This window comes from Microbacterium sp. EG9 (genome assembly GCF_059759475.1).
Genome location: NZ_CM186217.1, coordinates 3,098,418 through 3,211,989 on the forward strand (window position 1 = coordinate 3,098,418; position 113,572 = coordinate 3,211,989).

Consider the following 113,572-nt stretch of genomic DNA (forward strand, 5'->3'; position numbering starts at 1 on the left):
CGGAGACGCCGCCTCCGGACGGGGCTATAGCTCAGGCGGTTAGAGCGCTTCACTGATAATGAAGAGGTCCCAGGTTCAAGTCCTGGTAGCCCCACCACTTCCCGTCCGGGGCCTTAGCTCAGTTGGTAGAGCGCCTGCTTTGCAAGCAGGATGTCAGGAGTTCGAATCTCCTAGGCTCCACAGTTCATTAGTCCCCTGGCCAGACGGCATTTTCAGCCATCAGATCGGAGGACTTTTCCGTTGCCAGGACGGCCGCGCGTGCCATCCCCGTGCCAGTAACACTCCGAGTCGGGCTCCCTCCGAGCACGTCGAGGCTCTCCGCCACCGCCGTATCGCGCTCCTCAGCGGCGTCCTGGTAGATCAGCGCCGCCCGCGCTGTGGAGTGCCCGGCGCGTGCCATGAGTTCGCGCGTCGTCGCACCGTTCTGCGCCGCCATCGTGAGACCCGGGTGGCGCACGTCGTGAGGGTGGAACTGACCCAGCCCGACCCTCCGCGCCGCCCGCCTCCGCGCCTGCCCGAGCGCGTGGTTCGTGATCGGCTCGCCATCGGCGCGAAGGAACATCGGCGCACGCGCGAAACCCTTCGACGCAGCTAGGTGCGCCTCGACCTCGGCGGCGATGCGCGGCGGCAACTTCACTCGGCGCACGTTCCCCGTCTTGGTCTTAGTGGTCACCGGCTTGCCGTTCACGAGTGTCGTCTGCCGCTCCACCTTCAGAACCCCATCGGCGTAGTCGCCTCGCTGGAGGGCGACGAGTTCACCGAGGCGCAGGTGCGCGCCGAACATCACACGGATGGGGAGCGCCCACTGCTCAGGCATCTCCTCCACGATGGTGCCGAGCATGTCGGGCGTGAGTAGGGGCCGCTCTGGGTGCTTCACCGACCCGGCCCCGCCAATCTGGCACGGGTTGGAGCCGATCAGCCCGTCCGGTGGAGAGCATCTGCCCCACCACCTGCGAGATGCGGTCAGCCTCGATCCCGAACGAGTCGGAGAGCATCTGCACCCCGGAGACGATCCCTTCCAGTTCGTCCACGGACGCCTCACGCATCCCCCGGATCGAGGAGATGACGCCCGCGGTCGTCTCCTGCACCCCGGCCATCGACTCACCGAACCCGGCCTTGTACGCACCCGCCGCCGCAACACCGGCACGCCGGGACTCCTCCTCCGTGAGGCCGAGTTGGCCGCGACCTTCTGGTTGCCCGCCTCCACGCTCACCGCGTTCACGAACGCCGCCCCGAACGCCGCCGCCGCTGTCGCCGCGAGCGCTCCCGCCGCCGCCACCCAGCCGGGCACCCGCCCCAGCGCCCTTCGCGCCCTCCTCGAACTTGCTCGTGTCGAGGTCGAGGTATCCGACGAGTGTGCCGATGTCCATAGCCATGCGGGGGTACCGCCCTTCGTAGTCAGGTCGGCGGCGCGCGTCCGCGCCAGCCGTGGCGCGGCACGCTACCGACCCGATCACGACGCCACGCCGTGGCCCGGCCATGATGCAAGAGGCGTTATCGCCCCGTGATGTGCCCCCAACGGGGAACAGTGCCCAGCATCACGTGTTCGGGCTCGAATCGCTCTCGGCCCTCGACGGGTGATCCGCGCTGAACGTCTGCCACGGGCCGTAGGTCGTACGAACGTGCGGATGTTCTCCGAACGCTGGCTCCTTGACGGCATCGCGAGAAACCCACGTGACCGCGGCACGGCCACGCTCGAAGCGGCGGACCTGTGAGTGTCCAGCGCCAGACGCGGGAATCTCAAAACGCCAGTAGAGGCGGGAGAACGGCTCCAACCGGGTCGGGATGCTCGGATCGCGGATGCCCTCCTCCGTGATGATGCCTTGCCAGTCCACATGCATCGCATACGGCTCGTCAGGGTCCGTGCTCCCGGCGACACGGAGCGGGCGCTGGGTGTCGTCCACAGCAGGGAACTCCCAGTACACGTCGATGATCTGCGTGCCCACGTCCCCCGTGTTGGTCACGGTGACCTCCAGCGCCCAGGTGTCGCGGTCCACGCGACCATCCGAGTGCTGTTCGTGCATCCGGCCCCACTCGCCGGTGACGACGAGACGCGGGCGTGCCCAGCGGTAGTGGCGAACAATCTGCCACCCGAGCGAATAGCCGGCGATGATGAGGGCGAGCACGCTCACGATGGCCGCGGCGAGCGAGACGCCGAAGTTGAGCCCGTCGAACGACTCGGGCGGAACCGGGAGGGGAGTCATGCTGATAACCGTAGTGACGGAGTGTCACGACGCGGAGGCAGTCCAGCGTCGGTGCCCAGGCTCACACTGCTAATCTGCGAACGAGCCCCCACCAGAAGGACTGGAACGATGGACACGCTGACCACCCCTCTGTACTCACAGAGCGAGGTCGCGCGCATCCTCGGCAAGCCGCAATCGACCGTCGCCAGGTGGATGCACGGCTACACCACCGCCTCCGGCACGCACATGCCTCCGCTGATCGACGGTGTTCAGGAAGGCCGCGGCTATCACGTCCCCTTCCTGTCCCTCGCTGAAGCCTACGTCGTCGGCTTCCTGAAGGACCAGGGCCTCCGCACGCGCACGATCCGCGACTCCGTGGAGGCCGTGCGCCGTCGCTACGGCATGGAGTACGCCCTCGCCAGCCAACGGCTGAAGACTGATGGGGCCGACATCATGTGGGAGGAGATAGAGGGCGACGACTCCGCCGACCTCTCCGAAGTCGTGCACGGGCAAGGCGTTTTCCGCGCGGCGCTCGGTGACCGCCTCCGCACCATCACCTACGGACCCGCTTACGCGCACCGGCTCGCGATTCCGGTGGCTGACGACGTGCTCATGAACATAGACCCGCAACAGTCGTTCGGTCAGCCCACCCTTGCGGGCACCGGAGTGCGGGTGAGTGACGTGCTCGGACGCCTAAAAGCCGGGGAGCCGCCCGCGAGCATCGCCTACGACTACGACCTCCCGGAGCATACGGTGCAGGTGCTCCAACCGCTGGCCGCGTAGGGGCGATGTGACGGCCGGGTCGCATCGCTTCTTCATCGACAGAGGGATGGGGAGCAAGATCATCCCGGATGGTCTGCGCGAGCGTGGCTGGGAAGTCGTCACCATGAACGAGCGCTACGGTCAGCGCGTCGGTGAGGGCATGGCTGATCCCGACTGGATCACCGAGGCCACCGCGCAGGGAGAAGTGTGCCTGTGCAAGGACTCTCAGATCGCGAAGCGCCCCGCGGAGGCATCAGCGGTAAGGGTCGCCGGAGCGCGCGTGTTCGCCGTCAGCAACGCGAACATCTCTGGAGAGACGATGCTGTCCTGGCTCCTCCGGAACGAGGCGCGCATCTTGCGGCGCGCTGGCAAGCCTGGCCCGTACGTCTACGGCATCTACGAGGACGACGTGCGCCCCCTCAACCTGCGCGAGTAATGTCCCCGACCCGTCCGCGACGTGAGCCCACACCGTCCATGATGCAAGAGCCAGGCATCACGAATCGGGATGAGCCCTCTCGATAGGCTCGGCCCGTGATCCTCGTTCAAGCCAGCGACCCCTTCGCCTTGCCCGCGTTCGTCATCTCGATAGTCGCCGGAACCATCGCGTTGTTCTCTCTCGCATGGAGCATCACCGCCTGGGCGTGGTCCGGACCACGGGTGAAGGTGCGGGCGAACACGCATGCCACCGAGGACGAGCAGACGGTCTGGGCGTACATCTGGAACAAGGGACGCGCGCCCATCGAGATACACCATGTCGAAGTTCACCGAAGCGACGAGATCCCTGGGAGCCTGATCCCCCTCATGGGGATCGAGGAGCCAGGCCTGCCGTACACACTCACGGGGGGAGCCGCCGTCGTGATGGAAGAGACGTTCCTCCGGCAGGGCACCTTCTATGGCGCTCGCTGGTACGAGGTCCGGGTGACGCTCGCGAACGGCAAGGTGAAACGCTCACGGACACGAAAGCGACGGTGAGGCTCTCCGCTTCGCGTCCGCGTGGCCCTCGGGCGGGAGGGCGTGGACGGTCGCGTGCTCGCCGCGTATCGGCTGGCGGCAGTCTGCTCGTGGGGCCTTTCGTTCGTGCCAGAGTCGTGCCATTACGGGGCTATACGTGCCATAAAACGGTTGTACGAGGTTGTACGAACGAGGGCCCGGCTCCGCATGATTCTGCGGGAATCCGGACCCTCGGGTGGTGCGATGACCCTGCCTTGCAAGCAGGATGTCAGGAGTTCGAATCTCCTAGGCTCCACAGACATCTCGCCCCGTCTTCCGCCGCTGGTCGTGCGCTGGGATACTCACTGCATGCGCTTTGAGACCACGCTGTTCCAGCAGGGCAACAACACCGGGATCGTGGTGCCGCCCGAGATCGTCGACGGACTGGGTGGGGGCAGTCGTGCCGCCGTTTCCGTGACCGTCAACGGCTTCACCTACCCGAGCACCCTCGCGGTGATGGGCGGGCGGCATTTGATCCCCTTCTCATCCGACAAACGGGCGGCGACGGGCCTGGCCGGCGGTGACGCCATCGAGGTCGTCCTCGAGCTCGACACGGCACCGCGCACCGTCGAGCTCCCCGACGACCTGGCCGGCGCGCTGGCGGATGCCGGAGCTCGCGCCGCATTCGACACGCTCGCACCGAGCGCGCGGAAGGCCCACGTCACGAACGTGCTGTCGGCGAAGGCGGAGGAGACGCGGGCGCGTCGCATCGCGGCGATCGTCGCGAAGCTCGCCTGAGCACCGCCATCCGCCACGCGGCGGCGAGACACGCCCGGGCCGCGGAGCGGATCATCCTCTAGGGGGACGCGAGGGTCCATGGGGCTCTCATAGCGTGTTCATCGGAGCCGTTTCGCTCCGACGACACGATGGGACCCCCGCCATGAAGACCCTCACCCGTATCGCCACCACCACGCTGGCCGCGGTCGCCCTCGCGATCTCGGCATCCGGCTGCACGGCCGCCTCCGACGGCAATGGTGGGAAGACCGACTCGCCGCTGATGGAGTACCTCGGCGCCGTCTACGGCACCAACCTGTCGGCCTCGGAGCAGGAGCAGCGATACGCCGAATCGCAGAAGAAGTCCGAGGAGCTCGTCGCCCAGTGCATGAAGGACCAGGGCTTCGAGTACACGCCGAACACCCAGAACGTCTCGTTCTCGGCCGGTGACGCGGACATGTGGAAGCCCGACGACCGGGACTGGGTCTCGCAGTACGGCTACGGCATGGTGAAGAACCCGATGTCCGACCAGCCCGCGCAGGAGACCCCGTACACCGACCCGAACCAGGGCTACCTCGACAGCCTCTCCCAGACGGAGCAGACCGCGTACTGGGAGGCGCTCTACGGACCCCAGCCCACCGAGGACCAGCTCGGCGAGGACGGGTCGTACGAGTACGACTGGAAGACGGCGGGATGCCAGGGCGCGGCGCAGCACGAGACCAACAGCGATCCGATGCAGGACGAGCAGTTCGCCTCGCTGAACGAAGCGATCAACACGTTCTACACGGACATGGCCACCAACACGGCTTTCGCGGAGATCAACCAGAAGTGGTCGTCCTGCATGAGCGACGCCGGACACACGGGCTTCTCGGCGCAGACCGACGCGCAGATGTCGATCTCGAACAAGCTGTCGTCGTACTACGAGAAGATGAGCGGCTCCTCGGGTGCGCAGGAGGATGACCCCGAACTCGCCACGCTCGCCGAAGAGGAGGTCGCCGTCGCCCTCGCCGACCTCGACTGCCGGACGAAGACCGGATACACCGCGGAGCAGCAGAAGGTGCAGTTCGAGCTGGAGCGACAGTTCATCGCCGACCACAAGGCCGAGCTCGAGGCGCTCAAGGCGGCCGCCGAGCAGGCGGGACGATAGATGACGAGCGACCGCGCCGCCGGCGACCCCGACCGCTCCTCCGAGGTCGACCTGCTCGGCGATCTCGCACCTGCCGATGATGTCGTGCCCGCCGGTGATGCGCCGGCATCCGATGCGCCGGATGCCGGGCGCCGCTCCGGCTGGCGAGGGATGCTGCGGGCCAATCGAGCGCTGTGGATCACCGCGCTCGTCGCGACCGGGGCCCTCGTCGCCGGACTTCTCGTGGGGACTTTCGTCGTCGCGCCGGCGGGTGGGGCCAACGCCGCCGCGCCCGCGGCCGGGCTCGTCACCGTGCCCGTCGAGTTCGGTGAGTTGAGCAACGATGTCACCGTCAGGGCCGACGTCGGCTACGCCGACGCCACGGAGGTGACGATCGACACCGCGAGCGTCGAGGGTCCCGCCGTCGTGACCGGCCAGGTGCCCGCCACGGGCGCGGAGCTGAACCCCCTGTCGATCGCGCTCGAAGTGGCCGGCAGGCCGGTGATCGTCCTGCCGGGCGAGCTGCCCGCGTACCGCACGCTCCGCTTCGGCGTCTCCGGTCCCGACGTCGTGCAGTTGAAGAACGCGCTGCGCGCGGTCGGCATCGACGGCGGCGATCCGGCATCCGACCGCTTCGACGAGACCACCGCGGCCGGCGTCGACGCGCTGTACACGGCCGCCGGCTATCCCGCCCCGGGCGGGGATGCCTCCGCGGCCGCGACCGTCCGCGCAGCGGAGCAGGGGCTGCAGTCGGCGCGGCAGTCGTTGGGCGCGGCATCCGCCGATCTCGGCAAGGCCGCCTCCGGCGCCTCGGCGGTCGAGATCCGTCAGGCGGACAACGAGGTCGCCGCCGCGCAGCGCGCGGTCGCCGACGCCCAGGCCGCGGGTGAGGCACCCTCGCGGATCGCCAATCTCCAGGACGACCTCGCGCTGGCCCAGTTGCGGCGCGAGCAGCTGTCCGCCGCTCCCGACACCTCGGCGCAGCGCGCCGCGAGGGATGCCGCGCGCGAGCAGGTCGCCCAGGCCGAGGCCGACCTGGCGCGGGCCCGTGAAGCCGCACTCACCGCATTGCCTTCCTCGGAGGTGCTGTATCTCAGCAGTCTTCCGCGACGTGTGGATGAGGTGACGGCCAAGCGCGGGAGCGTGCTGCAGGGGAAGGCGATGACCGTCTCGGGCGCCACCGTGCAGCTCACCGGCTCGGTGGCCTCGGCCGACGCGCGGCTTCTGACGGTCGGCGGGAAAGCGAGCTTCGCGCTGCCGGACGGCGCGGCGCACACGGCGACGATCGCCGCGATCACCCCCGCGAGCGGCAAGGACGCGAACGGCCGCTGGTCGCTGACGCTCACCCCCGACCCCCTCTCGACCGAGCAGATCCAGCAGATCCAGGGCAGCAACGTCCGCGTGTCGATCCCGGTCGGCGCGACCGACGGCAAGGTGCTCTCCGTCCCCCTCGCGGCACTGTCGGCGGGCACGGGCGGGGAGGCACGCGTCGAGGTCGTCGTCGGTGATCCTCGCGATCCCCGCGCGCAGACGCGGCTCGTCACCGTGCAGACGGGCCTGTCGGCGAAGGGTGTCGTCGAGGTGACGCCGTCCGGCGGCGAACTCACGGAGGGCGACCTCGTGGTGGTCGGGAAGTGAGTGCGGCGGATGCCGTCGCACCCCTGGTCGAACTGCGCGACGTGACCCGGTCGTTTCCCGGACCGCCGGAGGTGCAGGCCCTCAAGGGGATCAATCTGCGCGTCGACACCGGGGACTACGTGTCGATCGTGGGGCCGAGCGGGTCGGGCAAGTCGACCATGTTGAGCATCCTCGGCCTGCTCGACCGCCCGAGCGTCGGCGAGTACCGCTTCGACGGCGTTCTCACCGGCGCCCTCGACGAGGATCGGCGTGCGGCGGTGCGAGCCCGGCGCATCGGCTTCGTCTTCCAGGCGTTCCACCTCATGCCCCGTCGGACCGTCCTCGAGAACGTCCTGGTCCCCATGCTCTACAGCGGTGTGCCGCGGGGCGAGCGCGAGTCGCGGGCGCGCGCGGCGCTCGACCGCGTCGGTCTCGGTCACCGCGTCGACTTCCTGCCCACGCTCCTGTCGGGCGGCGAACGGCAGCGGGTGGCCGTCGCCCGCGCGGTGGTGGGCCGGCCGAGCCTTCTGCTCGCCGACGAGCCCACCGGCAACCTGGACCGGAGCACCTCCGACGAGGTGCTCGAGCTGTTCGACGAGCTGCACGGCGAGGGTCAGACGCTGGTGGTCATCACGCACGACAGCACGGTGGCCGCACGGGCCGGGCGGCGCGTGCGCATCTCCGACGGACGACTGGAAGAGGTGGCCTGACGTGCGATGGATCCCGCGTCGCCGCGACCGCCGTCCTCCCGCCGAGGAAGCGGGCGTCGACGGGCTCGTCCCGCCCGTCGCGCGCGCGGATCGGTTCTCCGCGGCCGACCTCGTCGCCGAGGCGACGGTGGACATCGGCGCACGACCGGCACGACTCGTGATGACCCTCGCGGGCACGGTCCTCGGCGTCGGCGCCCTCGTCGCGACACTCGGCTTCGCGCAGACGGCCGCGGGACAGATCGCGCGACAGTTCGACGCCGCCGCGGCGACGGGTATCGAGATCACCCCGTCGACGGCGACCACGCGCGGCGGCGGACAGGTCGCCACCGCGCGACTCCCGTGGGATGCCGTCGAGCGCGTCGAGCGCCTCGCGGGCGTCGAGTCCGCCGTGCTCCTGTCCGACGTGGCGCTTCCCGACGGCGCGACCGTCACCGCGGTCCCGGTCAACGACCCCTCGATCGCGTTGCCCGCGGCCCCGCCCATCGTCGCGGCATCCGCGGAGCTGCTCGACACGATCGGCGGCACCGTCCAGGCGGGGCGTATGTTCGACCTCGGTCACGATCGGCGCGGCGACCGCGTCGCCGTGGTGGGCGCCCGCGTGGCGGAGCGCCTCTCGATCAACCGCATCGACAGTCAGCCGTCGATCTTCATCGGGGGGATCGCGTACGCCGTCATCGGCATCGTGGACGGGTTCGAACGTCGCGCCGACCTGCTCGACGCCGTGATCGTCCCGACCGGCGCGGCCCGTGCCGACTTCGGCCTCGGCGGACCGGGCAGCGTGCAGGCGCGGATCGTCGTCGGCGCCGGACCGCAGGTGAAGGACCAGGCGCCGCTCACCCTCAACCCCGCCGATCCGGACGCGGTCGAGGTCGCCGCGCCCCGCGCCGGAAGCGACCTCAGCCGCGGCGTGCAATCGGATGTGAACATCGTCTTCGTGGCGCTCGGGGTCATCGTGCTCCTCGCGGGCGGCCTCGGCATCGCCAACGTGACGATGCTCTCCGTGATGGAGCGCACACCGGAGATCGGCCTGCGCCGCGCGCTGGGGGCGACCTCGCGGCAGATCGCCGGGCAGTTCGTCGTGGAGTCGGTCGTCATCGGGCTGCTCGGCGGCATCATGGGGGCCGCGCTCGCGGTGCTCGGTGTGCTCGCGGTCTCGCTCGTCGCGGGCTGGGTCCCCGTCCTCGACCCGCTGCTCGCCGCCGCCGGCGCCGTCCTCGGCGGAGTGGTCGGACTCGTCGCGGGATGGATCCCGGCGCGCCGCGCGGCGCGGATCGAGCCGGTGGTGGCCCTGCGCAGCTGACCGAGAGGCGTCCGCTCAGGATGCCGAGCCGTGGAAGCGCGTTCGCGTCTCGGCATCCGCCACGTAGACGACGAGCTGCAGATCGGTCTCGTCGGAGGGGCGTAGCTGGTGGTGCTCGAACACGAGGCGTCCGAGCGCCGGATGCCGGAACACGCGCTCGCGGGAGCGGAACCCGCTCACGCCGTGCTCGTTCCAGCGCGCACGGAAGTCGTCACTCGCGGCGGACAGGCGGGCCACCAGGTCGCGATACCGCGGGTCGCCGAGTCGAGGGCCCGCTTCGGCGCGGAACTCGGCGAGGAAACGGCGGCTCGTGTCATCCCAGTCGTCCAGGAGCGAGCGCACCGACGGATCGGTGAAGACCAGCCAGAGCAGGTTGCGATCCTCGGCCGTCGTCGTCGCGACCCCCGGATAGAGCCGCTCGTAGGCGCGGTTCCACCCCGCGATGCCCCAGTCGGGCGCGAGCGCGTAGGCGGGGTGCTCGTCGAGCGCATCGAGGAAGCGCTGGACGTGCGCGGGGGCGACGTCCACCGCTCCCGCGCGCACCGCGGGCCTCGGAGCGAGTCCCACGAGGCTCAGGACGTAGTCGTGCTCCGTATCGGTGAGGCGCAGTGCCGTCGCCACGGCGTCGAGCACCTGGCGCGAGGGATGGATGTCGCGGCCCTGCTCGAGCCACGTGTACCAGGTCACGCTCACGCCGGAGAGGTACGACACCTCCTCGCGGCGCAGGCCCGTCGTGCGTCCGCGTCCGGCGGGCGGGAGACCGTACGCCGAGCGGTCGAGGCGCTCGCGCTGCCGGCGCAGGAACGATCCGAGCTCCCGCCGTTGCTGACGGCCGTCGTCACGGACGTCATGGGGGTGCTCATCGGTCACTCCACAAACCTAGTGCTCCCACTACTAGTATCAGCAGCCACTTCCGCCGACCGCTGACGGCCCCCAGGGTGGAACCATGCCCACCCCTCTGCGCTCCCGCACCGTCACCCACGGCCGCAACGCCGCCGGCGCCCGTGCCCTCTTCCGCGCCGCCGGTGTCAACGCGGCCGACTTCGGCAAGCCGATGATCGCGGTCGCGAACAGCTTCACCGAGTTCGTCCCCGGCCACACCCACCTGCAGCCGGTCGGTCGCATCGTGTCCGAGGCGATCTCCGCCGCCGGCGGCATCCCGCGCGAGTTCAACACGATCGCCGTCGACGACGGCATCGCGATGGGCCACGGCGGCATGCTGTACTCGCTGCCCTCGCGCGACCTCATCGCCGACTCGGTCGAGTACATGGTCAACGCCCATCAGGCCGACGCGCTCGTGTGCATCTCCAACTGCGACAAGATCACCCCCGGCATGCTCATGGCGGCGCTACGCCTGAACATCCCGACGGTCTTCGTCTCGGGCGGACCGATGGAGTCGGGCCGCGCCACCCTCGTCGACGGAACCGTCCGCACCCTCGACCTCGTCGACCCGATCTCCGAGGCGGCCAACGACACCGTGTCGGATGCCGACATCCAGCGCATCGAGGAGAACGCCTGCCCGACCTGCGGTTCGTGTTCGGGGATGTTCACCGCGAACTCGATGAACTGCCTCGTCGAGGCCCTCGGCCTGGCCCTCCCCGGCAACGGATCGGTGCTCGCGACGCACACGGCCCGCCGCGCCCTGTACGAGAAGGCCGGCGAGGTCGCCGTGCAGATCACCCGCGCCTTCTACGACGAGGACGACGCCTCGGTGCTCCCCCGGGCGGTCGCGAGTCCCGCCGCTTTCGCCAACGCCATGGCGCTCGACATCGCCATGGGCGGGTCGACCAACACGATCCTGCATCTGCTGGCCGCGGCACACGAGGCCGGCATCGACTTCGGGCTCGACGAGATCGACGCCATCTCCCGCCGCGTGCCCTGCCTCGCCAAGATCGCCCCCAACCCGGCGTACGGCCGCATGTACTACATGGAGGACGTGCACCGCGCGGGCGGCATCCCCACGATCCTCGGCGAGCTGCACCGCGCGGGTCTGCTCAACGAGGACGTGTCGTCCATCCACTCCGACTCCCTCGCCTCGTGGCTGGCGGAGTGGGACGTGCGCGGAGGCACCGCGTCCGACACCGCCCGCGACCTGTGGCATGCGGCCCCCGGCGGCGTGCGGTCCTCGAGCGCGTTCTCGCAGTCCGAGCGCTGGGCGGCGCTGGATGAGGATGCCGGGAACGGCTGCATCCGGTCCGCCGCGCACGCGTACTCGGCCGACGGCGGGCTCGCGGTGCTGCGCGGCAACCTGGCCGTCGACGGGGCGGTCGTCAAGACGGCGGGCGTCGATCCGTCGATCCTCGTGTTCTCGGGACCGGCGGTCGTGTGCGAGTCGCAGGAGGAGGCGGTCGCCAAGATCCTCGGCAAGCAGGTGCAGCCGGGCGATGTCGTCGTCATCCGGTACGAAGGACCGAAGGGCGGGCCGGGGATGCAGGAGATGCTGCACCCGACCTCGTTCCTCAAGGGCCGCGGTCTGGGCAAGGTCTGCGCCCTCGTCACCGACGGTCGGTTCTCCGGCGGGACGTCGGGTCTGTCGATCGGACACGTCTCCCCCGAGGCGGCCAGCGGTGGGATCATCGCGCTCGTCGAGGACGGCGACATCATCGACATCGACATCCCCTCGCGCGGCATGAGCCTGCGCGTGGACGACGACGAGCTCGAGCGTCGGCGTGCCCGGCTGTTGTCGGACGGCGGCTACGCGCCCCGCGACCGCAACCGTCCCGTGTCGCTCGCCTTGCGCGCCTACGCCGCGATGGCGACGTCGGCCGACCGGGGCGCCGTGCGCGACGTCGAGGCGGTCGAGCGCGCCCTGCGCGACCGGGAGTTGCGGACCGCGGCCGTCTGACCCGCGTGTCCGACGGGGAAAAGACGCCTCCCGGCGTCATAGCCGCGCCCGCTAGGCTCACGGGATGGACCTGCGGGTTGCGGCGTACGCCGTCGTCGTCGACGCGGACGATCGCGTGCTGCTCGCCCACTGGCATCAGGGGCGCCGCGGCGCGTGGACCATGCCCGGCGGTGGCCTCGAGCCCGGTGAGGACCCCGTCGACGCGGCCCGCCGTGAAGTCTGGGAGGAGACCGGCTTCCGCGTGCGGGTGGGCGAGCTCCTCGGCATCCATTCCCGCGTGATCCCCGCGAGCAGACGCGTGTATGCGGAGGACACGGAACCGCTCCACACCCTGCGGATCGTCTACCGAGCCGAGGTGACCGGCGGCCGGTTGCGGCACGAGCAGAACGGGTCGACCGACCGCGCCGAGTGGTTTCCGCTCAGCGCCCTTCCGCCGCAACGGGTGAAGCTGGTCGACGTGGCGCTCGGCATGGCCGGCCTCGCCGTCAGCGCGTCGGGCTGACCGGCTGCGAGATGTCGGCGACCGTGGCGTCGTAGGCGGCGATCAGTTCGTCGGCGTCCACGAAGAGGCTGTACCCGTGCGCGCCGGCGCCCATCGCGATGCGGCGCCCGGCGATCGACGCATCCGCGTACACCGGCCAGTCGGTCGTGCTGCCGATGGGGACGATCGTCCCCCGCTCGTACCCGGTCGCCTGCAGGGCGAGCTCGGGCTCCGGCAGGCGCAGCTTGTTCACGCCGACGAGAGCGCGCAGTTTCGGCCACGAGATCGCCAGGTCTCCGGGGATCAGCGCGAACAGGTAGGTGTCGTCCGACTTCTTCACCACGAGGGTCTTCACGATGTCGGCCGGCTGGAGGCCCAGCAACCGCGCGGCCTCGTCGAGACTGGATGCCGGGGGTCGCTCGCGCAGCTCGATGTCGAGACCGCGCGCCGCGGCGGCGGTGCGCACGCGCGCGAGCGGATCAGTCATGGCGTTTCGACTCGCTGCGCTCGCTCAACGACCGGGGGCTGCGGGAGCTTGACGACCGGGGGCTGCGGGAGCTTGACGACCGGGGCTGCTCAGGCATCCGGTGCGCGCAGCGGGTCGTCCGCCACCCACAGCTCGTCGTCGGCGCGCAGGGTCTGCCAGGCGGCGTAGACGACGCCCGCGGCCGCGGCGACGCCGAGCAGGATCGCGATGACACCGCCGGCGCCGATGCGCTTCTTGGGTGCCGCGACGCTGAGCTGCTTGGTCGCCTTCTTGCCGTACTTGTCGGCCTTCTTCTGGATGGCCGCCAGGTCGATCGAGCCGAAACCGCGGCCGGCTGCGAGGTCGTGACGCTTCTCGCTCGCGGCATCCCACACCGACAGCGCCGAGCCGATCAGGGCACCGGCGGTCGGGACGACCTTGTCGTTGTAGACCTTCTTGGAGGTCGCGACGCCCTGCTCGACGTACGGGGCGGCGTACTTCTCATACGTGTGCTGCACGGTGGGCACGACCTGCTCACGGTTGTAGTTGCCGAGCTGGCGTCCCGCCTCGCGGGCGACCTCGCCGGCCTGTCCGATCAGGACCTGCTGCGACTCCCACAGCGTGTTCGCCTGGTGCTGGAGCTTGCGGAGTTCCTTCTTGCGCTTGCGGCTGAGGCTCACGGTGCCCTCCCTGGGTTCCGGCTGGGTTTCATCCCATCTTGCCAGACCTCCCGGGCCTTGCGAGGGGTTGACAGGTGAGAGAATGCTAGGCATGCCGATCCACACCGCCGTCGCGACCATCCACACCAACCACGGCGACATCGTCGTCAACCTCTTCGGAGACCACGCACCCCGCACCGTGCAGAACTTCACCGGTCTCGCCGACGGCTCGCAGGCGTGGACGCACCCGGCGACGGGCAAGCCGGGTGAGGGCCCGCTGTACAAGGACGTCATCTTCCACCGCATCATCCCGAACTTCATGATCCAGGGCGGCGACCCGCTCGGCCAGGGCGTCGGCGGGCCGGGCTACAACTTCAACGACGAGATCCACCCCGAGCTCACCTTCGGCGCGCCCTACCTGCTGGCCATGGCCAACGCGGGTCTGCGTCGCAACGCGATCACCGGTAAGGCCGAGGGCACGAACGGCTCGCAGTTCTTCATCACCACCGACCCGACGCCGTGGCTCAACGGCAAGCACACGATCTTCGGCGAGGTCGCCGACGATGCGTCGCGCGCCGTCGTCGACGCGATCTCGGCCGTCCCGACCGCCGCGGGCGACCGCCCGATCGAGCCCGTCGTCATCAGCTCCATCGACGTCGTCGCGGCCTGATCGCGCGGAACCGGCCGGCGTGACCGACTCCGAGCTCCGGACCAACCCGGACAACTTCTGCTACCGGCATCCGGATCGCCAGAGCTTCGTGCTCTGTCAGCGCTGCCTGCGGACGATCTGCCCCGAGTGCCAGACGCCGCTGCCCGTGGGAGTCATCTGCCCGGAGTGCCTGGCCGACCAGCGCAAGGCGGCGAACGTCACGCGGATGCCGCGGCGCCGCGTGGCCGGACTCGACGGCAAGCCGGTCGTCACGTACGCCCTCCTGATCGTCACGAGCGCCCTCTACCTCGTCGGCCTGATCCCCGGCGGGGTCGGCGCGACCGTGCGCAATGCGCTCGCGTTCTACGCCCCCCTGGCCTACACCGAGCCGTGGCGGCTCGTGACCGTGACGCTCGTGCACGCGAGCATCTGGCACATCGCGTTCAACATGCTCGCGCTGTGGGCGCTGGGGCGCAGCCTCGAACCGCTGCTCGGGCGGTGGCGGTTCCTCACGCTGTACGTCCTGAGTGCGGTCGGCGGGTCGGTGCTCACGGCACTGCTCGCGCCGGCGACGGTGGTCGTCGGCGCCTCGGGCGCGGTCTGGGGTCTGCTGGGTGCGATGTTCATCATCGGCCGACACCTCGGCGCGAACGTGACGGCGATCGCGGTGCTGCTGGGGATCAACCTGGTGATCACGTTCCTGCCGGGCTCGAACATCGCCTGGCAGGCGCACATCGGCGGCGGTCTGGTGGGGGCGCTGATCGGCGTGATCTTCGCGCGCACCCGCAAGATCCGTCAGCGCGCGCTGCAGACCTGGCTGTTGATCGCCGTCGCCGTCGGGCTCGTCGCGCTGCTGGCGGTGCCGCTCTTCGTGTACGCCTGACGCCGTCCGCCTCGCGGGAGGCGGGGTCCGCGGGTGCCGCGGGTGAGAGTTATCCACAGCTTCATCCACATATGGGGATGAATCACACCGGTGTAATTCACAGGGGGATGCGCCTGTGGACAGCGCGGACGACGGGTCGTGCGGGGGTCAGCGCCAGCGCGTCGTCATGAGGAACCCGATGAAGGCGATGCCGAAGCCGATCACCAGGTTCCAGCCGGCGATGCCCGGGATCGGCAGCGCCTGGTTGCTCAGGTAGAACACGATCACCCACAGCAGACCGAGGATCATGAGCCCGAGCATGATGGGCTTGAACCACACCGGGTTGGGTGCGGACTCGCCCTCGCCGTACTCCGCGAGCTGCTCGTCTTCCTTGCCTGAACGTGCCATGGCGAAGATTCTACCTGGCAGGTCTCCCTCAGCCATGCTGTGCGAGAATCACACCGTGAACGAGGGTATGGGCGACGACGGGCCCCGGGTCGCCGGCCCGGGTGAGCACACGTCGCGTCGCGCGCGCCGACTCGCCGCACAGGACGGTGCGGGCGGTCCGTCGACCCCCTCGTCCGCGGATGCCGCCACCTCCGCCGCACCCGCCGCGGAGGCTCCCGCGACCCCCGTCGTGACCCCCGCGCGTCCGCGACGGCGCGCGTCCTTCCTGGGCGTGCTCGGCGAGTTGCTGATCACGGCCGGTGTCGTCGCCCTCCTGTACGTCGCCTGGCAGATGTGGATCGGCGACCTGATCATCGGCTCGCAGAAGCACAACGAGGCCAGCGCGCTGTCGCAGAGCTGGCTGCAGCAGCCGAGCGACGACCCGACGGCATCCGGCTCGCCCAGCGCGACACCGAGCGCGTCTCCGAGCGAGACGGGTGATCCGGTCGTGCCCGTCCTGGCCCAGCAGGACTACGGCCAGCAGTTCGGCGTGATGTTCATCCCTCGTTTCGGTCCGAACTGGCAGTTCACGGTCGCCGCCGGAACGGGTCGTCGCGACATCCTCGACGCGGGCGAGATCGGTCACTACACCGACACCGCCATGCCGGGCGAGGTCGGCAACACCGTCTACGCGGCGCACCGCTGGACCTCCGGTGCCCCGTTCGACCCGATCGACAAGCTCGTCATCGGCGACGCGATCGTGATCCAGACGCCCGACGGCTGGTACACCTACCGCTTCCGCACGCTGGAGTACGTGCAGGACACCCAGGTCGAGGTCCTCCTCCCCGTGCCGCAGCAGGTCGGTCTGGCGGCGAACGGCCGCTACCTCACGCTGACCAGCTGCGCCCCCAAGCTCAACATGCTCGAGCGCATCATCGCCTACGCGGTGTTCGAGAGCTTCACCCCGACCGCCGCGGGTGCCCCCGCCTCACTGACTCAGGGAGTGACCGCCTGATGTATGCCGCTCTGTGGCGCGTCCTGCCCGGCCCGGCCTGGGTGCGGGTGCTCATCCTCCTCGTCCTGCTGGCCGCCGTGCTCTATGGCCTGTTCTGGTATGTGTTCCCCTGGGTCGGTCAGTTCATCAACCCGCAGGAGGCCACCGTCGGTGGCTGATCGCGCGCGCGTGCTGGTCGTGGACAATCACGACAGCTTCGTGCACACGCTCGTGGGCTACCTGCACGAGCTCGGCGCCGACACCGACATGGTCGAAGCGGATGCCGTCGCCGACCCGGTCCGCACGATCGGAGCGTTCGCCGGCGTGCTGGTCTCCCCCGGTCCGGGACGTCCCGAGGACGCGGGGTCGTCGGTCGCCGTCGTCCGCGCCGCCGCTGCCGCCGGCATCCCTCTGCTCGGTGTCTGCCTGGGGCACCAAGCCCTCGCGGTCGCCTTCGGGGCGACCGTGGCGGAGGCGCCCGAACTGCGCCACGGCACCACCTCGCACGTGCGGCATCGCGGGGACGTCCCCTTCACGGGACTGCCGTCACCGTTCACGGCGACCCGGTACCACTCGCTCGCTGTGAGGCGGGACACGCTCCCGGAGGAGCTCGACGTCACGGCCGAGACGGCGTCGGGGGTGGTGATGGGACTCGCCCACCGCCACCTGCCGCTGTGGGGGGTGCAGTTCCACCCGGAGGCGGTGCTCACCGAGGGCGGCTACCTGCTGCTCGGAAACTGGCTCGAACGGGTGGGCGTGCCCGGCGCGGCGGCGCGCGGTGCGCGACTGCACCCGCTTCGGGGCTGAGCCCGCGCGCGGCCGGTCAGGTGCCGGAGCAGACCCGCAGTTCCACCGTGGAGTGGATGGGGACGTCTCCCGGCGGCAGCGACTGTCCGGCGACGATCGGCGTGCCGGGGTTGGCGGGGCACGACGGATCCTCGACGACGGTCGGCGTGAGCTTCAGGCCGTCCGACTCGAGTTCGCGTGTCGCGGCCTCCACCGTGTAGCCGACCAGATTCACCAGCGCGACCTTGCCGCTGGCCACCGTGAGGTTGACGCGTGTGCCGACGGGCACCTGCGCGCCCTCGGTCTGGTCGGCCGACATCACGATGCCCTGCGCCAGATCGGGGTCGCTGCGGGTCGTGACCGCGCCCAGCTGCAGGCCCGCCGTCTTCAGAGCGGCCTCGGCCTGCGTGGACGACAGACCGGTGAGCGCGGGCACGGCGCTGGTCTGCTGGCCCGTCGACACGTAGACGGTGATCGACTGACCCGGTGCGACCGTGGTGCCCGCGCCCGGATCGGTGCGGATGACGTTGCCTTCCGTGATCTGGTCGCTGCTCTGGTCGACGCGCCGCGGCTGCAGATCCTGGGCCGTGAGGGTCTCGCTCGCGCGGTCCCACGACATGTCGGTGACGTCCTCGACGATGCGGGAGTTCTGGGGCACGGGCGTGCCCGGGCGACTGGTCATCACCCAGATCAGCACGGAGATCAGGACGACCGCCAGCACGGCGACGCCCGCCCAGATCCAGGCCGCGGGCGGGCCGGCCTGCGTGCGTCTCATCGTCGTGTCCGCGGTCAGCTGCCGGAGCGACCGCGCGGTCTCGGCCGCCTGCCGCGGGTTGGCGCCGTAGAGCTCGCTGGTGAGCGCCCCCACCTGCTTCTTCGTGGGTGCGCGCCCCTCGAGGGTCGCGTCGAGCGCCTGTCGGAAGGAGGCCGCGTCCTGGTAGCGCTGGAACGGATCCTTGGCGAGAGCACGCAGGGCCACGGCATCCACCGAGCGGGGGATCGCGTCGACGAGCTCCGAGGGAGCCAGCGGCGTCTCGCTGACGTGCTGGTACGCCACGGCGACGGGCGACTCGCCGCGGAACGGCTGACGGCCGGTGAGGAGCTCGTACAGGACGATGCCGGCCGAGTAGAGGTCGGCCCGAGCATCGACCGGCTCGCCCTTCGCCTGCTCCGGTGAGAGGTAGGCGGCGGTCCCGATGATCGCGGTCGTCTCGGCGACCGTCGAGGAGGAGTCGGACACGGCGCGGGCGATGCCGAAGTCCATCACCTTGACCTGGCCGGCCGCGGTGATCATGACGTTGCCCGGCTTGATGTCGCGGTGCACGACGCCCGCACGGTGCGAATACTCGAGGGCCTCCAGGATGCCGTCCACGTAGCGGATGGCATCGGGGACCGCGACACCGCCGTCGGTGACCAGGTCTTTCAGCAGGGTGCCCTCGACGAGCTCCATGACGATGTACGGAACCTGGTGCGCCGTGCCGTCGGGGTCGGTCTCGGTGTCCTCTCCGGCGTCGTAGACGCGGACGATCGCCGGGTGCGACATCCTCGAGGCGGACTGCGCCTCGAGCCGGAAACGGGTGCGGAAGGCGTTGTCGTCGGCGAGCTCGCGCTTGAGGACCTTGATCGCGACCTGGCGGCCGAGGGTCAGATCCTGTCCACGGTAGACGCTCGCCATCCCACCGCGGCCGATGAGCTCATCGACGCGGTACCGCTCGGACAGCACACGCTGCTCTCCCGACACTTCTCTCCCCTGGGCTGACTCACCGCCAGCCTAATCGAACCCTGCTGAACGCCTCCTGGGGCGCCCCCGTCCCAGGAGGCTCGCCACTCAGGGCGCCGGAGTTCCCGTCGACGTGCTCGCCGTGGGGATCTGCGCCTGGCCCTCCTGCGAGGAGCCGCTCTCGCGGTCGCCGCACTGCGCGGTGTATTTCACCAGAATGAGTGATCCCGGCTGCACGTCCTTGTCGGCGGTCACCTGCAGGCTGCGCGGTGCGGTCGGCGACTGGTAGCTCGTGCTGTCGTTGGCGTTGAAGGTGCCGTTGATCACCGTGAAGTTGTACGCCGTGACCGACGATCCGGCCGGGCAGCTGAAGGCCTCCCACGTCACCGTGAACGTCTGCGACCCCTTGGGATCGTTCGTCACGGTCGGCGCCGTAGGCGTGCCGATCGGCGACATCTCGTCGTAGAAGGTCACCGTGATGATGCTGCCGGTGGGGACATCGCCGCGCGTCGGGTTGGTCTGGTAGATCTTGCCGACCTCGGCATCGGTCGGAGCGGCGGAGCCGCGTTCGCACGTGATCTGGACGTCGTTCGCGGTGGCGATGGACTGCGCCTCGTCACACGTCTTGCCGATCAGTCCGAGGCTGTCGATCGACACCGTCGTCTTGCTCGGCGTCGGCGTGGGAGTCGTGGGTGTGCGGGAGGCCGTCGTCGACGTGGTCGTCGGGGTCGGCGTCGGCTGCCCGCCCTGGTTGGCGAACAGTGCGAACAGCGTGCCGCCGAGGACGATCAGCAGCAGCGCGATGAGCGCGACGAGCGGCCACGTCCACGGGCTGCGCTTCTTCTTCGGCTCCTCGGCGGGCGCTGCCGCGTCCGCCGCCGAACCCAGCGCGGCGGCGGTCGGCAGGATGCGGGTCGCCTCCTGGGTCGCCATCCCCGGAGTGAGCAGCTTGGTGACGTCGTCGAGCGCCATCGCTCCCGCGATCGCGGGGACGATCGCCACCGCCCCGGCGACGTCGCCGCGACGCAGCGCCGTGGCGGCCCGGGCGACCGCCGACGCGGTGGCCGGCCGGTCTTCGGGCTTCTTGGCGATCATGCTCATGACGAAGTTGCGCACCGGCTCGGCGATGGTGGCCGGCAACGGAGGCGGAGCGTCGTTGATCTGCGCCATGGCGATGGCGACCTGCGACTCACCGGTGAAGGGGCGCTTGCCCGCCAGGCACTCGTAGGCGACGATGCCCAGCGAGTAGATGTCCGTCGCCGGGGATGCCGGGTGACCCGACGCCTGCTCGGGCGACAGGTACTGGACCGTGCCCATCACCTGTCCGGTCGCCGTCAGGGGCACCTGGTCCGCGATGCGCGCGATGCCGAAGTCGGTGATCTTCACACGCCCGTCGGGCGTGATCAGGAGGTTGCCGGGCTTGATGTCGCGGTGGACGAGGCCGGCCGCGTGGGCGGCCTGCAGGGCGGCAGCGGTCTGCGCGACGATGTCGAGCGTCTTGTCGGTCGACAGCGACCCTTCGCGCTCCAGGATCGTCGACAGCGCCTCGCCGGGCACGAGCTCCATCACGAGGAAGGCCGAGCCGTTCTCCTCGCCGTAGTCGAAGACACTGGCGATGCCCTCGTGGTTGACGAGCGCCGCGTGGCGGGCCTCGGCACGGAAACGCTCCAGGAAGCCCGGGTCGCCCATGTACTCGTCTTTGAGGATCTTGATCGCGACGGTGCGTCCGATCACATGGTCGGTGGCCTCCCAGACCTCGCCCATGCCGCCGATCGCGATCCGCGAGTCCAGCTCGTAGCGTCCACCGAAGCTCACACCCTGTGTCGGTCTCATCTGCTCAGCACCGCCTCCATGACTTTCTTCGCGATTGGAGCCGCGATCCCGTTGCTCGTGCCGGACTGCCCGAGACCTCCGCCGTTCTCCACCATGACGGCGACGACCACCTTCGGATCCTGCGCCGGGGCGAAGCCCGTGAACCAGAGCGTGTACGGATCCGAAGCCCCGTGCTCTGCCGTCCCGGTCTTCCCGGCCACATCGACCCCGTCTATTGTTGCACCGCTGGCAGCGCCGTCACGGACATTCGAGATCATCAGCGAGGTCATCGTCGCGGCATCCGTCGTGCTGAGCGCGCGGCCCAGCTCGGTGTCGGCGAAGCTCTCCTGCACCGTCAGATCCGGAGCCACGACGCGGTCGACCATGCGGGGCTTCATCACGACCCCGTCGTTGGCGATACCGGCCGCGACCATCGCCATCTGCAGCGGCGTCGCCGTGACGTCGCCCTGGCCGAAACCGCTGAGCGCGACCTGCGCATCGCTGAGCTTCGAGGTCGGGTAGACCGATCCCGTGACCGCGAGGGGGATGTCGAGATCGGCGCCGTTGAACCCGAACTTCTCCGCCTCGGCGCGCAGCGCGTCCTGGCCGAGGGCGACGGCGAGCTGGGCCATCGGGATGTTGCAGCTCAGCCGCAGCGCGGTGGCGATGGTGACCTGGTCGCCCGGTCCACACGTGTTGCCGTCGAAGTTGCGGATGGAGGTCGAGGTGCCGGGCAAGGTGTAGGTCGCCGGGTTCGGGAAGGTCGAATCCGGAGTGAACTTCCCGGACGACAGGGCAGCCGACACGACGACGAGCTTGAACGTCGAGCCGGGCGGGTTGAGGGTGCCGATCGTGCGGTTCTCCAGCGGGTTGACCGCCGCGCTGAGCAGCTCGTCGTACGTCGTGTTGACCTGCTTGGCGTTGTGCACCGCCATCGCGTTGGTGTCATAGCTCGGGCTGGTCACCATCGCCAGGATGCGTCCGGTCGTGGGGTCCATCGCCACGACCGCGCCCTGATAGCTGCCGAGGGCGTCGAAGGCGGCCTTCTGGATGGTCGGGTCGAGGGTGAGCAGCACGTTGGACCCGCGGGCGGGCTGACCCGTGATCACCCGCTCGACGCGGGACAGGAACTGCGAGCTCGCGGTGCCGGACAGCTCCTTGTTCATGGACTGCTCGAGACCCGTCAGGGAGTTCAGCAGCGGGTTCATGTAGCCGGTGACCGGCGCCCACATCTGCGGATCGACGTACTGGCGCTGCCACGCGTACACGTCGTCGCTGGGCACGGAGTCGGCGATCACGGTGTCGCCCGCGATGATCGACCCGCGCTGCACCTCGAAGGCGTCGTACAGGGCGCGCTTGTTGCGCGGGTTCTCGCCGAGGTCGCCGGCCTGCACGACCTGGATCCAGCTGGTCGCGCCGAACAGGGCGATGAACATCGCCAGCATGATGAACGACAGCCGTCGCAGTTCGCGGGTCATCCGATCACCACCCGGGGTCGGGAGCGCACGGCATCCGAGATCCGCAACAGCAGCGCGACGATGATCCAGTTGGCCACGAGCGAGGAGCCGCCGGCCGCGAGGAACGGGGTCGTCAGACCCGTCAGCGGGATCAGGCGGGTCACGCCGCCGACCATGATGAACACCTGCAGGGCGATCGTGAACGACAGGCCCGTCGCGAGGAGCTTGCCGAAGTCGTCCTGTCCGGCGATGCCGATGCGGATGCCGCGGCTCGCGAAGACCATGTACAGGCAGAGGATCGCGAAGACGCCGATCAGGCCCAGCTCCTCGCCGAGGCTGGGGAAGATGTAGTCGCTCTGCGACAGCGGCGTCAGGCCGGGGCGTCCGCGACCGAGTCCCGTCCCGAGCAGGCCGCCCTCGGAGAGTCCGAAGATGCCGCTGACCAGCTGGTAGCTGCCGCCGTCGCGATCGATGACGGCGGGGTTGAAGGCGTCGAGCCAGTTCTGGAAGCGCCAGCCGACGTACGTCAGCACCTGCGAGGCGATGATCGCCCCGCCGACGGCGAGGAGCACGCCGAGCACCGCCCAGCTGGTCTTGCCGGTCGCCACGTAGATCATGGCGATGAACATGCCGAACATCAGCAGACCGGTGCCGAGGTCGCGCTGGAAGACGATGATCGCCATCGAGGCGAGCCAGATCAGCAGCAGCGGACCGAGCTCGCGGGCGCGTGGCCAGGTCATCCCGAGGAAGCGGGTGCCGACTGAGCTCAGCGCCTCGCGGGTGCGCACCAGGTAGCCGGCGAAGAAGATCGCGAGCGCGATCTTGGCGAGCTCGCCCGGCTGGAACGAGAAGATGCCGCCGATCGAGATCCAGACGTCGGCGTTGGCGTCGGTGCCGAGGCCCGGGATGAACGGCAGCACGAGCAGGAGGATGCCGGCGAAGCCGAACACGTACGTGTAGCGGAACAGCACGCGGTAGTTCTTGAGGAAGACGACGATCGCGACGGCTGCCGCCGTGGCGATCGCGAGCCAGACGAGCTGGCGCGTGGACAGGGCGTCCCAGCCGGTGCTCTGATCCTCGATGTCGATGCGGTAGATCATGGCGAGCCCGAGTCCCGACAGCACGGTCGCGATCGGGACGACGAAGGGATCGGCCTGCGACGCCTTGAAACGCAGCACGATGTGCAGCCCCAGGACGAGGACCGTCAGCGCGCCGCAGTAGTAGAGGAACGTCCAGTCGATGTGGCCGAGCGCGCCCAGCTGCACGAGTGCGATGGCGGCGCCGTTGATCGCGAACGCGAACAGCAGCAGGCCCAGCTCGCGATTGCGCTGCGTCTGCGGCACGCGGAGTCTCCGCAACGCCTTGACGACCGTCGTATCGGTCTGGACGGTGTCGGTCGACGCGCTCATCGCTCATCCTCCACGGTGGTGCGCAGCGTGTCGACGATCTGCTCCGCGTCGGACAGCGACCGCGCGGAGATGGTCGAGGTGACCGCGAGCCGCTGGTAGAACGGCAGGTCCTTCAGCATGATGCCGGTGTCCTCGTAGACCGAGGAGAGCGAGAGCGGACCGAGATCCTGCTGGATGCCGCGGAAGATGACGACGGTGTCGGTGTCGGCGCCCACGAAGTACCGCGTCTGGGTCCAGCTGTAGGCGCCCAGCGCCGCCGCCGCGAGCGCGAGGAGGATCGTCAGCAGCCCGACCACCCACCACACGCGTCGACGGCGGGCGCGGCGCCGATCCTCCTCGATGAGCTCCTCGAGGAACTCGGCGGCGGGCTCGAAGTGCGTCGGTTCGTTCGCGGCCTGCCGCGCCGAGTGCAGCCAGCTGGTGCGACCGGGTCGGGCGGCCGGGACCTCGACGCCCTGCGGGTTGGATGCCGAGCCGACGATGGTGGCGGTCCCGCTGAACATGGGGTGGCTGCCGCCCACGTCGACGATGACGACCGTGACGTTGTCGGGAGCCCCGCCGTCGAGGGCCTGCTTGAGCAGGAGGTCGGCCGTGCGCCCCGGAGGGTAGTGGTGGCCCAGCACCTTGCTCGTGTGGGCGTCGTCGACGACCCCGGACAGACCGTCGGAGCACAGCAGCCAGCGGTCGCCGGGCTGCGTCGGCATGATGAAGGTGTCGACCTCGGGGTCGGGGTCCATGTCGCCGAGCACGCGCATGAGCACCGACCGGCGGGGGTGGTAGCGCGCTTCCTCGGGGGTGATGCGACCCGAGTCGACGAGGCGCTGCACGAAGGTGTGGTCCGTCGTGATCTGGGTGAGCGCGTCGTCGCGGTACAGGTAGATGCGGGAGTCGCCGATGTGGGCGATGACGGCGTAGTCGTCGACCATGATGAGGCCGCTGACCGTCGTCCCCATGCCGGCGAGCTCGGGCCGACGCGCCACGGTGTCGATGAGCACGGCCGCCGTGGAGGAGATCGCCTCCTGAAGGGCCTGTTCGGCCTCACCGGTGGACCCGTAGGGGTGGTCGAGCTCCTTCAGACGGTGGACGGCGATGCTCGAGGCGACATCCCCGCCGGCGTGGCCGCCCATGCCGTCGGCCACGACGAAGAGGTTCGAGCCGGCGTAGCCCGAGTCCTGATTGTTGGAGCGCACCTTCCCCGTATGGGAGATGGCGACGCTCGATCCCTCGAACACCATGAGCCGCGGGCTACTTCCTCAGCTCGAACGTCGTCGCGCCGACCTTGATCGGTGCGCCCACGCGCACGGGCACCGGGGTGCTCACGCGTGCGCCGTCGTGCCAGGTGCCGTTGGTGGAGTCGAGGTCCTGGATCATCCACTGGTCGCCCCACAGCAGCAGGCGGGCGTGATGGCTGGACGTGTAGTCGTCGCGGATGACGAGCCCCGACTCGCTGGAGCGGCCGATCGTGAGGGCCTCGGAGCCGAGGGGGAGTTCGAGGCCGGCCTTCGGTCCGCTCGTGATGACGATGCGTGACACGGCGTCGCGGGTCGCCTTCTGCGGCCCGCTCGGTGTGGGCGCCGCCGCGGGGGCGGCGGGGGCGATGGGCGCCGTGGCGGCCTGCGCGGGAGCGGATGCCGCCGCCGGGGCGAGCCCCGCGGCCGCCGGCTCGGGGAGCTTTCGAACCTTCACGCCGAAGAGGTCGGCGCGCAAGGAGTAGACGACGGCGAACACGAAGAACCACAGCAGGATCAGGAATCCGATCTGCAGCAGCAGGAGGGTCAACTCGCTCACGCGGATCCTCCGAATCCAAAGGCGCGGGTCGCGTCGGCGGCAGAGGTGGTGGGGCGGGGAGGCGTCGCCTGTGCGACGACGCGGAAGACGATGTCGGTGCGTCCGATCGTGATCACCGAGTCGGGCGGCAGCGGGGCCTCCGCGATCTTGGTTCCGTTCAGCTGCGTGCCGTTGGTGGAGCCCATGTCGCGGACCATCGCGCGCTCGCCGTCCCAGAGGATCTCGACGTGGCGGCGGCTGGTGCCGGCATCCGGGATGGTGATGTCGGCGTCGCTGCCGCGCCCGATGACGGTGCGCCCCTTCGCGAGGGGGTGCTGCGCTCCGGCGATCTCCACGACGCCGCGCCACGCGACCTGGCCGGCGGCCGTCTGGGATGCCACGCGCAGCGTCCCCGTCGACAGCGTCGGATCCGCGGTGAGCGAGATGGTCACGGGTCCCGCGAACGTGAAGCCCTGTGCCTTCGCGTGCGCATCGACGAGCGTGTGCAGCTCGGAGTCGAGCGCGCTGCCCAGGGACAGCATGCGCTCGGCATCCGCCGGCGACATGCGCACCTCGAACGTGTTGGGGGCCAGGATGCGGTCGCGGCTGACGACGGCAGCCTTCGCATCGAGCTCGCTGCGCAGGGCGGCCGCGATCTCGACGGGCTGAATGCCGCTACGGAAGGACTTCGCGAACGCGCTGTTCACTGCGCGCTCGAGTCCCTTCTCGAAGCTGTCCAGTAGTCCCACAGGGCTCCTCAGGATCGCCGACCGGTGCGTACATGCTAGTTGCACAGGCTGAGCGCACGCGGAACGTGCGATGTCGGGCGTCGCGTTTCGACTCGCTGCGCTCGCTCAACGCCCGGGGGCCCCGCCCGCGTGCCCCGTGCGTTGAGCGAGGCGCGCAGCGCCGCCCGTGCGTTGAGCGAGGCGCGCAGCGCCGAGTCGAAACGCCTCCCGTCTCGTGATATCCTCGGGAAGTTGAGTCCGTGAGATCTTCGGATGTCGCGGCTCGCGCGAGTGGCGGAATAGGCAGACGCGCTGGCTTCAGGTGCCAGTGCCCGAAAGGGCGTGGGGGTTCAACTCCCCCCTCGCGCACCACAGGAAGACGACGGAGATCAGCCCGGCTGTGCCGGTGGTGATCTCGTCTCCTACGGTGCGATGCAAAAGGTCACCCTCCGGGGTGGCCTTTTCTGCTGTTCACGGTCTTCGAAGACTTCAGGGTGTGCGAAGGTCACTCACTCGGCTGAGTCGACATTCGGCCCTCGCTGGTCACCCCGTTCACGATTGGCCGGCGCGGCGCCGGGCGTCACGCCGTAGAGCGTCCGGATGGCCTGTTCCGCGCCGACCGCGTCGCGCGCGGCGATGCGGTCGCGCAGCCGCTGCCAGTTCTCGCGGCGCGGTGCCGGTCTTGCGACGACGCCCGACCACCCCCGGAGGTTGCGTTGCACCACGATCGAGGTCTCGCGGATGATCGTGAGGAAGACCCCGTTGCCGGTCGCCCGCGTGGCGAGGAGCCCCAAAGCGGATGCCGCGGCGAAGACCGCTGCCGGCTCGCCCGCGTCGATGCCCGCGAGGGCGGCGTCGACGGTGCCGACGATGTCGGCGAGGTCCTCGTCCGAGCACCGGGAGACGGCCAGGTTCACTGCGTTGCCCAGGAAGTACGCGGCGAACTCGCCGGTGTCGCGGCGGAGCGCATCGTCGGGAGCGGTGACCCGGGTGTAGCGGCCGACGGCGATCTCGACGAGCCCGAAGCGCTCCAGTCGCTGCAGCGCCTCACGCACGGGCGTCCGGGACACGCCGAGCTGCCGCGCGAGCTCGACGTCGCGGAGCCGATGGCCCGGAGGGAACGTGCCGTCGGCGATCGCCGCACCGATGCGGGCGTAGATCTCGTCGCTCAGGATCATCCCGCTGGTGAGTTCGATGGGAGAAAGGGTGTCACTCATCTGCATCGAATGGTACGTCGCGCGCAGACGCTGCGACAGGTCGGATCTCTCCGTAGGCGGCGCCGCCCAGGATCGCAGGGGGCGCCGACCAGAGAATGACGCCGTCGCGACGCTGGGGGGTCGTGATCCGCGTTTTCGCCGTGAGCGACGTCAGGATGCGTGGTGTCGGCCACGCCGGCAGGGAGCCGGCCGCTCATCTCGTCACCGCGGACTCCACGATCGACAGGCCGTGTCCGCGCAGACGCCCTCGCTCCGCGGACAGAACGGCGAGCACACGGTCGCGCGTCCCGCGTCCGTGTGCGATGACGAGTTCACGTGCCCGCTCGGGATCCCGTGCCGCGATCGCCGCGACGATCTCTCGGTGTTCGGCTCGCGCCTGCGCGCGCGACGCCGCGCTGCGCACCTCGAGCCACCGGGTTCGGCTGAGGCGCAGGAGCGCCCCGGACACCGCATCCACGAGGAACGGATTGCGCGACAGGCGTGCGAGCGCGATGTGGAAGTCGCTGCCGTCACGCAGCACGGTGTCGGCATCGTCGTGTGTGCCGCTCTCGTCGAGGAGGGCGGCGAAGCTGTCGAGCTCCGCCTCATCAGCGCGCTCTACGGCGAGAGTCACAACGGCGACCTCGGCCGCCTCACGAAACTCCATCACCGCCCGGATCTCGCTGAGGTCGATCGGGGCCACGCGCCAGCTGCGCCCATCCCGCACGGTGAGCCCTTCGTTCTCGAGGCGCATCAGGGCGGCGCGGATGGGTGTGCGCGACGCACCGAGGAGCGATTCGAGGCCGCGTTCGCTCAATCCTTCACCCGGCAACAGGTCGAGTGACAGGACGGCGGCGCGGAGGCGGTCGTAGGGGGCGGGCGGGGTCACGGCTACTCTCCTGGTGTACCAGACTGGTATACCAGCACTCTATCCGACAAAGGACGCCGCGATGCTGATCACGAGGACTTCCACGGCCGCGCCCGCGCGTGCTTGGCTAATGCTGACGCTGGGCGTGTTGGCTCAGGCGGCGGGCACCTTGTTGGTGTCGACGCCGGCTTACCTGATCCCGCTCCTGCACAGCGAACGCGGCCTTCCGCTGACGCAGGCAGGCCTGCTCGCATCGGCACCCACCTTCGGTATGGTGTGCACTCTGGTGGCGTGGGGCGTCCTCACCGATCGGTACGGGGAGCGCGAGATCATCGTCGCGGGGCTCGTGCTCACCGCGGCGGCCTCCTTCGCGGCGGCCGCCGTGAGCGACGACGGCTACCTGCTGCTCGGCGTCCTGCTCGCCTTCGGCGGCGCGGCGTCGGCCAGCGCGAACGCCGCGAGCGGTCGCGTCGTGATCGGATGGTTCCCTGCCCGGCGCCGAGGCCTCGCGATGGGGATCCGGCAGATGTCCCAGCCGCTCGGGGTGGCGGTGGCCGCGCTGATCGTGCCCCCGCTGGCGATGCGCGGGCTCGCGGCGCCGATGGTAGTCACGGGGGTGATCACGGGGGTGCTCGTCGTGCTGTGCGCATGGGGGATCCGCAATCCGCCGCGACCGGCGCGCGGATCCGGACCCGTGGATGCCGCGGTCAGCCCGTACCGCGCGAACGACTTCCTGGTCCGCATCCACGTGGCATCCGCGCTGCTGGTCGTGCCGCAGTTCGCGCTTTCGATCTTCGGCATGGTGTGGCTCGTGGCAGCGATGGGATGGGGCGCGGCCGAGGCGGGTGCCCTCGTCGCGGTCTCGCAGTTCGTCGGCGCTGGTGGCCGAATCCTGGTCGGTCATCTCAGCGACCGCGTCGGCACCCGTGTCGGCGTACTGCGATGGGTGGCGGGCGCGGGGGTGCTGGTCATGGTCGCCCTCGCCGTGGCCGGCGCCATGCGCTTCGACCCGCTGGTCGTTGTGCTGTACCTCGTCGCCTCGACGGTTTCGGTCGCCGACAACGGCCTCGCCTACACGTCGGTCGCCGAGGCGGCCGGGCCCTTCTGGTCGGGTCGTGCCCTCGGTATCCAGAACACGGGACAGTTCCTCGCCGCCTCCGCCGTCGGTCCGTTCGTCGGTGCACTGATCGCCGCCGTCGGCTATCCCGTCGCCTTCGGACTGATCGGAGTCACGCCGCTGATGGCGCTCATGGTCACCCCGCGGCGGGACGGTGCGTCCGGGTCGATGTAGCGCAGGGCCCTGAAGGGAAACAGTTCTTCTCCTTTGCGATAACCAAAGAAAATTGGTACAGTGATCGCGGAACGAGCCGAGCGGCGCAAGGGGGACTTCGCGTCGGGTCGCTCGTCTCCCGGCGGCGGGCGCCATCTCTCGATGGTGTCGCAGTGCCGTACTCCGTGCGACACCACAGTCGCGCGCTCACCCCACGCAAAGGACACCCATGGACACCAAGACACGCGTTCCCGGCCGTAAGCGCCTCCTCATCGCGGGAGGAGCGCTGCTCGGCGCTGCCAGCCTCGTCACGGCCGCCGCCTTCACCGACTTCGCCAACCTGAACCTCGGCAACGGCACCGACGACAGCGGTATCGGTGGGAACAACCGTTTCAACATCCAGGTCGTCGGCACGGACGCCGACGGCAACCCCGTGGCAGGCACGTGGCAGGAGGCCGACACCGAAGCGGGCGTCAACATCAACGTCCCGGGGTCGCAGCTGATCACTCCCGGCGACACCATCAGTGTCGCCATTCCGTTCCGCAACGAGAGCCCGGCGCTGAGCGCAGACATCTCCTTCTCCCTGCAGGATCGCCCGGGCTACACGTCCGACCCCGCGATGGTCGCGGCCCTGCGCTACACGATCACGCTCGACGGCACGGACATCGTCACCGACGCCACGCAGGCGACTGTCGATGATCTCGATCTCGGCACCTACCTGACGGGCGAGCAGGGCACCCTCGAGGTCGCGATCACGCTCCCGGATCAGGGATCGGCCGCGGACAACAACGCCCTGCAGGGGCAGGTCTCCTACGTGCAGGCCCACTTCGACGCGATCTCGGTCCAGCCGTAGCCGACTCCCGCGGGGCGGGGACGTTCACCCGACCGCGAGCGTGCACCCCAAGGCCGCTCGCGGGAAGGCCGAGTCCCCAGCCCGGCCGACGCTCGGTCTCCCCACGTGCCGATGCGTCCGCCCCGTCCCGCGGGCCCTCTCCAGGTACGCAGCTCTCTGACGCTCCGGCAGCGTACGAGTGCGCGTGCACATCCGCGAGCAGCCCAGAAGGAGAGCCCATGCCCGTCCTCAGACTCGGGGCCCGTCGGCTCATCATTGCCGCCGGTGCCGTCCTCGCCATCGGCGCACTCACCACCGCCGCAGCGTTCGTCGATCTCGCCGATGTGCGCGTCGCGCTGGACGGCACGCGCACGACGTTCGACATCCGCACCGCCGGCAGCGACGCAACCGGGTGGGAGCCGAGTCCCTCGGATTGGCAGCAGGGCAACCCTGATGCGTACGAGGTCGCGCTGCACAGCGGGGCCACGCTCGCGCCCGGCGGCGTGCTCGCGCTGAGGGTTGCCGTTCAGAACAACAGTCCCGCGCTGGCCGGGACGCTCTCGTTGGACATCGTCGATCCTCAGCCCCGCGGGCAGGAGATCGACCCGACGACCGGGCGCTATGTCGAGCTGTTCGATCAGCTCGTCTTCACGGTGAAGCAGGGATCGACCGTCCTTTTCGACCACGTCCCTGCGACCGCATTGACGACGTACGTGTGGTCCGCCGCACTCGCCTCGGGCGACGACATGGTGTTGGACGTGCAGATCGATCTGCCGCCGAGTGTCGACAACCGATGGCAGGGCGCCAGCACAGCCGTACAGTTCCACTTCGAAGCGGAGAACTCATGACCGGCACTCCTCGCCGCTCCGGGACGCGACGCCTGCTCCTCGCCGCCGGCGCTGTCCTCCTCGCCTGCGGCGGGGTCACCGCTGCCGCGTACACCGACGCCGCTCTCGTCTTCTTGGGCACCGGCAGCGAAGGATCGGGGATCGGAAACCCCCACCGCTTCGATATCGCGGTGCGCGACGCACAGAACGAACTACAGGACGCGGTGACTCGAGCCGACGCGGTCGTGCTTCCCGTCACCTCGGGCACCGTGTTCACGGAGGGAACACCGGTGCGCTTCGACGTCACGATCGCGAACCGCACCCCCGGCGTCACGGGCGATCTCATGCTCTCGCTCTACGACCCGGATCCACAGTCCTCCGATCTGTTCGGATCGCTGCGGTTCAGCCTGTACCTGGACGGCTCGGCGACACCGGCGATCACTGACGCCACCGCTGACACCGTGAATGCGGCCGGCCTTGGCTTCACTGCGGTCGAGCCGGGCATCGAACACCACGTGCGGGTCGACGCCGTCATCGCGACCGGCGCGGGTCTCAGCGTGGCGGGCACGTCGACGGCGATCGGACTGCAGACGAACGGGACGAGCCGATGACGCGCATCTCCCGCCTCCGTACATGGAGGACCGCTGTCCTACTGGCGGCTCTCACCGTATGGACGGCCGCCGCTCCGGCTGCCGCCCAGGACGATCTCATAGATGCGGCACCCACGACGATCGGGATCGATACTCCTGCGCCCGGCCATGCCATGGACTGGACGATGACCGTGACCAACGTCACCTCCGTCGCTGTGCCTCTCTCGCTGCGGGTCAGCGGCGAGCGCGTACCGCTTTTCGTCGGTGCGACACCACTGGAGGTCACCGTTCGCGACGCGACAGGTGGCATCGTGGTCGGCCCGTTGGCGGCGGGGGATCTCATCGGCCAGCTGATCGTCCTGCCCTCGTTGCCCGCAGGCGCGACGTATGCGCTCTCCGGTACCGCCAGCCTCCCGCGCTCGGCGGACAACTCCTACCAGGGGCTCAGCGGCGAGCTCGTGTTCGAGTTCGTTGCGGTCGATCCACGGACGCCCCTCGCGCAGACCGGTGGGACGGCACCGATCGTGTTCCTGCTTCTGGGTGGCGCTCTTCTCACCCTCGGTGTCTTGCTACTCACTCGACGAAAGGCCCGCACTGATGCGTAAGACGAACCGTCGCCTGCTCGCCCTGGCCGCCGGACTCGCCGCTGTCGGCCTCCTCGCCGGCGTCGCGGGGACGAGTGCCGCCTACCAGGATGTCGCTCACGCGCGCACGGACTCGATCGCCGCTGAGGCGTCGGCGCCCTTCCGGCCGGGGCTCGCGAGGAACGCGCGCATGGTCGACACCGGCATCGCGCTCGGCAACGACGGCCGCGTGTACGTCTGGGGATGGTTCGGAGGCTCGTCGGAGATCTCGGGTTCGACCTCACCTCTCCTCGGCGACCGCGCGCCTCAGGCCGTCCCGCTTCCCGACGGCATCAAGCAGATCTCCGGCATGATCTACGACGCCAACGCGCTGGCGGCGGACGGGACCGTATACGGCTGGGGAGCCTACAACAGCCGCAATGGGACGAGCGCATCCTCATCGGCCAATCAACCCCGACAGATCCGCATCGGCACCGCATGGAACGGCACGGGGCCGCTCCTGACCGGAGCTCTGACGATCGCGTCCACAGAGATGGCCGGCGCGGCGATCACGAACACGGGGGAGGTGTACAAGTGGGGATCCAGTGCATACGGCGGCTCGACCGTCTCGGGTGCGCAGAAGCTCACCGGACTGCCCGACCCCACCGTCGCCGGCAATCGACCCGTCTACATCAAGGGCGCGTACACGAACTTCTTCGTGATCTTGGAGAACGGCGACGTCTACGCGTGGGGCGGCACCTCCAGTACCCCGACCGGCTACTCCAGCGGGACCACGGCGGTGAAGCTCACATCACTGTCGCCCTGGTTCGCCTCCACCGTCGCGACCGGGCAGCCGCACATCGTCGCCGTCGACGGGGGCATCTCCATGGGAGGAGCGCTCCTGTCTGATGGAACCTTCCTCAGCTGGGGCGGGTCTGCGACGCGCATCGGCAACCGATCCGGCACCCCCGGTACGCCCGCGCTCGTCACCACTCTGAGCGGCATCACCTCGATGCAGTTCGGCCTGACGGGGGTCGTCATGGCCAAGAACGACGGCTCGTTGTGGGGTTACGGGGCCAGCGATGACTATGGTCAGCTGCCCCAGGCCCCGACGAAGGTCGACGACGACGTGCGCCAGTTCGCCGCCGGGCAGGGCTACTACATCTGGCAGCGTGGCGACGGTACGTTCTGGGGTCGCGGATACAACCCACAGGGCGCGATCGGTCTGCCCAGCGTCGGCACCACCACCAACCGCAAGGTCTCCTGGGACCTTTCGATGATCGCGCAGTAAGGGAGAACGCGACATGCGTATTCGTGCTCGAGACCGCGCGCCCCGACGTACAACCAGGCGTTTCGCGCTCGCCGTCGCTGCCGGCGCGATCGCTGTGGTCGGCGCGGTGGTCGTCACCGCAGCGGCGACCTCAGCGGCCTATACGGACCAGGCGAACATGAATCTCGCGGGAGACGCCGGGGTCGGCTATCAGGGGCATTTCGACATCGGGATCGTTCTGCCCGACGGCACGGTCGAGCAGGCCGATGCGCCGGCCGGCTACTCCTGGCCCGTGACAGACGCAGAGACCCTCGTTCCCGGCCGCACCGTCGTCACGCAGATCCCGGTCTTCAACAACACCACAGACCTGGACGCGGACACGGTCGTCACCCTGGTGGCCCGCGATGGGACGGGCGCGGTGTCGCCATCCGTGCCGAACATCACGCCGTATCTCCGGTTCACGGCATCGAGGGCGGACGGGAGCGTGCTCTTCTCGGATGCTGCACTGGCAGACGCTCACGCCAGTCTGGGAACCCTGTCGGCACGAGGCGAGCAGCCGCTCGTTGCAGGCGACGCCTACACTCCGGGTGCCACTGCGAGCTCCGACATCATCACTCTCACGATCCGCTACCTCGACGTGGCAGGGGTCGAAAGCCTCAACGGCGGGCAGTCGGCGCTGGCTGTCCAGTTCGATGCCGCTTCGCGCAAGCCATGACAGCGTCGATGACGACGAGGCGATCCCGACGCGGGAGGTCGTTGTCGGGCCACTCGTCCCGGCTCTGGTTCGCGTGGAGCCTGCTGCGCTCGGTGATCCTCACCTCCGCGGCGGTGCTCGGGATCGTGTGCGTGCTCGTCTTCGGGGTGTCGTTCGCGTTCGGAGTGCGGCCGCTCATCGTGCTCTCCGGCAGCATGGAGCCGACTCTCCCGGTCGGGTCAGTCGTCTTCTCACGGACGGTTCCGGCAGCCGAGCTCGCCGTCGGCGACATCGCAACGCTCGAGCGCCCTCGTGGGCTCGGACTCATCACTCATCGTGTGACGTCCGTCCATGACGTAGACGGCACCACGGTCGATGTCACGCTTCGCGGCGACGCGAACGCCACTGACGATCCTGAGCCGTACGCCGTTGACACTGCCGGCCTCTATGTCTTCCACGTTCCGTACATGGGAACGGTCGCGATGGTGCTCAAAACCGGGTACGGCATCGGCTTCGCCGTTGCATCCGCCCTGGTGCTGATCGTCGTCTTCCTTCTCGATCCGCACCGTCTGCGGCATCCACAGGCAGCGCCGCTGGGGGGCGGCGCGTCACCGGCGAACGCCGGTGGGGCCACTACGGCCCGAACCGGGGAGGAGGGGAGGTAGTACTCTCCTCCTCCCCGACTCGTCTTCGCACCGGTTCAGCAGCAGTGTTGTGACCCACGCGGTGGAGGTTACGTCGCCCTGACCCACGCCGGTGCTCAGACGTCGTCCCGCTCCAGGCCGCGGCGCACCGCCCACAGCGCGAGCTGCGTGCGGTCGGCGACGCCGGTCTTGCGCATGGCGGATTGCAACTGCGACCGCACCGTGTGCGCCGAGACCTTCAGATGCGCCGCGATGTCCTCGTTGCTCGTCACCCCGCTCGCGAGGATCGAGACCACACGGCGCTCGGCGGGCGACAGCGACGAGGGGAGCGCGTCGCCCGACGCGGGACGCCCGCGGCGCACGAACTCCTTGAGGACGGGGGCCATCATCCGGGGCGAGACCACGGCCTCCCCACGCGCCGCCGCGCGGATCGCGTCGACGAGGTAGTGCGAGTCGTGCGTCTTGAGCAGGTAGCCCGCCGCGCCGGCATCCAGCGCGTCGCGCACGTATCCGTCGACGGCGAAGCTCGTCATCACCACGACGGCCGCCGGGTGCTCGGCATCCGGTGCGGTGAGCTGACGGGTCGCCTCGATGCCGTCGACGCCGGGCATCTGCAGGTCCATCAGGACCACGTCCGGCCGCTCGGTGCGCGCGGCGGTGAGCGCGTCGGCGCCGTTGGCCGCTTCCCCGACGACGAGGATGTCGGGGACGCTGTCGAGCTGCAGCCGCATGCCCAGTCGCACCGCTCGGTTGTCGTCGGCGATGAGCACGCGGATGCGGGCGGGGGCCGCGGTCATCGTCGATCCCTCACGAGCGCCTCCTCGTTCAGCGGCACCCGCAGGTGCACACGCCACCCGCCTCCGGCGACGGGGCCCGCCGTGAGGGTGCCGCGCAGCAGGAGCGTCCTCTCGTGCATCGACGCCAACCCCCACCCGAGGCCGACGTCGGAGGCCGGCTTGACCCGTCCGCCGTCCGCGTCGTTCTCGATGACCATGTCGAGGAAGGCGTCGACGCGGATCCGGACCCGCACGGGCGCACCCGCGGCGTGCTTCGCGACGTTCGTCAGCGCCTCCTGGAGCGCGCGGTACGCGGTGCTGGAGACGACGACCGGAAGGTCGTCGAGGGAACCGACGACGTCCACCTCGACCGACATCCCGATCCGGTCCCAGTACTCGGCGAGCTCCCACGCGCGCCGCAGGTCGGCGGTCTTCGACGGCGGCTCGGCGCCGGTCGCGCGCAGATCGGAGAGCGCACCGGTGACGCTCGCGGCCGCGAACCTGCCTTCGTTCTTCACCGACGCCACCAGCTCCATCGCCCGCTGGGGCTGGGTGTCGACGAGGGTCGCCGCCGCCTCGGCGAGCGTGATGAGGCCGGCGAGGTGCTGGCCGGCGACGTCGTGCAGCTCCTGCGCGATGCGTGCCCGCTCCGCGCGCTGCGCCTCTTCGATACGCCGATCGTGCTCCTGCTTCGCCAGGGCGGCCTCCTCGCTCGCGCGCTCCACGCGTCGCGCCTGCGTCCCCCACCACAGGCCCAGCGCCGCGACGGCGATCGCCGGCATCGTGAATCCCGCCGACTCGCGCAGCACGTACGCCTGCGCCTCACCGACGCTGCGTCCCCAACTGAGCAGTGCGAGGAAGAGGGCGATCACGACCGCGGCGATCACCCCCGATGTCCACAGCACGGTGGCGAGGGCGCTGAGTCGGGTGGCCAGGAGGAAGAGGGCGGCCGAGATCACGAGGTACATGGCCGACAGCCACGACGGGATCTGCAGCCCGACGGCGATCAGCAGGTAGGTGGCCACCGTGATCAGCACCGCCTGGTGCGGCATCCGCTCGGCCCATACGAGGGCCACCGACTGCACGGCGCATCCGGCGACGATGACCGTCATCACCGCCCACTCCGGAAGCGGCAGCTCCCAGGACATGTAGCCCTCCATCAGGAGCGAGACCGGGTTGGAGAGCACCTGGATGAGCGTCGTGACGAACACCGTGACCGAGAAGAGCACCGCGGTGCGACGGGAGCCGAGGATGTCGTAGCGCCGGGGCGTCAGCAGCGCCGACGCCCCGGCGGGATCGTGACTCGTCATGTCACGACAGTACGGGAGCGCTCTGTGCTCAGCAGACGCTGGAGAAGCTGCTGTTGCACGCACTGCTGACGTGACTGACGCCGACGGCACCATGACCGTCACCGTGTTCGCCCTCCAGCGCCTGCAGGGAGAGAAGGAACCCCATCCCTCTCACCTCCCTTCCCTCGTCGGGGATCACGCCGTGCGCGTGATCCGAACGGCCCGAGGAATCCGAGGGCCCCCGGGAGTGTCCCCACACCTTCTCCGGCCGCGGTGTGACTCGTGAGCGCGACGAGGACGCCCGCGGCTCCGGACGCGAGATCGCACGAGGCCCGCATCAGACCGTCACCCGCGAAGCGCACCTCGCCCGCGCCGGCTCCGCGCACGGTGTGCAGGTCGAGGGCGGCCACGTGCCGCTCGCGCGCCCGGCGGGCGTCGACCGACCCGAAACCGAGCCGCTCCGCCTCCGCGAGCACGTGGATGAGCCCCGCGCGACCGTGGAGCAGTCCGGCCTGCACGCTGAACGGACCCGTCGCGGCTGCGAGGATGCCGTCGAGGGCGCGATGGTGCCGGTCCGTTCCCGGAGTCACGTCGAGGAACTGCGCGAGGACCAGCCCGATGCCCGCGGACCCGTAGCCGAGGTAGGGGATGAGCCGCCAGCCCTCATTCACGTGCAGCCCGCCGTCCGGCGCCGCGGTGAGGGTGGCGAGGTCGACGTCGAGAGCGCGCGCGGCGAGGTCGAGGTGGGCGCGGTCTCCGTAGGTCTCGTACAGCCGAAGAGCGAGGAGCGCCGTCCCGGTCGCGCCCGCGAACAGTCCGCCGCGGCTCGTCGCGACGCGGTCGCGACGCGGGGCGGCGTCGAGACGGTCGCGCAGCATCCGCCCCATCGCGCTCGCCGCGACGCCCCACCGCGGGTGCTCGTCGGCATCGGCGAGCAAGGTCAGGGCGACGCCCGGGATGCCGGAGTACAGCGTCGCGTCGAGCTCGCGCCAGTCGCGGCGGACGATCTCGTCGAGGAGGTGGTCGGCGACGTCCGGCATGCCGACGGCGCGGCATCCCCACACTGCACCGGCCAGGCCGTTCATCAGTCCGATGGGCTCACGCGACAGGTCGCCCGAGAGGGCGTCGCGGACCCAGTCGCGCTGTGCCTCGCTGAGCGCGACCCCGGCAGCGGCCAGCGCGGCCCCCACCCCGAGGGCGCCGAAGCCGAGCGCATACGGTGGCTCCTCGAACTGGCGGGGATCGCCGGGCCACAGCCGGTCGTCGCGGTCGGGGACGCCGTCGCGGGAGAGGGTGTGCGCGATCTCGTCCATCGTCGCCCGCGGCGCATCCGGTCGTGCGCGCCGCCGGCCGCGCCCACGCGTCGCGCGCTCGAGCACGCGGGCCCGGTCGGCCACCCACCGATCGTCGAGGTCGAAGTGCTCGCTCGCCGTGCGCAGCAGCTGGTGCGCCTTGTCGGCGTCCAACGGCAGCAGCGCGGTGAGGGGCAGGAACATGAACAGCTCGACGCACGCGAGCGCGTACTCGTCCCGCGCCCGCGGCGAGGGCGACCCGGGGGCGACGAAACCCGGTGCGCCCACCGGCGCACCGGCGCGTGCCGACACCGGAAGCGACATCTCGAAGTCGAGCAGAGACACGGCCCCGTCGTCGGTGACGAGCACGTTGCGCGGATGCAGGTCGCCGTGGGTCAGCCCGGAGGCGTGGAGTCGGCGCACCTGCCGCCGGAGCTCCCCGCCCACGCCGAGCGCCCACTCGCGATACGACGCGATGTCCGCGGGGGTGCTCGTGCGATCCGTCAGCGGGTTGCGCAACACCACGGCATCCATCAACGACGACCCGGCGACGTGCTCGAGCGCGAGGAAACGATGGCCGTGCGCCCGGAGCACTCCTACGGAACGCGGCGCCGAGACCGAGTCCGGGATGCGCGCGAGCGTGCGCTCCTCGTCGACGAGGCGGTCCACCGCGTCGCGGCCGTCGGGGGTCCACCCGCTGTGGGGCCGGGCCTCCTTCAGGACGACCGGCCGATCGTCGATCATCGCGGCGTAGACGCCGCCCGCGTTGGAGTGGTGCAGCGCGGCCGTGATCCGCGGGAACCCGGGCGGCGGCGTCATGTCGCCGAGGGCGTCGATCTCCTCCTGCAGGAACGCCGGCGGGCGCACCCAGTCGGGACAGTGGAAGGACGGCGCCCGCACGTCGGGCACGAGCTCGCCGGTGCGCAGATCGCGCAGCGCGGGCACCGAGCGGCCCTCGTGGACGACGGTCTGGGTGAGGAACGCGCCGTAGCGGACGAACAGCGGGCCCTGCCGCCAGCGCACGTCGGAGAGGATGTAGGGCCCCGGGCATCCGCCGATGAGCGCATCGAGACCTTCGAGCGCCACGCGGAGGCGGTGATCGTCGGGCGGATAGACGGTGATGAACTTTCCCGCCGCGCCACGATCCGCGTCCTTGGCGAGGCTGAAGCCGAGGTGCAGGCGGCTGCGCACGTGCTTGAAGGCGAGGAGATGATGGTGGCAGAAGGCCGCGACCGCATCGAGGGTCGCCGCGGCGGTGGCGGGCACGACGCTGACGTGGATCTTCCAGCCCTGGTCGGGAAGGCCCGCCGTGCGCGGCAGCCAGTGGGTCCAGTGGTCGTCGTCGACGCGGGTCCACAGGGTCCAGTCCCGGGAGTCCGGCACCTCGAACCGTGCCGACGAGTCCGTGTCGCGTCGGCCCGGCTTGTCGTAGAACAACGCGTCCGCGCGGGCGAAGGCAGCATGTGCGGCGTCCACGGCGTCTCCTCGGGCGAAGTCCTGTATCGGCGAGCACATTGTGCGCGCCGTGGGTGGCGCTCTCCGCCCACGTCGACAGCCGGCGGCGGTGCCTCTGAGGGCCTCACGGTGCCTCGGATCCGCGTGATCATGCGGATCCGAGGCCGCGCGCCTCGGCATCCCGCCGCCGGGACCCGTGGGCGTCTTTCATTCAAATGGATGATGCGACAGGCCGTCTCGCGACGTCTCGCGGATGCCGGCGAGTCGGGTCGGCCCGAATCAGGCGACGCCGTGCAGCTCCCGCAGGCTCTGCTCCGCCCCGGCGCCGTCGCGGGCGTGCATCTGTGCGCGCAGCCGCACGAAGAGGTCCACGCGTCGGACCGTGTCGGCGAGGAAGGGCTCCCACCCCCGCAGGTTCCGTTCGATGGCGAGCGCGGCTTCGCGCACGACGCCGATGAACACCGAGTTGTGCGTGGCGCGGGTCACCAGCTCGAACATCTCGGTGCACTTCGCGAAGAGGAGGGCGACGTCCTCCGCGCGGGCGCTGTCGACGACGGCATCCGCTGTCGCGACGATCACGGCCAGCTCCTCGTCCGTTGCGGCGCTGAGCGCGAGACGGACGGCGTTGCCCATGAGGTAGGCCGTGAAGACCCCGGTCTCACGGCGCACGCGGTCGTCCGGGACGGAGACGCGGGTGTAGCGGCCGACGGCGACCTCCACGAGGCCGAATCGCTCGAGCCGCTGCAGCGCCTCCCGCACCGGGGTGCGGGAGATGCCCAACTGCGTCGCGATGTCGACGTCGCGCAGGCGCTCGCCGGGCGCGAGGGTGCCGTCGAGGATCGCCGCGCCGATGCGGGCGTAGACCTCATCGCTGAGGCTGACGCCGCTGGTCAGATCGCTGTGATCGATGGGCGAGAGTTTCGGGGACATCGCTGGGAAGAGTGTACGTCCGCCTGCGCCCGGAAACACCCCGAGGACCCCTGCGCCGGGGCGGCCGCGTTGCCACTTTCGGCGGAGTTCTTGCAACGTTTGTGTCACCTTGTCTCATCTGGTACTGCGCGCGAGGATGCCGACCGTTAGCGTGGACCCCGTCGGCGCAGTCGCGTCGTCGTCGCACGTCAGTAAGGCAGTTCATGAGCACCAGCGGTACCGTCAAGTGGTTCAACTCGGAGAAGGGCTTCGGGTTCATCGCTCCCGATGAGGGCGGCGCTGACGTCTTCGCCCACTACTCCGCCATCCAGTCGGGCGGTTACCGCTCGCTCGAGGAGAACCAGCGCGTCGAGTTCGAGATCGCCCAGGGCCCCAAGGGCCTGCAGGCGGAGAACATCCGCCCCCTGTGAGTTGAACGGCCCGCTTCCGAGCGGGCCGTTTTCACGTCGGCGTGAGCCGTCGCCCACCGTCACGGTGCGGCGGCGGCTCCTTCGGCGCGTGAGCCCGCCCCCGTGGTGACGGTTCCGCGTCGGGTCATGGATCGCCCACGCGGTCGACGTCAATCCGCGGGAGCGGATGCCGCGTCGTCGATGAGGAGAAGCGCGCGCAACTGCGCGGCGTCGTCGACGGCCGCCGCAGCGCCGTCCGCCTCGTGCGGCCAGCTGAATCCCCATCGCACGAAGATCACCGGCACTCCCTGTGCCGCACCGCCGTCGACATCGTGGTGTCGGTCGCCGATCAGGACGGGCCGGCTCGTGTCGGCTCCCGCGGCGCGCAGGCGCCGCAGTGCCTCGGCGACGATGTCCGACTTCGACGCGAGGGTCTTCTCATCGGGCGTCGATCCGGCCATCGCCTGCAGGTGCGGGGCCAGGTCGAAGTGCTCCATGAGGGCGACCACCTGCACCTCCGGCTTCGAGCTCGCCGTGGCCTGAGCGACGCCCGCGTCGTCCAGCTCGGCGATGATGTCGGCGACCCCGGGGTAGAGCCGCGCTCCGCTCGTGTAGCCGTCGGCCTTCCCGAGGGTGCGGTAGAAGGCGACCGCCTCGGTGGCCTCGGCGGGCGACATCCCCACGTTCGTCTGGAACGATTCGAACATCGGCGGACCGATCCAGTGGACGAGCTCCTCGCGCGTCGGCGCGGGCTTGCCGAAGTGCTCCAGCGCGGTGGTCAGACGACGCAGGATCCCGTCGGAGGCGTCGACGAGAGTCCCGTCGACGTCCCACAGCACACAGGTCCACGGAGATCTCAACGCCATGCCCTCAGCCTAACGAGCGGGAGCGCCGACGCAGACCGCGGTCCCGCGGGTGCGGATGCCGGCGTCAGAACAGCCGCGGCGCGCCTGACTCGATGCCCTTCATGCCCTCGTAGTCGAGGGTGACGCAACGGATGCCGCGGTCGCCGGCGAGCGTCTTGGCCTGCGGCTTGATCTCCTGCGCCGCGAACACGCCCGCCACCGGTGCGAGGTGCGGGTCGCGGTTCAACAGGTCGAGGTAGCGGGTGAGCTGCTCCACGCCGTCGATGTCGCCGCGCCGCTTCACCTCGACGGCGATCGTGCCGCCCGCGGGGTTGCGCAGCAGGAGGTCGACGGGTCCGATCGCCGTCGGGAACTCGCGACGCACGAGGGTGAGCCCGTCGCCGATGACCTCGACCTGCTCGGCCAGCAGACGCTGCAGGTCGGCCTCGACGCCGTCCTTCTGCAGTCCGGGGTCGACGCCCAGCTCGTGCGAGGAGTCGTGCAGCACCTCGTAGATGCGCACCAGCAGGGCGTCGCCGGTCTTCGCGTGCGTCACCCGCCAGTGCTCCTGCACGCCGGCGGCGATCGACTCGGCATCCGGCACCTCGACGGTGAGCGTGCAGGGCGGGCTCATCCAGTTGAGGGGGGCGTGTTGGATGTCTCGATGGAACGCGACCGTCCCGTCGGCCTTGATCATGATGAGACGCGTGGCGAGCGGAAGATGGGTGTTCAGCCGTCCGGAGTAGTCGACGGAGCAGCGGGCGATGATGAGACGCACCCGTCCAGTCTCGCAGTCTCCGGGGGCGCGATCATCGCCGGGGTAGCACCGGGGCATCGCTGGGTGACCGTCAGAACGGTGGGGGAGACCCCCGCGGGGAGCGATCGGGATCGGGTGGTGAAGTACTCGTGACGAATCCCACAGAGGGAACGGGCGTGTCTTCGCGGTAGGCAGCGTCGCGACCAGATCGGACATGCCGTCCGCGCGGGGGATCACCCGGACACGGCGGCACGCCGCAGCCTCACGATGCCGCTCGGTGAAGGATCGCTCCGTGGTCCGCTCCGCCAGGATCTCCACCGCGGCGCGCACCCGGTTCGGCGTGTCGCCCTCGCACAACCGGATCGCATCCGCCTCGAACGCGGCTCGCCGCTCGACGGGGACGAGCCCACCGGCGTCGACGATCACGCGGACATGGCCGCGCGTGATCCGCCCCGACTCCCACGCCTGAAGTGTCGCCGGTGTCGGTCTCGTCGACGAGACCCGCCAGCGCGGCCACGGACCGGCCACCGCTGCCGGCCTCCATGACGCCCCGGGCGCGACGTCCGTCATACCTCGATCGTCTCGCGACCCTCCGGCATCCGTTCACTCATCCACGGGTCCGGGAGGCGGCATCCGCCCTCGGACGCGCGAGTCAGTGGTGGCCGACGCCGACCTTCGAGCCGGCGATGGGCTTGGCCGCTTCGGAGGCGAAGCCGCTCATCGCGATGAGCGCCACGATGATCCAGAGGGTGTTCAGGATGCCGATCTGGTGGCTGACCCAACCCAGGACGGGCGGCCCGCACAGGAAGGCGACGTAGCCGATCGTCGCCGCGGCCGACACCGACGCGGCGGCCTTGCGGGGGTCGTCCGCCGCCGCCGACATGCCGAGCGGGAAGCCGAGCGAGGCGCCGGCGCCCCACAGCGCGACACCCACGAAGGCGAGCGGGAGGTTGGGCGCGAGGATGAACACGATCAGGCCGAGGCCCGCCGCGATCGAGAGGGCGCGGAGGGTCCACACGCGTCCGATGCGGTCGACGAGCGGGCCGCCGGCGGCGCGGAAGACGGTCATCGACACGGAGAACACGGTGAGGAAGATCGCGCCGATCGCCTCCGACTCGCCGTGGCCGTCGACCACGGCGATGGTCAGCCAGTCGTTGGCGCTGCCTTCGGCGAAGGCCATGCCGAGGATGATGGCGCCGATGGCGTAGGTGCGCGGGTCGCGCCACACCTCCAGGGCCGCGTGCAACCGCGCGCCCCGCGACGGGGCCTCCGCCTCGGAGTCGACGACCGCGAGCGCCTGCGCGGGGATCGCGCGCAACGCGTTGGCGGTCACGATCAGCCAGACCACGGCGACCGTGCCGAGGTGCCAGGAGGCTCCGACGCCCCACGCCGCCATCGCGACGCCGACACCGGCCCCGGCGACCGTGCCGAGGCTGAAGAACGCGTGGAACAGCGGCATCAGTGTCCGCTCGAAGGCCTGCTCGACGGCGGCCGCTTCGACGTTCATCATGACGTCGGTCGCGCCGAAGCACAGCCCGAGGATGGCGAGGCCCGCGACGGCGACAGCGTAGGAGGAGAGCGCATCGACGCCGAGGGCGGCGAGGAAGAGGCCGACGGCGACGCCGACGATCGTGACCGACAGCCCTCGCTTGGCTCCCCACCGCACCACGATGACGTTCGCGGACATCACTCCCAGGAGCGAGCCCGCGCCCATCGCGAAGAGCAGGATGCCGACCTCGAAGTCGTCGATGCCCAGGTTCTGCTTGACGGCCGGCAAGCGCGACGCCCACGACGCGAACGTCACTCCGCTCAGGAGGAACAGGGTGAAGATCGCGGTGCGCCATCGGACGAGTCCGCGACGATCGAGCGTGGTTCTGGTGATCACACTTCACCTTAGCGAATCGATTCGACCCCCGCCGAAACGATTCGACGAATCGTTTCGGATCGCATCTGACGCGAGTTACCATCGGGGAGTGACGAACCGCCGCGCCACCATCGCCGACGTCGCTCGGGTCGCGGGCGTGTCGCCGTCGACGGCGTCCGTCGTCTTCAGCGGCAAGACACCGGTCTCCGACACCACTCGGCTGCGCGTCATGGACGCGGCCGCCTCGCTCGGCTACACGGGTCCCGATCCGCGCGCGGCGTCGCTGCGACTGGGTCGCAGCGGCATCGTCGCCGTCGTGGTCGGCTCGTCGCTCAACTTCATGTTCGTCGACCCCGTGCAGCGTCTGCTCATGGACGGTCTGGCGGAGGCGGTCGCTCCGCTCGGTGCCGGCCTGCTGCTGCTGCGCCGAGACGCGGAGCTCGACATCGAGAACGCCCCCACCCTCACGACGGCATCGATCGACGCGGCCGTCCTGATCGGATGCGACGGGTCGCTGCGGGAGTCGTTGCCGATCGTGCTGGCGCGCGGCATCCCCGTGGTCGTGGTGGAGGGCGACGCGGGCGAGGGCATCCCGCGCATCGCCCTCGACAACCGCGAGGCGGAGCGCCGGGCGGCCGAGCACATCCGCGACCTCGGTCACACGCGCGTGGCGATCGTCACCCTCTGGCAGGATGCCGCGGGCACCGTCGGCTGGATCTCGCCCGACGCCGACATCACCGTCGACGTCACCCGCGATCGCCTGCAGGGCGCACGCGACGTCTTCCCCGACGCGCCCGCGCTCGCGACGGGGGGCAGCTCGATCGACGACGGGTTCGCGGCGGGGCGGGTGCTCTTCGCCGACCCGCGGACGCGTCCCACGGCCGTGATCGCGCAGAGCGACCTGCTCGCCGCGGGCGTCATCCGCGCGGCCGAGGACGCGGGGCTGCGCGTTCCCGAAGACGTCAGCGTCACCGGTTTCGACGGGGTGCCCGTGGACGGCCTTGCCCCCTACGAGCTGACGACTCTCGTGCAGCCCGCGACCGACAAGGGCCGCGCCGCAGGCGCCGCGATCGCCGCCATGCTCGACGGGCGGGAGCCCGCATCCGTCGATCTGATCTCCACCTTCCGCCTCGGCAACACCACCGCGCGGGTCGGCTAGGCCCGCACGCCCGGGTAGACTGGGAATCCGACCCCCGCGACCTGTCAGGAGGCCAGATTGCTCGTGCTCCTGGCTGCGTTCGCGGTCGTTCCGCTGTCGCTGCCATGGCTGTTCGGTCGCATCGGCCCACGGGCGTTCCTCGTCGCGGCGGTCCTGCCGGTCGTGGCCTTCGTCCACGCGCTGCTCATGACCCCCGAAGTCATCGCCGGTCGGGTGCCGACGGAATCGGTGTCGTGGATCCCGCAGCTCGGGATCGATCTGTCGATGCGGATGGACACGCTGGGCTGGCTCATGACGCTCATCGTCACCGGCGTCGGGGCCCTCGTGCTGATCTACTGCCGCTGGTACTTCGACGGCAAGAAGCAGGGCGTCGGCCTGTTCGCCGCCGTCCTCCTCGGCTTCGCGGGAGCGATGTACGGCCTCGTCCTGACCGACGACATCATCGTGCTCGTGATGCTCTGGGAGATCACCAGCATCCTGTCCTACCTCCTCATCGGCTTCTACCACGCGCGTGGCGCGAGCCGCCGTGCCGCGCTGCAGGCGCTGCTCGTGACGACGCTCGGCGGTCTCGTCATGTTCGTCGGCGCGGTCATGATGGCGGTGATCTACGGCACCAACAGCCTGGCCGCCATCGTCGGCGGCACCGCGACACTGAGGCCCGGCAGCGAAGGTCTGCTGAACGTGGCGATCGTGCTGCTGCTGGTCGGCGCACTCAGCAAGTCGGCCATCTTCCCCTTCCACTTCTGGCTCCCCGGCGCCATGGCGGCGCCGACGCCGGTGAGCGCCTACCTGCACGCGGCCGCGATGGTGAAGGCGGGCATCTACCTCATCGCCCGCCTCGCTCCGGCCTTCGCGCACAGCGAGTTCTGGCGTCCGATCGTGATCAGCCTGGGCCTGTTCACGATGCTGCTCGGCGGCCTCCAGGCGTTGCGCGAGTCGGACCTCAAGCGCATCCTCGCGTTCGGCACCGTCAGCCAGCTGGGCATGCTCACCGTCGTCCTCGGCTACGGGGAGCGCAATTCGGCGCTCGCCGGTCTCGCGCTGCTGATCGGCCACGCGCTGTTCAAGTCGTCGCTGTTCCTGGTCGTGGGCGTGATCGACCGGCAGCTCTCCACGCGTGACATCGGCGAGTTGTCCGGGGTCGGCCGCCAGGCCCCGACGCTGGCCGTCTTCTCGATCATCGCGATCGCCTCGATGGTGGGGCTGGCACCCACGGTCGGGTTCGTGGCGAAGGAGGCCGTGCTCACCTCGCTGCTCGAAGGCGGGTCGCGCCCGGAAGCCCTCATCCCGCTCATCGGGATCGTGCTCGGCTCGGTGCTGACGACGGCGTACGGCCTGCGGTTCGTGTGGGGCGCGTTCTGGACGAAGAAGGATGCCGCCGGCACGCCGCTGCCGGTCACGGTGTGGCCCGACCCGCCGATGGGATTCCTCGCCGCGCCGGTGCTGCTGTCGGCACTCACCGTCGTCGCGGGCTTCGCCGCGCCGCTGCTCGACGCCGCGTTCTCCGGCTACGCCGACACCCTTCCGGCCGCCGGCGGGGAGAACGGGTACCCGTACCACCTCGCGCTCTGGCACGGATGGGAGCCCGCGCTCTTCCTCTCGCTCGGCAGCATCGCCCTCGGTGCCGTGCTGTTCTGGCTGGCCCAGCGCACCGGACTCGTCCCGCGCCGCATCCTGCCCTTCACCGCGGCCGACGTCTACAACGCATCCCTGCGCGTCATCGCGCGCCTGGCGGTGTGGACCACCACGTTCACCCAGCGCGGGTCGCTGCCGGTGTACGTGGGCACGATCTTCGTCGTGTTCGTCGCCGCCGAGGGCACCGCCCTGCTGGCGAGTCCGTCGTGGCAGATCTCGCTGGACGCGTGGCAGACCCCCATGCAGCTGGTCGTCGCGCCGATCATGATCATCGCCGGGATCTTCGCCGTCCGGGCACGCAAGCGCTACACCGGCGTCGTGCTCGTCTCAGCCACCGGGCTCGGCATGATCGCGCTGTTCGCCTCCAGCGGCGCCCCCGACCTCGCCCTGACGCAGATCCTCGTCGAGACGGTCACCCTCGTGGCCTTCGCGCTGGTGCTGCGCCGCATCCCCGCCCGACTCGGCGAGCACAACGCGTCGGTGCTGCCGCTGGCGCGCGCGATCCTCGCGGTCGCCGTGGGGGCGACGATGGCGATGGTCGCGATGGTGGCCACCGGCGCCCGGGTGGCGACACCCATCTCGGAGCGCTTCCCCGAGCTCGCCTACGAGCTCGGCCACGGCAAGAACGTCGTCAACGTGGCGCTCGTCGACCTGCGCGGCTGGGACACCATGGGCGAGCTGTCCGTGCTCATCGTGGCGGCGACCGGCGTGGCATCCCTCGTGTTCGTCACGCACCGCTCGGATCTCATCTCGCGGTCGATCTCGGCGTTGCCCACGGGCGCGACGCGCACCCGGCGACCCCTCATCGAAACCGACGAGGGCCCCCGACCGCGCGCGAGCGCTCCCGGCAGCACACGGCAGACCTGGCTGGTCGGCGGGCAGAAGGTGCGCCCCGAGAACCGGTCGATCATGCTCGAGGTCATCGTCCGGATCCTCTTCCACACGATCATCGTCGTCTCGATCTATCTGCTCTTCGCCGGGCACAACCTCCCCGGCGGCGGGTTCGCGGGCGGCCTCGTCGCGGGCATGGCGCTGGTCATGCGCTACGTCGCCGGTGGCCGGTACGAGCTGGGCGCGGCCGCGCCGACCGATGCGGGACGGCTTCTCGGCGCCGGCATGACGCTGGCCGTCGCGTGCGCCGTCGTGCCGCTGCTGTTCGGTCTGCCGCCGCTGACCAGCTGGTTCTGGGAGACGGAGATCCCCGTCATCGGCCACATCGAGTTCGTCACCTCCACCCTCTTCGACATCGGTGTCTACCTGGTCGTCATCGGCCTCGTGCTCGACGTGCTGCGTTCGCTCGGCGGCGAGGTCGACCGCCAGACGCAGGAGCTGCGCGAGCGGGGGGTGACGGTTTCATGACGGTGTCCGCGGTGCTCGTCATCATCATGGCGGTGCTCTTCGCGTGCGGCGTGTACGCGATGCTGGAGCGCAGCCTCACCCGCGTGCTGATCGGGTTCCTGCTGCTCGGCAACGCGACCAACCTCTTCCTGCTCATCGTGATGGGCCGTCCCGGCGTCGCCTCCTTCTTCGGGTCGGGCGATGTCGAGGAGATGAGCGATCCGCTGCCGCAGGCACTCACCCTGACGGCCATCGTCATCACCTTCGCCGTGTCGGCCTTCCTGCTGGCGCTCATCTACCGGTCGTGGCAGCTCGGCCAGGCCGACACCGTCGTCGACGACGAAGAGGACATCGCCGTGCGTGATCGCGGCACCGTCGAGGAAGACCAGATGGACGACGAGACCTCGATCGAGGACGAGGACGACGACGCGACGACCGACTTCATCGGCACCGACACGGCGCCGATCACCGTCCTGCACCACCGCGATCTCGACGGCATCCGCGACGACGCCCCTGTGGACCGCCCGCGCGGCGACGCGCGAGGTCGCCGCGACGAGGGAGGTGAGCCGCGGTGAACGCCCTCGTCCCGCTCCTCGTCGCCCTCCCCCTGCTCGGGGCCGGCATCGCGCTCGTCTTCGGTCGTCAGCGCCGCGTGCAGGTCGGCGTGTCCGTCGTCACCCTCACGCTCGTGCTGGCGATCGCCGCCGTGCTCCTGTACACCGTCGACTCGTCGGGGCAGGCGATCGCCGTGTCGGTGGGCGGCTGGCCGATCCCGTTCGGCATCGTGCTGTACGTCGACCGTCTCGCCGCGTTGCTCGTCGTCATCTCGAGCATCGTGCTGCTCGCGGTCCTCCTCTTCTCGGTCGGGCAGGGCGCCGCCGACGGCGACGACGACACCCCCGTCACGATCTTCCACCCCTCCTACCTGATCCTGTCGGCGGGCATCTTCAACGCGTTCATCGCGGGCGACCTGTTCAACCTCTACGTCGGTTTCGAGATCCTGCTCGTGGCCTCGTACGTGCTCATCACCCTCGGATCCACCGAGTCCCGCATCCGCGCCGGCGTCGTGTACATCGTGGTGTCGCTGGTGTCGTCGATCCTCTTCCTCGCCGCGATCGCCGCGATCTACGGCGCGCTGGGCACCGTCAACATCGCGCAGCTCGCCGAGCGCATGACCGAGCTGCCCGACTCGACGCAGCTCGTGCTGCACCTGATGCTGCTGCTCGCCTTCAGCATCAAGGCCGCGGTCTTCCCGCTGTCGTTCTGGCTTCCGGACTCGTACCCGACCGCTCCGGCCCCCGTCACCGCGGTGTTCGCGGGCCTGCTGACCAAGGTCGGCGTCTACGCGATGATCCGCACCGAGACGCAGATCTTCCGCGACAACGACGTCAACACCCTGCTGCTGATCGTCGCGCTCGCCACGATGATCGTGGGCGTGCTCGGTGCGTTGGCGCAGGCCGAGCTCAAGCGCATCCTGTCGTTCACCCTCGTCAGCCACGTCGGCTACCTGGTCTTCGGACTGGCCATCGCCACCCCGCTGGCCCTCGGCGCGACCATCTACTACATGGTCCACCACATCATCGTGCAGACCACCCTGTTCCTCGCGGTGGGACTGATCGAGCGGCGGGCCGGATCGACCTCGATCCTCAAGGTCAAGGGGCTGATGCGCGCCGCGCCGGTGATCGCCGTGCTCTACTTCATCCCGGCCATCAACCTGGGCGGTCTGCCGCCGTTCTCCGGATTCATCGGCAAGCTCGCGCTCTTCGACGCCGCCGCCGAGGTGGGAACGCCCCTGATGTACGTGCTGATCATCGGCGGCATCGTCACCTCGCTGCTCACGCTCTACACCCTCATGCGCGCCTGGAACCTCGCCTTCTGGCGCGAGGACGACGACCACACCGAGGAGACCGGCGTCGTCGACCGCATCTCCTACCTCGGCGATGCCCCGGCCGCCGACGACGAGGGCGCGCGGCGCGTCATTCCGCGCATCATGACGGCGACGACCGCGGGAATGGTCGCCGTCACGGTCGCCCTCACGATCTTCGCGGGACCGCTGTACGCGCTGTGCGCGAGCATCGGCGACGCCCTCCTGACGCCGGTGACGCTCGTGCAGCTCGATGAAGGAGGCGGATCGTGAGCCCGTCCACCTCGGTCGCGTCCGCCGTGTGGCGCCAGCTCCCCTTCTTCGTCTGGCTCGTCGCCCTCTGGATGCTGCTGTGGGGACAGTTCACGGTGCTCGCCGCCGTCACGGGGCTGATCGTCGCGATCGTGGTCACCCGCGTCTTCCGCCTTCCCCCCGTCGAGCTCTCGGGCCGCGTCAACATCTGGTACGGGGCCGTGTTCGTCGTGATGTTCTTCCTGGCGCTGATCCGCGGCTCGCTGCTGGTCGCCTGGCAGACGCTGAACCCACGGCGCTACCCGGGCACGGCGGTCATCGCCGTGCCGCTGCGCACCGATGACGACCTGATCATGGCGCACGTCGGCGTGACCGCCTCGCTGATCCCGGGGTCGCTCATCGTCGACGTCGATCGTGACCGTCGCATCCTCTACCTGCACGTCATCGGCGTCTCGTCGGACCGCGACGTGGAGAACCAGCGCCGCGCGGTGCAGGGCTGGGAGTCGCGTATCGTCCGCGCCGTGGGATCGCGCGCCCAGCTCGCCGCCATCCGCACCGCGGGTGCCCAGAGCCCGCGCGAAGGGGGGGCGGGCCGATGAACGTCCTGATCGTCGCCGTCTACGTCGTCTTCGCGATCGCCGGGCTCCTGACGCTGTGGCGGATCATCGTCGGGCCGTCGATCCTCGACCGCGCCGTGGCATCCGACGTGCTGCTGACCCTGGTGATGTGCGCGCTCGGCGCCGACATGGTCATCAACCATCACACCCGCTCGCTGCCGGCGCTGCTCATCATCGCGGCGGTGGGCGTGTTCGGCTCGATCGCGGTGGCCCGTTTCGTCGCGCGGAGGGACAACACCGACCGATGAACGAGATCCTCGACACCGCCGCCCTCGTGCTCGTGCTGATCGGCGGGCTGCTCTGCATCACCGCCGCGATCGGGCTTCTGCGCTTCCACGACGTGCCCACCCGGCTGCACGCCGCCACCAAGCCCCAGGTGCTGGGTCTCATCCTCATCTGCCTCGCGATCGCGTTGTCGCTGCGGTCGTGGCCCGTCATCGCCTTCCTCGTGCCCATCGTGATGATGCAGCTGGCGACCGCGCCGTTGTCGGCGCACATGGTCGGCCGTCAGGCCTACCGCAACGGCACGATCGACGAGCGCTCGCTGTACGTCGACGAGCTCGACGCCGCCCGCCGGACGCCCCCCGGCGCCGGCGGCTGAGCACCCGCCGACGGCGCGCACCCTCCTCCACAACCCGGGGGATCGGAGATCTCCGATCCGCACCTGTGGACGGACGACGCGGCGGCCTCCCGACGCGTCACACTCGAAGGGTCGGGAGCCGGGCGCGGAACTGGGGGGTGACCGGCCCGGCCCCGACATCCTCCCCGCCCGCGCCCCGGCGCGGTCAGGGGGCGAGGGACGGTGTCCGCGCGATGCCGAACTCGTGGCGCAGCACGCTGCGGGCCGCGAACCATCCCGACTGGCCGTGGACGCCCGGGCCCGGCACGGTGGAGGCTCCGCAGAGGTACACGCCGGGCAGCGGCGTCCGCCACGGGTCCGCGCTCAGGACGGGGCGGGCCAGCAATTGCGGGAGCGTCGCGGCGCCGGCGGCGATGTCGCCGCCCACGTAGTTGGGGTTGTCGAGAGCGAGCTCGGCGGCGGTCGTGCCGCGCGTGGCGAGGATGACGTCGCGGAACCCGGGGGCCACCTCTTCGATCGCGCGAGTGACGGCCTCCGTCTGATCCACCGTCGAACCCGTCGGGACGTGGGTGTACGCCCAGAGCGCGTGCTGCCCGGCCGGGGCGCGGGTGGAGTCGAACACCGACGGCTGCGCCACGAGCACGTACGGGGATGCCGCGTGCCGCCCCGCCAGCACCTCCCGCTCTCCCGCGGCGATGCGCTCGCGCGTGCCGCCGATGTGCACGGTGCCGGCGCGCGCGATGCGCTCGTCGGCCCAGGGGACGGGCCCCGACAGCGCGAACTGCACCTTCGCCGACCCGCTGCCGTACCGGAAGCGCTCCAGACGGCTCCGGTAGCCGGCCGGCATCCGGTGCCCGGCGAGTCGGATCAGCGCGCGCGGGGTCACGTCGAGCACGATCGCCGCCGCGGTGAGCTCGTCGAGCGAGGTCACCTCGTGATCGGTGACGATCTCACCGCCGTGCGCGCGGAGATCGTCGGCGAGGGCATCGGAGATCGCCTGGGAGCCGCCGATCGGAAGGGGCCATCCGGCGGCATGCGCATGCGCCTGCAGGGCGAGACCCGCGGCCGCCGCGACCGGACTGGGCTGCGGGGCGATCGCGTGCGCCGCGACACCCGTCATCATCGCCGGTGCCACCCGCTCCGCGAAGCCCGCATTCCAGAGGGGGCTGCCCTGCTGCAGCGCCCGCATCCCGAACCGCGCGGCGACGACGGGATGCGGCGGCACGCGCAGCAGCGGTGATCCCGTGAACCGCGCGACTTCGCGTGCGCGGGCGGCGAGCGGGCCGAGGAGCCGTCGATACGCGGCGCCGTCGCGTCCGAGCTCCGCCACCGTCCGGTCGAGGTCGCGGTAGGCGATCCCGGACCCCCCGTCCGCCGCGCCGAGCGGGTGGGCGAACGAGATCTCCGGGGTGACGAACGGGATGCGCCGGGCGAGGCCGAACGCGCGGAAGAAGGGGGATGCCACCGCCAGCGGATGCACCGCCGAGCACGTGTCGTGCCGGAAACCGGGGGCGACGGTCTCCGCCGTGCGGGCACCGCCGCCCCACTGCGGCATCCGCTCGAACACCCGCACCGAGAGTCCGGCGCGCGCGAGCGTGACCGCCGCGGCGAGGCCGTTGGGTCCCGAGCCGACCACCTCGACGTCGGTCACGCCGCTCCCGCCGCCGCGTCGTGCGCATCCGTCGCCTCGGCGGCGTCGGCCACGGCATCCGCATCGGGGGTGCCGCCGGCCGGGTCGGGCACGGCCGGTCGCGCGGAGGTCTGCGCGGCGTCGCGTTCGCGACGACGGCCCTCCGACAGGTAGCGCAGCCTCCGGATCGTCTCCTCGTTGCGCAGGTGCAGCAACGGCGCCCACAGGAACCGGGGCAGACGTCCCGCGCCGCCGACCGGCTCCTCCGCCAGACGCACGACGCAGCCCTCCCCGCGGGGCCGCACCTCGATGACCACGACGGCGCGTCCGAACGGGCCCGCCTTGGCCCGCAGGCGCAGGCGCCGCGGGGGCGACCACTCGACGATCTGCGTGTCGTCGTCGACCAGCACGGGCCACGCGCCCAGGGAGTGGTGGATGTGGGCGCCCTCCGCGGGCCACTCGGGGTCGACGGCGCGCATGCGCGAGGCGCCCACCACCCAGGCCGGATACACCCAGCCGTCGCCCAGCACGGCGAACACGTCGTCGGGGGTGCAGTCGAACAGTCGGACACTGGCGGTCGCCATGGGGTCTCCTCCGGGTCCCTTCCGATCGTAGGCGGGAACGCCGCGGGGCGAGGGGCCTTGACAGGCCGTCTCGCCGCGCCGCCCGGCCGGGGCTGCGGGTGGGGGTCCGGTGTTCCGTATTCAGTCTCCCGGCCGGTGCCGCCGGGCGCGACGCCCGGAATTCCGGGGTTCCGGGAGGGATGCGCCCCCATCCAGACTGAAGACGGCAGCGGACGCCCGGCGCCCGACCGGCGCGGGCGGGCTAGCCGATGAGGCTCGGCTGCAGGTCGCGCAGCGTCCGGCGGTGCGTCATCCGGGTGACGCCCACCGCCGACAGCGCGAGCGCCCCGCCGAGCCACAGCAGCAGCACGCCGATGTCGGTGCTCACCCGGGCGAGGTCGCCGCCATACATCAACTGGCGCATGGCGTCGACGACGTAGCCCATCGGCAGGATGTGGTGCAGCGCGGCGAGCGGCGCCGGAAGCGTCTGCCACGGGAACGTGCCGCCCGCGGTCACCAGCTGGAGCACCATCATCACCAGACCCACGAACTGGCCGACCGACCCGAGCCACACGTTCAGCGCGAGGATGATGGCCGCGTACGTGAACGACGCCAGCATCAGGATGCCGAGGGTGCCGAGCGGGTTGGCGAAACGGAAGCCGAGGGTGAACGACAGCACCGCGAACAGGGCGACCATGCCGACGCTGCCCAGCAGCGCCGGCGTCAGCCAGCCGGCGATCGTCACGCGGATCGGGGAGCGCAGCGCCGTCACGGCGCGGCGCGAGATCGGCTTCACGATGAGGAAGAGCGCGTAGATGCCGATCCATCCGGCCAGCGCCGCGAAGAACGGCGCGAGGCCCGCGCCGTAGTCGCCGGCCGAGGTCTGCGCGCTCGAGTCGACGGCCACCGGGTCGGAGATCACCTTGGCCTGGGCGTCGCGGGTCGCGGCATCCGTGTCGGGAATGGCCTGCACGCCCGAGGCGAGCCCGTCGCGCAGCTGCGCCGCACCCGAGGCCACCTGACCGGCGCCCGACGAGAGCGTCGCCGCTCCCGTCGCCGCCTGGTTCGCCCCGTCGGTGAGCGCCCCGGCGCCCGACGCCACCTGGGCGGCTCCGGACGAGACCTGGGCGGCACCGGAAGCCACCTGTGCCGCGCCGGCGGCGAGGCGGTCGACCTGCGCGACCGCCGACTGGAGGCGCGCGTTGCCGGTGCGCGCGGCATCCCCGACGGGATCGAGCGAGGCGAGGACGCGGTCGATGGTCGCCTGGTCGACGCCCTGCTGTGCCAGGAGCGCGGCGATGTCGGCGCGCGCCTGCGGCAGGCTGTCCACGACGTCCTGCCCCGCGGCGGCGGCCCGGTCGGCGTACCCGTCGAGGGTCGCCGTCCCGTCGGCGACCTGTGCGGCGCCGTCGGCCACCTGGGCCGCTCCGTCGGCGACCTGGGTGGCGCCGCCCGTGAGCGTCGCGGCACCGGTCGCCAGGGTCGCGGTGCCCTGCGCCAGCGTCGTGCTGCCGTCCGCGACCTGCTGGGCGCCGTCGGTGAGGGTCGTCGCGCCGTCGGTGGCCTGGACGAGCTGCGCGCGGATGTCGCTGAGCCCCGTGAGCAGACGCGAGGCGGCCTCCTGCCCGACGAGCTCCGCGACCGACCGGCGGATCTTCTCCACGGCCTGCGTGCCGATGGTCGAGGCGAGGTAGTTGTTGGCGTCGTTGGTCTGCAAGCCGATCGTCGCCTGCCGCGGGGCCGATCCGCCGGAGGAGACCAGCGCGGCGGAGAAGTCGGAGGGGATCGTCACGATGAAGTCGACCGTGCCGTCGTGGAGGGCGGTCGCGGCATCCGCCTCGCTCAGCGCGCGCCAGTCGAACGCGTGACCGTCGATGAGCTGCTGCGAGACCTGACTGCCGTACTGGGCCGCGTCGGCGCCGCTGCCCGACCCCTCGTCGAGATCGACGAGCGCGACCGGAACCTCGGAGAAGTGGCCGTACGGGTCCTGGTTGGCCCACAGGTAGAGGCCGCCGTAGAGGACGGGCACGAGCATGAGGGCGACGAGCGCGAGCACCGACATCCGCGTCGCCGTCAGGCGCCGCAGCTCGGCAGCGATCATGGCGGGAATCTTCATCGGTGGCCTCCGGCGAGGGGGGTGGTGGGGCGCAGGCGCACGCGGCTGGGCTTGAGGACGCGGGCGCTCGACGGATGCTGAGGGGCGGATGCCGAGGCATCGGACAGGACGGCGGCTGCCGCTTCGCCCGCGATGACCAGCACCGCGAAGCCGCGGTCGGCGAACTCCTCGGCGAGCTCCCACCACTGGGCGGGGTCGCCGCCGTGGCGGTCGGGGGAGACGAGGACCAGGCCGTCCACGCCGGGACGCGCCGAGGCCAGCTCGAGCAGGATGCGCAGACGGTGCGCGGGCGCGAGATCGGCGATCGGCAGACGCGAGGACGAGCGCAGATCGTGCTCGTCGAGCCACCGCCGTGCCGAGAGCGGGTCGGAGGCGAGACCGGCGAACATCAGCTCCTCCGCGACGACACCCGCCACCGCGATGTTCGGCGCCGGCTCGCTGACATCGGGGGCGTCGATCAGGGCGACCCGGCGACGCAGCGCGTTGTGGGCACGGCGGTCGTCCGCGTCGTCGAGGGAGACGGTGCCGGCATCCGGTCGCATGCGGCCCGAGGCGATGAGCCCGAGCACGGTGGGACGCTGTTCGGTCTCGGCGACGGCGAGGGTGGCGCGGCCGCTGCGGTAGGTGAGGCTCGTCGCGCCGAGGGCCTCGCCGCGCCGCCCCTTCTGGACCTCGTCGAGGTGCACGCGCATCAGTTCGCCTCCAGCACGTCGGGGTGGGCGTTGAGCAGCGCCTCGGACTCGCGCCACGACAGCCCCGCGATGCTCAGCACGGCGCGGACGGCCAGCGAGGCGGCGATGGGCGACGATGCGTCGATGCGGCTGACGGCGGCGCGCGCCGTCTCCTCGATGAGGCGGGCCAGGGTCGGTGCGGCCATGTCGGCCCGGAGGCTCTCGTCGTCCTGCCCGGCGCGGACGACGGCGACGAGAGCGCGTCGCAGCGGCGCGAGGGCGGTGGCCGTCTGCTCGAGGTGCGTCTCGTCGAGCGCGAGGGCGGCGGCGACCTGCACGTGGGAGGCCTCGGCCCACAGCGCCGCGGTCAGGCGGGCGAGGGCGAGCGGCGGATGCGGTTCGTCGAGGGAGGAGGCGATGGCGTTGAAGCGCTGGGCGCCGGCGGAGATGAGCTCGGTGAGCAGCGCCTGACGGTCGTCGAAGTGCCCGTACAGGGCGCGCCGGGACAAACCCGCGGCGCGGGCGATCTGGTCGATCGAGGCGGAGGGGTCGACCGCGAGGGTGGTCGCTGCGGCGCGCAGGATGCCGGCGCGATTGGCGGCGGCATCCTTGCGGGGCCGACGGAGGGGTGCGGTGGTCGTCACCGGGTCAGTGTATTAACTTGCACACGGTTGTGCAAGTTTCGGGGAGCGAGGCGTTTCGACTCGCTCCGCTCGCTCAACGGCCGGGGGGTGCGGGGGGGCGTTTCGACTCGCTGTGCTCGCTCAACGGCCGGGGGTGCGGGTGGGGCATGCCGGTCGTTGAGCGAGGCGCGCAGCGCCGAGTCGAAACGCCGTGAGCGCGCGGTCAGTCGGCGCCGAAGTCGAAGGACGCCGACTCGGAGGCCTCGTCCAGGGCTTCGGCCAGCTGCTCGCGCGCGGCGTCGAACGGTGCGGCGTGGCCGGTGATCCCCGCGGACTCGCCGGAGGACAGCTCGCCGACGAGCTCGGCGGTGGCGCCGCCGATGAGGCCCAGCCCCGCGTACTGCTCGAGGCGTGCACGCGAGTCGGCGATGTCGAGGTTGCGCATGGTGAGCTGACCGATGCGGTCGGTGGGGCCGAAGGCGGCGTCGCCGACGCGCTCCATCGAGAGCTTCTCGGGGGCGTAGGAGAGGTTCGGCGAGACCGTGTCGAGGATCGTGTAGTCCTCGCCGCGACGCAGGCGCAGCGTGACCGTGCCGCTGATCGCCGAGCCCACCCAGCGCTGGATCGACTCGCGCAGCATGAACGACTGCGGCTCGAGCCAGCGCCCCTCGTACATGAGACGGCCGAGGCGGCGGCCCTGCTCGTGGTAGGTCGCCAGCGTGTCCTCGTTGAGGATGCCGTTGATCAGCCGCTCGTAGGCGATGAAAAGCAGCGCCATGCCCGGCGCCTCGTAGACGCCGCGGGACTTCGCCTCGATGATGCGGTTCTCGATCTGGTCGCTCATGCCCAGGCCGTGGCGACCGCCGATGGCGTTCGCCTCCCGGACGAGGGCCACGGCATCCGTGAACTCGACGCCGTTGATGGCGACGGGGCGGCCCGCCTCGAACGTGATCGCCACGTCTTCGGTCGCGATCTCCACGGACGGGTCCCAGAAGCGCACGCCCATGATCGGGTCGACGACCTCGAGCGAGACGTTGAGGTGCTCGAGGGTCTTCGCCTCGTGCGTCGCGCCCCAGATGTTGGCGTCGGTGGAATAGGCCTTCTCGACCGAGTCGCGGTACGGGAAGTCATGGGCGACGAGCCACTCGCTCATCTCCTTGCGCCCGCCGAGCTCCGTGACGAAATCGGCGTCCAGCCAGGGCTTGTAGATGCGCAGCGCGGGGTTGGCGAGCAGTCCGTAGCGGTAGAAGCGCTCGATGTCGTTGCCCTTGTAGGTCGAGCCGTCGCCCCAGATGTCGACGCCGTCCTCCTTCATGGCGCGCACGAGGAGCGTGCCGGTGACGGCGCGGCCGATCGGCGTCGTGTTGAAGTAGGTGCGTCCGCCCGAGCGGATGTGGAAGGCGCCGCAGGCGAGGGCCACCAGACCCTCCTCGACCATGAGCGGCTTGCAGTCGATGAGTCGCGACTGCTCGGCGCCGTACTGCAGCGCGCGACCGGGGATCGAGGCGATGTCGTCCTCGTCGTACTGGCCGAGGTCGCCGGTGTACGTGTAGGGGACGGCACCCTTGTCGCGCATCCACGCGACGGCGACGGAGGTATCGAGACCCCCCGAGAAGGCGATGCCGACGCGCTCGCCGACGGGCAGGGACTGAAGGACCTTCGACATGGAACCTCAGTCTACTGAGCGCCGCCGATGCCGCTGCGACGGGGGGGGGTGGAGCGGGCCGCCCCGTCGCGGGGCTGTCGGACTGGTCGGCCCGAGAGGCCAGCCGGGGGGTCGTCCGGGGGGTCGCCGTGTTGACGGGAAACGGCGCCGGTGTCCTATAGTGGTCGGCAACGTGCGCTCTCCGATGTGGGATCGGGGCCATCGACGTGGGGTCGGTTGCAGGGGCGCTCTACCTTGGGGGTAGTTGGCATGCGCGCTGCGCGCTCTTCCGTCGTGTCCGCGAAGCATCCGCTGTTGGCGGGGCTCATGGTCGTTCTCCTGGCGATCGGGGGCGTGGTGGGCACCGTCGCCCCCGCCGCGGTCGCCGCCGCCGGTCCGGGCGACTATCTGCAGATCGACAAGAGCGTCGACAAGCCCACGCCGCAACCGGGTGAGACCTTCACCTACACCGTCAAGGTGACCTGCTCCGAGCAGGACTGCCTCGACACCCAGCTGACCGACGCTTTCCCCGCCGGACTGGTCGGCTTCGACATCGAGGCCGTGCGGTTCACCCCCGACACCACGCCCTACACGGCCACCTGGACGGGCGGCAGCGTCACGCCTCCGGCGAAGGTCGCCGCCGACACCAAGGTCACGGTCGATCTGACCGAGACCACCGACACCCCGGTGGGGGTCGGCATGTCGGCAGGCACGACGTTCTCGATGCTCGTGAGCCTGCGGGTTCCCGACGACTACCCCGCCGGCGAGAGCGGCGACATCGTCAACACCGCCGCCGTCACCGCGACCAACGCCAACCCGGTCGACAGCTCCGCGACCATCAACATCGACGTCCCCGAAAACATCGGCGTCGACGACCTGAAGACCTGGACCCCGTCCCGCCAGTCGTTCGAGCCCGGCGCCCACTCCGACATCGCGCTCAAGATCTCCAACGCCTCCAACGTCAACGTCGACCAGCTGGTGATCCAGGAGCCGAAGGCCGCCACCGAGGGCGCCGCGACGCTCGACGCGAGCAATCCGTTCACGATCACCGACTTCACCGGCTTCGAGGCCGTCGCCGTCCCGGCCAGCTGTACGACCGTCCAGGTGGACGCGTACGTCTTCGACGGCACCGCCTGGACGTGGACCGCCGGCGTGCCGTCGGCGACCCTGACCCTCCCGGACGGCGTGACGAACGCGCAGGTCGGCGGCATCCGCCTGACGTGCGACGGAACCATCGCGCCGGGCGACGAGGTGCGCTTCGACCTCGGCCTCGCGCAGCGGGCGACGCAGCGCGACACGGGTGCCGATCTCTCCAAGGCCGAGCACCGCGTCGACAACGTCGCGACCGGCACCGCGACCGCGCACGGCCGCTCCGCGACGAAGGACGCGACCGCGAACTACACGGTCACGCCGTCGATGCCCACGGTGCAGACCACGAAGAACATCGAGCCGGGACAGATCACCGCCGGCCAGAAGGCCGCGGCGACCCTCTCCGCCACGAACGGCGACGTCCCCGTGGCCGAGCTGCGCATCGCGGACCTCGACTTCTTCACCGCCGACATCGCGTTCGGCGGCTTCACCGCCGCCCCCGTCTGGCCGGCCGGCGCCTCCTCCGCGACCGTCGTCTACCACCTCGCCGCCGGCGGCACGCAGGACGTCGCCTTCGCCGACGGTGCCGTCCCGTCGGCCCCCTCGGCCCCGATCAGCGGGTTCGAGATCGTCTACACCGGCACGCTCATCCAGGCCGACGCCCCGGCATCCGCGGTGTTCGAGATCGACACCACCGAGAACGCGACGGGCGGGGCGCCGAGCCTCACCCTCACCAACCGCGTCACCTCGACCGTCACGGCACCCAACGGGCTGACCGCCGACGCCACCGACAGCGACACGCTCGTCATCATCGACCCGTCGGTGTCGGTCACGATCGACAAGACGGTGCGTCCGGGGGCGCCCGTCGGCCCCGGTGACAGCGTGATCGCGTCGCTCCAGACCACCGCCGACGCGACGGGTGACGGCGCGCTGATCCACGACATCGTCGTCGAGGACGCATGGGACGGCTCGCAGAACGCCTTCTGGAACGCGTTCGACCTCACCGCCATCGCGCCGACCCAGGTCCCCGCGACGGCCGACCTGACCGTCGAGGTCAAGCGTCCGGACGGTACGTGGGTGACCCTCGCGGTCGCCCCCGCCCAGGCCCAGGCGTTCGTCTTCGAGATGGATGCCGCGCAGGTCGCGGCCGCGCTGGCACCGCTGGCTCCGTCGGATGTCGAGGGGGTGCGCTTCACGTTCCACAGCGACGCCGGGTTCTCCGACACCACGAACGTGACGCCGAACCTCGTCTTCGAGGCGCAGAGCGAGCGTCGCAGCGGCGGCGCCACGACCCCCGGTCCCGACCGTCCCACCACCTACACGAACACGGCCGTCGCGACGGTCGACGGCGTGAGCGACGGCGGCAAGCCGCTCACGGACGACGCGCGCGACACGGCTCCGGGGACGATCCAGACCGACGACAACCCGCCCGGACCGGGTCCCGACATCCAGAAGCGCTGGAACCGTGACTTCGTCAACGCCCAGTCCGGCCAGCAGGCCGACACCACGCTCGGCTGGCACGTCTCGTCGGGCTACGCTCCCGTGACGATCACCGACCCGGCGACGGATGCGGCGAACCCGAAGGCCACCGTCTTCGACGCGTTCGACCTCGTCGCGGTGCGCCCGATCGCGGCCAGCTCCGACCCGTACAGCAACGGGTGGTACCTCAAGTACGACACGGTCACCGCCGTCGAGCTGTTCTTCGACAACAGCTGGCACACGGTGCCCGCTCCGGGCGGCAGCTGGATGAGCTCCGGCCGCGGCTTCGTCGGCTACACCCTCACCGCGGACGAGTCGGCCAAGACGACCGCCGTTCGCCTCGTCCTCGACGAGACCGCCGCCGACACCGCCGCGCGCGAGGCGGCGCGCCAGACCGGTCCCGCCTTCGACCCGTTCGCTCCCGCGCCGGGCTCGGGCGTCGGCTCCGGCAGCGTGCAGCGTCAGTTCGCCCTGACCTGGCAGCTGCGCGACGTCACGCGCGCGGATGCCACGCCGGTCACGGCGGCCTCCCTGCTGAACACCTCGACCGCCGGTGTCGTGGACAACACGGTGGAGATCTCGTCGCTGCCGCTGGCCGGCGGCCCGGTGGTCACCGACCGCGACGACGACACGATCCAGATCATCAACCAGCCCCCGGGCGTCAAGGTGACCAAGTCGGCATCCCCGACGTCGGCCATCTTCACCCCGGTGCAGGGCACGCCTGCGCAGGACTACCCGACGTCGCAGTGGACGATGACGGCGCGCAACGACTCGACCGCCAAGGCCAGTGCGATCCGCCTCACCGACCCGGCGACCTGCAGCCAGACCGCACTCGGCGGCTGCCAGTCCGACGTGAGCGCCGCGTTCGCCGACCCGTTCGACACGTCGGGTCAGACCGACTACCTGACGGATGCCGGGACCCCGAGCCCCTTCGACCGCTTCACCGCGACGAAGATCTCGATCGCGGCGACCATCCCCGGCCAGATCGACGCCGCCGGCTCGACCGTGTGGCTCCTGCACTACGCGGGGGGCGTCTACACCACGACGTCGCACACGATCGCCGAGGTCAACGCCTTCACGGCGGACCAGCTCGCCGACGTCGTCGGCGTGAGCGTCACGTTCCGCGGCGTCAGCGCCGGCGGCACGGGGACGATCGACCAGGACAACCGGTTCACGATGACGATCGACAGTCGGCTCCGCCCGGCGCTGCGCTCGAGCGGCGCGGCCCAGGTGCTCCCCGCCGGCAAGACCGTCGATGTGGCGAACCGCGTGTTCGCGCAGTCCTACGACCCGGTGCTGTCCCCGACGACGAAGACCGGCGACGTCGCCGACGCGAAGGTCGTGCTCACGGGCGGCGACGTCAACATCACCCCGACGAAGTCGATCAGCCCCTCCTCGATCGCGCAGCCGGCCAAGGCGACGCCCGTCACCGTGACCCTCGGCGCCAACCAGGGCTCCAACCCGCGCAGCACGCTGTCGCCGAACGTCGTCGTCATCGAGGACCAGGCCGACGCCACGGACTTCTGGAACACCTTCGACTTCGTCGCGTTGGGCACGGTGACGCTCCCGGCGGGCGCGGATCGCGTGCAGGTCGACGCGTACACGGGTGCCGCGTGGGTGCTCGGAACGCCGGCGGCGACCGCCGCGCTGCCCGCCGGTGTGGAGGCCGGGGCCGTCCAGGGCCTGCGGTTCACCTTCACCCGCGCCGACGGCGGACTGTTCTCCTCCACCCTGCCCGCGGCGAACTGGTCGGCCTCGGCCGCGTTCTCCGTCGTGGTGCGCGACACGTACCGCGACGCCAGCGGCCCGGTCGTGTTCGACCACACGGTGACCAACACGCAGACGTCCCAGTCGACCCGCACCGACGGCAACGACTCGGGCCGCAAGCAGGCCGCCGCGCAGGTCACGCTCACCCAGGGCACCCACCAGATCGCGGTGAACAAGCTGAGCAACAACGGCGACCGCCTCGTCTCGGTCGGCTCGCCCGTGCCGTTCGATCTGACCTTCCAGAACACCGGGACGGGATACCTCACGGTGTCGCAGCTCACCGACACGCTGCCCGCGGAGCTGAACTTCCTCGCGACGCCGGCGCCGATCTACACGAAGCAGGCCGACGGTCTGCTCTCCGACCAGGTCACCCTGGGCCTCAGCCCCGACGGGCGCACGGTCACGTTCACGTGGCCGTCGGACGGTGACCGCATGAAGCCGGGCGAGGTCTTCAAGGTGCGCCTCTACCTCGAGCTGCAGCCGGGTCTCGCCCAGGGCGAGCGCGCCACGAACACCATGACGATCGAGACCGCCGAACAGCTGACGGCCTGCCGCAACACGGTGCCGGGCGGCTCGACCACCAGCGCGTTCGCGAACGACCCGACGACGTGCGGCACCACCGACTACGTCGGCGTCGTCGCGGGCTCGAACCTGTACACCGTCAAGGGCGTCGTCGGCTCGCTCCCGGGCGCCTACCAGCCCGGCGTCGCCGACGCGATCTGCCAGCAGAACCTCGTCGCGCAGGGCAAGGGGTACTTCCGTGCCCCCTGTGTCGCCAACTCCCAGGTCGACGGCACCGACGACTGGGTGCTGCACAACGTCAACGCCGGCACCGTCCCGGTCGCCGAGATGACGGTCTTCGACCAGCTCCCGACGCCCGGCGACACGCTGCTGATCTCCGGCACCGGCCGTGGGTCGACGCTGCGCCCCGAGCTCGTCGCGGACTCGCTCAAGGTCGCGGCGCCCGCGGGCACCACCCAGACCGTCGAGGTCACCAGCAGCCCGGATGTCTGCGTCAACACCTGGTCGACGCTGACGACCGCACCCGTGTGCGAGCAGAGCGGCGAGCAGTGGACCGCGGTGTCCGCCGACACCGACTGGACGAAGGTCACCGGCATCCGCGTGCACCTCGACTTCCGCACGACGACGGCGAAGGCCCTCACCCCGGGTCAGGCCGCAGACGTCACCTTCTCCACCGTCAACCGGCTGGCTTCGGCCGACCGTCCCGACGGGGCGTCGGCCGTCGTCCCGGCCACCGACCAGTTCGCGTGGAACCAGTACGGCGTCAAGTACGAGCTGACCACCGAGAGCACGTTCCGCAAGATCGCGCCCGCCGTCGTCGGCAGCCACCTGCGCTTCGGGTCGATCGGCGTGACGAAGGAGATCACCGGCCCCGCCTCGCGGTACGCGCCGACGAGCTTCCTCGCCGACGTCGTCTGCACCGCGGGTGGGGTCCCGCTCGACCTCGGCTCGGCATCCACCGTCACCCTGAGCGCGGCCGGTGACTATGCGGCGCGCATCGACGGCATCCCGCTGAGCGAGGCCGGCACGACCTGCACCGTCACCGAGCAGGGCGACGTCGGCGCGTTCGGCGAGACGTCGCGCACCGGGTCGCCGACCACGGTCGCCGTGACCGAGGCCGCCCCGCAGGAGGGGACCGAGGGGGAGATCCCCGTCGCCCAGATCGCGGCGATCACGAACGACTACCAGTTCACCGGACTGTCGGTCACCAAGCAGGTGCAGACCGAGGCCACGTCGGGCGCGTTCGGACCGTTCACCTTCTCGCTGTCGTGCACCAGCGCGACGGGAAGCCCGGTCGTGTTCGACGAGCAGGGCACCACCACGCTGACCTTCACCCTCGCGGCCGGCGAGACCTGGAACGCCCCGGCGGACCGGATCCCCGCTCGTGCGAGCTGCACGCTGACGGAGACCGACGACTTCTTCGCCGATCACATCGTGATCACGGGCACGAACGTCGACGACGCCGGTGACGGCTCCGCGACGGTCACCCCGGGCGTGGATGCCGCAGAGGTCACCGTGACCAACGGCTACGACGCCGGGCGCCTCACCGTCGCCAAGGACGTCACCGGGGCGGGTGCCGACCTGTACGGCACCGGCGCGTTCGACTTCTCCGCGGTCTGCGTCTACCAGGGCCAGACGCTGCTCGATCAGCGCTTCTCGCTGCGCGGCGGCGACACCCAGAGCTTCGGGGTCTACCCGGCGGGCACGCTCTGCGACGTGACGGAGCTGACCACCGGCGGTGCGACCGAGGCGACCCTCGACCCCGCCGACGGGAAGGTCACCATCGTCGCCGCGACCGACCCCGCGGGCATCGGAGACGTGACCGTCACGGCCACCAACCGCTTCGACCTCGCCTCGTTCGACGTCGTCAAGGAGCGCGAGGGCAATCTGCTCAACCCGGGTGCGGCAGGTCCGTTCACGGTCGACGCGGTCTGCACCTACGTCGTCGACGGCACCGTCACCGCGCTCGAGGTCCCGGGCGGGTCGGAGCGTCAGCTGACGGCCGACAACGACTACCGCGCGACCTACGCCGACCTCCCCGTGGGGGCGACGTGCGAGGTCACCGAGACCGTCACCGGCCACGCCGACGCGACGACCATCACGGTCGACGACGCCGATCCCGTCACGGGGACCTCGGCGACCATCGAGCTCGGCGGCGGGGAGACGCCGCAGCTGATGACGATCGCCAACACGTTCACGGCCGGCCAGATCTCGGTCACCAAGACGGTCTCCGGCACCGCCTCCGCCGCGCACAGCGGCGACACGTTCGGCGTGACGCTCGTCTGCACCTGGTACGGGGCCGACCTGCCGATCCCCGGGGGAGCGGTCCGCGACCTCGTCGTCGGAACGCCGGTGGTCTACACCGACCTGCCGACGGATGCCGAGTGCGTGCTCACCGAGTCGCGCACCGGTGACGCCACGCAGGTCACGGTGACCGTCGACGGCGCCCCGGCGAAGAACCCGGCATCACTGACCATCGGCAAGGACACGACGATCGCCGTCGCGGTCGACAACCGCTTCGACAAGCCGCTGCCGGCCACGGGCGGCAGCTCGGCGATCATCGTCGCGCTCTCGGGCCTGGGCGTGGGCGGCGTGCTCGCGGGCATCGCCCTGCTGACCCGTCGCCGTCGCCGCGATGTCTGATCCGCCGGCCGGGCGGTGCGTACGCCAGGTGCGCACCGCCCGACCGCGGCGGGGCGGTGTCGAGGGTGCTCGATAGGATGGGGTGTACCGGCATTCCCGGTGCAACCGTCCGATGTGCGCCAGAAGGCCGAAAACGGGGGAGCTGTCCATGCCAGGAATCGTCATCGTCGGCGTCCAGTGGGGTGACGAGGGCAAGGGGAAGGCCACCGATCTCCTCGGCGACCGCACCGACTGGGTCGTCAAGTTCAACGGCGGCAACAACGCGGGTCACACCGTCGTCATCGGCGACGAGAAGTACGCGCTGCACCTGCTGCCCTCCGGCATCCTCTCGCCCGGCGTCAACGCCGTCATCGGCAACGGCGTCGTCGTCGACCTCGAGGTGCTCTTCGCCGAGCTCGAGGCGCTCAACGCGCGCGGCCTCGACACCTCGCGCCTGAAGATCAGCGCGAACGCGCACGTCATCACCCAGTACCACCGCACGCTCGACAAGGTCACCGAGCGCTTCCTCGGCAAGCGCATGATCGGCACCACGGGTCGCGGCATCGGCCCGACCTACGCCGACAAGATCAACCGCGTCGGCATCCGCATCCAAGACCTGTTCGACGAGAACATCCTGCGCCAGAAGGTCGAGGGCGCCCTCGACCAGAAGAACCACCTGCTGGTGAAGGTCTTCAACCGCCGGGCCATCACGGTCGACGAGATCGTCGACGACCTCCTCTCCTACGTCGAGCGCCTGCGCCCCATGGTGTGCGACACCGGGCTGCTGCTCAGCCGCGCCCTGGATGCCGGCGACGTCGTCGTCTTCGAGGGTGGCCAGGCCACCATGCTCGACGTCGACCACGGCACCTACCCCTTCGTGACGTCGTCGTCGGCGACGGCGGGCGGCGCGTCCACCGGCTCCGGAGTGGGACCGAACCGCCTCGACCGCATCGTCGGCATCGTGAAGGCGTACACGACGCGCGTCGGCTCGGGCCCCTTCCCGACCGAGCTGTTCGATGAGCAGGGCGAGTGGCTGCGCAAGCGCGGCTTCGAGTTCGGCACGACCACGGGCCGCCCGCGGCGCGTGGGCTGGTACGACGCCCCGATCACCCGGTACGCGACCCGCATCAACGGCATCACCGACCTCGTGCTCACCAAGCTCGACATCCTCACGGGTCTCGACGAGATCCCCGTGTGCGTCGCCTACGACGTCGACGGCGAGCGGTTCGACGAGGTGCCGGTCAACCAGAGCGACTTCCACCACGCGACGCCGATCCTCGAGTTCTTCCCCGGCTGGAAGGACGACATCTCCGGGGCGCGGACCTTCGACGACCTGCCGGTGCAGGCGCAGGAGTACGTGCTCGCGCTCGAGGCCATGAGCGGTACCCGCATCTCGGTGATCGGCGTGGGCCCCGCCCGCGACGCGGTCATCGTGCGCCACGACCTCGTCGACTGACGTGCGTTTCCTCCTCGGGGGCTACACCGCCGACGGGGGTGGCGCGGCCGAGGGCATCGGGGTGCTCCTCGCGGGCGATCCCGACGATTCCTCCGCCGGTGGGGAGCTGTCGCGGCGCGCGGCGCCCGCGGTGCGCGCCGACTCGCCGTCGTGGATCACGTGGCATCCGACGTTGCCCGTCCTCTACGCGGCGCTGGAGCATCGGGGTCTCGTGCAGGCGTTCCGGCGGGACGGCGACGAGTCGTTCGCCCCGCTCGGTGAGCCGGTCGCGGCGGGAGAGGCGGTGTGCCATGTCGCGGTCGCCCCGTCGGGCGACGCCGTGTTCGCCGCCTGCTGGGGTGACGGCCGGCTGGTGCGGATCCGCCTCGACGGCGAGGGCCGACCCGTCGCGGCGGCCGATCTGGCCGCCGCCGAAGACCCGTATGCCCTCGGCGGCATATCGGCGACGCCTCCCCGCCCGTCGCGCGCCCACCACGTCCGCTTCCTTCCGCGGAACACCGTCGCGACGACCGATCTCGGGTTCGATCTCGTGCGGTTCTGGCACGGCGACGGCGGGCAGGGCTCGCGCGATGTCGTGCTTCCGCGCGGAACCGGACCGCGGCACAGCCGATGGCATCCGTCGGGGCACCTGTTCGTCGTGACCGAGCTGTCCAACGAGCTCTACGCCCTGGCGCCCGACCCGAACGGACAGTGGCGGGTCGTGGCCGGCGTACCGTTGTCGCCGGCCGCGCTCCCCGGGGATGCCGCGGCGGAGCTCGCCTTCTCGCGCGACGGTCGCTACGTCTACGCCGGTCTCCGCGGCTCGAACACGCTGGCGGTGCTCGAGGTGCGCGGGGACGGGGCCGAGCTGCGCCCGGTCGCCCTGGTGGACGCGGGCGTCGAGGGGCCCCGCCACCACGTGGTCGTGCGCGACACGGTGCTGGTCGCCGGTCAGCTCTCCCACGAGGTGGTGGCGCTGGCGCTCGACGAGCGTACCGGGGTGCCCGGCCGCGCCCGCCGCCGCGTCGACGCCCCGTCGCCGACCTGCGTGCTCCCGGCATCCTGACCTCGTCGCCGGGCCTCCCGCGTGCTCATCGCAGGCCGTCTGCCCAGAACAGGCGGATGCCGGGGTGGGGACTAGACCGCGAACAGTTCGCTGCGCGGCGTGTCGATCAGCGCGGTGATGGGCATGAGCGCCGAGCCGAGTGCGACGGTGTCGCCGCCGAACGTCGCCGGCACGAGTTCGAACTGCATCCCGAGGCGGTGCAGGCAGTTGCGCCGCACGGCGTCGGCGATCTGCGCCGACCGGTGCTCCATCAGCCGCATCCCGACCCATCCGCCGACGACGACGCGTTCCGGATTGGTGAGGTTGACGACGCTGCCGAGCGCCGCACCGAGCGCCTCGACGACGTCGTCGACGACGGCGCGCGCATCCGCGTCGCCGTCCGCCGCGGTGAGGAGCGCGCCGACCGCCTGCCATCCCGACCCGTCGAACGAGCCGCCGCGCGCCTGCCACGCGTGCAGGATCGCATCGGCGCCCAGGTAGGCCTCGACGCAACCGTTCTGCCCGCAGCGGCAGCGCGCACCGCCGACGTTGATCTTCGTGTGACCCCACTCGCCCGCGCTGCTGAACGCCCCGTGCGCGAGAGACCCGTCGGTGATCACGCCGAGTCCGACGCCGCGCCCGAGGAGGGCGACGACGGCATGGTCGATGCCGCGGGCGGCGCCGTACCAGAGCTCGGCCCGGGCCTGCGTCTTCGCGCCGTTCTCGGCGAAGACCGGCAAGTCCGCATCGAGGTCGCGCGGGAGGGGCCAGGGCTCCCACCCGAGGCTCTGGGCGTAGAGCACCTGGGCACCGTCCGGTCCGGTCTCCACGACGCCGGGCAGGCCCAGCCCGATGCCGAGCACGCGCGGCCACCGCTCCTGGTTGCGCGCGCGCAGGGCGGCGACGGCTTCGACGAGATCGCGGTGGATGCCGTCAGGAGTCTCATCGTGGCGTCCGCCGCGGAACTCGCGGTCGACCATCGTGAGCGACAGGTCGAAGAGCTCGACCGCCACCCCGCGCTCGCCGACATCCACACCGATCGCGTAGGCGCCCTCGGCGCGCGGGGCGATGAGCGAGATGGGCCGTCCGCCCCGCGAGGAGACGGATCCCACTTCCGCGAGCAGTCCGTCGTCGATCAGCTCGGACGTGATGTTCGCGGCGGATGCCGCCGAGAAGCCGCATCGCCGGGCGAGGTCCGCGCGCGTCGTCTCGCCCTGCTGGAGCACGAAGCGCAGCGCGGCCGCCCGGTTCTGCTGACGCAGTGTCGTGACGGTCGCGGAGGCGCGCGCCGGGGAGCCGGCCCCCCGGGCCTGTGCACTCATGGTTCGACGATAGCCCGTCATGTGCGCACCTCGAGTCGTCGCACCAGCACGGGCCGGGTGGCGGTGAGTTGGAGGCGCCCGTCGTCCCACCGCGCCGAGACGGCCCGGGGGTCGTCGGCGTCGACGTGCCAGGATGCCGGGCGCGTGGAGAACCCGAAGGAGAGGGGGGTGTCGGCGGTGACCTCCACCGGCACGTACTCGTCGCTGCGGTAGGCGGCCCCCGCGGTGTGATGCCAGATCCCCTCCGGGACGGGGGCGGCGGTGAACCGGGCGATCGAGGTCTCGCCCGATCCGCTGCGTCCCGTCCAGGCGGGAAGCTGCAGGTCGGGGCGCGCGAAGAGGGCATCGAGCACCGGGGTGCGCACCTCGCAGCGCTCCACCGCGACGGCGGCGAGATACTCCTCCAGGATGCGCCACGCGCGGTCGGGGTCGAGCGTCGCCGTCGGGTCGGCGATCAGCTCCCACCCCTCCGGCACCCGCGCCGAGAGGGGGGAGGTGAGCGTGTCGAGCTTCTTCCAGGGCCAGAAGTTCCAGCCGATGCCGTGGCGTTCGTAGAGCCGCGTCGCCGCGTAGACCCAGCCAGGCGTGTTCTCGCCGCCCTCGCCCATGTAGATCGGCAGGCCCGACTCGCGGCGCAGCTGCAGGAAGTCGGCGATGCTCGTCTCGTCGGGCGCGCACCAGTACCGGTGGAACTGCACGGCCTGGTTGTCGTCGTAGCGCATCCGCACGGGCTCGGGGTTGGTCGCCCAGTGGCTGCCTTCGTACATGAGCAGGTGGTGCGGGTCGATCTCGCGGATCGCCGCGGTGAGCTCGCGGTAGAGGGCGATCAGGTCGTCCTGATAGCGGTGCTGCCAGTCGTTCGGGAGGGGCTCGTTGAGCAGGTCGTAGCCGAGCACCGTCTCGCTGTCGCGGAACCGGCGGGCGATCTCGCGCCACAGCGCGACCGTGTGCGCGCGGTGGCACTCCGACATGAACAGCTCGGGGATGCCGCGGGGCGAGTCGTCGATGTTGGTCCCCGTCTGCCCGCCCGGCGCGCCGTGCAGATCGATCAGCACCCGCAGGCCGTGGCGTTCGGCCCAGGTGACGGCGCGGGCGATCAGCGCGAAGCCGTCGTCGAGGAAGCGGCCGTCGTCGTCCATCACGCCGCGCGCGTTGATCGGCAGGCGGACGTGATCGAAGCCCTGCGCCGCGATGAGGGCGAAGTCCTTCTCGGTGACGAACTCGTCGCGGAACCGGCGCCAGAACTCGGCCGCCCGCACCGGCCCCACGAGAGCGGCGATCCGCGCTTCGATCTGACGCGGAGAGGCCAGCTCGTCGCCGAAGCGCCACATGTACCCTTCCGCGAGCAGCCAGTTGCCGAGGCCCACACCGCGAAGGAGCAGGGGTCCGTCGTCATCGACGAGCTCGGTGCCGACGGCGCGGACGAAGCCGCGGGGGCGAGGGGGCGGGGTCATGGTGTTCCTCACGGGCGGGGCCTCATTTCAGGCCGGACAGGGCGAACCCTTGGACGACGTAGCGCTGGAAGACGACGAAGACGATGAGGATGGGCACGACCATCAGCGTCGAGGCCGCCATCTGCAGCGACGGGTTGGTGGAGATCTGCTGATTGAGCAGCGAGATGCCCACCGAGAGCGTGTACAGGCCCTGGTCGTTGGCGATGATCAGCGGCCAGAGGAAGCTGTTCCACCCGGCGATGAAGGTGAGGACCACCTGGACGGCGAGGATCGGTCCCGACATGGGCAGGATGATCCGGAAGAAGATGCGCCATTCGCCCGCGCCGTCCATCCGCGCCGCTTCGAGGATCTCCGTCGGGATCGTGGCCATGAACTGACGGAAGAGGAACACGGCGAAGCCCGACACCAGCATCGGCAGCGCGATGCCGATGAGCGTGTTGGTGAGTTTCATCCCGTTGAGGATGAGGTAGCTCGGGATCATCGTGACCTGACCCGGGATCATCATCGTGACCAGCACGAGGAAGAACAGGGCATCCCTGCCGGGGAAGTCGAACTTGGCGAAGCCGTAGCCGGCCGCCGCCATGAGCAGCAGACCGACCATGCAGATGACGACGATGAGCAGGGTGTTCAGGAGGTAGCGCCCGAAGTCCAGCTCGGTGAAGAGCTGGATGAAGTACTCGAGCGTCGGATTGCGGGGCAGCAGCTGCGGGGGGAACGCGACGGACTCGCTGCGCGGCTTCACGGAGGCGAAGATCATCCACAGGAACGGGAACGCGGTGATCAGCGCGCCGACGGTCAGCAGCGCGCCGATCACGATGGTGCCGGTGCGCCCGCGGCGCCGTCCCGGGCGCCCGCCGCGCGACGCGGACGGATGCGAGGCGAGGCGGCGGCCGCCGCGGGTGACGAGCTCAGTGGTCGACATCGGACCTCCTCAGACGCAGCTGGACGATGGTGATGGTCGCGATGATGGCGACCAGGACGACCGAGCCCGCACTCGCGTAGCCGAACTGGCTCGACGAGAAGCCCTTCTGGTAGAGGAAGAGCGCGATGGAGGTCGAGGAGCCGAGCGGGCCGCCCTTGGTGAGCACGAAGGGCTCGTCGAAGAACTGCAGCCAGGCGATGACGGTGGTGATCGTGACGAAGAAGATGGCGAAGCGCAGCAGCGGGAGGACGATCGAGAAGATCCGTCGCAGCCCGGACGCGCCGTCGATCGCCGCCGCCTCCAGGTACTCCTTCGGCACGCCCTGCAGGGCGGCGAGGAAGATGATCACGTTCAGCCCCAGACCGCGCCAGACGGCGACCAGCCCGACGGAGAACTTCACGACCGTGGGGTCGGAGAGCCAGGGGACCGGGGGCAGGCCGACGAGCGAGAGCAGGTAGTTGAACAGGCCGAACTGCGTGTTGTAGAGGTAGCCCCACACGAGGGCGACGGCCACGATCGCGGTGATGGCGGGCACGAAGTAGAACGAGCGCAGGGCGCGGAAGAAGCGCCCCTGCGACCGGTTGAGCGCGAGCGCGATCGCCAGGGACAGCACGATCACGCTCGGCACGCCGACGACCGCGAAGAGGGCCGTGTTTCCGAGGGCCTGCCAGAAGTCGGGGTCGGCGAACAGCGCGGTGTAGTTGTCGGCGCCGATGAACTGGATGCGCGACCAGTTGCCGAGACCGGCGAGGTTCATGTCGGTGAAGCTCACGAGGAGCGCCACGGCGATCGGCAGGATGCCGAAGACGATGAGCAGGAGCATCGCCGGAGCGATGAACGTATAGGGGACGATGCGGTTCTTCATGGCCTCAGGGCCGGGGGTGCGCGGCGATCGGGTCGCCGCGCACCCCCGGAGCTCAGTTCGCGGGGGTCCCGGCGGTGGTGGTGAACAGCGTCGTCAGCGCCTCATCGCGGTTCGCCCCGGTGAGCACGATCGAGTTCAGCGCGTCGAGCAGCGCCTTCCCCGTCTCGCCGTCCCAGTTCGGCACGAGCGGAAGCAGGCGCGAGGACGCGAGCTGCTTCGTGTAGACGGAGACCATCGGATCGCTGGTCAGCGCGCTGTCGGTGAGCGCCGCCTTCACGGTCGGCAGCTGGCCGTCGGACTGGTACCAGCTCACCTGCACGTCGGGCTGCGACAGGTAGTCGAGCAGCTGGAGCGCGCCGTCCTTGTTCTTCGTGGAGCCCCAGACGCCGAGGTTCGAGCCGGCGAGCAGCGACGTGTCCGTCGCCCCCGAGGGCACGGTGGTGACGTTCCACTTGCCGGCCAGCTCCGGCGCCGACTGCGAGATGGCGGCCGCGAGGTAGGGGCCGCTGACGAGCATGGGCGTGCTTCCCGTGATGAAGCCCTGCGTCTGGTCGAAGTCGCTGTTCGTCGGCACGCTCTTGTCGGCGTACAGCCCGGTGTACAGGTCGACGGCCTTGCCGAAGGCGGGGGTGTCGAAGTCGATCTTCCCCTGGCCGTCGACGATGTCGCCGCCCTGATCCCACGTCATGATGACCGGGAGGGCGCTGTCCCACTGGGGGATGTAGTACCCGTACGATCCGTCGCCACGACCGGCCAGGGTCTTCGCGTCGGCGCGCAGCTGGTCCCAGGTGGCGGGCGGGGTGCTGATGCCCGCCGCCTCGAGGATGTCGCTGCGGTAGAACAGCACGCGGGTGTCCGACACCCACGGCACCGACACGACCTTTCCGCCGATGGCGGTCGCGTCTCCGGCGACCCCGTCGACGAAGCGGGATGCCGCGAGGTTCTCGTGGCCGGAGAGGGTCGCCTCGTCGAGGGTGAGCAGCGCCCCGCTGTCGGCGTAGGTGCGCAGCTTGGAGAGCCCGATCTGCAGCACGTCCGGCCCGTCGCCCGAGGCGACCGCCGTCGTGAACTTCTGGTCGACGCTGTCCCACGGGATGGCGACGGTCTTCACGTCGATGCCCGTCTTGTCTTCGAACGGCTTCACGAGCGCGTCGAAGTGGGCGGAGCTGTCGCCCATGACCCAGACGGTCAGCTCCGTGGTGGTGGTGCCGCCGTCGCCGGGTGCGGATGACGAGCATCCGGCGAGGGTGACTGCGGTCAGGGCGGCGGTGCCCAGGGCGAGCCAGCGCATTCTCTTCATCGAGATGTCCTTTCGGGGTGCAGGAGGTGCGGTGCCGAGTCGGGACTCGGCGGCGAGAGGACGGGAAGAGACTCCTTCGTCCTTTCTCTAAGCCTTAGATTAAGGCATGTCGGATCTGGCGGCAAGAGGAGATCCGCCGCACACGACGCAGGGGGCCGCAGCCATCGCGACCCCCTGCGCCGATCGTGCTCAGTAGGACGAGTACACCGTCACCTCGTCGATCGACCACCACTGCGGCGCGACTCCGGTCTGCGTGATCCGGATGTAGCGGGCGCTCGTCGGTGCGATCGAGATCGGGCGTTTCCAGCCGTACGCGATGCCGGTCGCGGCCGTCGACCACGTCGACCCGTCGAGCGAGGTCTCGACGGTGAACCCGCGCGGGTAGTCCCACGTCGATCCGCTGTCGGTCTGCACCGTCACCATCGCGACCGTGCGGGTCGCACCCATGTCGATGCGGTACCACTCCCCGCCGGCCATGGCCTGACCGCTCTTCCACGAGGTGCCGTTCGCACCGTCGATCCCCGCGCCGGCTGTGCTGCCGGCCGCGGTCGTGGATGCCGTCGCCGTCCATCCCGAGTGGCTCACGGCGACCGGGGCGAAGCTCGACAGGCCGCCGGCGTACTTCGCGATGGTGGCGACGAAGCGCGCGTTCTGCGTGAAGTTGGCCGTGCCGAACTGCGACAGCTTCGACTGGTAGGTCGCCGCGTCGTCACTGTTGATGACCGGCACCGGCTTGCGATCGTCGTAGTACATGCCCCAGTACGCGAAGCCGTCCTCCGCCGATCCCTTGACCTTGTACGACCAGTTCGACCACGACACCTGCGAGGCGTTGAGGCCCGCCATGAACCGTGCCCAGACGTCGTCGTTGTAGTACAGCGAGTATTCGCCGTAGAGGATGGGCACGCCGGGATTCGAGAGCTTCGCGGCCAGTCCGCCCAGCTCGTTCGTCACGAGCTGGTTCTGCGCCGTCCAGTCCTTCGAGTTCGGCATGTCGTACGGGTGGTACTCGTAGACGACGTTCGTCCACCCGTAGGTCGACGGCGACGCCAGCTTGTCCAGGCCGAAGAACGCGCCGAGGAAGATCGCGTGATCCGCATCGATGGCGCGCACCGCGGTGTACAGCCGGTTGTAGTAGTCGCTCTTCTGGGCCACGTCGTCGCTGTCTTCGTTGTAGTCGATCAGCGGCTCGTTGATGAGGTCGTAGCCGGCGACAGCGGGGTTGCCGTTGTAGCGCGTCGCGATCTTCTTCCAGATGTCCTCCACCCAGTTCTGATACGTGGCGCTGCCCCAGAACCCGTTGGGATTCGGGCCGATGCGACCGCAGGAGCCCCACGGGCAGCCGCCGCCGGGAACCGTGTGCAGGTCGATGAGCACGTAGATCCCGCGGGATGCCGCCTCGTTCACGACCCAGTCGATCTTCGACCAGGGGTTCGACTTCCAGGTGCCGTCGAGGTTCAGGAACACGTTCCACCCGATCGGCACGCGGATGAAGTTCATCCCCGTGGCCTGGATCGCGTCGAGGTCGTTCGCCGTGAACCAGGTGTCCTGGTGCGTGCCGACGACGGAGGCCGTGGTGGTGGCGCCGAAGCGCGCGGTCATCGTGTTGGTCAGCGAGTAGTCGTCGTTGTAGAGACCGGCGGTGAGCTCGCCGATCGACCACCAGTTGCCCGCGCTTGCGGTCTGGGTGAGCCGGAAGTAGCGCGCCGCCTGCGCCGTGAACCCGATCGTCGAGGCCTTCTTGGTTCCCGCACCGGTGGCCACGGTGCTCCAGCTCGACCCGTCTCGCGACAGCTGGAGCGTGTAGCCGCGCGGCCAGTCGTCCTCGTCGGTGGTGTTCTTGGCCGTGTCGGTCGTGACGTTGTTGAGGGTGATGAGCGCGCCCATGTCCACCGTCACCGACTGTCCCGGTGCCTGCGCGGCGCCGGTGCTCCACCGTGTCGAGGTGGTGCCGTCGAGCATGTTCGCGGGGGAGGCGCCCACCGAGGAGGTGACGGCCCATCCTCCGCGGTCGAGCGAGGTCCCGCTCGAGATCGCGATCTCTGCGACCGACCACCACTGCGACGAGGTGCCGTTGGACGTGATCCGCAGGTAGCGGCCGTTCTTGGTGCCCTGGAAGTCGGCCTGCACGACGCGGTTCGCGCCGTAGCCGCTCGCCACCTTCGTCCAGCTCGCGTTGTCGTACGACGTGAACACGTCGTACACCCGGGGATAGTCGTTCGCCGTGGCCGCGCCGGCGTCGAACAGCACCTTGTCCATGTCGACGTTGCGTCCCAGGTCGACCGTCAGGGACTGTCCGGGCGCCTGCGGAGCGCCGCTCTGCCACACGGTGGAGACGTTGCCGTCGAGCGTCATCTGGGCGTTCGTGCCGGGGGCGCTGGAGGTCGCGGTGGCCGTGTGCGTGCCGTTGAACAGCACCGGGTCGCTGTAGAGGTTGATCTCACCGACCGACCACGGCGCCGCGGCGGTGCCGGTCTGCGTGACCCTCACGTACCGCGCCACCTGCGGGCTGAACTTCACCGTGGTGAGACCGTCCGCTCCGGGCTGGTTCGCCACGCTCGTCCACGTCGAGCCGTTCGACGAGGTCTCGACGGTGAGCGCCCGTGGCCACTGGCCGCCATTGGCCGTGTTGTCGATCGTGAGCCGGTTGAAGAGGGTGGCCGCCCCCAGGTCGAGGCGGATCCACTCGCCGCCGGCCTGGTTCGCGCCGGTCGTCCATCGGCTCGTGCCCGATCCGTCCAGCGCGTTCGCGGGGGTCCCCGCCGAGGCCGTCGCGGTCCAGCCGGTGCGGTCGGCGGCGAACTCGCCCAGCGGCGACATCCAGTCCTCCTGGGTGAGCCATCCACCGATGTTCGTGCCCCGGAGGTTCACGGCGGCGCCCGTGCCCGAGGACTTCTTCAGCACGTTGCCGCTGGCTTTGAGGAAGTCGGCGGAGGTGAGGGCGGCGGCGTGCGCCGCCGTCACGGGTAGGACGGCGGTCGCCGCCACGGCCGCGGCTGTGACCAGCGCGGCGAGAACATGTCGTTTCACGATCCTCCTTGATCAGCGCGGAACACCCACTGGTTCCGTCGCTGGTCAGCATCGCGAGCCGACGTCTACTTTGTCAAGGACTTAAAATAAGCCCAGCAATTACAGGGGCTTCAGAATTACAGGGGCCTCAGATGGCGGCATCCTGTTTCGGGATGAAGACCTTCTTGATGATGAGCAGGATCGACGCCGTCACGGGGATCGCGACCAGAGCGCCGAGCAGGCCCATCAGTGTGCCGCCGACGAGCGCGCCGATGACGACGAGCGCCCCGGGGACCGCGATCGCCTTGTTCATGACCTTCGGCGTCAGCACGTATGCCTCGAGCTGCATGTACACGAGGTAGGCGAGGGCGAAGATCAGCGCGGACAGCGGGCTGGCGAACAGGGCGACGATCGAGGCGATGCCCCAGAAGAGCACCGTTCCGACCAGCGGGATGATCGTCAGGCAGAAGGCCACGACCGCCATGAGGGCGGGGAACGGCAGTCCGAGCACCGTGTAGAGGATGAAGCTGACCACCGCGTTGAAGAACGCGAGCACGACCATCCCGCCCAGGTATCCGCCGACGGACTCGGTGATCTGCTCGGTGAGATCCGCCGCCAGCTCGCGGCTGCGCGCGGGGACCATGCGGTAGAACGCCTGCTTGATCTCGGGCAGCGAGGCCAGGAAGTACAGGCTCAGCACGACGATGATGATGATGCCGGAGAGGGTCGTGCCGATCGAGATGCCGATCTGCAGGACGCCGCCGCCGATGGCCGCGATGTGTCCCGGATCGGTCAGGAACTTCTGCACCTCGGAGAGGATCACCGGCACCTGGTCGCCGAACTGCTCGCGCACCCAGGCGTACAGCTCCGTCTGCTGGAACGACGAGACGAGCGTCGGCAGGTCGGTGATGAACTGGCTGATCTGGCGGACGACCGTCGGGACGATCAGCCACACCACCGCGGTGATCAGGACCGCGAAGGCGAAGTAGACGATGACGATCGCCCAGGCGCGCGCGACGCCGTGACGCTGCAGACGCTGCACGACGGGATTGAGGCCGAGCGCCACGAACAGGGCGAAGGCGACGTAGATCCAGACGGTCACGAGGCTGCTGACGGCGAGGCCGAGGAGGATCGCGACCAACCCGCCGAACGTGAGGAAGAAGCCGGCGACGAAGGGGCGGTTGATCGTGGTCCAGACCTGCCGTCCGGATCGTGCCACCGGCGGCGTGCCGGACTCCGCCGAGGACGCGACCGGCGGCCGGCCGCCCTCGTCGACGTCGGGCGTCGTCTGCGTCTTCGCGCGCCGCAGAAGTGAACGCTTGCCGGGCTCGTCGGTGCCTACTGCCATGGTCACACTCTAAGGCTGCGCGGCGGCGGAGCCGGTAAGGTCGGCGGAGACGAAAGGGAGCACATGACCGACGCCGCCGCGCACCTGCAGCGCCTGCGTGCCAGCATCGACAACATCGACGCCGCACTCATCTTCCTGCTGGCCGAGCGCTTCCGCTCCACGCAGCAGGTCGGTGTGCTCAAAGCGGAGCACCGGATGCCGGCATCCGACCCCGCCCGCGAAGAGCAGCAGATCGCGCGTCTGCGCCGCCTCGCGCTCGATGCCGACCTCGACCCCGAGTTCGCGGAGAAGTGGTTCAACTTCGTCGTCGCGGAGGTCATCCGCCATCACGCGGCGGCGGGCGCCGCAGACTGACGCGGCCCGGCGTCGCGGCCCGACGGCTCAGGGGATGGCGCGGCGGAGAGTCGCGAACGACACCGCCCCCAGCGCGACCCCCGCGACCGCCAGCACGCCGGTGAGGCCCATCGGTCCCAGCGCGGTGAGCCAGGCGCCGACCGCGGCCCAGGCCTCCAGTCGGGCGACGAGCCACAGTGCGGCGACCAGCAGCAGGCCGACCGTGACGAGGGCCACGGTGAGGCCGAGGGCGCCGTACCGCCGGTAGATCGTGGCTCCCCAGAACCCCAGGATGAACAGCAGCATCGCCGTGACGCCGAAGAAGACGCCGGCGCCGATCGCGCCCGCCGTCCAGATCCAGTCGAGCGAGAAGAAGTAGCCGTTCACTCCCCAGCCGCCCGTGGCCCGTTCGACGGCGCCGCCGACGGCGAAGACGAGGCCGAGCATCGCCGCAGTCACGAGGGCGGCCAGCATGGTGCCGAAGAAGAACTCCCGCCGGGTGATGCTCAGCGCCTGCGAGAACGGGAAGGTGTAGCTCAGCGACATGATGCCCAGGCCGAAGAAGTACCAGATCGGCGCCTGACTTCCGCCGCCGTACTTCGCGCCGCCGTACGGGATCATCGCGAAGATCGCGATGGAGAGCACGAGCGTGGCGCCGAGGATGATCAGCGGCAGCCACACGAACGTGTACTTGTTGACGAACTGCATGCGGGCGACGGTGACGACACGGTTCATCGGAGTGCTCCTTCGGCGGCGGCGTTCTCGGCCTGGTGCTGGGTGAGGCGGACGATCAGCTGCTGCAGCGACACGGGCCCCGCTTCGAGGCCGGATGCCGCCAGGCGTGCCCGGTCGTCGGCATCGAGCGCGCCGAGCACCGTGACGCTGGTGACGCGCCCGAGGCTCTCCCGGTGGAGCACCTCGCGGCCCGCGGTGAAGGCGGCCACCGCGTCGGCGTCGCCGACGATCGTCGCGGCCCGCCCGCGCACGGCGTCGGTCTCCTCGTCGAGCAGGATGCGGCCGCGGTCGATGACGATGACCCGCTCGATGAGGTCGGCGACCTCGTCGATGAGGTGGCTGGAGAGCACGATCGTGCGCGGGTGCTCCACGTAGTCGGCGAGGAGGCGGTCGTAGAAGATCTGCCGGGCGACGGCATCCAGCCCGAGATAGGGCTCGTCGAAGAAGGTCAGCTCGGCGCGCGAGGCCAGGCCGATGATCACGCCGACGGCCGACAGCTGTCCGCGGGAGAGCTTCTTGATCCGTGTCTTCATCGGCAGCTGGAACGCGCGCACGAGGTCGTCCGCGAGCTCCTGGTTCCAGTGGGGGAAGAACATGCGCGCCATGCGGAACGCGTGGCCCGGTCGGGCGTCGTCGGGGTAGCGCTGGCTCTCCCGCACGAAGCAGACGCGGGTGAGCACCCGGGCATTCTCGTAGGGGCTCTCCCCGAACACGCGCACGTCACCGGAGGTGGCGAAGTTCTGCGCCGTGAGGATCGACATCAGCGTGGTCTTGCCGGCGCCGTTGCGTCCGAGCAGGCCGTAGATGACGTTCTCCTCGAGGGCGAGCGAGACGCGGTCGAGGGCGGTGGTGTCCTTGTAGCGCTTGACGAGATCGGTCACGTCGACGACGGTCATCGTGCGTCTCCTTCCGGGAACGGGGCGGTCGGTGCTGGTGCGGACGGGTGGGCGGCGGAGGCCGGCCGTGCGGCGGCCTGTTCGCGGACGAGGGTGGCGAGTTCGTCCGGGGTGAGGCCGAGCGTGCGCGCCTCGGCCAGCAGGGGCTGGATGAAGCGTGCGGCGAACGCGGCCCTGCGTTCGAGGCGCAGCTGCTCGCGCGCTCCGATCGCGACGAACATCCCGATGCCGCGCCGCTTCACGAGGACACCTTTCTCGACGAGCATGTTCACCCCTTTCGCGGCCGTGGCCGGGTTGATGCGGTAGAACGCTGCGAGCTCGTTGGTCGATGGCGCACGCGAGTCCTCGGCGAGGCTGCCGTCCACGATGGAGTCCTCGACGTTCTCGGCGATCTGCACGAAGAGTGCGCGTCCCTCGTCGATCACGGGACCTCCCGGCATCCGGTTTCTTGGTTAATTACTTGACTAAGTAACCATAGAACGTCGATGACGTCAAGCGTCGCGTCCCGCGGCCCGGCCCGCGCGCACGCGCGATAGCGAGCCGTCGGCGAAAGGTCCAATTTGCGTGAGCATTCACAGGGATGAAACCGTGGAGCACGGCCCCTTGCGGGGTCGATGACCCAGACCAGTCCGCGACCGCTGTCGTGCCCGTTGGCACCGGCGGACGTACGGTCGGCGGCCTTTGCGCGGACCCGATGTCCTGCGCCGAGCGTTCAGCACGAGCGCGAGCGGCCGTCACCCGGGCGTGACCGATGCAGCCTGTGCACCGGGCTGCCGAGGTGTTCTGTGACCGACGCTGTTTCCGCTGCGCCCCTGTTGGAGGCGCGGCATCTGTTCAAGGTCTTCGGACGCGATCCGAAGGATGCCGTCGCGCGGCTGCGCGCCGGACAGTCCCGCTCCGACGTGGCGGATGCCGGGACGGCCGCCGTCGTCGATGCCAGCTTCACCGTGAACCGCGGCGAGATCTTCGTGATCATGGGGCTGTCCGGCTCGGGCAAGTCGACGATCATCCGCATGCTCAACGGCCTGCTCGCCCCCACCGCCGGCGAGGTGACGATCGACGGCCGCAACGTGACGACGGCCTCCGCCGCGCAGCTGCGCAGCATCCGCCGCGCGTCGGTGTCGATGGTCTTCCAGCACTTCGCGCTGCTGCCGCACCTCAGCGTGCTCGACAACGCCGCCTACGCCCTCGAGATCCAGGGCGTCGGAAAGGCGGAGCGCCGCGAGCGGGCCCGCGACATCCTGGAGCGGGTCGGGCTCGGCGATCGCGCGGACGCGCTTCCGGACCAGCTGTCCGGCGGCATGCGCCAGCGCGTCGGCATCGCGCGGGCGCTCACCGCCGGGACCGACATCCTGCTCATGGACGAGGCCTTCTCCGCCCTTGACCCCCTCATCCGTCGCGAGATGCAGGAGCAGCTCGTCGAGCTGCAGCGCGAGCTGGGCCGGACGATCGTGTTCATCACGCACGACCTCAACGAGGCGATGTTCCTCGGCGACCGCATCGCGGTCATGCGCGATGGGCGCATCGTGCAGAACGGCACGCCGGAGGAGATCCTCACCGACCCGGCCAACGACTACGTCGCCCAGTTCGTCCAGGACGTCGACCGGGCGCGAGTGCTCACGGCATCCGCCGTCATGGAGCCGCCCACGCTGTCCACGCCGATCACCGCGGGCGTGCGCGGGGCTCTCCGCGCGATGCGCGAGAACCAGGCCGGCGCGGTGTTCGCCACCGAGAATCGGCGTCTGGTCGGCGTCGTGACGGATCGGGCGGTCATCCGCGCCGTGAAGTCGGGGGAGACCGACCTCCGCCGCATCGTCGATGCGCACGTGCCGACCGTCGGGCCCGACGACCTGCTCACCGACATCGTCGAGACCGCCGTCGAGGCGACCGTCCCGCTCGCGGTCGTCGACGCCGACGGGCGCCTGCGCGGCGTCATCCCGCGCATCACGCTGCTCGCGGCGCTCGGCAACGTGCCGCCGACCACGCGCGAGATGCCGGTGGTGCAGACGCCGCTGGAGATGGTGGCGGAGTTCACGCCGCTCGTCGACGCCGCGGCGGAAGGGGGTCGCTGATGGAGGCGCTGCGCATTCCCGTCGGAGAGTGGGCCGAGGCCGTCGTCGACGTGCTCGGCGACGTGCTGCGCGGGCTCTTCGACGCCGTCGCGTTCGTGCTCGGTGCCGTCTACGACGGGGTGGATGCCGTGCTCATGGCGCCCCCGTTCTGGCTGCTGATCCTGGTGCTCGCCGCGGCCGCCTTCGCCGTGAGCGGCTGGCGGCTGGCGCTCGGTACCGCGCTGGGACTGCTGGTCATCGTCGCCGTCGACCAGTGGGACAACGCGATGGACACCCTCGCGCTCGTGATCGTCGCGGCGCTGGTGGCGATCGTGATCGCGATCCCGGTCGGCATCTGGGCGGCGCGGAGCGACACCGTGTCGCGCATCGTGCGTCCCGTGCTCGACTTCCTGCAGACGATGCCCGCCTTCGTCTACCTGATCCCGGCGATCATCTTCTTCGGCGTCGGGGCGGTCCCCGGCATGATCGCCACGATCCTGTTCGCCATCGCACCCGGCGTCCGCCTCACCGAGCTCGGCATCCGCGGGGTGGACAGCGAGGTCGTCGAGGCCGGGTACGCCTTCGGGGCCTCCCCGGCGCGCGTGCTGCGCCAGATCCAGATCCCGCTCGCGCTGCCGTCGATCATGGCCGGCATCAACCAGGTGATCATGCTCAGCCTCTCGATGGTCGTCATCGCCGGGATGGTCGGCGCCGGCGGCCTCGGCGGCGAGATCGTCCGCGCCATCGGCCGCATCAACGTGGGCCTCGGCTTCGAGGCCGGGCTGTCGGTCGTGATGATCGCCATGATCCTCGACCGCCTCACCTCGGCGCTCGGGCGCCCGCGCGCACCGCGCCGTGCCCGCACCGCCCCCCGACCCGGCGGGCACGACGCCCGCCCCAGCCGCGGAGAGTCCGCGGCTGACACCGAACGATCCGCGGACAGCACGCGGATGGAGAGGACGTCAGCATGAAGAACACCAGGAGCATTCTGGGCGGCATCGCCCTGACCGCGGCGACCGCGCTCGCCCTGAGCGGATGCGCCGGAGGCGCCGGCGGATCCGCCTCCGACCCGAAGTCGATCGAGATCGCCGTGTTCAACGGGTGGGACGAAGGCATCGCCGCGTCGTACCTGTGGCAGTCGATCCTCGAGGACAAGGGCTACGACGTGACGCTCACGTACGCCGACGTCGCCCCGGTGTACCAGGGGCTCGCCCGCGGCGACTTCGACCTCGTCCTCGACACCTGGCTGCCCACGACCCACTCCGACTACATGGAGCGCTACGGCGACAAGGTCGAGGACCTCGGCGCATGGAACGACGACGCCCGGCTCACCATCGCCGTGAACGCGGATGCGCCGATCGACTCGCTCGACGAGCTCGCCGCGGCATCCGACCAGTTCGGCGGCCGGATCATCGGCATCGAGCCCGGATCCGGACTCATGCGCATCACCGTCGACGACGTCGTGCCGGGCTACGGGCTGGACGGCCTGCAGCTCGTCGAGTCGTCGACGCCCGCCATGCTCGCCGAGCTGAAGAAGGCGACGGATGCCGGGCAGAACATCGCCGTCACCCTGTGGCGGCCGCACTGGGCGTACAACGCGTTCCCGGTGAAGGATCTCGCCGACCCGAAGGGACTGCTGGGGGATGCCGAGAGCATCCACTCGGTGGCCGCGACCTCGTTCGCGCAGGACCACCCCGAGGTGCACGGCTGGATCTCGGGCTTCTCGATGCCGGGCGACAAGCTCGCCTCGCTCGAGGACGCCATGTTCAACCAGTACAGCGGCGACGACTACGGCCCCGTCGTGAAGCAGTGGATCGCCGACAACCAGGAATGGGTCGACGGCCTCACCGCGTAAGGCGTGACCGTCAGGGACGGGGTCCGGCGTTCGCCGGGCCCCGTTCGTCGTCGGAAGCGGGATGCGGACGCTCGAGCTGGAAGGCCACGCGGTTCTCGAGGATCTCGACGGCCTCGTCGGACAGGGCCAGCAGGCCGTCGACCTCCTCGCGCACCCGCCGGTAGGCGACCTGGCGCTCGGCCGGCGTCGCGGACTCGTCGAGAGCGACGGCCAGCAGCTGCTGCGCGGTGGCGAGACGCTTGCGCTCGGTCTCGGTGAACTGCGAGTCGCGCACGCGTCGGGCCTCGCGTTCGGCGAGATCGAAGGCGACCTCGTAGTCGGTCACCGCCGCCCGGTACTCGGCGACCTGGTCCGCGCCGACCCGGGCATCGGCCGACGGCGGGCGCAGACGGTCGGCGACCTTCTTGGCACGCAGGAACGCCGCGGTCAGGGGCTGGCGGCCGTCGCTCATGGTGGGGAAGGCGATCATGCGGGCCACATCGAGCTCGTACTCCAACCACCGTGCGGTCACGTCGTCGTGGACCGCGAACAGCTTCTCCAGCTGATCGGGCAGCGGGGAGGGCTTCGTGATGGGCTGGGGGTCGCTTCCGGAGACGCGGGTGGACGCCGTGATGGTCTTCAGCTCGGCCTTCGCCTTCATGACCTCCAGCCGACGCGCGTGACGACGCTGCGCGAGCACGTCCCACCGGCGCAGCGCGCCGCCCGCGACGCCGAGAACGGGGAACACCAGCCACCAATAGTGCTGGGCGAAGATCCAGAACTGGTCCACGGCCTCAACCCTATGCGCGGGGAGGCCTCTGCGCGGCGAGGCCTAGGCGCGCGGGCGTCGCGGCACGGGCCAGATCGGACCGCCGGGAGCGTCGGGACGGCCGGAAGGGGCGGGGCCGGCGGTGCCCGGGGGTGGGTCTTCGGCGTTCTGCGTCGTGTCCGCGTCGCCGGGCGGCGCCGACGCCGCCTGCGATCCCCGGGTCGCCATCACGCGGGCGAACGCCTCCGTCCCCCGCGCGATCACCGTGTGCGTGACCGTCTGGGTGAGGTTCTGCGCGATCTCCGTCCACGGGGCGATCCCGATCGTGCCGGCGCGCGGCGCATCGGGGTCGCCGGGCGCCGGTCGTGCCGGGGCGTCGCCCGCCGCCCGCGCCTGCCGCCAGGCGTCGGCCTCGGCCGCATCGAATGCGCGGGAGACGGCCGCCACGGCATCCCGGTACGCGGCGAACTGCGGCGGCGTGATGCGCGCCTGCGCGGAGGCCGGACGCCGTTCGCGCGCCCGCCGCTCCGCGGCCAGGAACGCCGCCGTCAGCGGCTGGCGGGCATCGGTCATCGCCGGGAAGGCGATCAGCCGCGCGGGATCGGTCTCATAGGTCATCCATCGCGCCGTGATCGCGTCGTGCGTGGCCAGCAGTCGCGCGGTGGGGGTGTCGGCGGCATCCGTCGCCGCGGGCAGCGCCGCGCGGGCGGCCGCCACGTGCGCACGTCGGGCGCGCGCGGTCGCCGCGGCGGCTCGCGCCTCGTCGGCGGCACGGTCGAGCTCGCGCCGTGCGGCGATCACGTCCGCGCGACCGGCGCGCCCCGTCGCCTGTTCGGCCTGCACCCGCGCCAGCTCGGTGCGCGCCACCCGGTGCCGGGCACGCGCGGCCGTCGCCGCGCGGCGGGCGGCGTGCATCTCCAGGCGCGCCGCGTCGAGCTCGATGCGGCGGTGGCGCTGCCGACGCTCCCGGCGCAGCCCGAGCCAGCCGAGGGTGCCGGTGCCGATCACCGTCGGCCCGATCCACCAGAACTCGGCGAGAGACGCCCAGAGCGGATCCACGTCCTCAGCCTAACGAGAACGCCTGGGAGCGCTCGCAGACCGGATGCCGCGGCATCCGTACCGGCCGAGGCCTCTCGATCCGACGCGGAGTGCGCGATGCGCCGAGGAGCCCGCGCGCCGGCTCAGCCGAAGAGCAGGGCGAGCACCGTCGCGCCGCCGCCCACGAGGATGAGGGCGATGATCGTGACCCAGGCGATGATGCGCGTGCGGCGCGTGCGCGCCTCGTTCATGCCGGTGTACTCGTCCTCGTCGCTCATGCGCTCAGCCTACGGGCTCGGTGACGGTCGGACCGAACGCCGCGGGCAGCGTGGCCTGCGCGCGGGCGCGCAGCTCGCCGACGGTCACCGTGAACACGTCCTGCACCTCGAGCGCCGGCTCGTCGCCGTCCGCCGCGACGTCGGTCACGCCGATGCGCAGCACCGGGTAGCCGCGGCCCTCGCACAGTCCGCGGAACTTCACGTCCTCCTCGCGCGGCACCGACACGATGACGCGGCCGGTCGACTCGCTGAACAGGGCGGTCGCGGCATCCACGCCGTCGCGCTCCATGATCTCGCGCAGCCACACGCGCGCGCCGACACCGAACCGCGTCACCGCCTCGGCGAGGGCCTGGGCGAGCCCGCCCGACGAGAGGTCGTGCGCGCTCGAGACGAGCTCCTGCTGGGATGCCGCGTGGATGAGCTCCGCCAGGCGCTTCTCCTGCGCGAGGTCGACCGCCGGCGGGCGTCCGCCGAGGTGGCCGTGCACGGTCTCGGCCCACGCCGATCCGCTCAGCTCGGTGGCCGTGACACCCAGCAGATAGATGTTCTCGCCGGCATCCTGCCAGCCGCTCGGGATGCGGCGGGCGACGTCGTCGATGATGCCCAGCACGCCCACCACCGGCGTCGGGAAGATCGGGGTGTCGCCGGTCTGGTTGTAGAAGCTGACGTTGCCGCCGGTGACCGGGACGCCGAGTTCGAGGCACGCGTCGGCGAGACCGTCGACGGCCTGGCCGAACTGCCACATGACCTCGGGGTTCTCCGGGCTGCCGAAGTTCAGGCAGTCGGTGACGGCCGTGGGAACGGCCCCCGTGACGGCGACGTTGCGGTACGCCTCGGCGAGGGCCAGCTGCGCACCCGCATACGGGTCGAGCTGGCAGAAGCGGCCGTTGCAGTCGGTCGCGATCGCGAAGCCGAGGCCGCTCTCCTCGTCGACGCGGATCATGCCGGCGTCATCGGGGAAGCTCAGCGCCGTGTTGCCCATGACGTAGTAGTCGTACTGGTTGGTGACCCAGCTGGTGTCGGCGAGGTTGGGGCTGCCCAGCAGATCGAGGAACTGCGTGCGCAGGGTCGCGGGGTCGTCGGTGCGGTCGAGGGCCGAGGCCGAGTCGTCGCGCAGGGCGTCGATCCACGTGGGGTAGGCGACCGGGCGCTCGTAGACCGGGCCGTCGACGGCGACGGTCGAGGGGTCGACGTCGACGATCTGCTCGCCGTGCCAGAAGATCTGCAGGCGGCCGTCGCCGGTGACCTCGCCGAGCACGCTCGTCTCGACATCCCACTTGCCCGTGACGGCCAGGAACGCGTCGAGCTTCTCGGGCGCGACGATCGCCATCATGCGCTCCTGACTCTCGCTCATGAGGATCTCCTCCGGCGTGAGCGTGGGATCGCGCAGCAGCACGTTCTCGAGGTCGACGCGCATGCCCGAGCCGCCGTTGGCGGCCAGCTCGCTCGTGGCGCAGGAGATGCCGGCGGCGCCGAGGTCCTGGATCGCCTCGACGAGCTCGTCGCGGTAGAGCTCCAGGCAGCACTCGATGAGCACCTTCTCGGCGAACGGGTCGCCCACCTGCACGGCCGGCCGCTTGGTGGGGCCGCCGTCGGCGAAGGTGTCGGACGCGAGGATCGATGCGCCGCCGATGCCGTCGCCGCCCGTGCGGGCGCCGAAGAGGACGACCTTGTTGCCCGCGCCGGTGGCGTTGGCGAGCTTGATGTCCTCGTGGCGCATGACGCCGACCGCGAGGGCGTTGACGAGCGGGTTGCCCTGGTAGACGGAGTCGAAGACCGTCTCGCCGCCGATGTTCGGCAGGCCCAGGCAGTTCGCGTAGAAGCTGATGCCGCTGACCACCCCGTGCACGACGCGGGCCGTGTCGGGGTTGTCGATGGCGCCGAAGCGCAGCTGGTCCATGACCGCGACGGGGCGCGCGCCCATCGAGATGATGTCGCGGACGATGCCGCCGACGCCGGTCGCGGCGCCCTGGAACGGCTCGATGTAGCTGGGGTGGTTGTGGCTCTCGACCTTGAAGGTGACCGCCCAGCCCTCGCCCACGTCGACGACGCCGGCGTTCTGGCCCATGCCGACCATGAGGCGCGCCTTCATCTCCTCGGAGACCTTCTGCCCGAAGCGGCGCAGGTAGATCTTGGAGGACTTGTACGAGCAGTGCTCGCTCCACATCACCGAGTACATCGCCAGCTCGCCGCTGGTGGGGCGGCGGCCGAGGATCTGCTTGATCTGGTCGTACTCGTCGCTCTTGAGTCCGAGTGCCGCGTACGGCTGCTCCTTCTCCGGCGTCTGGACGGCGTTCTCGACAGTGTCTGCGACCTTGCTGTCGGATGCGGGGGTGCTCACGCGGCGGGACTCCAAGACTCGGCTGCCGGGGACGGCCTCAGTCTAGCCGGGACGCTGTCCGGCACGGGCGCGCGCCCGTGGCCCGCTCCGCGGGGTCCGTTCCTCGTCTGCTCCGCGTCTGCTCGTGTCCCGAACTCCTCCATCCGCGCCTGTCGGAGGCGGCCACAGCCCGATCCGCCGGGTTCGGCGGCGGGGTGGAGGAGTTCGGGCCGTGGCGGGGTGGAGGAGTTCGGGCCGTGGCCCGGATGACGAGGGTCGGTAGCCTCGACGCATGGGCTCTCCGTCTCGCGTCGGTCGACGCTCATGACCGGCTCCTACGCCGCCCTGTGGTGGCTGCCCGTCGGGGCGGGCGGGCGCGTCGTCGTCCGGACGAGCCGCTGGTGGGAGTCGCTGCGCGCCCTCCGGGCGCGTCGGTCGCCGCGGCGCCTCTTCCATGCCGCCCTCGAGGTCTTCGACGGAGAGGCCGGATACGTCATCGAGATGACGCCGGCCTGGGGCGGTCCGGTGGGCCCCCGCGGCGTCGTCGCCGAGGGACCGGTGGGATCGCGCCGGCTCGGGGGATCCCGACTCTTCCGCTACGAGATCCGCTGCTGGAAGGACGGCGTCATCCCCGATCGCCGGTGGGCCGTGGAGCCGCCCCGTCGGCTCGCCCTGTCACCCGCGGCGGTAGGCGCGCTGATCGCGCGGGTGGGCCGTGCGCCTCGCTTCGTCTGGGGACGCGATCCGTTCGGGATCGGCGACATGTGGAACTCGAACTCGTTGATCGCCTGGCTTCTGGAGGGCTCGGGGATCGACACCGCCGAGATCGCGCCGCCTCGCGGCGGCGATGCGCCCGGCTGGCGGTGCGGTGCGGTCGCCGCCCGGCGCGGGCTGAGGTCCTGAAACCGGGCCGACGCGGAACCGGTGCGCAGTCGCCGTCAGACCTCGTCGTCGATCACGCCGATGCCCACGGCGTGGTGGCTGGGCTCCTCCGCCTGCGGCATCGTCGGCTGGTCCGGAGTGGGCGCGAGGGGCTCCTCCGGATTCGGCGCGAGCGGTTCCTCCGGATGCGGTGCCAGGGGCTCCTCGCCCGGGTCCTTCTCGGTGCTCGGCTCGGTCAGCGCCTCGGTGTCGGGCTCGACGCCCTCGGGGGCGTCTTCGGTGCCGACGCCGGCCGTGCCGTCGATCGTGTCGGACGTCTGCGGATCGGTCATCTCGTCCTCCTTCGTGGTGCCCTCCACTGTTCGCCGAGTCGGCGCGACGCGCACGGGGGTTGACAGGAGGGGTCGTGCGTGTCGCGGGTTCGACGTATCCTCGCCCCCATGACCGGACTCACCCCGTACCTCTCCTTCGACGGCACGGCACGCGACGCGCTCGAGTTCTACCGGGGCGTCTTCGGCGGCGGACTCGTCCTCTCGACCTTCGGCGAGTTCGGGCGCGACGACGGGCCCGCCGACCGCATCGCGCACGGCATGCTGCAGGGTCCGGTCGAGCTCTTCGCGTCGGATGCCGGGAGCGGCGAGCAGACCCTCGAACTCCGCGGCATCCTGTTCTCCCTCCTGGGCACCGCCGAGCCGGCGACGCTCGAGGAGTGGTTCGCGGCGCTCGCCGAGGGTGGCGAGGTGCTCGACGCGCTCGCACTGCGGCCGTGGGGCGATCACGACGGACAGGTGCGCGACCGGTTCGGGGTGACGTGGCTCATCGGCTACCAGGGATGACCGACCCCGTCTTGTGCCTGAGGGCCCGCGCCGCGGAGCTCGACGAGATGCTCGCCCGGCTCGACGCCGATGAGGTCGCCGTGCGCACCGATCGGTCCGACGCGACCGCCGACGACGAGCACGACCCGGAGGGCTCGACCCTGTCGGGGGAGTGGCAGCGCATCGACGCGCTCCGCCGCTCCGTGCGCGACGAGCGGGCGGAGGTCGACGCCGCGCTCGCGCGGGTGGATGCCGGGACCTACGGCGTCTGCCTCGTGTGCGGTGCCCCGATCGCTCCCGGCCGGCTCGAGGCGCGCCCCATGGCGACGACCTGCATCGCCTGCGCCGCCTGACGCACCGCGCCGTGCCCGGGTCGCGGTGCGGTGCCCGCCGTGCCGAGCCGTGCCGTGTCCCCAACTCCTCCAGTCGCGGGTCGAAGCTGTCCAGGAACGCCGCGGGGCGGGACCCAGCGGCCGATGTGGAGGAGTTCGGGTCGCGCAAGCGAGCGTCGGCTGACGGGCCACGCGTGCTCGGGTCTCGATGCCTGGCCCGCCGTGCCCTTCCGAGCCGCGCCGCGCCGGCGTCGCCGTGTCCCCAACTCCTCCATTCGCACGTCGAAGCCGTCCAGGAGCGCCTCAGGGTGGGCGGCGTCGTCCGATGTGGAGGAGTTCGGGCCGCGCATGCGAGCGTCGGCTGACGTGCCGCGCGTGCCCGGGTCGCGCGTGTCGTGCCTGGCCCGCCGTGCCGTTCCGAGCCGAGCCGTGCCGTGCCGGGGTCGCTGTGTCCCCAACTCCTCCGGTCGCGAGTCGAAGCTGTCCAGGAACGCCGCGGAGCGGGACCCAGCGGCCGATGTGGAGGAGTTCGGGCCGCGCAAGCCAGCGACACCTGACGGGCCGGGCGCGCCGGGTCGCCGTGCCTGCCCGACTCGCCGCGCCGCGCCGCCGGGTCCCGAACTCCTCCACCCGCTGGCCCGGGGCGGTCACCGAGCCGCATTCGACCATGCCGCGTGTCGATGTGGAGGAGTCCGGGCCGCCACAGGCGCTCGCGACGACGCAGGCGCGGCTTCATGTCCGCAGCCCGGAGGGCCGGTGCCGTCGGTGTGCGCCGCGACGTCCGCAGAGGTTCGACGGTGAGGTCTCCGGGGCTGTGAAACGGGGGCATTGACACGCAGCATCCCCTGCCCTAACGTACAACCAAATGGTTGTACAAACTGAGTTGAGCGACGATGAGACCGACCGCCTGTTCCACGCCCTCGCGGCGGCGACGCGGCGCGACATCCTGCGACGCACGATCGTCGACGAGCAGTCGGTGTCGGCGCTCGCCGCGGACTACGACATGTCGTTCGCGGCCGTGCAGAAGCACATCGCCGTGCTCGAGGCCGCCGGCCTCGTCATCAAGCGCGCCGAGGGACGCGAGCGCCTCGTGCGCGCCGACCCGCGCATGATCGCCCGCGCCCGGGCGCTGCTCGCCCGCTACGAAGACCTCTGGCGCTCGCGCATCGACCGCCTCGACGCCCTGCTGGCTGAACCGCACGATCCCCGTCCCACGCAAGGAGACTGACATGCCCGTCACCGACATCACGACCGACCCCGAGAACCTCACGATGACCCTCGTCGCGGATGCCGCGGCTCCCGTCTCCCGGCTCTGGGAGGCCTTCACCGACCCGCGGCAGCTCGAGCGGTTCTGGGGTCCTCCCGGCTGGCCGGCGACGTTCACCGCGTTCGACCTCCGCCCCGGCGGTCGCGTGGACTACCGCATGACGAGTCCGCGGGGGGAGCGCTCCGCCGGATCGTGGGAGGTCCTGAACGTCGAGCCCGGTCGCAGTTTCGAGGTGCTCGACTCGTTCGTCGGTGACGACGGCGAGAAGCTCGAAGGCTTCCCATCGATGCGGATGCTGTTCTCCTTCGATGCGACCGCCGAGGGCTCTCGCCTGACCAACACCACCTACTTCACCTCGCTCGAGGCGCTCGAGCAGGTCGTCGCGATGGGCGCGATCGAGGGTTCGCGCCTCGCGATGAGCCAGCTCGACGCGGTGCTGCAGGACCTCCGCGCCTACGCGCAGGGCAAGGGCACCCGCACCGAGCTGTTGACCGATCAGCACGTGCGCATCACCCGACTCATCGAGGGCTCGCGCGAGCTGGTGTGGCGCGCCCACCACGAGCCCGAGCTGCTGCGGCAGTGGCTGCTGGGACCCGACGGCTGGCAGATGATCGAGTGCGAGGTCGGCGAGACCACCCGCTTCGTGTGGCAGCAGGGCGACGACGAGTCGACCCGGTTCGGCTTCGAGAGCGAGACCGTGCTCAGCGAGCCGATCTGGCGCGAGGTGTCGACCGAGCGGATGATCGGGGTTCCGGGACCGGCCAACCTCAACGACCTCCAGCTCTACGAGGAGGATGGCGCGACGTTGCTGACGCTGCTGATCGAGTACCCCGACAAGGAGACGCGCGACATGATCCTCGCCACGGGGATGACCGACGGCATGGAGTCGTCGTACGCGCGGCTGGAGGCGGTCGTCGCGGGCTGAGGGGTCGGGGCGGTTCGACGCGGCGCTGCGCGCCTCGCTCAACGACCGGGGAGGCTGCGCCCTCCGGTCGTTGAGCGAGCGCAGCGAGTCGAAACGTGAGGGAGCGGAGCGAATCGACACGCCCGTCCTCGAGCGATCCGCGACGCAACTGCAAGGGATGCTGCCTGACACGCCGCGGCATCCCTTGTCCCTGCCCGCGTGTCGCGGCTACGGCCTTGCAGTTCTGATGGGGCGGGCGCGGGACGGGCCGACGCGGCGCTGCGCGCCTCGCTCAACGACCGGGGAGGGCGCGTTCTCCGGTCGTTGAGCGAGCGCAGCGAGTCGAAACGTGGCACGCCGCGGCGGCGTGGTCGGGTCAGTCCCCGAGCACCAGCCGGTAGCCCATGCCCTGCTCCGTCAGCAGATGCTGCGGGTGGGCGGGGTCGCGTTCGAGCTTCTTGCGCAGCTGCGACATGTACAGGCGCAGGTATCCCGAGTCCGCCACCTGATCGGTGCCCCAGATGTCCCTCAGCAGGTTCTGCCGGGTGACCAGCGTGCCGGGGTTGCGGGCCAGGAACTCGAGCATCCGCCACTCGGTCGGCGTGAGGTGCACGACCTCGCCCCCGCGCACCACCCGCGTCGCGGCGAGGTCGACCTCGACGTCGCCGAAGCGCACGACGGGCGCGTCGGCGGATGCCGCGGCACCCCCGGATCGGCGCCTCCCGAGGGCCCGCAGCCGCGCGAGCAGCTCATCGATCTGGAACGGCTTCGTGACGTAGTCGTCGGCCCCGGCATCCAGTGCCTCGACCTTGTCGGCCGATCCCGTGCGTCCGGAGACGACGAGGATCGGCACGTCGGTCCAGCCGCGGAGCGCGTGGATCACCTCGACGCCGTCGAGGCGCGGCATCCCGAGATCGAGCATCACGATGTCGGGCCGGGCCTGCGCCGCGAGCGCGATCGCGGCGGCGCCGTCGGGGGCGGCGACGACCTCATAGCCGTGTGCGGCGAGGGTGATGCGCAGGGCCCGCACGAGCTGCGGGTCGTCATCGGCGACCAGGATCTTCACGGTGTCATCCTCCCGCCCCGGAGCGGGTGGTCGTCGCGGTGACGGATGCCGCGGCATCCACGGGCAGCGAGATCACCATCGTGAGGCCGCCGCCGGGAGTGGTCTCGGGCGTGAGCGTTCCGCCCATCCCCTCGGTGAAACCCTTCGAGAGGGCGAGGCCGAGGCCGAGCCCGGTGGTGTTGTCGGTGTCGCCGAGTCGCTGGAACGGGGCGAAGATGTCGCCCTGCCGCTCCGTCTCGACGCCCGGGCCGTGGTCGACGATGCGCAGCTCGACGGTCGCGGAGAGGCGGCTCGACGCGATGCGCACGCGCGTGCCGGACGGGGCGTAGCGGCGGGCGTTCGCGAGCACGTTGACCACGACGCGCTGCAGCAGCACCGGATCGGCGCGGACGGCCGGGACCGCCGGATCGAGGGCGAGCTCGACGGCATCGGGGCCGAGCCCGAGCTCGTCGATCGCCTCCAGCACCGTCGCCGCGACATCCACCGGGGCCAGCGAGACGGCCAGCACGCCGGCCTGCACGCGGCTGACGTCGAGCAGATCGGTGACGAGCGACGCGAGCGCGGCGAGCGACTCGTCCGCCGTGGCGATGAGCTCGTCGCGGTCGTCGGCGCTCAGGGAGGGCCCCGCGGCCCGCAGGCCGCCGACGGCGGCGATCGCGGCGGCCAGGGGACGCCGCAGGTCGTGGCTCACCGCCGACAACAGCGCCGTGCGCACCTGGTCGGTGGCGGCGAGGGCATCGGCGGTGCGCGCCGTCTGCGTGAGGTCGCCGTGCTCGAGCGCGGCCGCGAGCTGCGCCGTGATCACGTCGAGCAGCCGGCGTTCGAGCGCGTCGACGTCGCCGCCGTGGAGTTCGAGGGTCGCACGAGGCCGTCCGCTCGCGTCGGCTCCGACCGGCACGACGACGGCGCGACCGTCCCGTACCGGCTCGCCGTCGGTGGCGAGCACCTCTCCGCTCGATCCGTCGCCGGCGAGCAGGCGCGCCCCGCTCAGGCCGAACGCCTCGCGGGTGCGGCTGACCAGCGCGGGAACGGCGCTCTCGCCGCGCAGCACGCTGCCGGCCACCGTCGCGAGCAGCTCGGATTCCGCTGCCGCCCGACGCGCCCGCCGCGTGCGCCGCGCGGCCTGGTCGACGATCCAGCTCACGAGGATCGCGATGATGACGTACAACACGAGCGACAGGGCGTGCAGCGGGTTGTCGATCGTGACGGTGAAGCGGGGATCGATGAAGAGGAAGTCGAGCGTGAGTCCCGACAGCACCGCCGCGAACAGGGCCGGCCAGATGCCGCCGATCAGGGCGACGACCACCACCAGCAGCTGATACGCGAGCACATCGGAGGTGATCGTCTCGTCGTTGGATGTCGCGAACAGCAGCCACGACAGCAACGGCCCGCCCGTCAGCGCGACGACGAGCCCCAGGATGCGGCGGCGCCAGCCGAGCGCGCCGCCGGTGACCCGCGGCAGGTGCAGCGCGCCGCCCGCGGCCGCGTGCGTGACGATGTGGACGTCGATGTCGCCCGACTCGCGGATGACCGTGGCGCCGATGCCGGGACCCGTGAACGCCGCGCCGAGCCGACTGCGCCGGCTCGCTCCCAGCACGAGCTGCGTCGCGTTGACGGAGCGCGCGAAGTCGACGAGCGTGCGCGGCACGTCCTCGCCGATGACCTGGTGGTAGCTGCCGCCCAGCGATTCGACCAGCGCCCGCTGGGCGGCCAGCGCCCCGGGCGCGGCGGCGCGCAAGCCCTCCTGCGTCGTCACGTGCACGGCCAGCAGTTCGCCGCCGGCCGCGCGCGCCGCGATGCGTGCGCCGCGGCGCAGCAGGGTGTCGCCCTCGGGGCCGCCCGTCAGGGCGACGACGACGCGCTCGCGGGCCTGCCATGCGCCGCGGATGCCGTGCTCCTCGCGGTAGCTCTGCAGCGCGCTGTCGACCTCGTCGGCGAGCCACAGCAGCGCGAGCTCGCGCAGCGCCGTGAGGTTGCCCAGACGGAAGTAGTTCGACAGGGCCGCGTCGATCCGCTCGGCGGGGTAGACCGCACCGGCGGCGAGCCGGTCGCGCAGCGACTGCGGCGCGAGGTCGACCACCTCGATCTGATCGGCCGCGCGCACCACGGCATCCGGCACCGTCTCGCGCTGCGCGACGCCCGTGATCTGCGCGACCACCCCGCCGAGCGAGGTGATGTGCTGCACGTTGACGGTCGTGATGACGTCGATGCCCGCCGCCAGCAGCTCCTCGACGTCCTGCCAGCGCTTCTCGTTGCGCGAGCCCGGCGCGTTGGTGTGCGCGAGCTCGTCGACGAGCGCGATCTCCGGATGCCGCTCCAGCAGGCCGTCGAGGTCGAGTTCGTCGAGCTCGACCTCGCGGTGGCGCAGCCGCCGGCGCGCGAGCGTGGGGAGGCCCTCCGCCTGCGCGGCGGTCGCGGCGCGCCCGTGCGTCTCGACGATGCCGACGACGACGTCGTGGCCGTCGGCGAGCAGCCGGCGCCCCTCGGACAGCATCTCGTACGTCTTGCCCACGCCGGGCGCGGCCCCGAGCAGCACCCGCAGCCTGCCGCGCTTCATGCGTTCACCCTAGTTCTCCCGTCGGTTCTCCGGCCCCCGCCGAAGCTGTTCTCGTGGGCCCGGCGTGAGCGGCGGGACCAGGCCCGGCTCGGTCGACCCGGGCTGTGCCGCCCGCCCGACCCGGCAACCGACCCGAACTGCAAGGGATGCCGGGCGACGCGCCGTGGCATCCGTTGCGGGGGCGGTGTGTCGGCGCGTCGGCCTTGCAGTTGGGGTGGGGTCCGCGGGCCAGACGGGGCTCCCGCCGCAGGCCCGACCCGACCCGACCCGACCCGACCCGACCGAACCGACCCGACCGACAGGACCCGGCCACCCCGACCGACCCGCCCAGAACCCACCGCAACCGACCCGAACTGCAAGGGATGCCGGGGGGACACGCGGTGGCATCCATCGCACCGGCGGCGTGTCGCCGCGCCGGCCTTGCAGTTGGGGTGGGGTCCGCGGCTCGGACGGGGCTCCCGCCGCAGGCCCGACCCGACCGACCCGGCCCGGCCACCCCGCCCGACAGGACCCGGCTGCCCCCACCTGCCCGAGCTGAACCCACCGCAACCGGCCCGAACTGCAAGGGATGCCGGGGGACACGCCGTGGCATCCGCCGTACCGACGGCGTGTCGGCGCGGCGGCCTTGCAGTGCGGTTGCTCCCGGGGGTTCCGACTCCGCCCCGCTCGTCGAGCGAGCGAGCGAGCGCGGCGCGTCGCGGCGCCGCTTGCCGCCGTCCCGCACGCGTCAGCGTCCGAGGGCGTCGAGGGCGAGGTTCAGCTCGAGCACGTTCACCCGGGGCTCGCCGAGGAATCCGAGGTCCCGGCCGGTGGTGTGCTGATCGACGAGCGCCGACACCGCGGCGGGATCCAGGCCCCGGGCCTCGGCGACACGCGCCACCTGCAGCTGCGCGTACGCCGGCGAGATGTGCGGGTCGAGGCCCGACCCGGATGCCGTGACGGCGTCGGCCGGGATGTCGCCGATCGCCACGCCGTCCGACGAGGCGATCGCGGCCTGGCGCTCGCCGATCGCGGCCACGAGGTCGCTGTTCTCGGGCCCGAGGTTCGAGCCGCTCGAGGCCATGCCGTCGTAGCCGTCGCCGGCGGCGGACGGCCGCGACTGGAAGTACTGCGGCAGGGCCGCGCCGTCGGCATCCGTGAAGGACTGGCCGATCAGCGCGCTGCCGACGACCTGTCCGTCGGTGCCGCGCACGAGCGAGCCGTTCGCCTGCGCGGGGAGGGCGAGCTGCCCGATGCCGGTGATCACGGCGGTGTAGGCGAGGCCGAGCACGGCGGTGGCGACGAGCATCGCGCGGGCGGCGACGCCGAGGTGGCGGGCATAGGTACGGGTGGAGGTGCGGGTGGACATGACGATGCCTTTCGGAAGCCCGGTCAGAAGCCCGGGAGAAGGCTCACGACCAGGTCGATGAGCTTGATGCCGACGAACGGGGCGACGACTCCGCCCAGGCCGTAGATGAGGAGGTTGCGTCCGAGGATCTGCGAGGCGCTCGCCGGCCGGTACGCGACGCCCTTCAGCGCCAGCGGGATGAGCACGACGATGATGATCGCGTTGAAGATGATCGCGCTCGTCACGGCGGATGCCGGGGAGTGCAGCTGCATGAGGTTCAGCGCCGCGAGTCCGGGGAAGACGCCCATGAACATCGCCGGGATGATCGCGAAGTACTTCGCGATGTCGTTGGCGAGGGAGAACGTGGTCAGCGCGCCGCGAGTGATCAGCAGCTGCTTGCCGATGCGGACGATGTCGATGAGCTTCGTCGGGTCGCTGTCGAGGTCGACCATGTTGCCGGCCTCCTTCGCGGCCGAGGTGCCCGTGTTCATCGCGACGCCGACGTCGGCCTGCGCGAGGGCGGGTGCGTCGTTGGTGCCGTCGCCGGTCATCGCGACGAGGGCGCCGCCGGCCTGCTCGCGCTGGATGAGCGCCAGCTTGTCCTCCGGGGTGGCCTCGGCGAGGAAGTCGTCGACACCCGCCTCCGCGGCGATCGCCCGCGCGGTGAGCGGGTTGTCGCCCGTGATCATCACGGTGCGGATGCCCATCGCACGCAGCTGGGTGAACCGCTCGGCGAGACCCTCCTTGACGACGTCCTTCAGGTGCACGGCCCCGAGCGGAACTCCTCCAGATCGGGAGTCGAGCGTGGCGACCACCAGCGGGGTTCCGCCGGACTGGGCGATGGCGTCGGTGAATTGGAGGAGTTCGGCGCGCTGCTGCGGCGCCACCGCGTGCCCCTCCGCCTCGAGCCAGGCGAGCACGGCGGATGCCGCGCCCTTGCGCACCTGCGTGCCGTCGACCAGATCGAGACCGCTCATGCGCGTCTGCGCCGTGAACGGCACGGGCGTCGATCCGTCCGGCGCGGCGGGAGCGACCCCCTGAGCCGCGGCGAGCTCGACGATCGACACGCCCTCGGGGGTCGGGTCGGCGAGGGAGGACAGCGCGGCCGCGCGGGCCAGCTCGTCGCCGGCGACACCGGTGAGCGCGACGAAGGCGCTCGCGCGGCGGTTGCCGTAGGTGATCGTGCCGGTCTTGTCGAGCAGCAGCGTGGTCACGTCGCCGGCGGCTTCGACGGCGCGCCCCGACATGGCGAGCACGTTGTGCTGCACGAGGCGGTCCATGCCGGCGATGCCGATCGCCGACAGGAGGGCGCCGATCGTGGTCGGGATGAGGCACACGAGCAGGGCGACGAGCACGGGGATGCTGACCGGGCTCGCCGCGTACGACGCGATCGGGTTGAGGGTCAGCACGACGATCACGAACACGATCGACAGGCTCGCCAGCAGGATGCCGAGGGCGATCTCGTTGGGCGTGCGCTGGCGGTTCGCGCCCTCGACGAGCGCGATCATGCGGTCGACGAAGGTCTGGCCCGGCTGGGACGTGATGCGCACCACGATGCGGTCGCTGAGCACCCGCGTGCCGCCGGTGACGGCGCTGCGGTCGCCGCCGGACTCCCGGACGACGGGGGCGGACTCGCCCGTGATCGCCGACTCGTCGACCGTGGCGATGCCCCAGATCACGTCGCCGTCGCCGGGGATGAGCTCGCCCGCCGACACGACCACGACGTCATCGAGGGCGAGCTCGGACGAGGCGACGTCGTCGGTGGTGGCCGCGGTGGCCGCGGCATCCGTCGTGGGGTCGTAGCCGCGCACGAGGTGCGCGAGCGTCGCGGTGCGGGTCGTCCGCAGGGCTTGCGCCTGCGCCTTGCCGCGGCCCTCCGCGACCGACTCGGCGAGGTTGGCGAACAGCACGGTCAGCCAGAGCCACACCGCGATGCCCCACGTGAAACCGGCCGGCACGGGCGTGCCGCCGGAGCTCTGCGGTCCGCCGAGGAACGGCTCGGCGATGGCGATGGCGGTGGTGAGGGCCGCGCCGACCCACACGAGGAACATGACGGGGCTGCGCCACAGCTCGGCGGGGTTGAGCTTGCGGAGGGCGCCGGGGAGGGCGCCGACCAGCTGCGTCCAGCCGAACGCGCGGCGGGCGGGGGCGGGCGACGACGCGGTGTCGTCGCCGGCGGGCTGCGGACGGTGGAGGACCGGGGTGGACGTGTTCATGTCAGGACAGACCTTCTGCCAGGGGACCCAGCGCGAGAACGGGGAAGTAGGTGAGAGCGGTGATGACGACCGTCACGACCGCGAGCAGGCCGACGAACTGCGGACGGTGCGTGGGCAGCGTCCCGGCCGTGGACGGAACACGCTCCTGCGCGGCGAGCGAGCCGGCCAGGGCGAGCACGAGCACGATCGGCACGAACCGGCCGAGCAGCATCACCACCCCGAGCGCCGTGTTGAACCAGGGCGTGTTGGCGGTGAGACCCGCGAAGGCGGAGCCGTTGTTGTTCGCGGCCGAGGTGAACGCGTAGAGCACCTCCGTCATCCCGTGGATGCCGGGATTGAGGATCGAGGTCGCCTCGACGTCGGCACGCACGGCGGGGATGCCGAAGCTCAGCGCCGTGCCGGCGAGCACGAGCGTCGGGGTCACGAGGATGTAGAGGCTCGCGAGCTTGATCTGCGTCGGACCGATCTTCTTGCCCAGGTACTCGGGGGTGCGCCCGACGAGCAGGCCGCCGACGAAGACCGCGATGATCGCGAGCACGAGCATGCCGTACAGTCCCGAGCCGACGCCGCCGGGGGCGACCTCGCCGAGCATCATGTTCAGCAGCGGGATCATGCCGCCGGTGGCGGTGTACGAGTCGTGCATCGAGTTCACGGCGCCGGTCGAGGTGAGGGTCGTCACGGCCGCGTACAGGGCGGAGCCGACGATGCCGAAACGCTGCTCCTTGCCCTCCATGGCGCCGCCCGCGAGCTGCGGCGCGGTGCCGTGGCCGGCGACCTCGAGCGCGCTCACCGCGGCGATCGACGCGATCGCGAGGGTCGACATGACGGCGAGGATCGCGTAGCCCTGGCGGTTGTCGCCGACCATGCGGCCGAACGTGCGGGGGAGCGAGATCGGGATGACGAGGATCAGCAGCAGCTGGACCAGGTTCGTCCACGGCGTCGGGTTCTCGAACGGGTGCGCGGAGTTCGCGTTGAAGAACCCGCCGCCGTTGGTGCCGAGCATCTTGATCGCCTCCTGCGAGGCGACCGGTCCGCCCGGGATCGACTGCGTCGCTCCGGTGAGGGTGTGCGCGTCGACGAAGCCGTTCAGATTCTGGATGACGCCGCCGGCCAGCAGCACGAGCGCCGCCACGACCGCGATCGGCAGCAGCAGCCGGCCGAGCCCGCGGGTCAGGTCGACCCAGAAGTTGCCGATCGTGCTCTGCCCGCGCCGCGCGAAGCCGCGCACGAGCGCGATCGCGACCGCGATGCCCACCGCGGCCGACACGAAGTTCTGCACGGTGAGACCGGCCAGCTGCACGAGGTAGCCCATCGTCGCCTCGGGCGAGTACGACTGCCAGTTGGTGTTCGTGACGAAGGATGCCGCGGTGTTGAATGCCAGCCCCTCCGGCACGGCCGGCAGCCCGAGCGAAGCGGGCAGGAACGCCTGCAGTCGCTGGAGCGCGTAGACGAACAGCACGCCCAGGAGCGAGAAGGCGAGCACGCCGCGGGTGTAGGCCTGCCAGGTCTGTTCGCTCTGCGGATCGACGCCGATGAGGCGGTAGACGACGCGCTCGGCGGCGGCATCCTTCTCGCTCGTGAAGATGCGGAACATGAGATCGCCCACGGGACGGTAGAGCAGCGCGAGCAGCAGGACGAGCGTCGCGATCTGCAGGACGCCGAACCAGATGTCGGCGGTGTCGACGCCCATCAGAAGCGCTCCGGCTTCACGAGGGCGACGACCAGGTAGACGACGCTGGCGACGCCGAGCACGGCGCCGATGATCGAGAAGACGTCCATCAGAGTCGCTCCGCCCCCTTCGCGACGAGGGCGACGACCGCGAACACCGCGATCGTCACGACGACGTAGATCACATCGAGCACAGGAACTCCCGGACACTGACCGCGCTCCGTCATCGGGCCTCTGCGCGGGCGCCCACCGTGGGCACGGAATCTGATCCAACTCCGGCATCGCGGCGGGCTGCGCCGTCCTTACGGTTTCCCTACGGCCCGGCGGGCGGTCCTCACGGCTCGCTCACGTCGCGGGTGGGGGTGGGGCGTTTCGACTCGCTGCGCTCGCTCAACGACCGGGGGGGTGGGTCGGGCGTTTCGACTCGCTGCGCTCGCTCAACGACCGGGGGGTGGGGTGGGGCGTTTCGACTCGCTGCGCTCGCTCAACGACCGGGGGTGGGGCGCGCAGCGCCGAGTCGAAACGCGCGCCCGGCTCAGCCGGCGTCGGGAGAGGCCGCTCGAGCGTGGGACCCGCGGAAGTGCGCGATCTTGTCGTCCATGACCGCGATCGCGCGGGAGAGCACGCGACGGCGCTCCTCGAGGGCCCCGCGGCGCTCCTCGAGGAAGGCCACCGGGTCGACGGAGGCGTGGGGGCCATGGAGGAGATCGGCGAACGTGCGCAGATCGTCGATGCCGAGCCCGGCATCCTTCATGCACGTGACGACCCCGATCCAGGCGAGATCGTTGTCGCTGAACACCCGATGGTTGCGGCGATCGCGCGTGAGCGGGCCGATGATCCCCTCGTCCTCGTAGTAGCGGAGGGTGTCGGCCGAGAGGCCGCTCGCCGCGACGGCCTCGCCCATCGTGAGCATCGTGGTCATTGCGCATCCCTTCCGTCGAGCACGGCGCGCGCCTCGGCATCCAGCTGCAGTGCGAGCGCGTCCATCGCCTCATCCAACTGTGCGATGTCGGACACGCCGACGACGGGCGTGACGGCCGGCGTGCCGCCGATCAGCCACGCGAGCACCACCTGGTTGCGCGTGGCGTCCAGGCGCCGGGCGACGCGGTCCAGCGCGGCCAGGCGCCGGTCGGTGTCGGGATGCCGGTAGGCGTGCGGCAGCCGGTCGGTGCGCGCGTACGCCCCCGACAGCAGCGTCGTGTAGGCCCACATGCCGAGTCCCTCGGAGGCGACGTAGTCGAGGGACTCGGGGGTCGCGACCACGTGGCCCGGCGGCAGCGGTGCGAACGGCATCGGCTGGAGGTAGCTGTGCCGCAGTTGGAGGGCATCGTAGGAGGCCAGTCCGCGCGTGCGGGCGAGGGAGCGCGCGCGTTCGACGCGCCAGGTCGCGTGGTTCGACGCGCCGAGTCGACGCACCCGGCCGTCGGCGACGAGCGACCCGAGCGCCTCGACCTGCTCCTCGAGGGGAACCGCGCGGTCTTCGATGTGCGCCCAGAGCAGGTCGATGACGTCCACGCCGAGACGGGCCATCGACGGCGCGACCGCCTCCTCGACGGCGCGCGGGCTGAGACCCTCCATCGGGGCGGCCCACGTGCCGGGCACCGTCGGGTTCGCGCCGATCTTGGTCGAGATCGCCACCTCGTCGCGTACGCCCGGATGCCGGCGGAGCCAGTCGCCGATGACGGTCTCGCTCGCGCCGCCGGTGCCGCTCGGCGACTCCCAGAACGCGTAGTTGTCGGCGGTGTCGAGCCAGCGTCCGCCGCGTGCCACGTAGTGATCGAGCAGCGCATACGAGCGTTCGGCATCCTGTCGCGTGCCGAACCAGATCGTGCCCAGAGCCAGTTCCTTGCGGTGAGTGGTGTCCATGGCTCCACAGCCCACCACCTGGAGCGCGCTCCAGGTCAAAACCGGGATCGGTACTCAGTCTTGCGGAGTACCGGTACTCATGCTTACTATGTACCGGTACTCGTTGTTGATGAGTACCGACTGAGGAGGATCCATGGGACGCCAATCCACCGAGATGCTCAAGGGCGTGCTCGAGGGCATCGTGCTGGCGATTCTCGGCCGTCGTCCGGCGTACGGCTACGAGATCACCGCCTGGCTGCGCGAGCAGGGGTTCGCGGAGATCGCCGAGGGAACGGTGTACGCGCTCCTCGTGCGCATCGAGCAACGCGGTCTCGTCGACGTCGAGAAGGTGCCGTCGGAGAAGGGGCCGCCCCGCAAGGTCTACACGCTGAACGCGCGCGGCGCGGACCAGCTCGAAGAGTTCTGGGGAACGTGGAGCTTCCTCGCCGACCGACTCGATCAGCTCCACGCCGAAGACGACCAGAAGGAGAACTGAGATGTCGTGGATCGAGAAGCTCACCGGATCGCTCGAGCAGAAGAAGCAGTACAAGAACGCCGTCGCGCGGATGGATGCCTTGCCCGCGCCCTACCGCGACGCGGCGAAGGCCTATCAGCGGTACTTCATGTACTCCGCGGGATTCCTCGACGGCGACACGCTCGTGACCCTGTTCGCGGACTTCGTCGACCTCTGGGAGCGCGCGGCGGCCGACGCCACCCCGCTGCGCGACATCGTCGGCGCGGATCCCGTCGAGTTCGGCGAGGACTTCGTCCGCGCGTACTCGGGCCGGCAGTGGATCGACAAGGAGCGCGCGCGGCTGGTCGAGGCGATCGAGCGGGCCGAACGGGAACGCTCATGAACGCCACCACCACGCCGGCCGCCACCGCGCCCGCGATCCGGGTCGCCGGCATCGAGAAGTCGTTCGGAGACCTGGAGGTGCTCCGCGGCGTCGACCTCGAGGTGCCGCGGGGCATCGTCGTGGCCCTGCTGGGCTCGAACGGGGCCGGCAAGACGACCCTCGTGCGGATCCTGGCGACGCTGCTGCGACCCGATCGCGGGCTCGCGACGGTCGACGGGCACGATGTGGTCACCGACGGGGATGCCGTGCGGCGCGCCATCAGCCTGACCGGCCAGTTCGCCGCCGTCGACGAGGTGCTGACGGGGCGGGAGAACCTCCTGCTCGTCGCCCGGCTGCGGCACGTGGCCGCACCGGCCGACGTCGCCGACGGCCTGCTCGCGCGGTTCTCGCTGACGGATGCCGCGTCGCGCCCGGCCGGCACGTACTCCGGCGGCATGCGGCGTCGACTCGACATCGCGATGAGCCTCGTCGGAGATCCGTCCGTCGTCTTCCTCGACGAGCCGACGACGGGCCTCGACCCCCAGGCGCGCGCGGAGGTGTGGAGCACCGTCCGTGCGCTCGCCGACGGCGGGACGACCGTGCTGCTGACGACCCAGTATCTCGACGAGGCCGAGCAGCTGGCCGACCGCATCGCCAGCCTGCATCGCGGCCGCATCCTGGTCGAGGGCACGCTCGCGGAGCTGAAGCGCCTGCTGCCCCCGGCGACGGTGGAATACGTCGAGAAGCAGCCCACGCTCGAGGAGATCTTCCTCGCCCTCACCGGCGCGGCCGATCCCGAGACCGACACCGAGCCCCGCACCGACACCGACACCGAGAGGCGCGCATCATGAGCACCGCACTCCTGGACACCCGCATCCTCACCGGGCGCTCGCTGCGCCACATCCTGCGCAGCCCCGACACGATCATCACGACGGCCGTGACGCCCGTCGCACTCCTGCTGCTGTTCGTCTACGTGTTCGGCGGGGCCATCGACACCGGGTCGGGTCCGTACATCGACTACATGCTCCCCGGCATCCTGCTCATCACGATCGCCTCGGGCATCGCGTACACCGCGTACCGTCTCTTCCTCGATCTGCAGGGCGGCATCCTCGAGCGGTTCCAGTCCATGCCGATCGCCCGGTCGAGCGTGCTGTGGGCGCACGTGCTCACGTCGTTGGCGGCGAACACCGCCTCGCTGGTCATCGTGGTCGCCGTCGCGCTGGCCATGGGCTTCCGCACGGGGGCCGGCGTGCTCGGCTGGCTCGCGGTGATCGGCATCCTGCTGCTGTTCACGACGGCGCTGACCTGGGTGGCGGTGATCGCGGGGTTGACGGCCAAGACCGTGGATGGCGCGAGCGCCTTCAGCTATCCGCTGATCTTCCTCCCGTTCCTCAGCTCCGCCTTCGTGCCCACCGACTCCATGCCGGCTCCGGTCGCCTGGTTCGCGGAGAACCAACCGGTGACGCCGATCGTCGAGACGATCCGTGCCCTGTTCGCGGGCGCGCCGGTCTCGGGTCAGATCTGGGTGGCCCTGGGCTGGGTGCTCGGCATCCTCGTCGCGGCCTTCGTCGCCGCCTCGGCGATCTACCGCCGCCGGACGACCTGACGCGAGGCGTCGTCGCGCGGGAGGCGCACCCGGCCGTGTACTTTAGGTAAGGCAATCCTTATCCGAAGTCGGCTCCGGCCGTCGTCCCGTCAGGAGCTCCCGTGCGCCCTGCCCCGTCTGCGCGTCCCGTCGCGATCGCCCTGCTCGCGATCGTCGCGGCGGTCTCTCCCGCCGCCCCCGCCGCCGCGACGGGAGAGACCGATCCCGCCGACTGCACGGTGACGGCGGCGTCGCTGACCTGGGGGTTCAAGGAGTCGTTCCGCTCCTACATCTCCGGCTCGATCGCCCGCGGTGCGTGGGAGACGGTCGATGGCGCGACGTACACCACGCCCGCCTTCCACTGGTCCGCCGGCACCGGCACCGTCGCCCCGGACGGCACCGTCGGCGCGGTCTCCTTCCCCGGCGGCATCCGGTTCACGGGGCACGACGGGCTGCTCGACACGACCGTCGCCCACCCCACGCTCGCGCTGTCGGCGGGTGGGGCCCGACTGCTCCTCGACGTCGCGGGCGTCTCGATGGAGAACGCGATGGCCGGCGACGGCACCGTCGACACGGTCACCCAGACGCCGTTCGTCACGGTCGACGCGGCCGCCATCGAGTACGTGCGCGCCGGCGACGTCGTCACGTTCTCCGCGACGGATGCCGCGACCGCCGTGACGGAGGAGGGCTTCGCCGCCTTCGGCAGCTATCCGGCCGGAACGGCGTTCGACCCGCTCACGTTCTCGGTCACGGCGCAGTGCCCGGCATCCACCCCGACCGCCGAGGTCGCGCCCGCCGCCCCCGCGGAATCCGGGACGGACGACGCCGCACTCGCCGCGAGCCCTGAGCCCTCGGCGCCGGTCGGGGCGATCGCCGGAGCGGCCGCCGCCGTCGTCGCGGTCGCGGCGGCCGCGCTGCTCCTCGTCCGCCGGCGCCGGACCCGCGCCGGCGCGGAAGGGGAGGGCTCGTGATCCTCCGCCGCGTCGCGGCGACGGCGCTGAGCCTCGTCGTCGTGCTCCTGGCCGGCTGCTCCGCCGCGGCGGCGCCCGCCGAGCCCACGGCATCCGCTCCGCGCGTCGCGTTGTCGGAGGTCAGCCCGCTCGCCGACCCCAAGGCGTACGTCGGCCCCTCGACCGCGACGCTCGACGACGCCGCGATCGAGCCCGTCCTCGCCGCGCCGTCGTCGCACCTGCCGGTCACCGTGACCTCCCACGACCTGTCTGGCGATGTGGAGGTCACCGTCACCGACGCCTCCCGGGTCATCGCCATGGACCTCTCCGGTTCCCTCGCGGCGACCGTCGCGGGGCTCGGCTTCGCCGACCGGCTGGTCGGCCGCGACATCTCGACCACCTTCGCGGGCGTGAGCGACCTGCCCGTGATCACCTCCGGCGGCCACTCCGTCAACGCCGAGGCGATCATCGGGCTCGCGCCGACGCTCGTCATCACGGACGGGAGCATCGGTCCGGCCGACGTCGTCCAGCAGCTGCGCGACGTCGGCATCACGGTGGTGTTCGTCGAGCGCTCGTCCTCGTTCGCGGGCGCCGCCGCGCAGGCGCGCGCCGTCGCCGCGATCTTCGGTGCCGCCGACGCCGGAGACCTGCTGGCCGGCCGCATCGAGGGCGAGCTGCAGACCGTCACCGCGCAGATCTCCCGGATCGCGCCCGCCGCCGAGTCCGACCGGCTGCGCATGGTCTTCCTCTATCTGCGCGGGACGTCGGGCATCTACTACCTGTTCGGCAGCGAGTCCGGCGCCGACGACCTCATCGGCGCGCTCGGCGGCATCGACGTCGCCGGTCAGCTGGGCTGGCGCGGCATGCAGCCGATGACCGACGAGGCGATGGTCGCCGCCGACCCCGACCTGATCCTCGTCATGACCGCCGGCATCGCGTCGGTCGGCGGCATCGACGGGCTGCTCGCCGAGAAGCCCGCGATCGCGCTCACCTCCGCGGGTCAGCACCGACGCTTCGTCGACATGGCGGACGGGCAGATCCTCTCGTTCGGCCCGCGGTCGGCGGAGGTGCTGGATGCGCTCGCGCGGGCGGTCTATGCGCCCGACGGCGCGTCGGATGCCGCGTCGCCGGCCGCGCCGGCGGAGCAGGGCCCGTGACCTCCGTCGCCCCCGCCCCGTCGCCCGGTCCGTCGCGCGGCGCGGCGACGCGGGTGCCGCCGCGTCCGCGCCGTCGGGGCCGTGCGGCCGCCGTCTTCGCGGTGACGGCGGCCCTGCTCCTGGTCGGGGTCATCCTCTCGGCGGGCATCGGTCAGTTGCCGATCGGCCCGGCCGAGGTCGTCGGCTCCCTGGTGCGCTCCCTCGGCATCCCGAACGCCTGGGCGCCGTCGGCGCCGTTGATCGAGCAGACGCTGTGGCAGATCCGCTTCCCCCGCGTGGTCATGTCGGTGCTGGTGGGGGCGTTGCTGGCGCTCGCCGGCGCCGTCATGCAGGCCATCTTCGCCAACCCCCTGGCCGAGCCCGGCGTCGTCGGGGTGTCGTCCGGCGCCGCCGTCGGGGCCGCCGCCGCGATCACGCTCGGCCTCACCTCCCTCGGCGGCTGGACGACCGCCGTGTTCGCCTTCGTCGGAGGGCTGGCGGCGACCCTCGTCGTGTACGCGACGGCCCGGTCGCAGGGCCGCACCGAATCGGTCACGCTGATCCTCACCGGCATCGCGGTCAACGCCTTCACGGGAGCCGCGCTCGCCGTGCTGATGTTCGCGGGCGACACGGCGTCTCGCGAGCAGATCGTGTTCTGGCAGCTGGGCTCGATGAACGGCTCCCGGTGGACCGAGGTGGGGCTCGTCGCCCTGGTCGGGCTGGCCGCGGCATCCGCCACGGTCGGTCTCGCGCGCCGGCTCGACCTGCTGGCCCTCGGCGACCGCACGGCGGCGCACCTGGGGGTGCGGGTCGAACGGCTGCGCGTGATCGCGATCGTGCTGGTCGCCCTGCTCACGGGCGTCGCCGTGGCCTTCGTGGGCATCATCGCGTTCGTGGGGCTGGTGGTGCCGCACGTGATGCGGATGCTGCTGGGCCCCTCGAACCGCACGCTGCTTCCCGCCTCGCTGCTCGGCGGGGCGGTCGTGCTCGTCTCTGCCGACCTCCTCGCCCGCACGGTGATCCCGTCGGCCGACCTCCCCATCGGCGTGCTGACCTCACTGGTCGGCGGACCGTTCTTCTACGTGCTCATCCGCCGCACCCGTCGCCGCGCCGGAGGCTGGGCGTGAGCGGGCTCGCCTATGCGCTCCGCGACGTGTCCTACCGGGTCGGCTCGCCCGGGGGAGGCGCCGAGATCCTCGCGGGCGTCACCCTCGACATCGCGTACGGGCGGGTTCTGGCCCTCGTCGGTCCCAACGGTGCGGGGAAGTCGACTCTCCTGAGCGTGCTGACCGGGGATGCGGCGCCCTCCGCCGGCACGGTGGAGCTCGACGGGCGTCCGCTCGCCCAGTGGCGCGCGCGGGAGCTCGCACGCGCCCGGTCGGTCCTCCTGCAGTCGCATCGGGTCGCGTTCTCGTTCACGGCGGCCGACGTCGTGGAGATGGGTCGAGCGCCCTGGATCAACACGGCGCGGGCCGACGACGACGATCGCCTCATCGCCGAGGCGCTGACGCGGGCAGACGTGTCCCACCTGCGCGAGCGGGAGTTCCCGTCGCTGTCGGGCGGCGAGAAGGCGCGGGTGTCGCTGGCCCGCGTGCTGGCGCAGGACACGCCCATCGTGCTGCTCGACGAGCCCACGGCCGCCCTCGACCTCCGCCACCAGGAGGACGTGCTGCGGATCGCCCGGGAGCTGGCGGCGGAAGGGCGCGCGGTGGTCGTGGTGCTCCACGACCTGTCGCTCGCCGGCGCCTACGCCGACGAGATCGCGGTCATCGATCGCGGCCGACTCGTCGCGCACGGCGAGCCCGCGGAGGTCTTGGTGGAGGAGCGGATCGCCGAGGTCTACGGCATCCCCGTGCGCGTGCTGGCCGACCCCGACACGGGCCGGCCGATCATCCTCCCCCGGCGCGGTTCATACCGGTGAATGGAATGAATAAGGATAGGCTAAGCTAACTCCAAGCTGGACGTTTGCCCTACGTCATCCGCTTCCTTTCGCCACACCCCTGGAGGTTCTCCCGTGCACAGAACAAGGAGGCCGTCGCTGAGACGCGCCCTCGCGAGCGGGCTGGCCGCCGTGCTCGTCGCCGCCGGTGCGCTCGTCGGCGTCGCCGCGCCCGCGCAGGCCGCATCCGATCCCGCGCTGACGGCGACCGTCGGCGTCACCCCCGGCGTCGGCATCGACATCGCGGTCGCGGGCACCGGGTTCCAGAACGTGCAGGCGCTGCCGGGTCAGACGGCACCGCACGTCTACCTCGCGCTGGTGACGCGCGACGGCTACGACGTCGACCAGGCCAGCACTCCGAACACGGATGCCGTCGTGGATGCCGGCGGAAACGTGGCCGGAACCCTCACGCAGACCGCCGCGAAGCTGGATCGCGCGACGGCGTACGACGTGATCGCGTGGCCGTCGCGCTCGTTCCCGTCGGCGTCGAACCTGCTCGCGCGCACTGCGGTCACCATCGACTGGGAGGCACTGTTCCCGCCCACCGCGACCACGACGACCCTCACCGTGTCGCCGAGTGGGTCCGCCGTGTCGGGCACGAGCGTGGCGCTGACCGCGACCGTCACGCCCGCGGCATCCGGCGCCGTGGAGTTCTTCGACGGCTCCGTGTCGCTGGGCTCCGTCGCCGTCGCGGCCGGCTCGGCGCAGGTGAGCACCTCGGCGCTGAGCGTCGGCGGGCACTCGCTGACGGCCGTGTTCACCCCGGCCGATGCCGCCACCAGCGGCTCGACGTCGGATGCCGTCGCCTACGACATCGCCGCGGTCGTCGAGCCCGAGAAGCCGACGCCCGCCGTCTCGGTGTTCCTCGCCGACGGCGTCACCGCGTACACGGGTCAGGCGCTGTACGACGGCGACACCGTCGTCGTGAAGGGCCGTGGTTTCGTGCCGGACGCGCCGGCGACCGACGGAACGCGTCCGCCTCTCGCGGGCGCCTTCGGCGGCGCGTACGTGGGCTTCGGCTTCTACGCCGGCGACGCCTGGACCTCGGCCGGCCGCAGCACCGAGTACACCCGGTGGGCGGTGTCGGAGGGTGATGTCGCCAAGATCGGCGGCGCGGCGGCGGGTGCCGTCGCCATCGCGGCGGACGGCACCTTCGCCACGACGCTGAGCGTCGTGCGCAGCGCGACGGCGCCCGACGGCGCCCGCTTCGGCGTGCGCACGTGGGCCGCCGGCGGCGCGGTCTACGCGCCCTTCTCGACGTTCACCGTCGTCGACGCGGCCGGCTCCGCGCCGGAGCCCGCCCCGACCCCGACGGTCACCGTGTCGAAGACGGCGGATCTCGACCCGACCGGCGAGATGGTGACGGTCACCGGCACCGGCTTCCTCCCCCACTCGCCCGACACCGACGGCACCCGGCCGCCGCTGCAGGGCTCGTTCACCGGGGCCTACGTCGTGTTCGGCTCCTTCGCCGCCGACTGGCGACCGAGCACCGGCGCGACCTCCTCCGCGCGCAAGGGCTTCGACACGAAGTGGGGCCTGCTCGCCGCCGACGTGGCGAAGGTCGGGGGCGCCGCGGCCGGCGCGATCGAGATCGCCGCCGACGGCAGCTTCTCGACCACGCTGCACGTCTCGAAGGCCGACGGCGCGCTCGCGAACGGCACGTGGGGCGTGTACACCTACGCCGCCGGCGGTGCGACGTACGCGCCGTTCGAGACCGCCACGCCGATCTCGTTCACGGCCGAGGTGCCCCCGGTCGATGGTCCGACGGTCACCGTGACCCCGGCATCCGAGCTGGACCCCGCCGTCGAGAACGTCCTGACCGTCTCGGGCACCGGCTTCACCGGACCCGGCGCGGCCAACGGCGTCTACGTGCTGTTCGGCGAGAGTTCGCTGTGGTCGGGGCAGTCCGCGCTCCCCGCCGGCGGGTGGATCGCGCAGGCCTGGGTCCCGACGATCCTCGACGGCGCGTTCACCACGACGCTGACGATCCCGGTCGGCACCCTCGAGCCGGGCACGAGCTACCAGGTCGCGACGTCCGCGGCGCACGGGCTGTCGCTGACGGACCGCAGCCTCGACACCTTCACGGCGGTGACGGTGGCGACGCCGACCACCACGACGCCCACCGTGTTCCTGAGCGCACCCAGCGTCGTCCAGGGCGGATCGCTCACGGTGCGCGGCAGCGGCTTCCCCGCCGGGGTCGCCGTCACCGTCGAGGTGCACTCCGACGTGGTCACCCTCGGCACCACGACCGTCGGCGACGGCGGCCTCTTCTCGGTCACCGGCGTCATCCCGGCCACCCTGCCCGCGGGCGCGCACACGGTCGTCGTCCGTGCGGGCGACATCACCGTG

At 70.9% G+C, this 113,572-nt stretch carries 104 protein-coding genes and 4 tRNA genes (1 of these 108 running past the window's edge); 56 read left to right on the forward strand and 52 right to left on the reverse strand.

The annotated features are described in order from the left end of the window. The first annotated feature begins 20 nt into the window (after positions 1–20). Together AC6CQV_RS14555 and AC6CQV_RS14560 are read left to right on the forward strand one after the other, a co-directional pair. A tRNA-Ile gene (locus AC6CQV_RS14555) sits at positions 21–97 on the forward strand. Between the two features lie 10 nt (positions 98–107). Continuing rightward, positions 108–180 (forward strand) — tRNA-Ala (locus AC6CQV_RS14560). A gap of 7 nt (positions 181–187) precedes the next feature. Here the strand turns inward: AC6CQV_RS14560 and AC6CQV_RS14565 are convergent. The 3 genes from AC6CQV_RS14565 to AC6CQV_RS14575 all read right to left on the reverse strand — a co-directional run bounded on the left by AC6CQV_RS14565 (position 188) and on the right by AC6CQV_RS14575 (position 2,204). Continuing rightward, positions 188–841, reverse strand: a complete 654-nt coding sequence (locus AC6CQV_RS14565) for a tyrosine-type recombinase/integrase (protein ID WP_498259847.1) — start codon at positions 839–841, stop codon at positions 188–190. Next, a complete protein-coding gene (locus tag AC6CQV_RS14570) occupies positions 810–1,376 on the reverse strand; it encodes a hypothetical protein (RefSeq protein ID WP_498259848.1) in 567 nt (188 codons plus the stop codon). Before AC6CQV_RS14570 ends, AC6CQV_RS14565 begins: the two co-directional genes overlap by 32 nt. Before the next feature lie 162 nt (positions 1,377–1,538). Further along, positions 1,539–2,204: a hypothetical protein gene (locus tag AC6CQV_RS14575; protein ID WP_498259849.1), complete on the reverse strand. Its 666-nt coding sequence runs from the start codon at positions 2,202–2,204 to the stop codon at positions 1,539–1,541. A 108-nt stretch (positions 2,205–2,312) separates the two neighbouring features. Between AC6CQV_RS14575 and AC6CQV_RS14580 the strand changes: the two genes are divergently transcribed. The 9 genes from AC6CQV_RS14580 (at position 2,313) to AC6CQV_RS14620 (ending at position 9,402) form a co-directional block, all read left to right on the forward strand. Further along, a complete protein-coding gene (locus tag AC6CQV_RS14580; protein ID WP_415133533.1) occupies positions 2,313–2,966 on the forward strand; it encodes a DUF433 domain-containing protein in 654 nt (217 codons plus the stop codon). Positions 2,967–2,973: 7 nt separating this feature from the next. Beyond that, on the forward strand, positions 2,974–3,381 hold the full coding sequence (locus tag AC6CQV_RS14585; protein WP_415133531.1) for a PIN-like domain-containing protein: 408 nt from the start codon (positions 2,974–2,976) through the stop codon (positions 3,379–3,381). Positions 3,382–3,476: 95 nt separating this feature from the next. After that, positions 3,477–3,917 carry a hypothetical protein gene (locus tag AC6CQV_RS14590; RefSeq protein ID WP_498259850.1) on the forward strand — a complete coding sequence of 147 codons (441 nt, stop codon included), beginning with the start codon at positions 3,477–3,479 and terminating at the stop codon, positions 3,915–3,917. Positions 3,918–4,121: 204 nt separating this feature from the next. Beyond that, positions 4,122–4,191 (forward strand) — tRNA-Ser (locus tag AC6CQV_RS14595). Between the two features lie 53 nt (positions 4,192–4,244). After that, positions 4,245–4,673 carry a YdeI/OmpD-associated family protein gene (locus AC6CQV_RS14600; protein WP_498259851.1) on the forward strand — a complete coding sequence of 143 codons (429 nt, stop codon included), beginning with the start codon at positions 4,245–4,247 and terminating at the stop codon, positions 4,671–4,673. Between the two features lie 142 nt (positions 4,674–4,815). Next, entirely contained in the window at positions 4,816–5,796 is a 981-nt protein-coding gene (locus tag AC6CQV_RS14605) for a hypothetical protein (protein WP_498259852.1), read from the forward strand. Further along, positions 5,797–7,413 (forward strand): efflux RND transporter periplasmic adaptor subunit, encoded by a 1,617-nt coding sequence (locus AC6CQV_RS14610; RefSeq protein ID WP_498259853.1) that lies wholly within the window; start codon positions 5,797–5,799, stop codon positions 7,411–7,413. Further along, positions 7,410–8,102: an ABC transporter ATP-binding protein gene (locus AC6CQV_RS14615; RefSeq protein WP_101307103.1), complete on the forward strand. Its 693-nt coding sequence runs from the start codon at positions 7,410–7,412 to the stop codon at positions 8,100–8,102. Before AC6CQV_RS14610 ends, AC6CQV_RS14615 begins: the two co-directional genes overlap by 4 nt. Before the next feature lies 1 nt (position 8,103). Beyond that, positions 8,104–9,402 (forward strand): ABC transporter permease, encoded by a 1,299-nt coding sequence (locus AC6CQV_RS14620; protein WP_498259854.1) that lies wholly within the window; start codon positions 8,104–8,106, stop codon positions 9,400–9,402. Positions 9,403–9,417: 15 nt separating this feature from the next. On the opposite strand, the gene AC6CQV_RS14625 is transcribed toward AC6CQV_RS14620, so the two are convergent. Further along, on the reverse strand, positions 9,418–10,272 hold the full coding sequence (locus AC6CQV_RS14625) for a helix-turn-helix transcriptional regulator (RefSeq protein WP_060960839.1): 855 nt from the start codon (positions 10,270–10,272) through the stop codon (positions 9,418–9,420). 76 nt (positions 10,273–10,348) lie between these two features. Between AC6CQV_RS14625 and ilvD the strand changes: the two genes are divergently transcribed. Then, complete coding sequence (gene ilvD, locus AC6CQV_RS14630) at positions 10,349–12,247, forward strand: dihydroxy-acid dehydratase (protein WP_498259855.1); 1,899 nt, start codon at positions 10,349–10,351, stop codon at positions 12,245–12,247. Between the two features lie 64 nt (positions 12,248–12,311). Further along, positions 12,312–12,749: an NUDIX hydrolase gene (locus tag AC6CQV_RS14635; protein ID WP_060959603.1), complete on the forward strand. Its 438-nt coding sequence runs from the start codon at positions 12,312–12,314 to the stop codon at positions 12,747–12,749. Here AC6CQV_RS14635 and AC6CQV_RS14640 read toward each other — a convergent pair. Both AC6CQV_RS14640 and AC6CQV_RS14645 read right to left on the reverse strand, forming a co-directional pair. Further along, the gene (locus AC6CQV_RS14640) at positions 12,733–13,215 is read right to left on the reverse strand and encodes an aminoacyl-tRNA deacylase (protein ID WP_060959604.1); all 483 of its coding nucleotides are present in this window, start codon (positions 13,213–13,215) and stop codon (positions 12,733–12,735) included. The genes AC6CQV_RS14635 and AC6CQV_RS14640 overlap by 17 nt on opposite strands. An 89-nt stretch (positions 13,216–13,304) precedes the next feature. Next, positions 13,305–13,874: a hypothetical protein gene (locus AC6CQV_RS14645; RefSeq protein WP_060959605.1), complete on the reverse strand. Its 570-nt coding sequence runs from the start codon at positions 13,872–13,874 to the stop codon at positions 13,305–13,307. Positions 13,875–13,965: 91 nt separating this feature from the next. Between AC6CQV_RS14645 and AC6CQV_RS14650 the strand changes: the two genes are divergently transcribed. Both AC6CQV_RS14650 and AC6CQV_RS14655 read left to right on the forward strand, forming a co-directional pair. Next, the gene (locus AC6CQV_RS14650) at positions 13,966–14,523 is read left to right on the forward strand and encodes a peptidylprolyl isomerase (RefSeq protein ID WP_060959606.1); all 558 of its coding nucleotides are present in this window, start codon (positions 13,966–13,968) and stop codon (positions 14,521–14,523) included. 19 nt (positions 14,524–14,542) lie between these two features. After that, positions 14,543–15,385, forward strand: coding sequence for a rhomboid family intramembrane serine protease (locus AC6CQV_RS14655; protein WP_498259856.1), 843 nt, complete (start codon positions 14,543–14,545; stop codon positions 15,383–15,385). A 147-nt stretch (positions 15,386–15,532) separates the two neighbouring features. On the opposite strand, the gene AC6CQV_RS14660 is transcribed toward AC6CQV_RS14655, so the two are convergent. Continuing rightward, the gene (locus AC6CQV_RS14660) at positions 15,533–15,772 is read right to left on the reverse strand and encodes a cell division protein CrgA (RefSeq protein WP_060959608.1); all 240 of its coding nucleotides are present in this window, start codon (positions 15,770–15,772) and stop codon (positions 15,533–15,535) included. Positions 15,773–15,827: 55 nt separating this feature from the next. Between AC6CQV_RS14660 and AC6CQV_RS14665 the strand changes: the two genes are divergently transcribed. The 3 genes from AC6CQV_RS14665 to AC6CQV_RS14675 are packed head-to-tail and all read left to right on the forward strand — an operon-like array spanning position 15,828 to position 17,552. Then, positions 15,828–16,766 (forward strand): class E sortase, encoded by a 939-nt coding sequence (locus tag AC6CQV_RS14665; protein ID WP_498259857.1) that lies wholly within the window; start codon positions 15,828–15,830, stop codon positions 16,764–16,766. Beyond that, complete coding sequence (locus AC6CQV_RS14670) at positions 16,766–16,924, forward strand: hypothetical protein (RefSeq protein ID WP_223848761.1); 159 nt, start codon at positions 16,766–16,768, stop codon at positions 16,922–16,924. The genes AC6CQV_RS14665 and AC6CQV_RS14670 overlap by 1 nt, the downstream gene beginning before the upstream one ends. Continuing rightward, positions 16,917–17,552 carry an anthranilate synthase component II gene (locus AC6CQV_RS14675; RefSeq protein WP_240191141.1) on the forward strand — a complete coding sequence of 212 codons (636 nt, stop codon included), beginning with the start codon at positions 16,917–16,919 and terminating at the stop codon, positions 17,550–17,552. Before AC6CQV_RS14670 ends, AC6CQV_RS14675 begins: the two co-directional genes overlap by 8 nt. Positions 17,553–17,568: 16 nt before the next feature. On the opposite strand, the gene pknB is transcribed toward AC6CQV_RS14675, so the two are convergent. The 7 genes from pknB to AC6CQV_RS14710 form a co-directional block, all read right to left on the reverse strand. Continuing rightward, complete coding sequence (pknB, locus tag AC6CQV_RS14680; RefSeq protein WP_060959610.1) at positions 17,569–19,272, reverse strand: Stk1 family PASTA domain-containing Ser/Thr kinase; 1,704 nt, start codon at positions 19,270–19,272, stop codon at positions 17,569–17,571. Between the two features lie 87 nt (positions 19,273–19,359). Further along, entirely contained in the window at positions 19,360–21,084 is a 1,725-nt protein-coding gene (locus tag AC6CQV_RS14685) for a serine/threonine protein kinase (RefSeq protein ID WP_498259858.1), read from the reverse strand. Then, positions 21,081–22,541, reverse strand: a complete 1,461-nt coding sequence (locus AC6CQV_RS14690; protein ID WP_060959612.1) for a peptidoglycan D,D-transpeptidase FtsI family protein — start codon at positions 22,539–22,541, stop codon at positions 21,081–21,083. The genes AC6CQV_RS14685 and AC6CQV_RS14690 overlap by 4 nt, the downstream gene beginning before the upstream one ends. Further along, positions 22,538–23,929: an FtsW/RodA/SpoVE family cell cycle protein gene (locus AC6CQV_RS14695; protein ID WP_060959613.1), complete on the reverse strand. Its 1,392-nt coding sequence runs from the start codon at positions 23,927–23,929 to the stop codon at positions 22,538–22,540. Before AC6CQV_RS14695 ends, AC6CQV_RS14690 begins: the two co-directional genes overlap by 4 nt. After that, positions 23,926–25,164 carry a PP2C family protein-serine/threonine phosphatase gene (locus AC6CQV_RS14700; protein WP_060959614.1) on the reverse strand — a complete coding sequence of 413 codons (1,239 nt, stop codon included), beginning with the start codon at positions 25,162–25,164 and terminating at the stop codon, positions 23,926–23,928. The genes AC6CQV_RS14695 and AC6CQV_RS14700 overlap by 4 nt, the downstream gene beginning before the upstream one ends. A 10-nt stretch (positions 25,165–25,174) precedes the next feature. Beyond that, positions 25,175–25,717 (reverse strand): FHA domain-containing protein FhaB/FipA, encoded by a 543-nt coding sequence (locus AC6CQV_RS14705; RefSeq protein ID WP_101307093.1) that lies wholly within the window; start codon positions 25,715–25,717, stop codon positions 25,175–25,177. Next, positions 25,714–26,445, reverse strand: a complete 732-nt coding sequence (locus tag AC6CQV_RS14710) for an FHA domain-containing protein (protein WP_060959616.1) — start codon at positions 26,443–26,445, stop codon at positions 25,714–25,716. Before AC6CQV_RS14710 ends, AC6CQV_RS14705 begins: the two co-directional genes overlap by 4 nt. 264 nt (positions 26,446–26,709) lie before the next feature. Between AC6CQV_RS14710 and AC6CQV_RS14715 the strand changes: the two genes are divergently transcribed. Then, positions 26,710–26,796: transfer RNA gene (locus AC6CQV_RS14715), tRNA-Leu, on the forward strand. Positions 26,797–26,933: 137 nt separating this feature from the next. Here the strand turns inward: AC6CQV_RS14715 and AC6CQV_RS14720 are convergent. Next, positions 26,934–27,641 (reverse strand): GntR family transcriptional regulator, encoded by a 708-nt coding sequence (locus tag AC6CQV_RS14720; RefSeq protein WP_101307091.1) that lies wholly within the window; start codon positions 27,639–27,641, stop codon positions 26,934–26,936. Between the two features lie 193 nt (positions 27,642–27,834). After that, positions 27,835–28,509, reverse strand: coding sequence for a GntR family transcriptional regulator (locus AC6CQV_RS14725; protein ID WP_492491228.1), 675 nt, complete (start codon positions 28,507–28,509; stop codon positions 27,835–27,837). 61 nt (positions 28,510–28,570) lie between these two features. Between AC6CQV_RS14725 and AC6CQV_RS14730 the strand changes: the two genes are divergently transcribed. From AC6CQV_RS14730 to AC6CQV_RS14765, 8 genes are all read left to right on the forward strand, one after another. Further along, entirely contained in the window at positions 28,571–29,779 is a 1,209-nt protein-coding gene (locus AC6CQV_RS14730) for an MFS transporter (RefSeq protein WP_492491229.1), read from the forward strand. 208 nt (positions 29,780–29,987) lie between these two features. Continuing rightward, a complete protein-coding gene (locus tag AC6CQV_RS14735; protein WP_101307088.1) occupies positions 29,988–30,611 on the forward strand; it encodes a hypothetical protein in 624 nt (207 codons plus the stop codon). Between the two features lie 218 nt (positions 30,612–30,829). Further along, positions 30,830–31,438, forward strand: coding sequence for a hypothetical protein (locus tag AC6CQV_RS14740; RefSeq protein WP_498259859.1), 609 nt, complete (start codon positions 30,830–30,832; stop codon positions 31,436–31,438). Then, entirely contained in the window at positions 31,435–32,028 is a 594-nt protein-coding gene (locus tag AC6CQV_RS14745; RefSeq protein WP_101307086.1) for a hypothetical protein, read from the forward strand. The genes AC6CQV_RS14740 and AC6CQV_RS14745 overlap by 4 nt, the downstream gene beginning before the upstream one ends. A gap of 170 nt (positions 32,029–32,198) precedes the next feature. Further along, complete coding sequence (locus AC6CQV_RS14750; protein ID WP_157831659.1) at positions 32,199–32,612, forward strand: LPXTG cell wall anchor domain-containing protein; 414 nt, start codon at positions 32,199–32,201, stop codon at positions 32,610–32,612. Then, the gene (locus AC6CQV_RS14755; protein WP_101307084.1) at positions 32,605–33,861 is read left to right on the forward strand and encodes an RCC1 domain-containing protein; all 1,257 of its coding nucleotides are present in this window, start codon (positions 32,605–32,607) and stop codon (positions 33,859–33,861) included. The genes AC6CQV_RS14750 and AC6CQV_RS14755 overlap by 8 nt, the downstream gene beginning before the upstream one ends. 13 nt (positions 33,862–33,874) lie before the next feature. Then, complete coding sequence (locus AC6CQV_RS14760) at positions 33,875–34,555, forward strand: hypothetical protein (protein WP_498259860.1); 681 nt, start codon at positions 33,875–33,877, stop codon at positions 34,553–34,555. A 92-nt stretch (positions 34,556–34,647) separates the two neighbouring features. Beyond that, positions 34,648–35,199: a signal peptidase I gene (locus AC6CQV_RS14765; RefSeq protein ID WP_234057963.1), complete on the forward strand. Its 552-nt coding sequence runs from the start codon at positions 34,648–34,650 to the stop codon at positions 35,197–35,199. Between the two features lie 95 nt (positions 35,200–35,294). On the opposite strand, the gene AC6CQV_RS14770 is transcribed toward AC6CQV_RS14765, so the two are convergent. From AC6CQV_RS14770 to AC6CQV_RS14785, 4 genes are all read right to left on the reverse strand, one after another. Beyond that, a complete protein-coding gene (locus AC6CQV_RS14770) occupies positions 35,295–35,975 on the reverse strand; it encodes a response regulator transcription factor (protein WP_101307081.1) in 681 nt (226 codons plus the stop codon). After that, a complete protein-coding gene (locus AC6CQV_RS14775) occupies positions 35,972–37,264 on the reverse strand; it encodes a sensor histidine kinase (protein ID WP_060959623.1) in 1,293 nt (430 codons plus the stop codon). Before AC6CQV_RS14775 ends, AC6CQV_RS14770 begins: the two co-directional genes overlap by 4 nt. A 98-nt stretch (positions 37,265–37,362) precedes the next feature. Further along, entirely contained in the window at positions 37,363–40,011 is a 2,649-nt protein-coding gene (gene lanKC, locus AC6CQV_RS14780; RefSeq protein WP_498259861.1) for a class III lanthionine synthetase LanKC, read from the reverse strand. 258 nt (positions 40,012–40,269) lie between these two features. Beyond that, the gene (locus AC6CQV_RS14785; protein WP_060959625.1) at positions 40,270–40,920 is read right to left on the reverse strand and encodes a GntR family transcriptional regulator; all 651 of its coding nucleotides are present in this window, start codon (positions 40,918–40,920) and stop codon (positions 40,270–40,272) included. A gap of 203 nt (positions 40,921–41,123) precedes the next feature. Between AC6CQV_RS14785 and AC6CQV_RS14790 the strand changes: the two genes are divergently transcribed. After that, positions 41,124–41,330 carry a cold-shock protein gene (locus AC6CQV_RS14790; protein ID WP_028496198.1) on the forward strand — a complete coding sequence of 69 codons (207 nt, stop codon included), beginning with the start codon at positions 41,124–41,126 and terminating at the stop codon, positions 41,328–41,330. 149 nt (positions 41,331–41,479) lie between these two features. Here AC6CQV_RS14790 and AC6CQV_RS14795 read toward each other — a convergent pair whose 3' ends face one another. From AC6CQV_RS14795 to AC6CQV_RS14805, 3 genes are all read right to left on the reverse strand, one after another. Continuing rightward, entirely contained in the window at positions 41,480–42,175 is a 696-nt protein-coding gene (locus tag AC6CQV_RS14795; RefSeq protein WP_498259862.1) for an HAD hydrolase-like protein, read from the reverse strand. A gap of 64 nt (positions 42,176–42,239) precedes the next feature. Further along, on the reverse strand, positions 42,240–42,932 hold the full coding sequence (gene nucS, locus AC6CQV_RS14800; protein WP_101307077.1) for an endonuclease NucS: 693 nt from the start codon (positions 42,930–42,932) through the stop codon (positions 42,240–42,242). A gap of 631 nt (positions 42,933–43,563) precedes the next feature. Next, the gene (locus AC6CQV_RS14805) at positions 43,564–44,796 is read right to left on the reverse strand and encodes an MFS transporter (RefSeq protein WP_498259863.1); all 1,233 of its coding nucleotides are present in this window, start codon (positions 44,794–44,796) and stop codon (positions 43,564–43,566) included. A gap of 88 nt (positions 44,797–44,884) precedes the next feature. On the opposite strand from AC6CQV_RS14805, the gene AC6CQV_RS14810 reads away from it, so the two are divergent. Genes AC6CQV_RS14810 through mnhG form a run of 7 tightly spaced genes read left to right on the forward strand, consistent with a single transcriptional unit; the run spans position 44,885 to position 52,241 of the window. Further along, complete coding sequence (locus tag AC6CQV_RS14810; protein WP_498259864.1) at positions 44,885–45,934, forward strand: LacI family DNA-binding transcriptional regulator; 1,050 nt, start codon at positions 44,885–44,887, stop codon at positions 45,932–45,934. Positions 45,935–45,991: 57 nt separating this feature from the next. Next, entirely contained in the window at positions 45,992–48,928 is a 2,937-nt protein-coding gene (locus tag AC6CQV_RS14815; protein WP_101307076.1) for a Na+/H+ antiporter subunit A, read from the forward strand. Next, positions 48,925–49,482 (forward strand): Na(+)/H(+) antiporter subunit C, encoded by a 558-nt coding sequence (locus tag AC6CQV_RS14820; protein ID WP_061782378.1) that lies wholly within the window; start codon positions 48,925–48,927, stop codon positions 49,480–49,482. The genes AC6CQV_RS14815 and AC6CQV_RS14820 overlap by 4 nt, the downstream gene beginning before the upstream one ends. Beyond that, complete coding sequence (locus AC6CQV_RS14825; RefSeq protein WP_060959632.1) at positions 49,479–51,044, forward strand: Na+/H+ antiporter subunit D; 1,566 nt, start codon at positions 49,479–49,481, stop codon at positions 51,042–51,044. Before AC6CQV_RS14820 ends, AC6CQV_RS14825 begins: the two co-directional genes overlap by 4 nt. Further along, entirely contained in the window at positions 51,041–51,622 is a 582-nt protein-coding gene (locus AC6CQV_RS14830) for a Na+/H+ antiporter subunit E (RefSeq protein ID WP_060959633.1), read from the forward strand. The genes AC6CQV_RS14825 and AC6CQV_RS14830 overlap by 4 nt, the downstream gene beginning before the upstream one ends. After that, positions 51,619–51,888, forward strand: a complete 270-nt coding sequence (locus AC6CQV_RS14835) for an MrpF/PhaF family protein (RefSeq protein ID WP_060959634.1) — start codon at positions 51,619–51,621, stop codon at positions 51,886–51,888. Before AC6CQV_RS14830 ends, AC6CQV_RS14835 begins: the two co-directional genes overlap by 4 nt. Beyond that, on the forward strand, positions 51,885–52,241 hold the full coding sequence (gene mnhG / locus AC6CQV_RS14840; RefSeq protein WP_060959635.1) for a monovalent cation/H(+) antiporter subunit G: 357 nt from the start codon (positions 51,885–51,887) through the stop codon (positions 52,239–52,241). The genes AC6CQV_RS14835 and mnhG overlap by 4 nt, the downstream gene beginning before the upstream one ends. A gap of 184 nt (positions 52,242–52,425) precedes the next feature. On the opposite strand, the gene AC6CQV_RS14845 is transcribed toward mnhG, so the two are convergent. From AC6CQV_RS14845 to argG, 6 genes are all read right to left on the reverse strand, one after another. After that, positions 52,426–53,871 carry a phytoene desaturase family protein gene (locus AC6CQV_RS14845; protein ID WP_498259865.1) on the reverse strand — a complete coding sequence of 482 codons (1,446 nt, stop codon included), beginning with the start codon at positions 53,869–53,871 and terminating at the stop codon, positions 52,426–52,428. After that, positions 53,868–54,434, reverse strand: coding sequence for an SRPBCC family protein (locus tag AC6CQV_RS14850; protein WP_101307074.1), 567 nt, complete (start codon positions 54,432–54,434; stop codon positions 53,868–53,870). Before AC6CQV_RS14850 ends, AC6CQV_RS14845 begins: the two co-directional genes overlap by 4 nt. A gap of 241 nt (positions 54,435–54,675) precedes the next feature. After that, complete coding sequence (locus AC6CQV_RS14855) at positions 54,676–56,529, reverse strand: YhgE/Pip family protein (RefSeq protein WP_492491240.1); 1,854 nt, start codon at positions 56,527–56,529, stop codon at positions 54,676–54,678. Then, a complete protein-coding gene (locus AC6CQV_RS14860) occupies positions 56,526–57,221 on the reverse strand; it encodes a hypothetical protein (RefSeq protein WP_205281889.1) in 696 nt (231 codons plus the stop codon). The genes AC6CQV_RS14855 and AC6CQV_RS14860 overlap by 4 nt, the downstream gene beginning before the upstream one ends. Beyond that, the gene (locus tag AC6CQV_RS14865) at positions 57,221–57,844 is read right to left on the reverse strand and encodes a TetR/AcrR family transcriptional regulator (protein ID WP_101307071.1); all 624 of its coding nucleotides are present in this window, start codon (positions 57,842–57,844) and stop codon (positions 57,221–57,223) included. The genes AC6CQV_RS14860 and AC6CQV_RS14865 overlap by 1 nt, the downstream gene beginning before the upstream one ends. 202 nt (positions 57,845–58,046) lie before the next feature. Beyond that, on the reverse strand, positions 58,047–59,489 hold the full coding sequence (gene argG, locus AC6CQV_RS14870; protein WP_498259866.1) for an argininosuccinate synthase: 1,443 nt from the start codon (positions 59,487–59,489) through the stop codon (positions 58,047–58,049). Between the two features lie 306 nt (positions 59,490–59,795). Between argG and AC6CQV_RS14875 the strand changes: the two genes are divergently transcribed. From AC6CQV_RS14875 to AC6CQV_RS14885, 3 genes are all read left to right on the forward strand, one after another. Then, a complete protein-coding gene (locus AC6CQV_RS14875; RefSeq protein WP_498259867.1) occupies positions 59,796–66,968 on the forward strand; it encodes a DUF5979 domain-containing protein in 7,173 nt (2,390 codons plus the stop codon). A 148-nt stretch (positions 66,969–67,116) separates the two neighbouring features. Beyond that, entirely contained in the window at positions 67,117–68,403 is a 1,287-nt protein-coding gene (locus AC6CQV_RS14880) for an adenylosuccinate synthase (protein ID WP_060959642.1), read from the forward strand. A 1-nt stretch (position 68,404) separates the two neighbouring features. Next, the gene (locus tag AC6CQV_RS14885) at positions 68,405–69,448 is read left to right on the forward strand and encodes a lactonase family protein (RefSeq protein ID WP_498259868.1); all 1,044 of its coding nucleotides are present in this window, start codon (positions 68,405–68,407) and stop codon (positions 69,446–69,448) included. A gap of 71 nt (positions 69,449–69,519) precedes the next feature. Here AC6CQV_RS14885 and AC6CQV_RS14890 read toward each other — a convergent pair whose 3' ends face one another. The 7 genes from AC6CQV_RS14890 to AC6CQV_RS14920 form a co-directional block, all read right to left on the reverse strand. Then, entirely contained in the window at positions 69,520–70,749 is a 1,230-nt protein-coding gene (locus AC6CQV_RS14890; protein WP_060959644.1) for an ROK family transcriptional regulator, read from the reverse strand. A 17-nt stretch (positions 70,750–70,766) separates the two neighbouring features. After that, complete coding sequence (locus AC6CQV_RS14895) at positions 70,767–72,203, reverse strand: glycoside hydrolase family 5 protein (RefSeq protein ID WP_498259869.1); 1,437 nt, start codon at positions 72,201–72,203, stop codon at positions 70,767–70,769. A 22-nt stretch (positions 72,204–72,225) separates the two neighbouring features. Beyond that, positions 72,226–73,125 (reverse strand): carbohydrate ABC transporter permease, encoded by a 900-nt coding sequence (locus tag AC6CQV_RS14900; protein ID WP_060959646.1) that lies wholly within the window; start codon positions 73,123–73,125, stop codon positions 72,226–72,228. Continuing rightward, positions 73,112–73,990 (reverse strand): carbohydrate ABC transporter permease, encoded by an 879-nt coding sequence (locus AC6CQV_RS14905; protein WP_060959647.1) that lies wholly within the window; start codon positions 73,988–73,990, stop codon positions 73,112–73,114. The genes AC6CQV_RS14900 and AC6CQV_RS14905 overlap by 14 nt, the downstream gene beginning before the upstream one ends. 52 nt (positions 73,991–74,042) lie before the next feature. Further along, entirely contained in the window at positions 74,043–75,290 is a 1,248-nt protein-coding gene (locus AC6CQV_RS14910) for an extracellular solute-binding protein (RefSeq protein ID WP_498259870.1), read from the reverse strand. A gap of 189 nt (positions 75,291–75,479) precedes the next feature. Continuing rightward, positions 75,480–78,317: a discoidin domain-containing protein gene (locus AC6CQV_RS14915; RefSeq protein WP_101307065.1), complete on the reverse strand. Its 2,838-nt coding sequence runs from the start codon at positions 78,315–78,317 to the stop codon at positions 75,480–75,482. Positions 78,318–78,444: 127 nt separating this feature from the next. Next, positions 78,445–79,644, reverse strand: a complete 1,200-nt coding sequence (locus tag AC6CQV_RS14920; RefSeq protein ID WP_498259871.1) for an AI-2E family transporter — start codon at positions 79,642–79,644, stop codon at positions 78,445–78,447. A 63-nt stretch (positions 79,645–79,707) separates the two neighbouring features. Here AC6CQV_RS14920 and AC6CQV_RS14925 point away from each other — a divergent pair, with 63 nt between their 5' ends. After that, positions 79,708–79,998, forward strand: a complete 291-nt coding sequence (locus tag AC6CQV_RS14925; RefSeq protein ID WP_498259872.1) for a chorismate mutase — start codon at positions 79,708–79,710, stop codon at positions 79,996–79,998. Positions 79,999–80,025: 27 nt separating this feature from the next. Here the strand turns inward: AC6CQV_RS14925 and AC6CQV_RS14930 are convergent, their stop codons facing one another. Genes AC6CQV_RS14930 through AC6CQV_RS14940 form a run of 3 tightly spaced genes read right to left on the reverse strand, consistent with a single transcriptional unit; the run spans position 80,026 to position 82,033 of the window. Then, positions 80,026–80,712, reverse strand: coding sequence for a hypothetical protein (locus AC6CQV_RS14930; RefSeq protein ID WP_060959652.1), 687 nt, complete (start codon positions 80,710–80,712; stop codon positions 80,026–80,028). Then, on the reverse strand, positions 80,709–81,608 hold the full coding sequence (locus AC6CQV_RS14935) for an ABC transporter ATP-binding protein (RefSeq protein ID WP_060959653.1): 900 nt from the start codon (positions 81,606–81,608) through the stop codon (positions 80,709–80,711). Before AC6CQV_RS14935 ends, AC6CQV_RS14930 begins: the two co-directional genes overlap by 4 nt. After that, entirely contained in the window at positions 81,605–82,033 is a 429-nt protein-coding gene (locus tag AC6CQV_RS14940; RefSeq protein WP_060959654.1) for a GntR family transcriptional regulator, read from the reverse strand. Before AC6CQV_RS14940 ends, AC6CQV_RS14935 begins: the two co-directional genes overlap by 4 nt. Before the next feature lie 360 nt (positions 82,034–82,393). Here AC6CQV_RS14940 and AC6CQV_RS14945 point away from each other — a divergent pair, with 360 nt between their 5' ends. The 3 genes from AC6CQV_RS14945 to AC6CQV_RS14955 are packed head-to-tail and all read left to right on the forward strand — an operon-like array spanning position 82,394 to position 85,514. Beyond that, the gene (locus AC6CQV_RS14945) at positions 82,394–83,680 is read left to right on the forward strand and encodes a quaternary amine ABC transporter ATP-binding protein (protein ID WP_498259873.1); all 1,287 of its coding nucleotides are present in this window, start codon (positions 82,394–82,396) and stop codon (positions 83,678–83,680) included. After that, on the forward strand, positions 83,680–84,630 hold the full coding sequence (locus AC6CQV_RS14950; RefSeq protein WP_498259874.1) for an ABC transporter permease: 951 nt from the start codon (positions 83,680–83,682) through the stop codon (positions 84,628–84,630). The genes AC6CQV_RS14945 and AC6CQV_RS14950 overlap by 1 nt, the downstream gene beginning before the upstream one ends. Further along, positions 84,627–85,514, forward strand: a complete 888-nt coding sequence (locus AC6CQV_RS14955) for a glycine betaine ABC transporter substrate-binding protein (protein ID WP_498259875.1) — start codon at positions 84,627–84,629, stop codon at positions 85,512–85,514. The genes AC6CQV_RS14950 and AC6CQV_RS14955 overlap by 4 nt, the downstream gene beginning before the upstream one ends. A 10-nt stretch (positions 85,515–85,524) precedes the next feature. Here the strand turns inward: AC6CQV_RS14955 and AC6CQV_RS14960 are convergent, their stop codons facing one another. The 4 genes from AC6CQV_RS14960 to purL all read right to left on the reverse strand — a co-directional run bounded on the left by AC6CQV_RS14960 (position 85,525) and on the right by purL (position 89,919). After that, complete coding sequence (locus AC6CQV_RS14960) at positions 85,525–86,283, reverse strand: hypothetical protein (protein WP_498259876.1); 759 nt, start codon at positions 86,281–86,283, stop codon at positions 85,525–85,527. A gap of 42 nt (positions 86,284–86,325) precedes the next feature. Continuing rightward, positions 86,326–87,321 carry a hypothetical protein gene (locus AC6CQV_RS14965; RefSeq protein WP_498259877.1) on the reverse strand — a complete coding sequence of 332 codons (996 nt, stop codon included), beginning with the start codon at positions 87,319–87,321 and terminating at the stop codon, positions 86,326–86,328. A gap of 122 nt (positions 87,322–87,443) precedes the next feature. Next, positions 87,444–87,578 (reverse strand): hypothetical protein, encoded by a 135-nt coding sequence (locus AC6CQV_RS14970; protein WP_255266093.1) that lies wholly within the window; start codon positions 87,576–87,578, stop codon positions 87,444–87,446. 4 nt (positions 87,579–87,582) lie between these two features. Continuing rightward, a complete protein-coding gene (gene purL, locus AC6CQV_RS14975) occupies positions 87,583–89,919 on the reverse strand; it encodes a phosphoribosylformylglycinamidine synthase subunit PurL (protein ID WP_061782386.1) in 2,337 nt (778 codons plus the stop codon). 303 nt (positions 89,920–90,222) lie between these two features. Here purL and AC6CQV_RS14980 point away from each other — a divergent pair, with 303 nt between their 5' ends. Continuing rightward, the gene (locus AC6CQV_RS14980) at positions 90,223–90,801 is read left to right on the forward strand and encodes a hypothetical protein (RefSeq protein WP_498259878.1); all 579 of its coding nucleotides are present in this window, start codon (positions 90,223–90,225) and stop codon (positions 90,799–90,801) included. Between the two features lie 35 nt (positions 90,802–90,836). Here AC6CQV_RS14980 and AC6CQV_RS14985 read toward each other — a convergent pair whose 3' ends face one another. Beyond that, positions 90,837–91,112 (reverse strand): hypothetical protein, encoded by a 276-nt coding sequence (locus tag AC6CQV_RS14985; RefSeq protein WP_498259879.1) that lies wholly within the window; start codon positions 91,110–91,112, stop codon positions 90,837–90,839. Positions 91,113–91,220: 108 nt separating this feature from the next. On the opposite strand from AC6CQV_RS14985, the gene AC6CQV_RS14990 reads away from it, so the two are divergent. The 4 genes from AC6CQV_RS14990 (at position 91,221) to AC6CQV_RS15005 (ending at position 94,119) form a co-directional block, all read left to right on the forward strand. After that, positions 91,221–91,616, forward strand: coding sequence for a VOC family protein (locus AC6CQV_RS14990; protein WP_060959085.1), 396 nt, complete (start codon positions 91,221–91,223; stop codon positions 91,614–91,616). Then, the gene (locus tag AC6CQV_RS14995) at positions 91,613–91,948 is read left to right on the forward strand and encodes a TraR/DksA family transcriptional regulator (RefSeq protein WP_498259880.1); all 336 of its coding nucleotides are present in this window, start codon (positions 91,613–91,615) and stop codon (positions 91,946–91,948) included. Before AC6CQV_RS14990 ends, AC6CQV_RS14995 begins: the two co-directional genes overlap by 4 nt. 844 nt (positions 91,949–92,792) lie before the next feature. Continuing rightward, the gene (locus AC6CQV_RS15000; RefSeq protein WP_060959087.1) at positions 92,793–93,155 is read left to right on the forward strand and encodes an ArsR/SmtB family transcription factor; all 363 of its coding nucleotides are present in this window, start codon (positions 92,793–92,795) and stop codon (positions 93,153–93,155) included. Position 93,156: 1 nt separating this feature from the next. Then, positions 93,157–94,119 carry an SRPBCC family protein gene (locus tag AC6CQV_RS15005; protein ID WP_101307050.1) on the forward strand — a complete coding sequence of 321 codons (963 nt, stop codon included), beginning with the start codon at positions 93,157–93,159 and terminating at the stop codon, positions 94,117–94,119. Positions 94,120–94,474: 355 nt separating this feature from the next. Here AC6CQV_RS15005 and AC6CQV_RS15010 read toward each other — a convergent pair whose 3' ends face one another. The 8 genes from AC6CQV_RS15010 to AC6CQV_RS15045 form a co-directional block, all read right to left on the reverse strand. Beyond that, a complete protein-coding gene (locus AC6CQV_RS15010; protein WP_101307049.1) occupies positions 94,475–95,164 on the reverse strand; it encodes a response regulator in 690 nt (229 codons plus the stop codon). 4 nt (positions 95,165–95,168) lie between these two features. Then, complete coding sequence (locus AC6CQV_RS15015; protein WP_498259881.1) at positions 95,169–97,721, reverse strand: DUF4118 domain-containing protein; 2,553 nt, start codon at positions 97,719–97,721, stop codon at positions 95,169–95,171. 727 nt (positions 97,722–98,448) lie between these two features. Continuing rightward, positions 98,449–99,069, reverse strand: a complete 621-nt coding sequence (gene kdpC, locus AC6CQV_RS15020; RefSeq protein ID WP_498259882.1) for a potassium-transporting ATPase subunit KdpC — start codon at positions 99,067–99,069, stop codon at positions 98,449–98,451. A gap of 23 nt (positions 99,070–99,092) precedes the next feature. Then, positions 99,093–101,264: a potassium-transporting ATPase subunit KdpB gene (gene kdpB / locus AC6CQV_RS15025; protein WP_498259883.1), complete on the reverse strand. Its 2,172-nt coding sequence runs from the start codon at positions 101,262–101,264 to the stop codon at positions 99,093–99,095. A 1-nt stretch (position 101,265) separates the two neighbouring features. Continuing rightward, positions 101,266–102,954 (reverse strand): potassium-transporting ATPase subunit KdpA, encoded by a 1,689-nt coding sequence (gene kdpA, locus AC6CQV_RS15030; RefSeq protein WP_060959092.1) that lies wholly within the window; start codon positions 102,952–102,954, stop codon positions 101,266–101,268. Continuing rightward, positions 102,954–103,043, reverse strand: coding sequence for a K(+)-transporting ATPase subunit F (kdpF, locus tag AC6CQV_RS15035; RefSeq protein WP_060959093.1), 90 nt, complete (start codon positions 103,041–103,043; stop codon positions 102,954–102,956). The genes kdpA and kdpF overlap by 1 nt, the downstream gene beginning before the upstream one ends. A gap of 424 nt (positions 103,044–103,467) precedes the next feature. Next, the gene (locus AC6CQV_RS15040; protein ID WP_498259884.1) at positions 103,468–103,854 is read right to left on the reverse strand and encodes a MerR family transcriptional regulator; all 387 of its coding nucleotides are present in this window, start codon (positions 103,852–103,854) and stop codon (positions 103,468–103,470) included. Further along, complete coding sequence (locus AC6CQV_RS15045) at positions 103,851–104,798, reverse strand: aldo/keto reductase (protein WP_498259885.1); 948 nt, start codon at positions 104,796–104,798, stop codon at positions 103,851–103,853. The genes AC6CQV_RS15040 and AC6CQV_RS15045 overlap by 4 nt, the downstream gene beginning before the upstream one ends. 133 nt (positions 104,799–104,931) lie before the next feature. On the opposite strand from AC6CQV_RS15045, the gene AC6CQV_RS15050 reads away from it, so the two are divergent. The 9 genes from AC6CQV_RS15050 to AC6CQV_RS15090 all read left to right on the forward strand — a co-directional run. After that, positions 104,932–105,273 carry a PadR family transcriptional regulator gene (locus tag AC6CQV_RS15050; RefSeq protein WP_498259886.1) on the forward strand — a complete coding sequence of 114 codons (342 nt, stop codon included), beginning with the start codon at positions 104,932–104,934 and terminating at the stop codon, positions 105,271–105,273. A gap of 1 nt (position 105,274) precedes the next feature. Beyond that, positions 105,275–105,634 (forward strand): DUF1048 domain-containing protein, encoded by a 360-nt coding sequence (locus AC6CQV_RS15055; RefSeq protein WP_101307044.1) that lies wholly within the window; start codon positions 105,275–105,277, stop codon positions 105,632–105,634. Continuing rightward, positions 105,631–106,464: an ABC transporter ATP-binding protein gene (locus tag AC6CQV_RS15060; RefSeq protein ID WP_498259887.1), complete on the forward strand. Its 834-nt coding sequence runs from the start codon at positions 105,631–105,633 to the stop codon at positions 106,462–106,464. The genes AC6CQV_RS15055 and AC6CQV_RS15060 overlap by 4 nt, the downstream gene beginning before the upstream one ends. Beyond that, the gene (locus AC6CQV_RS15065; protein ID WP_082734107.1) at positions 106,461–107,219 is read left to right on the forward strand and encodes an ABC transporter permease; all 759 of its coding nucleotides are present in this window, start codon (positions 106,461–106,463) and stop codon (positions 107,217–107,219) included. The genes AC6CQV_RS15060 and AC6CQV_RS15065 overlap by 4 nt, the downstream gene beginning before the upstream one ends. A gap of 101 nt (positions 107,220–107,320) precedes the next feature. Further along, complete coding sequence (locus AC6CQV_RS15070; protein ID WP_498259888.1) at positions 107,321–108,169, forward strand: HtaA domain-containing protein; 849 nt, start codon at positions 107,321–107,323, stop codon at positions 108,167–108,169. Then, positions 108,166–109,305 (forward strand): heme/hemin ABC transporter substrate-binding protein, encoded by a 1,140-nt coding sequence (locus AC6CQV_RS15075; RefSeq protein ID WP_498259889.1) that lies wholly within the window; start codon positions 108,166–108,168, stop codon positions 109,303–109,305. The genes AC6CQV_RS15070 and AC6CQV_RS15075 overlap by 4 nt, the downstream gene beginning before the upstream one ends. Before the next feature lie 53 nt (positions 109,306–109,358). Continuing rightward, positions 109,359–110,411 (forward strand): FecCD family ABC transporter permease, encoded by a 1,053-nt coding sequence (locus tag AC6CQV_RS15080; RefSeq protein ID WP_498260702.1) that lies wholly within the window; start codon positions 109,359–109,361, stop codon positions 110,409–110,411. Then, the gene (locus tag AC6CQV_RS15085) at positions 110,408–111,205 is read left to right on the forward strand and encodes a heme ABC transporter ATP-binding protein (RefSeq protein WP_101307040.1); all 798 of its coding nucleotides are present in this window, start codon (positions 110,408–110,410) and stop codon (positions 111,203–111,205) included. The genes AC6CQV_RS15080 and AC6CQV_RS15085 overlap by 4 nt, the downstream gene beginning before the upstream one ends. A gap of 93 nt (positions 111,206–111,298) precedes the next feature. Beyond that, positions 111,299–113,572: the 5' portion of an HtaA domain-containing protein gene (locus AC6CQV_RS15090; RefSeq protein WP_498259890.1), read on the forward strand. It continues 705 nt past the right edge of the window; only the first 2,274 of its 2,979 coding nucleotides appear in the window; the start codon lies at positions 111,299–111,301; the stop codon falls past the right edge of the window.

What these genes read in the sequence shown, in the direction of transcription:
- AC6CQV_RS14880 (WP_060959642.1), top strand. Translation starts at nt 67,117, where the DNA reads ATGCCAGGAATCGTCATCGTCGGCGTCCAGTGGGGTGACGAGGGCAAG.
- AC6CQV_RS14760 (WP_498259860.1), top strand. Translation starts at nt 33,875, where the DNA reads ATGCGTATTCGTGCTCGAGACCGCGCGCCCCGACGTACAACCAGGCGT.
- AC6CQV_RS15050 (WP_498259886.1), top strand. Translation starts at nt 104,932, where the DNA reads ATGGGACGCCAATCCACCGAGATGCTCAAGGGCGTGCTCGAGGGCATC.
- AC6CQV_RS14785 (WP_060959625.1), bottom strand. Translation starts at nt 40,920, where the DNA reads ATGTCCCCGAAACTCTCGCCCATCGATCACAGCGATCTGACCAGCGGC.
- AC6CQV_RS14995 (WP_498259880.1), top strand. Translation starts at nt 91,613, where the DNA reads ATGACCGACCCCGTCTTGTGCCTGAGGGCCCGCGCCGCGGAGCTCGAC.
- AC6CQV_RS14650 (WP_060959606.1), top strand. Translation starts at nt 13,966, where the DNA reads ATGCCGATCCACACCGCCGTCGCGACCATCCACACCAACCACGGCGAC.
- AC6CQV_RS14790 (WP_028496198.1), top strand. Translation starts at nt 41,124, where the DNA reads ATGAGCACCAGCGGTACCGTCAAGTGGTTCAACTCGGAGAAGGGCTTC.
- AC6CQV_RS14905 (WP_060959647.1), bottom strand. Translation starts at nt 73,990, where the DNA reads ATGAAGAACCGCATCGTCCCCTATACGTTCATCGCTCCGGCGATGCTC.
- AC6CQV_RS14980 (WP_498259878.1), top strand. Translation starts at nt 90,223, where the DNA reads ATGACCGGCTCCTACGCCGCCCTGTGGTGGCTGCCCGTCGGGGCGGGC.
- AC6CQV_RS14565 (WP_498259847.1), bottom strand. Translation starts at nt 841, where the DNA reads ATGCTCGGCACCATCGTGGAGGAGATGCCTGAGCAGTGGGCGCTCCCC.
- AC6CQV_RS14700 (WP_060959614.1), bottom strand. Translation starts at nt 25,164, where the DNA reads ATGGTGTTCGAGGGATCGAGCGTCGCCATCTCCCATACGGGGAAGGTG.
- AC6CQV_RS14575 (WP_498259849.1), bottom strand. Translation starts at nt 2,204, where the DNA reads ATGACTCCCCTCCCGGTTCCGCCCGAGTCGTTCGACGGGCTCAACTTC.
- AC6CQV_RS14895 (WP_498259869.1), bottom strand. Translation starts at nt 72,203, where the DNA reads ATGACCCCGCCCCCTCGCCCCCGCGGCTTCGTCCGCGCCGTCGGCACC.
- AC6CQV_RS14775 (WP_060959623.1), bottom strand. Translation starts at nt 37,264, where the DNA reads ATGACGAGTCACGATCCCGCCGGGGCGTCGGCGCTGCTGACGCCCCGG.
- AC6CQV_RS14720 (WP_101307091.1), bottom strand. Translation starts at nt 27,641, where the DNA reads ATGAGTGACACCCTTTCTCCCATCGAACTCACCAGCGGGATGATCCTG.
- AC6CQV_RS14955 (WP_498259875.1), top strand. Translation starts at nt 84,627, where the DNA reads ATGAAGAACACCAGGAGCATTCTGGGCGGCATCGCCCTGACCGCGGCG.
- AC6CQV_RS14755 (WP_101307084.1), top strand. Translation starts at nt 32,605, where the DNA reads ATGCGTAAGACGAACCGTCGCCTGCTCGCCCTGGCCGCCGGACTCGCC.
- AC6CQV_RS15015 (WP_498259881.1), bottom strand. Translation starts at nt 97,721, where the DNA reads ATGAAGCGCGGCAGGCTGCGGGTGCTGCTCGGGGCCGCGCCCGGCGTG.
- ilvD (WP_498259855.1), top strand. Translation starts at nt 10,349, where the DNA reads ATGCCCACCCCTCTGCGCTCCCGCACCGTCACCCACGGCCGCAACGCC.
- AC6CQV_RS14770 (WP_101307081.1), bottom strand. Translation starts at nt 35,975, where the DNA reads ATGACCGCGGCCCCCGCCCGCATCCGCGTGCTCATCGCCGACGACAAC.
- AC6CQV_RS14835 (WP_060959634.1), top strand. Translation starts at nt 51,619, where the DNA reads ATGAACGTCCTGATCGTCGCCGTCTACGTCGTCTTCGCGATCGCCGGG.
- AC6CQV_RS14600 (WP_498259851.1), top strand. Translation starts at nt 4,245, where the DNA reads ATGCGCTTTGAGACCACGCTGTTCCAGCAGGGCAACAACACCGGGATC.
- AC6CQV_RS14635 (WP_060959603.1), top strand. Translation starts at nt 12,312, where the DNA reads ATGGACCTGCGGGTTGCGGCGTACGCCGTCGTCGTCGACGCGGACGAT.
- AC6CQV_RS14990 (WP_060959085.1), top strand. Translation starts at nt 91,221, where the DNA reads ATGACCGGACTCACCCCGTACCTCTCCTTCGACGGCACGGCACGCGAC.
- AC6CQV_RS14730 (WP_492491229.1), top strand. Translation starts at nt 28,571, where the DNA reads ATGCTGATCACGAGGACTTCCACGGCCGCGCCCGCGCGTGCTTGGCTA.
- AC6CQV_RS14930 (WP_060959652.1), bottom strand. Translation starts at nt 80,712, where the DNA reads ATGAACCGTGTCGTCACCGTCGCCCGCATGCAGTTCGTCAACAAGTAC.
- AC6CQV_RS14950 (WP_498259874.1), top strand. Translation starts at nt 83,680, where the DNA reads ATGGAGGCGCTGCGCATTCCCGTCGGAGAGTGGGCCGAGGCCGTCGTC.
- AC6CQV_RS14900 (WP_060959646.1), bottom strand. Translation starts at nt 73,125, where the DNA reads ATGTCGACCACTGAGCTCGTCACCCGCGGCGGCCGCCGCCTCGCCTCG.
- AC6CQV_RS14605 (WP_498259852.1), top strand. Translation starts at nt 4,816, where the DNA reads ATGAAGACCCTCACCCGTATCGCCACCACCACGCTGGCCGCGGTCGCC.
- kdpC (WP_498259882.1), bottom strand. Translation starts at nt 99,069, where the DNA reads ATGTCCACCCGCACCTCCACCCGTACCTATGCCCGCCACCTCGGCGTC.
- AC6CQV_RS15055 (WP_101307044.1), top strand. Translation starts at nt 105,275, where the DNA reads ATGTCGTGGATCGAGAAGCTCACCGGATCGCTCGAGCAGAAGAAGCAG.
- AC6CQV_RS14695 (WP_060959613.1), bottom strand. Translation starts at nt 23,929, where the DNA reads ATGAGCGCGTCGACCGACACCGTCCAGACCGATACGACGGTCGTCAAG.
- AC6CQV_RS14890 (WP_060959644.1), bottom strand. Translation starts at nt 70,749, where the DNA reads ATGAGTGCACAGGCCCGGGGGGCCGGCTCCCCGGCGCGCGCCTCCGCG.
- AC6CQV_RS14735 (WP_101307088.1), top strand. Translation starts at nt 29,988, where the DNA reads ATGGACACCAAGACACGCGTTCCCGGCCGTAAGCGCCTCCTCATCGCG.
- kdpA (WP_060959092.1), bottom strand. Translation starts at nt 102,954, where the DNA reads ATGGGCGTCGACACCGCCGACATCTGGTTCGGCGTCCTGCAGATCGCG.
- AC6CQV_RS14860 (WP_205281889.1), bottom strand. Translation starts at nt 57,221, where the DNA reads ATGCGCGTGCACCTCGACGAGGTCCAGAAGGGGCGGCGCGGCGAGGCC.
- AC6CQV_RS15060 (WP_498259887.1), top strand. Translation starts at nt 105,631, where the DNA reads ATGAACGCCACCACCACGCCGGCCGCCACCGCGCCCGCGATCCGGGTC.
- AC6CQV_RS14875 (WP_498259867.1), top strand. Translation starts at nt 59,796, where the DNA reads ATGGTCGTTCTCCTGGCGATCGGGGGCGTGGTGGGCACCGTCGCCCCC.
- AC6CQV_RS14925 (WP_498259872.1), top strand. Translation starts at nt 79,708, where the DNA reads ATGACCGACGCCGCCGCGCACCTGCAGCGCCTGCGTGCCAGCATCGAC.
- AC6CQV_RS14935 (WP_060959653.1), bottom strand. Translation starts at nt 81,608, where the DNA reads ATGACCGTCGTCGACGTGACCGATCTCGTCAAGCGCTACAAGGACACC.
- AC6CQV_RS14670 (WP_223848761.1), top strand. Translation starts at nt 16,766, where the DNA reads ATGTATGCCGCTCTGTGGCGCGTCCTGCCCGGCCCGGCCTGGGTGCGG.
- AC6CQV_RS15005 (WP_101307050.1), top strand. Translation starts at nt 93,157, where the DNA reads ATGCCCGTCACCGACATCACGACCGACCCCGAGAACCTCACGATGACC.
- AC6CQV_RS14610 (WP_498259853.1), top strand. Translation starts at nt 5,797, where the DNA reads ATGACGAGCGACCGCGCCGCCGGCGACCCCGACCGCTCCTCCGAGGTC.
- AC6CQV_RS14910 (WP_498259870.1), bottom strand. Translation starts at nt 75,290, where the DNA reads ATGAAGAGAATGCGCTGGCTCGCCCTGGGCACCGCCGCCCTGACCGCA.
- AC6CQV_RS14660 (WP_060959608.1), bottom strand. Translation starts at nt 15,772, where the DNA reads ATGGCACGTTCAGGCAAGGAAGACGAGCAGCTCGCGGAGTACGGCGAG.
- AC6CQV_RS14745 (WP_101307086.1), top strand. Translation starts at nt 31,435, where the DNA reads ATGACCGGCACTCCTCGCCGCTCCGGGACGCGACGCCTGCTCCTCGCC.
- AC6CQV_RS15000 (WP_060959087.1), top strand. Translation starts at nt 92,793, where the DNA reads ATGGTTGTACAAACTGAGTTGAGCGACGATGAGACCGACCGCCTGTTC.
- AC6CQV_RS14570 (WP_498259848.1), bottom strand. Translation starts at nt 1,376, where the DNA reads ATGGCTATGGACATCGGCACACTCGTCGGATACCTCGACCTCGACACG.
- AC6CQV_RS15040 (WP_498259884.1), bottom strand. Translation starts at nt 103,854, where the DNA reads ATGACCACGATGCTCACGATGGGCGAGGCCGTCGCGGCGAGCGGCCTC.
- AC6CQV_RS14580 (WP_415133533.1), top strand. Translation starts at nt 2,313, where the DNA reads ATGGACACGCTGACCACCCCTCTGTACTCACAGAGCGAGGTCGCGCGC.
- kdpF (WP_060959093.1), bottom strand. Translation starts at nt 103,043, where the DNA reads ATGGACGTCTTCTCGATCATCGGCGCCGTGCTCGGCGTCGCCAGCGTC.
- argG (WP_498259866.1), bottom strand. Translation starts at nt 59,489, where the DNA reads ATGTCGAAGGTCCTTCAGTCCCTGCCCGTCGGCGAGCGCGTCGGCATC.
- kdpB (WP_498259883.1), bottom strand. Translation starts at nt 101,264, where the DNA reads ATGAACACGTCCACCCCGGTCCTCCACCGTCCGCAGCCCGCCGGCGAC.
- mnhG (WP_060959635.1), top strand. Translation starts at nt 51,885, where the DNA reads ATGAACGAGATCCTCGACACCGCCGCCCTCGTGCTCGTGCTGATCGGC.
- AC6CQV_RS14690 (WP_060959612.1), bottom strand. Translation starts at nt 22,541, where the DNA reads ATGACCCGCGAACTGCGACGGCTGTCGTTCATCATGCTGGCGATGTTC.
- AC6CQV_RS15065 (WP_082734107.1), top strand. Translation starts at nt 106,461, where the DNA reads ATGAGCACCGCACTCCTGGACACCCGCATCCTCACCGGGCGCTCGCTG.
- AC6CQV_RS14850 (WP_101307074.1), bottom strand. Translation starts at nt 54,434, where the DNA reads ATGGCGACCGCCAGTGTCCGACTGTTCGACTGCACCCCCGACGACGTG.
- AC6CQV_RS14640 (WP_060959604.1), bottom strand. Translation starts at nt 13,215, where the DNA reads ATGACTGATCCGCTCGCGCGCGTGCGCACCGCCGCCGCGGCGCGCGGT.
- AC6CQV_RS14740 (WP_498259859.1), top strand. Translation starts at nt 30,830, where the DNA reads ATGCCCGTCCTCAGACTCGGGGCCCGTCGGCTCATCATTGCCGCCGGT.
- AC6CQV_RS14820 (WP_061782378.1), top strand. Translation starts at nt 48,925, where the DNA reads ATGACGGTGTCCGCGGTGCTCGTCATCATCATGGCGGTGCTCTTCGCG.
- AC6CQV_RS14985 (WP_498259879.1), bottom strand. Translation starts at nt 91,112, where the DNA reads ATGACCGATCCGCAGACGTCCGACACGATCGACGGCACGGCCGGCGTC.
- AC6CQV_RS14855 (WP_492491240.1), bottom strand. Translation starts at nt 56,529, where the DNA reads ATGAAGATTCCCGCCATGATCGCTGCCGAGCTGCGGCGCCTGACGGCG.
- AC6CQV_RS15045 (WP_498259885.1), bottom strand. Translation starts at nt 104,798, where the DNA reads ATGGACACCACTCACCGCAAGGAACTGGCTCTGGGCACGATCTGGTTC.
- AC6CQV_RS14795 (WP_498259862.1), bottom strand. Translation starts at nt 42,175, where the DNA reads ATGGCGTTGAGATCTCCGTGGACCTGTGTGCTGTGGGACGTCGACGGG.
- AC6CQV_RS14685 (WP_498259858.1), bottom strand. Translation starts at nt 21,084, where the DNA reads ATGAGACCGACACAGGGTGTGAGCTTCGGTGGACGCTACGAGCTGGAC.
- AC6CQV_RS14970 (WP_255266093.1), bottom strand. Translation starts at nt 87,578, where the DNA reads ATGAGCGACGAGGACGAGTACACCGGCATGAACGAGGCGCGCACGCGC.
- AC6CQV_RS14920 (WP_498259871.1), bottom strand. Translation starts at nt 79,644, where the DNA reads ATGGCAGTAGGCACCGACGAGCCCGGCAAGCGTTCACTTCTGCGGCGC.